Below are 115,343 nucleotides of genomic sequence, written 5' to 3'. Positions count from 1 at the left end.
GGCCAATCCTTTTTCACCTGGGTGATTTCCCGCAGGTTGATCTCCAGGGAGCGGTCGGTGATCAGCTCGATGTTGTTGATACCCAGCACTTCACGGTTGGCGCCGTAGTGGGCCGAGTAGCGTGACGACACGTTGACCGCCGCCGGGTCTTCACCGAGGGTTTTCCACACCACGCCGCCCCAGCCGGCTTCGAAGGCGCGGACCACGTTGTAGGCCTTGTCGGTGGGCGGCGCAGAGGCCAGCCAGAAGGGGTTGGGGGCTTTGATACCGGCGAACACAATCGAGAGATCGGCCATTACGCAGCCTCCACATTCAGCATGAGTTGGGCGTGCATGGCCTCGGCGGCCAGCTTGCCGTGTTGCACCGCCTGCACGGTGAGGTCCTGGCCGAGGCTGACGCAATCGCCCCCGGCGTACACCCCTGGAACGCTGGTTTGCAGGTGTTCATCGACGAAAATCCGTTCGCCCACCCGATGCAGTTGTTGGGCCAACGGATCGTGCAGTGCCGCGCTGTCGAAGCCCTGGCCGATGGCCTTGAATATGGCATCGGCGGCCAACTCGAAGGTTTCGCCGGTGGGGTGCAGGCGACCGTTTTCCATGCGCGTGCGCAAGAAGCGCATGCCGCGCACCTGGCCCCTGTCATCCAGCAACACTTCTTCTGGCTGGGCCCAGGTCAGCAGGCGTACCTGGTTGGCCTTGGCGATGTCCTGCTCATGGTGGGTGGCGCCCATGTCCGCCAGGCCACGGCGGTACACGAGGTTGACGTCGCGAGCACCGAGGCGGGCCATTTGCACGGCCATGTCGATGGCGGTATTGCCGGCGCCGAGCACGATGCAGCGGTCGGCCAGGGGCAGTTGAGTGAGGTCATCGGCCTGGCGCAGTTCACGGATGTAGTCGGTGGCGGCGAGCAGGCCGGGGGCGTCTTCATGGGGCAGGCCGAGTTGTTTGCTCGCGGCCAGGCCGAGGCCGAGGAACACCGCGTCGAATTGCTGGTGCAGTTCGCTCAAGGTGAGGTTGTCGCCCAGGCGTTGGCCGTGGCGAATCTCAATGCCGCCGATCTGCAGCAGGAAATCCAGCTCCTTCTGGGCGAAGTCATCCACCAGCTTGTACTTGGCGATCCCGTATTCATTCAGGCCACCGGCTTTTTCCCGGGCTTCGAAGATCACCACGTCATGGCCATGCAACGCACTGCGGTGGGCACAGGCCAGGCCCGCAGGTCCCGCGCCGACCACGGCGATGCGCTTGCCGGTCGACGCGGCGCGATGAAATGGATGCTCGGTGAAGTGTGCGTTGTCCACCGCGTAGCGCTGCAACAAACCGATCAGCACCGGGGCGCATTCTTCGGCGTTGTTACGCACACAGGCCTGCTGGCAGAGGATTTCGGTGGGGCACACCCGCGCACAACTGCCGCCGAGGATGTTGGCCGAGAGGATCTTCTGCGCGGCGCCTTGGACGTTTTCGGTGTGGATGTTGCGGATGAACGATGGGATGTCGATCTCGCTGGGGCACGCGTTGACGCACGGCGCGTCGTAGCAATACAGGCAGCGCGAGGCTTCCAGTTGGGCCTGGCGCGCGTTGAGCGGCGGAGCCAGGTCGGTGAAGTGGCTGGCGAGTGTTGCCCCGTCTTCATGGGGATGGGGGAGGTGGGTCAGGGTCTGGATCACGGGTTTGGCCTCACGGTGATTGAGGTGCTGCCTCTGATGGGCATTGGTTTTTGTGTTGCCTGTGCTGGCCTCATCGCAGGCAAGCCAGCTCCCACAGTGGAATGGGTTCACATCGTTCGATGTGTGAATACAGTCAAATGTGGGAGCTGGCTTGCCTGCGAAGGCGGCCTCAGCGTTTCACAGCCGTGGGCCTGGAATGCTCAGCCCGCTTGCTCAACTGCTCAAACACCGCCGGATACGCCGGCCGCTCCACATACCGCCCGGCCCCGCGTTCAGCCCGCAAGTCACCGTCGGCCCACACCAGCTTGCCCTGGCTGATGGTGTGGCTCGGCACGCCGCGCACGGTCTTGCCTTCGAAGATGTTGAAGTCGACTTGCTGGTGGTGGGTCTTGGCGGAAATGGTCCGCGTGCCCTCGGGGTCCCACAGCACCAGGTCGGCATCGGCGCCGACGCGGATCGCGCCTTTGCGGGGGTAGAGGTTGAAGATCTTGGCGGTGTTGGTGGAGGTCAGTGCAACGAATTCCTGCATCGACAAGCGACCGCTGTTCACGCCTTCATCCCACAGCACCGCCATGCGGTCTTCGATACCTGCCGTGCCGTTGGGGATCTTGCTGAAGTCGTCACGGCCAGCGGCTTTTTGTTCGGCGCAGAAGCAGCAGTGGTCGGTGGCGGTGGTGTGCAGGTTGCCCGATTGCAGGCCATGCCACAGCGCTTCCTGGTGCCCACGCGGGCGGAAGGGCGGGCTCATCACGTAGCCGGCGGCGGTCTGCCAGTCGGGGTGCTGGTACACGCTGTCGTCCAGCAGCAGGTGGCCGGCGAGCACTTCGCCATAGACCGGCTGGCCTTTGCTGCGGGCGTAGGTGATTTCATCCAAGGCTTCCTTGGTCGAGACGTGTACGAGGTACAACGGCGTACCAATGGTTTCGGCAATGCGGATCGCCCGGCTGGCCGCTTCGCCCTCAACCTGGGAGGGACGCGACAACGGGTGCGCTTCCGGCCCGGTGATGCCCTGGGCCATCAGCTTGCGCTGCAGGTGATACACCAGCTCGCCGTTTTCGGCATGCACGGTGGGCACGGCGCCCAGTTCCAGGCAGCGCTCGAAGCTCGCCACCAGGGTGTCGTCGGCCGCCATGATCGCGTTCTTGTAGGCCATGAAATGCTTGAAGCTGTTGATGCCGTGGTGGCTGACCAGCTCGGCCATTTCTTCGCGCACCTGCTCGCTCCACCAGGTGATTGCCACGTGAAAGCCGTAGTCGGAGGCGGACTTTTGCGCCCAGCCGCGCCACTGATGAAACGCCTCCAGCAAGGACTGCTGCGGGTTGGGGATTACAAAGTCGATGATCGAGGTGGTGCCACCGGCCAGGCCAGCGGCGGTGCCGCTGAAAAAATCTTCACTGGCCACGGTGCCCATGAAGGGCAGTTGCATGTGGGTGTGGGGATCGATGCCGCCCGGCATCAAGTATTGGCCGCTGCCATCGAGTACTTCAGTGCCGGCGGGAATATCCAGGTTCGTGCCAATGGCCCGAATTAGACCGCCTGCGCATAAAACATCGGCGCGGTAACTTTCATCATGGGTAATAACGGTGGCGCCACGGATCAACAGCGACATGTCGAGTTCCTCACAGGCTTGACCGGCTTGTGCCAGTTCTAAGTGTTGTAATGCTGCTTACCGATGGTCGGTTAATTCCTGTCATCGGTGACAGGAATAGAAACTAGCCCGAGTTTTTAGATTGGGCAAGAAGATTTTTTATAAGCTTATATCGTATTTAAAGTATTGATTTATAAGGTTTAAAAACGATTTTCACCAAAATGAAGCGCCGTCTCACCATTTTGACGCACTTGACAGGTTCTTAAATTGAGCAACATTTCTTATTGCAAATCAGACGCTTGAGACATGCCACTTGACGGGCATGGGAAATAAAAATAATTGTGTTGCACCAGATTGAGTCCTGACAGTTCGAATAACTTGCGCGTTATCTAGCCTGAGTCACGCAGCAAGTACCCAGGGCCCAATCGGAAAGCTGATAAACATCAGTACGTTATATAAGCGGTGCGGTTTCGGTAACGGTTGTCGGCACGGTTATTGAGTGCAGTGGCGGCTGGCCGGGCCCGTGATGTCATGTTGTTTACGAGGTACTCCGGCCACCCGGCGTGATGCGTTGGGTGAGCAAAAATAATTCGAAAAACCGTGGAGCGGCCATGCAACAGAACAGATCGCAAGTCATTGAGCGCAACGGCCTGTACGAACTCGACGCCGGCCCCGACGTCCTCGACAGCCCTCGCTACAACCACGACATGGCACCGACCAAGGTGCATGAACGAACCTGGAACAAATGGCACATCACCGCCCTGTGGGTGGGTATGTCGATCTGCGTGCCCACCTACACCTTGGGCGGGGTGCTCACGGCGTATTTCGGCTTGTCGGTGGGCGAGGCGCTGATGGCGATCTTGCTCGCGAACATCGTGGTGCTGATCCCGCTGACCCTCAACGCCTTCCCCGGCACCAAGTACGGCATTCCGTTCCCGGTGTTGTTGCGGTCCTCCTTTGGCATCCTCGGCTCCAACGTGCCGTGCCTGATCCGCGCGCTGGTGGCCTGTGGCTGGTTCGGCATCCAGACGATGTTCGGCGGGCTGGCGATCCACCTGTTCCTGGGTTCGATCTTCGAGGGCTGGAAGTCCCTCGGCGGCACCGGCGAGGTGATCGGCTTCATGATCTTCTGGACGCTGAACCTGTGGGTGGTGCTGCGCGGCGCCGAGTCGATCAAGCGCCTGGAAACCCTCTCGGCACCGCTGCTGGTGGCGGTGGGCATCGGCCTGCTGGTATGGGCGATGCCCAATGTGTCGATCAGCGAGTTGATGGCGATCCCGCCCAAGCGCCCCGAAGGCGCGAGCCTCACCGGTTACTTCATGGCCGGCCTTACCGCCATGGTCGGCTTCTGGGCCACCCTGTCGCTGAATATTCCGGACTTCAGCCGCTACGCCAAAAGCCAGAAGGACCAGATCCTCGGGCAGATTTTCGGCCTGCCGCTGACCATGTTCCTGTTCGCCGCCCTCGGCGTGATCATGACCGCCGCGTCGGTGAAACTGGTGGGCGTGAGCGTGTCCGACCCAGTGACCCTGATCGGGCATATCCAGAGCCCGGTGTGGGTGGCCATTGCCATGGCGCTGATCATTATCGCCACCTTGTCCACCAACACCGCGGCGAACATCGTCTCGCCCACCAACGACTTCCAGAACATCGCGCCGAAGCTGATCAACCGCACCACGGCGGTGATCCTCACCGGGCTGGTGGGGCTGGCGCTGATGGGGCATGAGCTGCTGAAAAAGCTGGGGCTGATCGTGTCCGATGTGAGCCTGGAGACGGTGTATTCCAACTGGTTGCTGGGCTACTCCAGCCTGCTGGGGCCTATCGCCGGGATCATGGTGGTGGACTATTTCATCACCCGCAAACAGCAACTGGACCTGGCCGGTTTGTACCGCGATGACGTGTACCCGGCGTGGAACTGGAGCGGCTTCATTGCCTTCGGCGTGCCGGTGGTACTGACGCTGTTGTCCCTGGGCAGCGATGCGTTCAGCTGGTTCTACAGCTATGGCTGGTTCACCGGATCGGCGTTGGGCGGCTTGATGTATTACGGCCTGAATGCCAAGCGAGCGGCCCCTCCAGTCACCGCCAAATCCCCGTTGTAAATACGGTCAATGTGGGAGCTGGCTTGTCGGGTCGCCGCATCGCTGCGATAGCGGTGTATCAGTTGATCCTGTTTTAGCAGACAGTCCGCCATCGCAGGCAAGCCAGCTCCCACACAAGCCCGTTCAACCTATAAAAATGTAGCCTGAGGAGATCCCCATGAACGCTGCCCTCGACGTTCTGCAATCCACCCATCAGCACATCAACCGCGACCGTTTGTGGCAGTCCCTGATGGACCTGGCCAAGCTCGGTGCCACGCCCAAGGGCGGCGTGTGTCGCCTGGCCCTGACCGACCTCGATCGCAAGGCCCGCGACCTGTTCGTGCAATGGTGCGAAGCGGCGGGCTGCACGGTCACCGTCGACGGTATCGGCAATATTTTTGCCCGCCGCCCCGGGCGCAACCCCAACCTGCCACCGGTGATGACCGGCAGCCATATCGACACCCAGCCCACCGGAGGCAAGTTCGACGGCTGCTTCGGCGTGCTGGCCGGCGTGGAAGTGTTGCGCACCCTCAACGATCTGAAGGTGGAAACCGAGGCACCGCTGGAAGTGGTGGTGTGGACCAATGAAGAGGGCTCGCGCTTCCCGCCGTGCATGATGGGCTCGGGGGTGTTTGCCGAAAAATTCACCCTGGCCGATACCCTGGCCAAGGTCGATGCCGACGGCGTCAGCGTGGGTGATGCGTTGAATGCGATTGGCTATGCGGGAACGCGTGCCGTCAGCGGGCACAAAGTCGGTGCTTATTTTGAAGCGCACATTGAGCAAGGCCCGATCCTTGAGGATGAACAGAAAACCATCGGCGTGGTGCTGGGGGCGCTGGGCCAGAAGTGGTTCGACCTGAAACTGCGCGGCGTGGAAGCCCACGCGGGACCTACCCCGATGCACCTGCGCAAGGATGCCCTGGTGGGTGCGGCGGCGGTGGTCGCGGCGGTGAATGCGGCGGCGCTGGGCCATCAGCCGCACGCGTGTGGCACCGTGGGGTGCCTGCAGGCGTATCCGGGGTCGCGCAATGTGATTCCGGGCGAGGTGCGCATGACCCTGGATTTCCGTCACCTGGAGCCGGCACGTTTGGACTCGATGATTGCCCAAGTACGCAAGGTGATCGATGAGACCTGCGCCAAACATGGCTTGAGTTTTGAAATGGAGCCCACAGCGGACTTCCCGCCGTTGTACTTCGACAAAGGCTGTGTGGACGCCGTGCGTGATGCGGCGAATGGGCTGGGCTTGTCGAACATGGACATCGTCAGCGGGGCAGGGCACGACGCGATCTTCGTCGCCGAGCTCGGCCCGGCCGGGATGATTTTTGTGCCGTGTGAGGGGGGCATCAGCCATAACGAAATCGAGAACGCCGCCCCGGATGACCTGGCAGCGGGGTGTGCGGTGTTGTTGCGGGCGATGGTTGCTGCGTCTGCCGCGATTGCCAGCGGCAAGCTCGCTGCCTGAATCACCACCCACTGTAGGAGCCGGCTTGCCGGCGATAGCGGAGTGTCAGGCAAAGCAATGCTGCCTGGTTTATCGCCATCGCCGGCAAGCCGGCTCCTACAGGTGATTACGGGGTGTCAGGAGGAGGGTTGCCAGCCGCCGCCCAACGCTGTGACTAAACCGACGCTGGCTTGCAACTGCCGCGTCTGCACCGCCTGCAACGTGCGCTGTGCCTGCAACGCGGCGGTCTGCGCGGTCACCACATCCAGGTAACTCACTGCCCCTGCCTGGTAACTGTTCATCGCCAGCGCCTGGGTATGCTGCGCCGCATCCGCCGCGGCTTGTTCATCCTGGGCTTCCTGCTGCAAATCCCGCAGTTGCGCCAGGTTATCTTCCACCTCGCGGATGGCTTTCAACACGTGGCTGCGGTACTGCGCCGAGGCCTCTTCGAATTCGGCCTTGGCCTGACGCTCATTGGCGCTCAAACGGCCGCCATCGAAGATCGGTAAATTGACCAACGGCCCTAGCGCCCAATAACGATTACCCGCCGACAACAGGTTGCCCACCCCTTGGGTCTGCCCGCCAATCAAACCGGTGAGGCTGAAATCCGGGTACCAGGCCGCCTTGGCCACGCCGATGTTGGCGTTGGCGGCAAACACCCGGCGTTCCGCCGCAGCAATGTCCGGGCGCCGTTGCAGCAGGTGGCTCGGCAGCTGCGATGGAATGCCAGGCAACGCGATCAATTGCTGGCTCGGCGGCAGTGTGAAGGTGCTCGCGGCTACCCCCACCAGTTCGCCAATCGCATGCTCGGTGAGGTTGCGCTGGGCCCGCACTTCATCCAGCTGGGCCTTGGCTTCGGCCAGCTGGTTTTGCGCGCGGGTCAGGTCCAGCTCCGAGGCAATCTGGCCTTCGTAGCGGCTGCGGGTCAGTTGCAACGCCTGGCTGAAATCGTCCAGCGAGCTGTTGAGAATCCGCGCCTGGGCATCCAGGCCGTTGAGCTGCACGTACAAGGTCGCCAACTGATGCTGCAGGCTCAAGCGCGCCACGGCCAGGTCATCGCCAGAGGCTTGCGCCTGGGCATCGCCGGCCGCGACCTGGTTGCGGATCTTGCCCCACAGGTCCAAGTCATAGCTCAACGAAAACCCGGCGGTGTTGCTGTTGTACACCGACGGCTGTGTGCTGCCACGCAACGGTCGTGTGTCCGATTGCCGCTGGCGCAGGGGTTGTGCGCTGGCGGTGATCTGCGGGAACAAGCCGGCATGCAGCTGGCTGGCATAGGCCTGGGATGCATCAAAGTGCGCCAACGCTGCGGCCAGGTCCGGGTTGGCCTTGAGCAGTTGTTGTTGCAGCGCGCTCAGGCGCGGGTCGTTGTAAAGCTTCCACCATTCGGGCGCCAACTGGTCGGACGGCTGCGCGCTGTGCCACGGGCCGTCGCTGGTCTGTTCGCGATAGCTGGCGGGCAGGTCCACGCTTGGCACCTTGTAGGTGGGCGCCATCGAGCAGCCTTGCAATGCCAGCAGCATCAAGGCCGCGAGGGGCTTAAGCCTTGGGCGCATGCGCACCTCCGGCGGCGTCGGCCAGTTGCACCGGGTCACCTTCGCGCAGGGCATCGGGCGGGTTGTCGACGATGCGGTCGGCGGGCTTGAGGCCCTGGTCGATCACCAGGCGTTCGCCGAGGTCGAGGCCGATGTGGATGTTTTGCAGGTGCACATGGTTCTGCGCGTCCAGCACCGCCACTTGGGTGCCTTGGGCGCGGAAGATCAACGCGCTGGCCGGGATGCTCACGCCGTGGGTGTCGGCCGGGATCGGCAGCGTGGCTTCGGCGTAGTCACCGGGCAGCAATTCACCGTTGGGGTTATCGGCCACGAACTGCGCGAGCAAGGTGCCGGAACGCCGATCGATGGCGGTGGAGTCACCGATCAGGCGCGCCTTGAAGTGCTCGCCCGGGTGTTCCGGCACGGTCAGTTCAGCTTCGAGGCCTGGGTGGATCACTGCCGCATAGTTCTGCGGCACCGGCACGTACAGGCGTAGTTGGTGGGTATCGGCAATGTTGAACAGCTCCGGGTCGCTGTCGGTATCGGCCTTGATCAACTGGCCGATATCGGTGTTGCGCGCGGTGATGGTGCCAGCGAATGGAGCGCGGATGGTCTTGTAGCTTTCCAGTGCCGACAGCCGTGCATAGTCGGCAGCGGCGGCTTCGGCATTGGCTTTGGCTGCGGCGGCGTTAGAGGTTTTTTCATCGGCTTCCTGGCGCGACACCGAATGGCTGGCCAACAGGTTTTGCCAGCGCGTGGCGGTGGTCTCCGCCAGGCGCGCATTGGCTTGCTCCTGCATCAACCGGGCGTGGGTTTGCGCCAGTTGCTGGTCCAGGTCCGGGCTGTCGATTTCGGCGAGGACTTGCCCGGCTTTGACTTGGGTGCCGATGTCGGCTTTCCAGTCCTTGAGATAGCCACTGACCCGGGCATGAATCGGCGCTTTGCTCCAGGCCTCCAGGTGCGCCGGCAAGCGCAGCGTGTCACCCGCAGCGTTTTGCTTGGGCTGGAACACCATCACTTGGGGGATGGCGGCGGTTTCCGTCCAGGCGGTCACCGATTGTTCGTGCATCGTGCGGGCGTGCAGGCCGTTGGCGACCAACAGGGCGGCCAGAGTCAGGCCGCCGACACCCATGAGCATCAGACGCTTGCGCGAGGGTTTGTGATCAGACGACATGTGAAGTTTCTCCAGCAACAGCGCGAGTAGGATGACGCCCGTGGACCAGGCTGAAGACCACGGGAACAAACAGCAGGGTGGCGACGGTGGCGAAGATCAAACCACCGATCACCGCCCGGCCGAGGGGGGCGTTTTGTTCTTGGGAAATCGCCAGTGGCAGCATGCCGATGATCATGGCCAAGGCGGTCATGCACACCGGGCGAAAGCGTGTGTAGCCGGCTTCCATCGCGGCCTTGAGTGCATCGCCATGTTCGGCCAGGCGCTCACGGCAGAAGCTCACCACCAGGATCGAGTTGGCCGTGGCCACGCCCATGCACAGGATGGCCCCGGTGAGGGCCGGCACTGACAACGATGTGCCGCTGAGGAACAACATCCACACGATGCCGGCCAATGCGGCGGGCAGTGCGGTGATGATCACAAACGGGTCGGCCCAGGACTGGAAGTTGACCACGATCAGCAGGTAGATCAGCACCACCGCGCCGAGCAGGCCAAAGCTCAGGCCGCTGAAGGCTTCATGCAATGCATCGATCTGCCCGTGCAGGCTGATCACCGCGCCTTTGGGGCGCATGGAGGCGGTGTCATCCAGCACTTTTTGCACGTCGCGGGCGACGCCGCCCAAGTCACGCCCTTGCACGTTGGCGTACAGGTCCAGGGTCGGTTCGATGTTGTAGTGGGTCACCACCGCCGGGCTCTGCACCCGCGAGATGGTGGCCACGCCGCCGAGGATTTGCGACTGGCCATCGGCACCGGTCACCGGCAAGGCTTCCAGGGTCGGCAGGCTGTCGAGACGGTACTGCGGGGTGGCGGCGACGATTGAGTACGACACGCCGTTGGCCGGGTTGAGCCAGAACGTCGGTGCCACCTGGGAGCTGCCGGCGAGGGACGCGACCATGCTGTTGGTCACGTCACGCTCGGTGATGCCCAGGCCATTGGCGCGCATGCGATCCACGTTCACTTGCAGCGACGGGTAGCCGGTGGACTGCTGGATGCGCAGGTCGGCGATGCCCGGTACGTGTTGCAGGCGACGCTCCAGTTCCACCGCGTAGGCGCGGTTTTCTTCATCGCTGCGCCCGGAGATTTTCACGTCCAGCGGGGCGGGTGCGCCGAAGTTGAGGATCTGGCTGCTGATGTCGGCGGGCAGGAAGGCGAAGTGGCTGCCGGGAAAGCTTTCGGGCAGGGCTTCGCGCAGCTTCTTCACGTAGTCGGCAGTCGGCGCATGGTCCTTTTTCAAGGTGACCTGGATGTCGCCATCCTGTGGGCCGATGGTGCCGCTGCTGCTGTAGGCCATGTCGATGCCGCTGAGGGGAATGCCGATGTTATCGACAATGGTGTCGAGTTCTTCGGCCGGGATCACCTCGCGGATCCGCGCTTCAATGCGGTCGAAGGCGGCCGCGCTTTCTTCGATGCGCGTGCCCAGTGGCAGGCGCACGTGCAGGGCGAGGGCGCCGGCGTCGGTGGCCGGGAAGAAGTCCTGGCCCAGGCTTGGCAGCAACAGGAACGAGGCGAGTACGCAGGCCAGGAACCCGACGATGAAGCGCTTGCGATGGTCCAGCGCCAAGGTCAGCAGACCGTGGTAGGTGTCGCGGATATTCGAGAAGTGGCGCTCGAAACCCTGCTGGAAATTCAGCACCGCTTGCAGCACGGCATTGCGCGGTTTGGTGTGCTGCTCGCCCTCGTGATGGTTGATGAACTCATCTTCCGGGTGATGCCCCGGCCCTTGCTCCGGCACATGGGGCTTGAGCAGGAACATCGCCAGGGTCGGCACCAGCGTGCGCGACAGGATGAACGAGCTGGCCATGGCAAAGATCACCGCCAGGGCCATCGGCCGGAACAGGTAGCCGGCGATGCCTTGCAGCAGGAACATCGGCACGAACACGATGCAGATGCACAGCAGCGAGACAAACGCCGGGCCGACGATTTGCGCGGCGCCGTCGAGGATCGCGGTTTTCACCGCCTTGCCTTGTTCCAGGTGCCAGTTGATGTTTTCGATGGTCACCGTGGCGTCGTCCACCAGAATCCCCACCGCCAACGCCAGCCCACCCAGGGTCATGACGTTGAGGGTTTGCCCTGTGGCGGCCAGCAGGGCGATGGCCGAGAGCACGGCCAGGGGAATCGAGGCGGCGATGATCAGCGTCGACCGCCAGCTGCCGAGGAACAGCAGGATCATCGCACTGGTCAGCAGGGCGGCGATGATGCCTTCCTGGGCCACGCTGCCCACCGACTCTTTGACGAACACCGAGGCGTCACCCAGCAGTGAGGTCTTCAGCGACGGTGGCAGGGTTTCGTTGATGCGCGGCAGCATCTGGCGGATGCCGTCGATGATCGACAGGGTGGAGATGCTGCCGTTTTTCAGCGCCGGCATCAGCACGGCGCGGTGGCCGTCGACGCGCACGATGTTGGTCTGCGGTGGTGAGCCGTCACGCACGTGGGCCACCTGGCCGATGGTGATCAGCGCACCGTCGACGGTCTTGATCGGCAGGTCGTTGAGTTCATCGATCGCCTTGGGGCTGTTGTTGAGCAGGATTGTGTATTCGTTGGGGCCGAGCTTGGCGGTGCCCACCGGGATGATCTGGTTCTGCAGCGCGAGCGCGTTGCCCACGTCCTGGGCCGACAAACCTTTGGCCGCGAGCGCCTGCGGGTCGAGGTCCAGCGTGATCTGGCGTTGCTTGCCGCCCATTGGCGTGGGCATGGCCAGGCCGGGCAGGGCGCTCAGGGGCAGGCGGATGTTGTTCTGCACCAGGTCGCGGATCTTGGCCTCCGAGAGGCTGGGGCTGGAGAACGCCAGTTGCAGGATCGGCACCGTGGAAGCGCTGTAGTTGAGGATCAGCGGTGGCGTGATGCCCGGTGGCATTTGCTTGAGGACGGTTTGTGAAACGGCCGTCACTTGGGCGTTGGCGGTGCGGATGTCCACGCCCGGTTGGAAAAAGATCTTGACGATGCCCATGCCGGGCAGCGATTGCGATTCGATGTGTTCGATGTCGTTGACGGTGGTGCTCAGGGAGCGTTCGTAGGTGTAGATCACCCGACCGGCCATGGCGTCCGGCGACAGGCCGTTGTACTGCCAGACCACGGCGACCACGGGGATGCCGATATCGGGGAAAACATCCGTAGGGGTTCGCAGGGCCGCCATCGGCCCGATGATGCAGATGAATATGGCCAACACGATAAACGTGTACGGCTTTTGCAGTGCGGTCTTTACCAGCCCGAGCATGCGTGAACCTCCATTGGAGCAGGATTGCAAACCCCGGCAGTCTTGCCCGACCCACCTAACACGCGCCTTTCAGCGAGGTGAAGGAACATTTAGTTAAGGGCTGAAGATCGTTTCATATGTATTCATTTGTTCTACAAAGGGTGGCTCCTCAAGCTTGTAACCCATCGGACGCGACACAGTTGAGTGCCGTCCACCGTGTTTATCGATGTCCTTTTGGAGCCTTGCCATGTTACTTAAACCGTTGTTGTTGATTCCCGCCCTGGGTGCTGTCCTGTTGTTGTCGGCGTGCGCCGGCCCCCTTCCCAAGGCTGACCCGAGCGAAGCCTGGATTGGTCTGAAGGAAGAAGCGCCGAATGACCTGATGGCCGAGCGCGTGGATGGCAAGCGCGTGGATGACGGGCGCTTTTTTGAAGTGACCCCGGGCGAGCACCGCCTGGACGTGACGCTGTTCGAAGAAGAGCCAGGCGACGACAACCAGCAGGACTGCCAGGGTCGGGTCGACTACAAGAACTTCAAGGCGGGCGAGCACTACACCCTGGTGGAATCCAGCCTCGGCACCACCGTGCGCGCCTCCCTCAAGGATGGGCACGGCAAGGAAGTGGCCGCGACGCAGGACTTCAGTTGCATGCCTGGCTAGGCGTGGTGCACCGCAGCCTTATGGGGCTTGGTCGGTGCAGCCGGTTTGACGTGGGGGTGATGGTGCCGACGGGTCACGCGCATGACCCCCCACAACATGGCGCCGGCAACCGCCAGCCAACCGCAGATCAACATAAAAATCGTTGTTGCAAGGCTCATTCGGGCCTCCTTTCGCCCCCTGCGGGGCACACACAGTCTTCTCAATGGACAGTCTAGTCACCTGGCGGTTGCCCGCTATTGACCAATGGTCGAGTCCTTCCAACTTCTTTGCTCTATCCCGCGCGTTTTACTAAGGGCTTGGGCTATACCGGCGTGGCTCGGCGCCCTATGATCAAGGCCCTTACCGGAAGCTGATCAAGCGAGTAGAAAATTGCGGTTACGGTCGAACCTTCAAACATCCTTGTTGCTGGCCTGCGCGCTGGGGTTAGGCGCCTGTTCCGGGCATCCTTCGAAACTGGCGGGCCTGCCGGAACGTGTCGAACTCAATGGCGTGCCAACCTTTCGCAGCGAGGCCTATCAGAGCGGCCCTTCGGCTTTAGCCAGCATGCTGTCGCAACAAGGCATTGTCATGACACCCGGGCTGCTGGATAAACCCCTGCACTTGCCGGGTGGCGAGGCGGACCTTGAGCGCAACATGCAGGTGCTGGCGCGCGAGTACGGGCTGATGGTGTACCCGGTGGATGCCAAGCTGACGGCGGTGCTGGCACAGGTGGCGGCGGGTTACCCGGTGATGGCGCGGATCAATTCAAGCTTTTGGTCGGGGACGCGCTACGTCGTGGTGGTGGGGTTCAACCAGCAGAAGAGCACGGTGCTGCTGCGATCGGGTATGGACCGGCGGCTGTTGATGAGCTTCAGCGACTTTGAATCGGCGTGGAAGAGTGCGGGTAACTGGGGGATTTTGACCCAGCGCCCAAGCCAGTTGCCGGCCAATGTGGAGGCACAGCGTTGGCGCGATGCGGCCAATGCGACGGCGCAGGCTGGGCAGGAGCAGGCGGCGGCGCAGGCACTTAAGGTGTTGGCGGAAAGAAAGTAACGGCCAGCCTCTAAAGGCCAGTGTGGGCATGTGGGAGCTGGCTTGCCTGCGATAGCATCACCGCGGTGTAACTGAAACACCTTGGTGTCTGCATCGCAGGCAAGCCAGCTCCCACACAAGCCTGCTCACACAGGGAGGTGGCGTGTTTAGCGGCGCACTTCCGCGGCGTTAGGACGGTTCTTCAGGTTTTTGTCGGCCTTGTAGCGCAATGCTACGTCAGGCACCGAGCCGCTCTTGCCGGTCTCGACCCAGTTGCGGATGCGGCCGGCATCGGCGAAGTGGGTGAACTTGCCGAAAGCATCCAGGATTACCAGCGACACCGGGCGGTTACCCATGCTGGTCACCAGCACCAGGCAGTGGCCGGCCTGGTTGGTGAAACCGGTCTTGGTCAGCTTGATGTCCCAGTTGGCGCGGTTGATCAAGTGGTCGGTGTTGGAGAAACCCAAGGTGTAGTTGGGTTTGCGGAACGACACGGTTTTTTCCTTGGTGGTGCTCAGCTGGCTCAACAGCGGGTAGTGGCGCGCAGCGGCCAGCAATTTGCTCAGGTCACGGGCGGTGGATACGTTGTGGATCGACAGGCCGGTGGGCTCTACATAGTGTGTGCTGGTCATGCCCAGTGCCTTGGCTTTGGCGTTCATCGCCGCAATAAACGCCGGGTAGCCGCCCGGGTAGTGGTGGGCAAGGCTGGCAGCGGCGCGGTTTTCCGAGGACATCAGGGCGATCAGCAGCATTTCCTTGCGCGGCATTTCGCTGCCGATTTTCACGCGGGAGAACACGCCTTTCATTTCCGGCGTGTCCTTGATGTTGATATCGATGTACTCATCCATGTTTTGCTTGGCTTCAAGCACCACCAGGCCCGTCATCAATTTGCTCACCGACGCGATGGGCACCACCACGTCCGGGTTACTGGAGTAAATGACCTTGTTGGTCTGCAAATCCACCAGCATGGCGCTGCCGGAGGCGATTTGCAGTTTGGAGGTATCACGCGGCGCCAGGGTGGTTTCGGCGGCGTGTGCAAAGGTGCCTGTAAACGCAAAAAATAGGCTGACGAGAGAGAGACGAATTTTCACGCGGATGAACTCGCTAAAAAAGTAAGGAAATACCGTTCGGAAACGGGTTTTTGATAAATGCCGTTACATTTTAGGAGTATGGATCAGAAACTGTCGAATGTTCTTCTAGAACCGGACGAAAGTTCTTAAAAACTAAGAAAAAACAGGGTTTCCTGCGGACAATAAAAAGCCCTGCGATAAGGCAGGGCTTTTTCAGTACGCCTGGTTATTAACCGTGCAGGGTCTCTGCGGCATACAGGGTGTTTTCCAGCAGGCAGGCACGGGTCATCGGGCCAACGCCGCCGGGTACCGGCGTGATCCAGCCGGCACGGGGCAGGGCGGTTTCGTACACCACATCGCCAACCAGCTTGCCGTCTTCCTGGCGGTTGATGCCCACGTCGATCACGATGGCGCCTTCCTTGATCCACTCGCCCTTGACCAGGCCCGGCTTGCCGGCGGCAACGACCACCAGGTCGGCGCGGCCGACGTGGCCTGCCAGGTCCTTGGTGAAGCGGTGGGTGACGGTCACGGTGCAGCCGGCCAGCAGCAGCTCCATGGCCATTGGGCGACCAACGATATTGGAAGCACCGACCACGACGGCGTCGAGACCGTAGAGGTCGACACCGGTGCTTTCCAGCAGGGTCATGATGCCTTTCGGGGTGCACGGGCGCAGCAGCGGGATACGCTGGGCCAGGCGACCGACGTTATAAGGGTGGAAACCGTCCACGTCTTTGTCGGGGCGAATGCGCTCCAGCAGTTTGGAGGCGTCCAGGTGTTCCGGCAGCGGCAGTTGCAGCAGGATGCCGTCGATGGCCGGGTCATCGTTGAGGCCGTCGATCAGGTCGGTGAGGGCCTGTTGGGTGGTCTCGGAAGGCAAGTCGTAGGCCTTGGAGATAAAGCCGACCTCTTCACAGTCTTTACGCTTGTGCGAGACATAAACCTGAGAGGCAGGATCGCTGCCGACCAGGATCACCGCGAGGCCGGGCGTACGCAGGCCTTGCTGGCTACGCTCGTTGACGCGTTTGGCGATCTGCTGGCGCAGGCTGGCGGCGATTGATTTGCCGTCGATAAGTTGTGCAGTCATTACGCGTGATTAACCATCGAGAGGGGGAAGAAAAGTGCGCGCATTCTCGCATGCCAGGACGTGAGGGCAAAGGCGCTTGGTCAGCAAATTGCCCTAACCCCTTAAATAAAATGAATTTTTTTCAAAAAAGATTTGACGGGTTTCCAGGCCCTCTATACTATTCGTCGCACTTGTCGGGCACAGCCTAGCACTGGTCAAGAAGGTCGAGCAGAATTGTTGTTCTGTAAGGCTGGAAGCACTTAGTTTGTAATCCTCCAAGAGTACAGATTAATAAGGCGCCCGTAGCTCAGCTGGATAGAGCATCCGCCTTCTAAGCGGATGGTCGCAGGTTCGAGTCCTGCCGGGTGCGCCATTAGGCAGCTTTGGCACAAGTAGCGCAATATGGTGGGCGTAGCTCAGTTGGTAGAGCACAGGATTGTGACTCCTGTTGTCGTGGGTTCGATCCCCATCGTCCACCCCATATTTCGAAAGGCGCCAGATTAAACATCTGGCGCCTTTGCTTTAAGAGCTTCAAGCGCGGATGTGGTGGAATTGGTAGACACACTGGATTTAGGTTCCAGCGCCGCGAGGCGTAAGAGTTCGAGTCTCTTCATCCGCACCAATTAAGCTTTACCAGGCCTTCGGGCAGGGTGAGGCCAGACAAGGAAGATGTTCGAGTTCTTTGTTGATGCAAGATGGTGGGCGTAGCTCAGTTGGTAGAGCACGGGATTGTGACTCCCGTTGTCGAGGGTTCGATCCCCTTCGTCCACCCCATATTCAGAAAAGCGCCAGATCTATGATCTGGCGCTTTTTTTTGCATCCGGAAAATGCTGCGCCACGTATGTATGGGCGAGGATGGCCTTGCGTGGGTCTGGGTCCTCATCGGAAGTTATCGTCGAGGATCTGGATATGTTGGCACTCCAGCAGGATGAGCATCAGCACGTGATGGGGGAGGCGCAGTTGCTGGATCGCCTTTTGCAGGGTGAGCAGTCTGCCTATTGCGACTTGGTCAATGCGCATCAGGGCGCCATGCGAGCGGTGGCGTCTGCTATTGCGGGGCATCGGCATGTGGATGATGTGGTGCAGGACGCCTGGCTGGCTGTTGTTCGGGGCTTGAGTGGTTTTCAGGGGCGCTCCAGCCTCAAGACCTGGGTGCTGACCATCACAGCCAACAAAGCGAAAGGTCGTTACGGTCAAACTCGTCGTGAAATGTTTGTCGATGATGGGCTGCTCGATGAGCGTTTTGGTGCGGTCGACGGGCAATGGGCGCCCCCGCCTGGCGGGTGGCACGAGGACACGCCCGAGGCTCTGGCGAGTGAGGAAGAGTTGCGGGTGTGTATCGAGCATGCGTTGCAGGCGCTTTCGGCATCTCAGAGCGCTGCCTTGGTGTTGCGTGAGCGTGTTGGGCTTGAGCTTGAAGAGATTGCCGAGTTGCTTGGCGTGAGCCTCTCCAATGCCCGGGTGCTGTTGCATCGCGCGCGAATTCGGGTGTTTGCGGCGGTTGATCAGTATCAGGCCTCGGCCGGTTCTTGACGCACAGAAAAAAACAAGCATTCTCAATGCCTTGGCGTTAGAATCGTTGCCGGTTTTGAGCGTGTGGAACTGATTCAGGGCTATTTCCGGATCAGTACAGCTATTTAATAGCGAAGACGGCACAGTACCTGGAAACGGGGCTGTGCCGTTTTTGTTTAAGTGTTTCGAGTTTTCAGGGTAGGGCGTTTCGTCGTATTTGTGTGTCTCGATGCTGTCGCCGTACCCGCTGGCCTTGCTCGCAAGTCCAGTGGCCAGGGGCGCGCTCCCAGGCTCTTCTATATATAGAAGGGCTGACGCAGAGCCCTGGCGTGATGAGCTGTATTTGCTAACGGGATGAGGTGCATGCGTGCACTTGAACCTATAAATGGCCTGCTGTTTTTCTACCCGTTTTCAGTAGGGTGACTTCTTGAGTTTGACCCACTAGAATGCATGCCCTTGATTCTGGGGTCGGAAACGGCCGGCTAACGTCTGTGCAACGAGGAATATCCATGCAAGTTTCTGTTGAAAATACTACTGCCATCGAGCGCCGCCTGAGCATCACCGTTCCGGCAGAGCGTATTGAGACTGCGGTCAACAAGCGTCTGCAGCAGACTGCCCAAAAGGCCAAGATCGCTGGTTTCCGTCCAGGCAAAGTGCCAATGACCGAAATCAAGCGCCGTTTCGGTGCCGATGCGCGCCAGGAAGCGATTGGTGACGTGATCCAGGCTTCCTTCTACGAAGCCGTTGTCGAGCAAAAGCTGAACCCGGCTGGCTCGCCTTCGATCGAGCCTAAATCCCTGGAAGCTGGCAAGGACCTGGAATACGTTGCCGTATTCGAAGTGTTCCCAGAGTTCGAAGTTGCCGGTTTCGAAGGTATTGCCGTAGAGCGCCTGAGCGCTGACGTGGCTGATTCGGACCTGGACAACATGCTGGAAATCCTGCGCAAGCAGAACACCCGTTTCGAAGTGGCCGACCGTGCAGCCCAGAACGAAGACCAGCTGAACATCGATTTCGTTGGCAAGGTTGACGGCGAAGCATTCGCTGGCGGCTCCGCCAAGGGCACTCAGCTGGTGCTGGGTTCCAACCGCATGATCCCTGGCTTCGAAGACGGCCTGGTTGGCGCTAAAGCCGGCGAAGAGCGCGTTCTGAACCTGACTTTCCCGGCTGACTACCAGAACCTGGACCTGGCGGGCAAAGTTGCTGAGTTCACCGTGACCGTCAACAGCGTTTCCGAGCCTAAGCTGCCTGAGCTGAACGAAGAGTTCTTCGCTCAATTCGGCATCAAGGAAACCGGTATCGAAGGCTTCCGCACCGAAGTTCGCAAGAACATGGAGCGCGAGCTGCGTCAGGCCATCAAGTCCAAGGTCAAGAACCAGGTTATGGACGGTCTGCTGGCTGCCAACCCGATCGAAGTGCCTAAGGCTCTGCTGTCCAACGAAGTGGATCGCCTGCGCGTTCAAGCGGTTCAGCAGTTTGGTGGCAACATCAAGCCAGACCAACTGCCGGCCGAGCTGTTCGAAGAGCAAGCCAAGCGCCGTGTTGTGCTGGGTCTGGTCGTGGCTGAAGTGGTCAAGCAGTTCGACCTCAAGCCTGACGAAGATCGCGTTCGCGAAATGATCCAGGAAATGGCTTCGGCCTACCAGGAGCCTGAGCAGGTCGTGGCTTGGTACTACAAGAACGACCAGCAACTGAACGAAGTACGTTCGGTTGTGCTGGAAGAACAAGTTGTGGATACTGTTCTGCAGAAGGCTAAGGTGACCGATAAAGCGGTCTCTTACGAAGAAGCAGTCAAACCGGCGGAAGCAGCACAAGCCGACTGATTGTCCAACTCGTTGGAAATTCAACCATAAGCCAGCCTCGCGCTGGCTTATGCGTTTTCAAGACATGACTATTTGGGAGTAACTGCAGAGCATGTTCCGTAATTCCTATATTCAGCAGAACTCTGATATCCAGGCCGCTGGCGGCCTGGTCCCGATGGTTGTAGAGCAGTCCGCTCGTGGCGAACGCGCCTACGACATCTACTCGCGCCTGCTCAAGGAGCGAGTGATCTTTCTGGTGGGCCCCGTAGAGGACTACATGGCCAACCTGATCTGTGCGCAACTGCTGTTCCTTGAAGCCGAAAACCCGGACAAGGACATCCATCTCTACATCAACTCCCCAGGCGGTTCGGTCACTGCAGGCATGTCGATCTACGACACCATGCAGTTCATCAAGCCGAACGTGTCGACCACCTGCATCGGCCAGGCCTGCAGCATGGGCGCATTCCTGCTGACCGCAGGTGCCGAGGGCAAGCGTTTCTGCCTGCCTAACTCGCGCGTGATGATTCACCAGCCACTGGGCGGTTTCCAGGGCCAGGCGTCAGACATCGAAATCCACGCCAAGGAAATCCTGTTCATCCGCGAGCGTCTCAACACGCTGATGGCCAAGCACAGCGGGCGCACCCTGGAAGAAATCGAGCGCGACACCAACCGCGACAACTTCATGAGTGCCGAAGCGGCTCGTGAATACGGGTTGATCGACGCAGTGATCGACAAGCGCCCCGCTTAATATAAGCCGCTCAAAATAGGGCTGGTCGGCATGTCCGACCACTGGCGGGCTTGAAAAAGCCCGCATAAGCCTTCATCTTGTGTTGCAAGCCTATCGGATTTGGATCGAACGAATGACTGACACCCGCAACGGCGAGGACAACGGCAAGCTGCTCTATTGCTCCTTCTGCGGCAAAAGCCAGCATGAAGTACGCAAATTGATTGCCGGCCCCTCGGTGTTTATCTGCGACGAGTGCGTCGACCTGTGCAATGACATCATCCGCGAGGAGGTGCAGGAAGCCCAGGCCGAGAGCAGTGCGCATAAATTGCCTTCGCCTAAAGAAATCAGCGGCATCCTTGACCAGTATGTCATCGGTCAAGAGCGTGCAAAGAAGGTTCTGGCCGTAGCGGTATACAACCACTACAAGCGTCTGAACCAGCGTGACAAGAAAGGCGACGAAGTTGAACTCGGCAAGAGCAACATCTTGCTGATCGGTCCTACAGGCTCGGGTAAAACCCTGCTTGCAGAAACCCTCGCTCGCCTGCTGAACGTTCCGTTCACCATCGCCGACGCCACCACCCTCACCGAGGCTGGCTACGTGGGTGAGGACGTCGAGAACATCATTCAGAAACTGCTGCAGAAGTGCGACTACGACGTAGAGAAGGCCCAGATGGGTATTGTCTACATCGACGAGATCGACAAGATCTCGCGCAAGTCCGACAATCCGTCGATCACCCGGGACGTTTCCGGTGAAGGCGTGCAGCAAGCCCTGTTGAAACTGATCGAAGGCACGGTCGCTTCCGTACCGCCTCAAGGTGGCCGCAAGCACCCGCAGCAGGAATTCCTTCAGGTTGATACGCGCAACATCCTGTTCATCTGTGGCGGTGCGTTCTCGGGTCTGGAAAAAGTTATCCAGCAGCGCTCCACCCGTGGTGGCATCGGCTTCAGTGCCGAAGTGCGCAGCAAGGAAGAAGGCAAGAAGGTGGGCGAGTCCCTGCGTGAAGTCGAGCCTGACGATCTGGTCAAGTTCGGTCTGATCCCGGAGTTCGTTGGCCGTCTGCCAGTCCTGGCCACGTTGGACGAGTTGGATGAGGCGGCTTTGATCCAGATCCTCACCGAGCCGAAAAACGCCCTGACCAAGCAATACGCCAAGCTGTTCGAGATGGAAGGCGTGGACCTCGAGTTCCGCACCGATGCCCTCAAGTCCGTTGCCAAGCGGGCGCTGGAGCGCAAGACCGGTGCACGTGGCCTGCGTTCGATCCTCGAAGGCGTGTTGCTCGACACCATGTACGAAATCCCCTCGCAGTCCGAGGTGAGTAAAGTGGTGATCGACGAAAGCGTTATAGAAGGCAAGTCCAAGCCACTGTATATCTACGAAAACAGTGAGCCGACTGCCAAGGCTGCGCCAGACGCGTAAGCGTTTTGCAGTCGCAGAGCAAGCAAGGGGCCTTTCGGGGCCCCTTGTTTTTTGGGGCGGTTTTTAATTCGCGTGTATTCATGCGTTTAACTGCTGGCATTGCGCTTGTTTTTTTTGCATGCAGCCCCCATCTTGGTTTCAAGCTTATTTTTCATCTGTCATAGAGGCGAAATCATGAAGACCACCATCGAATTGCCTCTCCTGCCGTTGCGTGATGTCGTCGTCTATCCGCACATGGTTATCCCGCTGTTCGTGGGGCGCGAGAAGTCTATCGAAGCCCTCGAGGCCGCGATGACGGGCGACAAGCAGATCCTGCTGTTGGCCCAGAAAAATCCTGCTGATGATGATCCAGGCGAAGACGCCCTGTATCGCGTCGGCACCATTGCCACTGTCTTGCAATTGCTCAAGCTGCCTGATGGCACCGTCAAGGTCCTGGTAGAAGGCGAGCAGCGTGGTGCGGTAGAGCGTTTCATGGAGGTGGATGGCCACCTGCGCGCCGAAGTGGCGCTGATCGACGAAGTCGAAGCCCCTGAGCGCGAATCCGAAGTGTTTGTTCGCAGCCTGCTCTCGCAGTTCGAGCAGTATGTGCAGTTGGGCAAGAAAGTCCCGGCTGAAGTCCTGTCTTCCCTCAACAGCATCGATGAGCCAAGCCGCCTGGTCGACACCATGGCTGCGCACATGGCGCTGAAGATCGAGCAGAAGCAAGACATCCTCGAGATCATTGACCTGTCGGCCCGTGTCGAGCACGTGCTGGCCTTGCTGGATGCGGAAATCGACCTGCTGCAGGTTGAGAAGCGCATCCGTGGTCGCGTGAAGAAACAAATGGAGCGCAGCCAGCGCGAGTACTACCTGAATGAGCAGATGAAGGCCATTCAGAAGGAACTCGGCGATAGCGAGGAAGGCCACAACGAAATCGAAGAGCTGAAAAAGCGCATCGATGCCGCAGGCCTGCCAAAAGACGCCCTGACCAAAGCCACCGCCGAGCTGAACAAGCTCAAACAAATGTCGCCGATGTCGGCCGAAGCCACCGTGGTGCGCTCCTACATCGACTGGCTGGTGCAGGTGCCGTGGAAGGCCCAGACCAAGGTGCGCCTGGACCTTGCGCGTGCCGAGGACATCCTCGACGCCGATCACTACGGCCTTGAAGAAGTCAAAGAACGCATCCTCGAATACCTCGCCGTGCAAAAGCGCGTGAAGAAGATTCGTGGCCCGGTGTTGTGCCTGGTGGGTCCGCCTGGTGTGGGTAAAACCTCCCTGGCCGAGTCCATTGCCAACGCCACCAACCGCAAATTCGTGCGCATGGCCCTTGGCGGTGTGCGTGATGAAGCGGAAATTCGTGGCCATCGCCGTACTTACATCGGTTCGATGCCAGGAAGATTGATTCAAAAGATGACAAAGGTCGGCGTGCGCAACCCGCTGTTCCTGCTCGATGAAATCGACAAGATGGGCAGCGACATGCGCGGCGATCCGGCGTCGGCGTTGCTGGAAGTGCTCGATCCTGAGCAGAACCACAATTTCAACGACCATTACCTGGAAGTCGACTACGACCTGTCCGACGTGATGTTCCTGTGCACCTCCAACTCCATGAACATCCCGCCAGCACTGCTGGATCGGATGGAGGTGATTCGTCTGCCGGGCTACACCGAAGACGAGAAGATCAACATTGCCGTCAAATACCTCGCGCCCAAGCAGATTTCAGCCAATGGCCTGAAAAAAGGCGAGATTGAATTTGAGGTCGAAACCATCCGCGACATCGTGCGCTACTACACCCGCGAGGCCGGTGTACGGGGCCTGGAGCGCCAGATTGCGAAGATTTGCCGCAAGGCTGTCAAAGAGCACGCACTGGAAAAACGCTTCTCGGTGAAGGTGACAGCCGACTCGCTGGAACACTTCCTCGGCGTGCGCAAATTCCGCTACGGCTTGGCAGAGCAGCAGGATCAAGTAGGGCAGGTGACTGGCCTGGCGTGGACCCAAGTGGGCGGCGAATTGCTGACCATCGAGGCGGCGGTGATCCCTGGCAAAGGCCAACTGATCAAGACCGGTTCCCTCGGTGATGTGATGGTTGAATCCATTACCGCCGCGCAGACCGTGGTGCGCAGCCGCGCGAAGAGCCTGGGGATCCCCCTGGACTTCCACGAGAAGCACGACACCCACATCCACATGCCGGAAGGGGCGACCCCGAAAGACGGCCCTAGCGCTGGCGTAGGCATGTGCACGGCCCTGGTCTCGGCATTGACCGGCATTCCGGTACGCGCTGACGTGGCCATGACCGGTGAAATCACCTTGCGTGGCCAAGTATTGGCGATCGGTGGTCTGAAAGAGAAATTGCTGGCTGCACATCGGGGCGGTATCAAGACCGTGATCATTCCGGAAGAGAATGTTCGCGACTTGAAGGAAATTCCTGACAACATCAAGCAGGATCTTCAGATTAAACCGGTTAAATGGATTGACGAGGTCCTGCAAATTGCGCTGCAATACGCGCCGGAGCCCTTGCCGGATGTGGCTCCGGAGATAGTCGCGAAGGACGAAAAACGCGAGTCTGATTCCAAGGAAAGAATTAGCACGCATTAATGCGATTAAGCCTGGTGGCTTCCTTGACAGCTTTTTAGAGCCCTTGTTATAAAGCGGCTCTTAAGTGTCTGTAGGCCATTCAGCACTGGTTTTTGCTTTCACCAAAAAACTTAGAATCATACTCAATAGATATATAAGGGGACTTAGAGTGAACAAGTCGGAACTGATTGATGCTATCGCTGCATCCGCTGATATCCCGAAAGCTGCTGCTGGCCGTGCGCTGGATGCAGTAATCGAATCCGTCACTGGCGCTCTGAAGGCCGGCGACTCCGTGGTACTGGTAGGCTTCGGTACTTTCTCTGTGACTGACCGCCCAGCTCGCACTGGCCGTAACCCACAGACTGGCAAAGCACTGCAAATCGCTGCTGCCAAGAAACCAGGTTTCAAAGCCGGTAAAGCCCTGAAAGAAGCCGTTAACTAAGCTTCGCTCAAGCCTTACCTACCCGGGTTGGACGAACGTCCGGCCTGGCAGCGGAGCGGCAGCTGACCCAAGTATCCATCGGGTCGCCACGCCGGGGGTGTGGGTTCAAACCCCCGTCCGCTCCGCCAGTTACGAGAAGGCGCATCCTCGGATGCGCCTTTCTTCTATCCGGACTCTACCCACGCTCCACGGTTGCCCAATTTTGAAGTTCAACCGTTTCTGGGGGACGCATGCTGCAGAATATCAGGGACAATTCACAAGGCTGGATTGCCAAGACCATTATCGGGATCATCGTCGCGTTGATGGCGTTCACCGGTATCGAGGCCATTTTCCAGGCTTCGACCAACAACAAGCAGGACGTTGCCAAGGTCAACGGTGAAGAAATCACCCAGACCGAACTCAGCAGTGCCGTCGATATGCAACGCCGTCAGCTGATGCAACAGCTGGGCAAGGATTTCGATGCTTCCCTGCTGGACGAAAAGCTGCTGCGCGACGCGGCCCTCAAGGGCCTGATCGATCGCAAGCTGTTGCTGCAAGGCGCTGCGGATTCCAAGTTCGGCTTCTCTGAAGCGGCACTGGACCAAGTGATCCTGCAAACTCCGGAATTCCAGGTGGACGGCAAGTTCAACGCCGAACGCTTTGACCAGGTGATCCGTCAGCTGGGCTACAGCCGTATGCAGTTCCGTCAGATGATGACCCAGGAAATGCTGATCGGTCAGGTTCGCGCAGGCATCGCCGGCAGTGGCTTTGTGACTGACGCCGAAGTGCTTGCCTTCGCCCGTCTGGAAAAACAGACCCGCGATTTCGCCACCGTCAATCTCAAGGCCAACCCTGCTGCGGTGAAACTCACCGACGATGAGGTCAAGGCTTACTACGACCAGCACGCCAAAGAGTTCATGACCCCGGACCAGGTGGTCATCGACTATCTGGAGCTGAAGAAGTCTTCCTTCTTCGACCAGGTCACCGTCAAGGACGATGAACTGCAAGCGGCTTATCAGAAAGAAACCGCCAACCTCGCTGAACAGCGTCGTGCCGCGCACATCCTGATTGAAGTCAACGACAAGGTCACCGAGGCGCAAGCCAAGGCCAAGATCGAAGAGATCCAGGCGCGCCTGGCCAAGGGTGAGAAGTTCGAAGCCCTGGCCAAGGAGTTCTCCCAGGACCCGGGTTCGGCCAACAATGGCGGTGACCTCGGTTTCGCCGGCCCTGGCGTCTACGACCCGGACTTCGAAACCGCCCTGTACGCCTTGAACAAGGACCAGGTGTCGGCACCGGTGCGCACCTCCTTCGGTTGGCACCTGATCAAGTTGCTCGGCGTTGAGGCACCGCAAGTGCCAACGTTCGCCAGCCTGAAAGACAAGCTGACCCGCGAGCTCAAGACCCAGCAGGTTGAACAGCGTTATGTCGAAGCGACCAAGCAATTGGAAGATGCGGCATTCGAAGCCTCCGACCTGGCGCAGCCGGCTTCTGACCTGAAACTGACTGTGCACACCTCCGCGCCCTTTGGCCGTGAAGGTGGCGAAGGTGTTGCGGCCAACCGTGCCGTGGTGACCGCAGCGTTCAGCCCGGAAGTGCTGGATGAGGGTGCCAACAGTTCGGCTATCGAGCTGGACCCGGAAACCATCATCGTGCTGCGTGCCAAAGAGCACTTGAAGCCAGCACAACTGCCGCTGGAAAGCGTCTCTGCGGCGATCCGCACCCAGATGACCAAGGAGCGCGCCAGCGCGGCGGCCAAGGCCCATGCTGACGAGTTGATCACCAGCCTGCGTGATGGCAAGACCCCGCTGAACCAGCCGATCGACGGCCAGGCCTGGAAGGTGACCGAAGCGGCTACCCGCAACCAGGAAGCGATTGACCCGGCCGTGCTGCAAGCCCTGTTCCGCATGCCCAAGCCTGCGGCCAAGGACAAGCCGACCTTCACCACCGTGACCCTGGCTGACGGTAGCCTGGTGATCGTGCGCTTGAACGGCGTCAACGAAGCGGCTGCTCCTACGGACGAAGAGAAAGCGCAATACCGCCGCTTCCTCGCCTCCCGTATTGGCCAGCAAGACTTCGCGGCGTACCGCAAGCAGTTGGAAGCCAAGGCTGACATCAAGAAGTTCTGATGCTCGCCTGAACAAAAAGCCCCCGGCCTGAAAAGACCGGGGGCTTTTTTATGTGCGCTAGACTGGCTATTCGCTATTGCCGAACCAGGAGTCTCAAGCGTGTTTGATCAAGGAAGAGAAGGTGGGCTGATCCGTCGCGCCAGGGTGGCGGATGTTCCCGCCGTGTTGCAGGTGTTTGATGGGGTGATCACCTGGTTCGTCGGCATGGGCAATGACGCCCAATGGGGGACTGAGCCCTGGTCGGCTTCGCCTCGGCGCGTCGAGCAAGTCATGCAAGCCTGTGCGATGCCGGATGCGTGGGTCGTCGAAGCCCCCGACGGCCGCATCCTTGCCGCACTGGTGTTGGGTGAGCCCATGCCTTATGCGCCACCGGCAACCGAGCCGGAGCTGTATGTGCGCTTGCTGATCGCCGCGCGCGATGAGCGTGCGCGCGGCGTCGGTCGGCAACTGATGGGCTTTGCCGATGAGCGCGCCCGCGCATCCGGCGTGAAGCGTTTGCGGGTGGATTGCTACGGCGGCGGGAGCGGCGATCTGGTGCGCTTCTATGAATCCTGCGGCTATGAGCGGCTTTCAACGTTCGACGTGGAAGGGTGGCCGGGCCAGTTACTGGGGCGCAGTCTTTAGCGCGCCGGCAAAGGCCAGTAGCATCAGCAGCACCACTGCCCAGGCAAACGCCCCGACGCCCCAGCCTTGGAGCAACACGCCACCCGCTAAGCCGCCACCTGCAATGCCCAGGTTCCACACGGTCACCAGCATCGATTGCGCGGCATCCGCCGACTCGCCGGCCGACTTGGCCAGCGCTGTTTGCAGCAAAGCCGGCAGCCCGCCGAACGCCAGACCCCACAAGGCCACGGCGAGGTAGATGACCACCGGCTGCATGATCCAGAATGCCAGCACCCAGGCAATCAGCCCAAACAGTGCGCAACTGATCAGCAGCAATGTGCGCAACCATCGATCAATCAACACACCGGCCAGCCAGATGCTCAACAGCGCGGCGAGGCCGAACACCAGCAGCACCCGGTCGACATCGGCGGCAATGCCCGCAGGCACCAGCAGCGGGGCGATGTAGGTGTAGAGAATGTTGTGGGCCAGCACGTAGGTAAAGGTCACCCACAACACCGGACGAATACCCGGCAAGGCCACTACCTGATGCAGCCCCAGGCGTTTACCCGCCTGCTCGCCAGCGAAGTCCGGAAGTTGCAGGCGCGCCCAGATCAGCAACACCAGCGTGAGCCCGGTCATGATTGCAAAACTCAAGCGCCAACCTACGGCCGCACCGAGGAAAGTGCCGGCGGGCACCCCCAGCGACAGCGCCAAGGGGGCGCCGAGCATTGCCACCGCGATTGCGCGGCCTTGCAGGTGAGGCGCCACCATTCGGCTGGCATACCCGGCGAGCAGGGCCCAGAGCAGACCGGCAAATACACCTGCAAAAAAGCGTGCGACCAGGGTCAGCCCATAGTGACTGGAAAGGGCCGTTACGCTGTTGACCAGTGCAAAGCCACCGATTGCCACGAGCAGTAATGGCCGGCGTCGCCAGCTTCGGGTCAGCAGTGTCAACGGGATGGCCGCCAGCAGTGATCCAAGGGCATACAGCGTGACCAGTTGGCCGACGAGCGCGGGTGACACGCCGAGGCCTTCGCCCATCTGCGGCAGCAGCCCTGCAGGCATGGCTTCGGTGAGGATGGTGATAAACCCGGCGCTTGCCAAAGCGAGCAGGCCACCCAATGGCAATGTGTCCCGCTGGGTGGTCACGGGAGATTCGGTCAGTGAGGTCATCGCGCTCGATCCATGCAAAAGGCAAGGCGGCAGAGTAGGGGGCTGTGGTCAGCGGAAAAACAGGCTAAGGTTCCGAACTTATCGGACGCTAGTGTCCGCAATCATCAAGGAACCTGTCATGGACAGTCTGGGCAGCCTTTCGGTCTTCGTGCAGGTGGCCGAGACTCGCAGTTTTACCGTCGCCGGGCGTGTGCTGGGCGTGTCATCCTCGGCCATCGGCAAAACCATCGCGCGTATGGAAGAGCGCCTGGGCGTGCATTTATTTCACCGCAGTACGCGCAGCATCACCCTGACCGGGGAAGGTGCGCTGTTTCTGGAGCGCTCGCGGCGTATCCTGGCTGAAGTCGAGGCTGCCGAGCGCGAGCTCACCGAGGCCAGCGCCACGCCCCGTGGCAAATTGCGCATCAGCGTGCCGCAAGTGCGCGGCCTGTTGATGCCGGTACTCAGTGACTTCATGCGCGCCTATCCGGAGATCGAACTGGATGTGGATTTCTCTGACCGCATGGTGGACGTGATCGAGGAAGGGTTCGACGCGGTGATTCGCACCGGCAAGCCCGAAGACTCCCGACTGATGGCCCGTCATCTGGGGCATTACCAACTGGTGCTGGTGGGTACCCCGGCCTACTTTCGCGAGTACGGCACGCCGCAGCAGCCCCAGGATTTGAACCGCCATGCCTGCTTGCGCCACAAGTTCTGCGCGACGGGCAAACTGGAGCCCTGGCCCTTGCGGCTCGACCCCGGCGCCGCCGAACCGGTGTTGCGCACGCCGTTGGTCAGCACCACCATCGAGTCACTCAACCATGTCGTACACGAAGGCTTGGGCATCGCCTGCCTGCCGGACTACATGGTCAAGCAGGCCGTGGCCGACGGGCGCTTGCAGCGGGTACTGGACGATTACCTGGAGCATCGCGGCAGTTTCTGGATGCTCTGGCCCTCCAGCCGTCATGCCTCGGTCAAACTGCGCGTGTTTATTGATCATATGTGCGCAGGGCTTTTTCCTGCAGGCACCGGTGCGTAGGTCTGTGACGTTTTACCGACAGGAATCCGCGCGCCAAGGCCTCGTTCTGTTGCACAATACCGCCCGGACTGTTTTTCTCAGGATTTTCGATGTCGACATCATTTCACTTGCGTAACCTCGGGTTGGCGCTGGTGCTGGCGGGCGCCGCGGGCTGCTCGTCACCCAAGACCGCTATTTATGAACATGAGAATTTCGACGACTCCGGCACGTTCTCCCGTGATTACCCGGTCAGCGATGCGGCTGCCTGTGAGGCGGCGCGGCGTGCGTTGTTGAGCCAGGGTTACATCATCACCAGCAGCGATCCGAAGTTGGTGGTGGGTAACAAGAGCTTCCAGCAAACCGGCGAAACCCACATGCAGATCAGCTTCAACGTGGTGTGCGCCAATGATGGCAAGGGCAACAATCACTCGACGATGTTTGCCAACGCCTTGCAGGACCGCTATGCCCTGAAGAAGGTCAACAACTCCGCGAGCCTGGGCGTCGGTGTGTTGGGGTCGGTGTCGATGCCGATCGGCTCCACCGATGACTCCATGGTGAAAGTGGCGAGCGAGACCGTCTCCGCGCCGAAGTTCTACGAGCGTTACTTCGCCCTGGTGGATGTGTTCCTGCCGCAGGAAGTGAAGCAGGCCGAACATATTCCCGAGAAGCCCAAGGCTGACTTGGGTGTACCAGAGCCCAAGGCTGCCCCGGTTGCCGAGAAGGTCGAGGCGCCGAAGGAAGAACCGGCCGCGCCGGCCGCGTCCGAGCCGGTGGTACCGCCTGCCGAGCCGGCACCGGTTGTGCCCCACGAAGAGCCTGCACCGGCACCCGCGCCGACCAACCCAAGCCTGCCGGCGCCGACAGAAGCGATTCCGCCCCTGCCAACGCCTGCGCAATAACTCAGACCGCTACGGGGTCGGCCTTGTCGACGTCGATCCCGTAGCGGCTGATGGCTTCACCGACCTTCTCGCGGCCGATCACGCCGTCATCCGCCAGGGCCTTCAGCGCCGCCAGCACGATGAAGTGCCGGTCCACTTCAAAGAACGCACGCAAGGTTTCCCGGGTGTCCGATTGCCCGAAACCGTCGGTGCCCAGCGCCACAAACCGGCGGCCGCTGACGAATGGGCGAATCTGGTCGGCGAACAACTTCATGTAGTCAGTCGCCACCACCACCGGCCCAGCCTGGTCGGCCAGGCACTGCTCCACATAACTCACGCGCGGCTCGCTTTCTGGATGCAGCAGGTTCCAGCGTTCCACCTGGTGCCCGTCACGGCGTAACTCGGTGAGGCTGGTCACACTCCACACGTTGCTGCGTACGGCAAAATCCTTATCGAGCAATTCGGCGGCGGCGATCACCTCCCGCAGAATCGAACCGCTGCCCATCAACTGCACCTGTGGCTGTTCGCTGGCCGTTAGCCGGTACATACCCTTGAGAATCCCTTCCTCGACACCTTCGGGCATGGCCGGGTGTGGGTAGTTCTCGTTGAGCAGGGTGATGTAGTAGTAAATGTCCTCCTGCTCGACATACATGCGCCGCATGCCTTCGCGAATGATCACCGCCAGCTCGTAGGCAAAGGTCGGGTCATAGGACACGCAGCAGGGAATCACCGACGACAGGATATGGCTGTGGCCGTCGTCATGCTGCAAGCCTTCGCCCATCAGCGTGGTACGCCCGGCCGTGGCGCCCAGCAGGAAGCCACGGGCCCGTGCATCGCCGGCCGCCCAGGCCAGGTCGCCGACTCGTTGGAAGCCGAACATCGAATAGAAAATGTAGAACGGCACGGTCATCAGGCCGTGGTTGCTGTAGGACGTACTGGCCGCAATCCAGGAAGAAATGGCACCCGACTCATTCAGGCCTTCCTGCATGATCTGTCCGTCTTTGCTCTCTTTGTAGTAGCTCAGTTGCCCGGCGTCTTGTGGGGTGTAGAGCTGGCCGACGGCAGAATGGATGCCGATCTGGCGGAACAGGCTTTCCATGCCGAAGGTGCGCGATTCGTCCGGCACGATGGGCACGATCAGCTTGCCCAGGTTCGGGTCCTTGAGCAGGGTGCCGAGGATGCGCACAAACGCCATGGTGGTGGAGATCGCGCGCTCGCCGGTGTCCTTGAGCTGGGTGGCGAAAGCGCTCAGCTCGGGAATCTGCAACGGCTCGACCGCGCTGTGACGCGCCGGTACGTAGCCGCCCAACGCCTGGCGGCGTGCCGCGAAGTAGCGCGCCTCTTCGCTGTCGGGCGCTGGCTTGAGGTAGGGGATCTGGTCGAGCTGGTCGTCCGCCACGTCCAGGTCGAAGCGATCGCGAAAGGCCCTGACGGCGTCGGCGCCCATCTTCTTGAGCTGGTGGTTGATGTTTTGGCCTTCGCCGGCTTCGCCCATGCCGAAGCCCTTGACCGTCTTCGCCAGGATCACCGTCGGCTGGCCTTTGTGGCGCATGGCGGCCGCGTAGGCGTTGTAGACCTTGTCCGGATCATGCCCGCCCCGTGAGAGCTTCCAGATATCGTCGTCGGACATATCGGCGACCAGTGCCAGCAACTCCGGGTACTTGCCGAAGAAATGTTCGCGTACGTAGGCGCCGTTCTGCGATTTGTAGTTCTGATAATCGCCGTCGACGCACTCCATCATGCGCTGGCGCAGCAGGCCGCTCTTGTCCTTTTCCAGCAGCGCATCCCAACCGCCGCCCCAGATCACCTTGATCACATTCCAGCCGGCGGCGCGGTACAGGCTTTCGAACTCCTGGATCACCTTGGCATTGCCGCGCACGGGGCCGTCCAGGCGTTGCAGGTTGCAGTTGACCACGAAGATCAGGTTGTCGAGCTTCTCGCGCCCGGCCAGGGAGATGGCGGCCAGGGATTCCGGCTGGTCCATTTCACCATCACCGAGGAAGGCCCACACCTTGCGCCCTTGGTGCTGCTTGAGTGCGCGCAGTTCCAGGTAGCGCATAAAGCGCGCCTGGTAGGCCGCGGTGATCGGCCCCAGGCCCATGGACACAGTGGGGAATTGCCAGAAGTCCGGCATCAGCCGAGGGTGAGGGTAGGACGACAAGCCATCGCCACTGGCTTCGCGGCGGAAGTTGTCCAGTTGGACTTCGCTGATGCGGCCCTCGAGGTAGGCGCGACCGTAAATGCCTGGGGATGAGTGGCCCTGGATGTACACCAGGTCGCCGTCGAACGTGTCAGTGCGGCCACGGAAGAAATGGTCAAAACCTACGTCGTACAGCACGGCGGCTGACGCGTAGGTCGCGATATGCCCACCCACGCCTGAGTGTTTGCCGGCGCGCAGCACCATGGCCATGGCGTTCCAGCGGATAAACGCGTTGGTACGGCGTTCGATGGACAGGTTACCGGGGTAGGGCAGCTGGCGTTCGAGCGGGAGGGTGTTGACGTAGGGTGTGGTCACCCGCCCGTGGAAGTCGCCATGCCGCGCTACGTCGAAATCCAGCAACTGATCAATCAGGTAGTGCGCGCGGGGGCGGCCTTCGGTGGACAGCACCGATTCGATGGACTCCAGCCATTCGCGGGTTTCCTGCGGATCGTTGTCCGGTCTTACTGCGTGATTCGTGGTCATGTGCGGCTCCAGGGTAGGCAGATTTCAAGCGGCAGGCTCTTTGTGGGAGCGCTGCAAAAGTAATTGCAATTGCAACTACATGCCAGAATCTAGCGTGGGATGAGGTACTATTGCAACCTTCTTGAAAACCCCCGGATGGTGTTGCATGTCGTCGAAAGAGCCTGATGTCTGGTTCCGTTTTGTCAGGGCCCACAGGACGGTCATCCGTGAAATTGAACGCCGCCTGGCCGAGGCGGACCTGCCGCCCTATGCCTGGTATGACGCCTTGTGGGGCCTGGAAAGCGGCCCCGACGGCACCCGCCGCATGCACGAGTTGGCCGATGTGCTGGCGATCGAGCGCTACAACCTGACCCGGTTGGTAGACCGCCTGGAAAAGGACGGCCTGGTGGTGCGTTCGCGTTCCGAGGGTGATGGCCGTGCGGCGTTTGCCTCGATCACCGACGCGGGCCGGGTGTTGCGCAAAAAGATGTGGAAGATCTACGAAAGCACAGTGGATGAACTGTTCCTCTCGCAGATCGAGCCGGAGCAGCGCCAATTGTTTGCCGACACCCTGGAGCGCACGGCGGGATTGGCGATGGAGGCGGGTATACAGCCCCGCAGCCGACGCAAACCCTGACCTCTGTGGAGATCCATTGTGGGAGCTGGCTTGCCTGCGATAGCGGACTGTTAGTCAATACATTCTTGGCTGATGCACCGCTATCGCAGGCAAGCCAGCTCCCACAATTAACCGCATTCCAGTTCATTCGAGTGGGTACAGGGCCATCGCTGTTTCCACCTGCTGAAGATCAATACACCCTTCATCCGCCAGCGCTTTGAGCGCCGACACCACGATCCAATACCGGCTCGGCGCCGACGCCTGCACCGTCCCCGCACCCAGTGCGACAAACCTGGCACTCACATGCCCGCCCAACTGATCGACAATCGCCTGCGGGTAGCCGGTCACGGCAATCACTGGGGCTGTGCTGCCTTCCAGGCAATCACGTAAGTGGCTGCTCTGCCTGGGCGCTGTGGGATGCAGCCGGTTCCATCGTTCGGCCGCCGCCGCTTCACGGGCCAGGCGGGTATAGCTGGGGCAGCTCCACACCTGAGCTGAAATATTCCAATCCTGTTCCAGCAATTGCGCAGCGTGCAGCACTGCTTCCAGCGCCCGGCCGGCGCCGAGCAGTCGCACGTCGGCCGGGCCGTCAGGCGTGATCCGGTACATCCCCTTGAGTGCGTGCTTGCGCTGCTGGGTATTGAGCGGCATGGGGTTCTCATGGTCATGCAGCGTCAGGTAATAAAAACCGGGCATGCCGTCGACATACAGCCGGCGCAAACCTTCCAGCACAATCGCGCGGGCTTCTTCTGCGCAAGCCGGGTCATACGGGGTGCAGTGGGGATGGGTAGCGAGCCACAACGGCAGTGAAGGTTGTGCGCCTTTGGGCCAGGTCGAGGATTGGTTCTCGATGCTGTTGCACAGGATGCCACGCCGCGCCGTCTGGTCCGAGAGTGCACACAACTGCGCAGAAGACGCGGCACTGTGCAGGTACAACAGCGGTTTTTCCGCGGTGTTGCGTCCGAACCAAACCGGCCAGCTGTTCGCACGGCGAGAGTGTGACTGGCCGCGAATCACCCAGGCATGACGGCTGGACTCCAACGTATTGGCCATCGCCATGACGGTAGACAGCGGTGAGCGGCGCGACTGCCCGGCAGCCTTCAATGCATCGATGCAGAGCAGCGCGGAAAGCGCGGTTGAAGCGGGCATGGGTCGAGCCCCCTGATGGCGAAAGCCATACCCTAATGGAAATATCCATATGATTGCAATTGCAATGATTGCAAAAGTCGCTCAAATCCGAGGTGCTAAATCGTCGCAACGCTGCTACGTTTATTCTGCAAGTGCAGGAACGTCATGGCGTCGACATTTTTTCGTCATCACGGCACTTTAGGCTGGGTTTGCAGGTCATTTATCTGCAACCGCTTTCAACCTGAAAAGGAGTCCACCATGGACGATTACCAAGAAGAGCTGCTGGAGTACCACGCGTTTGAAATGGATCCACTGGATCCAGCCGACGACGCTACCGAGCTGTAAGACCGACTTCAGGCGGAATGCCGCTGACTGCGGCGAAATTCCCCTGGGGTCTGGTTGTTCCACCGCCTGAACGCCCGTTGAAATGCCTGGGCCGAGGCAAAACCGAGCAAGTAGGCGATCTCGCCGAACGCCAGTTCCGTGTCGCGAATGTAGGTCATGGCCAAATCGCGGCGGGTATCGTTGAGAATCGCGCGAAACTGAGTGCCTTCTTCGGCCAGTTTGCGGCGCAGCGTCCAGGTTGGCAGCTTCAAGCGTGCCGCCACTTCTTCCAGGTCGGGTTCCCGGCCGCCATTGAGCATCGGCCCGAGCAACCGGGTAATGCGCTCGCGCAGGCTGCGGGTGCGGGTCAACTGCTCCAACTCCCGTTCACACAATTGCAGCAGCATCTGCCAGGTACTGGGGCAGTGCTGAGGGTTGCGCAGGGCCAGGGTGTGCTGGCTGAGGCGCAGTTGGTTGGCCTCGGCGCCAAAGTGCAACGGGCCATCGCCCAGCACGCTGTAGTCTTCGCTGTAGTCCGGCGCTTCGAACTCGATATCAATGCGCTGTGCCTGCACTGGCTGCTGGGCCAGGCTCGACAATTGGTGCAGCCAGCCGGCGATGATCGAGTCCACCACGAAGCGGTTGTAGGCGTTGTAGGGGCTGATGGAATAGAAGCGCAGCCAGGCGCCTTCGGCGTCCTCATGAAAGCTCGACTGCCCGCGATAGTTGGAACCGTACAACGCTTCGAAACGGGTCAGGGTGCGCGCCGCTTCCCGCACGTTGGGCGCCTGGGCGGCCGTCACGCCCGCGAGGCCGGCCTGGCTCAGGCGGCTGAGCTGGCCCATGCGCAAGCCCAGGCTGGGCGCGCCAGTGAGCTGGATAGCCGCGTGACCCAGGCGCATGTAGCGCGGGATCGACAAACGCGCACCCGCTTCGGCGAGACGCGCCGGGTCAAGGCCGTATTGCAGCAGCAGCGGTTGCGGGTCCAGGCCATGGCTGTGGATGGCATCGGCCAGCGCTTGCACGAAGCCGACCGACAGATCCCCCAGGCGTACGGGCTTCACGGTGTCACAACCAGATATTCAACAAGCGTGCGCCACGGGTGCCGCTGTCGGCGGTGACTTGCCCGTTGCTGCTGAGGAAGCTGTGGCCGGCAGTGCCCAAATCCCAGAACTGCCCGCGCAGGAACACGCTCATGCCGGCGGTGGCTTGGCTGACCGGCTGTTGGCTGATCAGGGTCAGGCGGCGCCACGCTTCGCCTTCGCTGAGTTCTTCGGGCTTGAGGCTGATTTCAGTCGGCGTCGAGACACTTTTAAAGCCGCGCCAAGGGCGATCCCAGGTGTCGCGGCCGGTGACGAACGCCGGCACTGCCACCAATTGTGCGCCTTGCTCATTGAGTTTGCGGTAGTTGTCCGGGTACCAGCTGTCGCTGCCAATCAACACGCCCAGGCGACCGGCCGGGGTATCCACCACGCTGACGATGTTTTCATCTCCCGGTTCGATAAACCCGCGCTCATCGTAGATCGGGTAGAACTGGCGCTGCGGCTGGCCAACGGGCAGGCCGTCGGTACCGAACACCAGGCTGGCGTTGTACAGCGCGCCATGGCCGACATGCAGTTGGCCGTCTTGAACGCTCGGGTTGGGCAGGGCGATGGAGCCCGCCACCAGGGTCACGCCAAATTCCTTGGCCAGGCCACCGAACAACGTTTGGTAATCACGGGCCATGCCCTTGGCTTTCATGCGCAGGTAGGCGTCGTCGGTGCGGTTATCGCCGGTGGCGCCGATCCAGGCACGGGCAAACAGGAACGGGTTGCTGGCCGACAGCCAGTTCATTGCATCTTTAAGGTGGGTGGCCTGGTACAGCTCGTTTTTCTCGCCGCTGAGCATCAGCCAGGTGCCGATGTGTTCGGGCAGCACCACGATGGTTTTCTGATTGATCAACCCCTGGTCCCGGGCCTTTTGCAGATAGGCCGCGAGCTTCAGGTGCAGGCGTTCCAGGCTCTGGTAGTCGGCCGGGAACAGTTCCGGCTGGATGCCCAGCAAGTTGCCCCGATCGGCCGGCAGGCCTTCATTCACGGCCAGGGTAATGCGCAGGTCCGACAGGTAATGCGCCACGGGGCGCTCCTGGGTCCAGACCAGATACGCGGCGACGGCGGCAACCAGGGCCATGGTGACGGTGAAGGCAAGAAGTTTACGCATGGGGCAACAGACAACAGACCGTGTATAGGGTTCGCCGACTAGGGTAGGGCCCATGGCGGGGCTTGCCAAGGGGCGCTGTGCATTTGGATCAATAACTTGTGAGTTTCGGTCATTGAGCCGTCGTCCAGCGCCTCTTAGTCTGTGGGACATAAACCGATGGCAGGCCATTCGAGCCTGTCACGTCCCGTGATGATCCGTTGTGGAGCTGTACCATGACCGCTGCTGCCTACCCGCACCTGCTGGCCCCGTTGGACCTGGGTTTCACCACCCTGCGCAACCGTACCCTGATGGGCTCGATGCACACCGGCCTGGAAGAAAAACCCGGTGGTTTCGAGCGCATGGCCGCCTACTTTGCCGAGCGCGCCCGTGGCGGTGTCGGCCTGATGGTCACCGGTGGCATTGGCCCGAACGATGAAGGCGGTGTGTACGCCGGTGCGGCCAAGCTCACCACCGACGAAGAAGCACAGAAGCACAAGATCGTGACCCAAGCGGTGCACGAGGCGGGCGGCAAGATCTGCATGCAGATCCTCCACGCCGGCCGTTATGCCTATAGCCCCAAGCAGGTGGCGCCGAGCGCGATCCAGGCGCCGATCAACCCGTTCAAGCCCAAGGAGCTGGACGAGGAGGGCATCGAGAAGCAGATCCAGGATTTCGTCACCTGCTCGTTGCTGGCCCAGGTGGCCGAGTACGACGGCGTCGAGATCATGGGCTCCGAAGGCTACTTCATTAACCAGTTCCTCGCCGCCCACACCAACCATCGCACCGACCGTTGGGGCGGCAGCTACGAAAACCGCATGCGCCTGGCGGTGGAAATCGTGCGCCGTGTGCGCGAGGCCGTGGGCCCGAACTTCATCATCATTTTCCGCCTGTCGATGCTCGACCTGGTGGAAGGTGGCAGCACCTGGGAAGAGATTGTGCAGTTGGCCAAGGCCATCGAGGGCGCGGGCGCGACGATCATCAACACCGGTATCGGCTGGCACGAAGCGCGAATCCCGACCATCGCCACCAAGGTGCCGCGTGGCGCGTTCAGCAAAGTCACCGCCAAGTTGCGCGGTGCGGTGCAGATCCCGTTGATCACCACCAACCGCATCAACACCCCGGAAATCGCCGAGCAGATCCTGGCCGAGGGCGACGCCGACATGGTGTCCATGGCGCGGCCGTTCCTCGCCGACCCGGAGTTCGTCAACAAGGCGGCGGCCGGACGTGCCGATGAAATCAACACGTGCATCGGCTGCAACCAGGCCTGCCTGGACCACACCTTCGGCGGCAAGCTGACCACTTGCCTGGTCAACCCGAGGGCGTGCTACGAAACCGAGCTGAACTACCTGCCGGTCAAGCAGATCAAGAAAATCGCGGTGGTCGGCGCTGGGCCTGCGGGCTTGGCGGCAGCCACGGTAGCGGCGGAGCGCGGTCACCAAGTGACGTTGTTCGATTCGGCCAGCGAAATCGGCGGCCAGTTCAACATCGCCAAGCGCGTGCCGGGCAAGGAAGAGTTCTTTGAAACCCTGCGGTACTTCAAACGCAAGTTGCAGACCACCCACGTCGAGCTGTGCCTCAACACCCGCGTGGATGTGGCGCAATTGGCGGCCGGCGGCTATGACGAAATTATCCTGGCCACCGGTATTGCCCCGCGCACGCCAGCGATCCCGGGTATCGAGAACGCCAAGGTGCTGAGCTACCTGGACGTGATCCTGGAGCGCAAGCCCGTGGGCAAGCGCGTGGCCGTGATCGGTGCTGGCGGTATCGGTTTTGACGTGTCGGAATTCCTCGTGCACCAAGGTGTGTCCACCAGCCTGGACCGTGACGCGTTCTGGAAAGAGTGGGGCATCGACACTCAGCTGCAAGCCCGTGGCGGCGTGGCCGGCATCAAGCCGCAGCCCCATGCGCCGGCGCGTGAAGTGTTCCTGTTGCAACGCAAGACCTCCAAGGTGGGCGACGGCCTGGGCAAGACCACCGGCTGGATTCATCGCACCGGTTTGAAGAACAAACAGGTGCAGATGCTCAACAGTGTCGAATACCTGAAGATCGACGACGAAGGCCTGCACATCCGCATCGGTGCCGAGGGCGAGCCCCAGGTGCTGGCGGTGGACAACATCATCATCTGCGCCGGCCAGGACCCGTTGCGCGAACTGCAGGACGGCCTGGTTGCCGCCGGGCAGAACGTGCACCTGATCGGCGGTGCCGACGTGGCCGCCGAGCTGGACGCCAAGCGCGCCATCAACCAGGGCTCGCGCCTCGCCGCCGAGCTGTAAAAGCGGAAAAGGGACGGTGTTAGACTACCGTCCCTTTTTTCATGCAGATATTTGCCGATGGGCCCGTTCGATTGGCTTCCCCAGGCACCCCTTGAACCTTTGCCGTTGGACTGGCTGAAAGGTGTCGAGTTGGCGGTGCTGCGCCTGGATCGTATCGACCCGCTGATCAGCGGCAACAAGTGGTTCAAGCTCACCGGGCACCTGGCCCAGGCGCAAGCCGCCAGGGGCCTTATCAGCCTGGGCGGCGCTTACTCCAATCATCTGCACGCCGTGGCGGCGGCGGGGAAACGCTTTGGGTTCCCCACCGTCGGCCTGCTGCGCGGCCACCCGCAAGACACCCCCACGGTTCTCGACCTCAAAACGTTCGGCATGCAACTGCATTGGCTCGGTTATGGCGGTTATCGCGCGCGCCATGCGCCGGGTTTCTGGGCGCCTTGGCAGGAGCAGTACCCGGATTTTCACCCCGTGCCCGAAGGCGGCGGTGGGCAGGCGGGTGCAGCGGGGTGCGCGGTGTTGGTTGAGCAGGTGCGCGGTCAGTTGGCGGCGCTCGGCTGGGACGATTACGACGCCTGGTGGCTGGCGGCGGGTACCGGCACCACGTTGGCGGGGTTGGCACTGGCGGAGGCCGGCGCGCACCCGGTATACGGCGCCATGGCCGTGCCCGATGATCATGGTGTCGCACAGAATGTCGACGCCATCGTGCGGGGTGGTTATGAACTGCTGGACGCCAGCCGAGGAGGCTTTGCCAAGGTCGACCCGCTGCTGCTCGACTTCATCGACGCCACCGAACGCGCCTGCGGCCTGCCGCTGGAGCCGCTCTACACTGGCAAGGCGTTGTTGGCGTTGAAGCAACAGATCGAAGCCGGTCGCTTCAGCCCCGGCACCCGCCTGATCTTCGTGCACACCGGTGGCCTGCAAGGCCGCCGGGGCTTTGCAGCCTAGCGCAGATCCCCTGTGGGAGCGGGCTTGCTCGCGAATGCGGTCTATCAGTCAACTGTTTTGGTGGTTGTTCCGCTGCCTTCGCGAGCAAGCCCGCTCCCACCTGGCATCATTCTCAAGGCAGTGTTATCGCGCAGCACATAATGATGAAAGATACCCGCCAGGGCATGCAGCCCGATCAGCCAGTAGCCGATCTTGCCGAAGAGCACGTGCCAGCCTTCGATCTGCTTGGCCAGGGCCTTGTTCTCGGCGATCAGCGGTGGCAACTCTATGCCATAGAACATCACCGAATGCCCCTCGGCGCTGACGATCAGCCAGCCGGCAATCGGCATGCCGATCATCAAGGCATACAGCGCAAAATGCATCAGGGTGGCCAATAAGCTCTGCCATTGTGGCGGTGCCGGTACGATCTTCGGCGCAACGCCCAGGCTGCGGGCAAACAGGCGTAGCCACACCAGTACAAACACCGTGAGGCCGAACATGAAGTGCATCTCGACGATCAACGTTCGCCCGCCACTGCCTTTGGGGAATTGGCCGCGTAACTCAATGCAGGCGTAGACCACCGCCAGCAGCACCACCATCAACCAGTGCAACGCGATCGACATGGTGCTGTAGCGCGTATCGGAGTTTTTCCACGGCATCGCTGGGTTCCTCACTCATCAGGGCAAACCTCCGCTCTAGGGCGGCGGAGTTCTTTAACTGTATGCCGGTTTTGAGCGGTTTGCCTGGCGTGAATGCCGTTGTTTTGACCTCTATCAGTGGCTTTGCGGCATTTCACCGCGGGCCAGGCGCTTGTTGATATCGGTGATGATCGCCGGCAAGTCGTTGAGGGTGTCGATCAGGTAATGCGGGCGCGAGCCTTCGAACAGCGCTTCGATGCGCTTGCGCTCGCTGGCCAGGGTGGCCGCATCCAAGGCACGGAACTGCTCGTAAGTCAGGCCCAGGGCGTTGCCGGAGCAGGTCAGGGCCACGGTCCACATGCCGGCGCGGCGACCTTCGAGAATGCCTGGCACGGTGTCGTCAACCTTGACGCACGCCGCCACATCATCGATGCCCAGGGCAATCACGTTGGCCAGTGCCTGGGCCGGCCAAGGGCGACCGTTGGGCACTTCGTCGGTAGCCACCACATGGTCGGCGATGTAGCCGTTGGTGGCGGCCAGGGCGACGACCTTGTCCATCACTTGCTTCGGGTAGCCGGAGCAGCTACCCACCTTGATGCCTTGCACCCGTAGGCGCGCAATGGTGTCCAGGGCGCCGGGGATCAGGGCCGAGTGTTCGGCGATCTTCTCGATCTGCAGCGGCATGAAGCGCTGGTAGATGGCGGTCACATCATCGTCGGTCGGCGTGCGGCCAAACGCTTGTCGGTAGCGCTCGGCAACCTGCGGCTGATCGCAGAGCGTGCGGATGTGGTCCCACTTACCCATGCCCATCGGGCCACGGGCTTCTTCGATAGAGACCTGCACGCCGAACTCGGCGAAGGCTTCGACAAAGATCTGGGTGGGCGCGAACGAACCGAAGTCGACCACGGTGCCGGCCCAGTCAAGGATGACGGCCTGTAGGGTGTTGGGGTTCTGATAGTTCATACACAAATCCTGTAGGAGCTGGCTTGCCAGCGATGAACGAAAATGAGGTTTTACAGAGAGACCGCGTCGCCTGTGATCGCCGGCAAGCCGGCCCCTACAGGTTCGAGCACGTTCATGTCTTGCAGTGCTTGCGTGATCGCCGTCACGGCAGCCCGCATCCCGTCTGCATCCACATGCCCGATGCAGCCCACGCGGAAGGTCTCAACCTGGGTCAACTTGCCTGGGTAAAGGATGAAACCCTTGGCCTTGACCCGTTCGTAGAAGTCCTTGAACTGATAACGCGGGTCTTTGGGGGCGTGGAAGGTGACGATGATCGGCGCCTGGATTGCGGCCGGCAGGAAGCTGCGCAAGCCCAGCGCGGCCATGCCGTCCAGCAACGCCTGGCAGTTTCTCGCATACCGCTGGTGCCGAGCGGGCAGGTCGCCTTCTTCGTGGTATTGCAGCAAGGCTTCGTGCAGGGCCGCGACCACGTGGGTCGGCGGGGTAAAGCGCCACTGACCGGTCTTGGCCATGTACGCGTGTTGGTCGAACAGGTCCATCGCCAGGGAGTGACAGTTGCCCTCGGCGACGGCCAGCGCCTGCTTGTCGGCGAAGACAAAACCCATGCCCGGCACACCTTCCAGGCACTTGCCCGAGGCGGCGATCAAGGCGTCGAACGGCACGTGGCGGGCGTCGATGGCGAGTGCGCCGAAGGAACTCATGGCGTCGATGATCAAGCGCTTGCCGTGCTGTTTCACGACCTGGGCGATTTCCGGCAGCGGGTTGAGGATGCCCGTGCTGGTTTCGCAGTGGATCAGCGCAACGTGGGTGATGCTGTGGTCGGCGAGCAACAGGCGCTCGACGTCGGCGGCGGTGGTGGGTTCGTCTTCGGCGGTTTCAAAGGTGCTGAAGTCGCGACCGAGCACTTCGCAGATCTTCGCCAGGCGTTTGCCGTAGGCGCCATTGATCAGCACCAGCACCTTGCCGTTGCGCGGTACGAGGGTGCCGATGGCCGCTTCGACGGCGAAGGTGCCGCTGCCCTGCAACGGCACGCAATGGTGGCTGGCTTCGGCGTGAAGAATCGCCAGTAGTTGGGCGCAGACGCTGGCGGTGAGCGCGTTGAAACGGTCGTCCCATGAACCCCAGTCCACCATCATCGCCTGGCGTGTGCGGTTCGAGGTGGTCAGGGGGCCGGGAGTCAGCAGGATCGGCGCGGCAGTGGTCATCTCAAGTCCTCGCAAAGCATCGGGGGTTGAATCTACGGCGCCTAAATTGCAGTTTGGCTTGTTATCAATCAAATTGTTTGTTGTTATGCGAGCTATCAGTGAGGCCGATAGCTATGAACCTGTTCCAATTGCGTGCATTCGATGCCGTGGCCCGCGAGGGCAGCTTTACCCGTGCCGCCGCGCGGCTGTTTATCAGCCAGCCGGCGGTGACCGGGCATATCAAGGCCCTGGAGGAGTACTACCAGATCCCGCTGTTGCGCCGCACCGCGCGGCGCGTGGAGTTGACCGAGGAGGGCACGCGCCTGGCGGCCATCACCCGGGCGATCTTTGGGTTGGTGGACGAGGCACAGACGCTGCTGGAGGCCAACCGACAACTGCTCACCGGGCGCCTGGAAGTGGCCGCCGATGGCCCGCACCTGGTGATGCCGATGATCGCCAGCCTGCGTGCGCGCTACCCCGGCATCACCGTCAACCTGCGCCTGGGCAATGCCCAGGAAACCCTGGCGGCGCTGTTGTCCGAGCATGCCGATGTGGCGGTGCTCACCGAAGTGGAACCGCGCACTGGCTTGCACCTGCAGCCGTTGAGCGAGTCGCGGATCTGCGCCCTGGTGCCGGCCGGGCACCCGTGGACGGTCGAAAAGGCGGGCATTCGCCTGGAGCAGTTGAACGAGGTGATCATGGTGCTGCGTGAACCCAGCTCCATCACCCGGCGCACTTTCGACAATGCCTGCCTGGCGGCCACGGTGCAGCCCAAGGTGTTGCTGGAGCTGGACAGCCGTGAAGCGGTGACCGAAGCCGTCGCCGCCGAGCTGGGGGTGGGGGTGGTGTCGTCGATGGAGGTCAGTCAGGACCCGAGGGTGCGTGCGGTTGCGCTGCAGGGCGAGGGGCTGGTGAACCGGCACATGCTGGGCTGCATGGAGCGGCGTCGATCGTTGCGTCTGATCCAGGCGTTTTTCGAGCTGGCGCCCTGACGGTTTTTGGTGGAACGATGGGTTTTTGCGCTATAAACTCTGCCCCCAAAGCGCCGGCCAGTAGACGTTTGGGCGCGATGGACGAAAAGAGAGTGAGTCATGGGCGCACAGTGGAAAGTCAAACATAAAGAAGCGGCAGCCAATGCCAAGGGCAAGATCTTCGGCAAGCTGGTGAAAGAAATCACCATCGCCGCCCGCAACGGCGCCGACACCGCCACCAACGCCCACCTGCGTCTGGTGGTGGAGCAGGCCAAGAAGGCCTCGATGCCCAAGGAAACCCTGGACCGCGCCATCAAGAAAGGCGCCGGCCTGCTGGGTGAAACCGTGCAGTACCACCGCGTGACCTACGAAGGGTTTGCTCCGCACCAGGTGCCGCTGATCGTTGAGTGTGTGACCGACAACATCAACCGCACCGTGGCGGAAATCCGCGTGGCCTTCCGTAAGGGCCAACTCGGCGCGTCCGGCTCCGTGGCCTGGGACTTCAACCACGTCGGCCTGATCGAAGCCTCGCCGGACACCCCGGACGCCGACCCGGAAATGGCCGCCATCGAAGCCGGCGCCCAGGATTTCGAAGACGGTGAAGAAGAGGGCACCACCCTGTTCATCACCGAGACCACTGACCTCGACGCCGTGCAGAAAGCGCTGCCGGAGCAGGGCTTTACCGTGCTGTCGGCCAAGTTGGGCTACATCTCCAAGAACCCGGTGAGCGGTTTGACCGACGAGCAGATGGCCGAAGTCGAAGCCTTCCTCGAAGGCCTGGACAACCATGACGACGTGCAGGACATGTTCGTCGGCCTGGCAGGCTGATCAGACCAACTCTTTGTCTGATACCCCCACCCTGTAGGAGCCCGGCTTGCCGGCGATGGCGTCCTCAAGATCGCCATCGCCGGCAAGCCGGGCTCCTACAAGGTTTGCAGCGTCGTTTCGATTTCGTTGAAACCCGGCCGCGCCAGCACGTCGGGTTGGCAGCAGCGTTGCTGCAACGCGATCAACGCTTGATCGACCGACCCCGTCTCCACCCGCTCCAACAATTCCCCCAGCAACACCCCGAACGCCCTGACCTCGATCCGCTGCAATGCGCGGGTTTGCTCGGTATCCGCCGTGGCATGGAACGACGCCGCGCCAAAATCCCCCAGCAGGCAATCACCGGCTTCATTCCACAGGATGTTATGGCCGTAGAGATCGCCGTGGGTAATGCCGTGCCGGTGCAGATGGGCCGCCACCGAAGCAATCCCCCGCGCCATGCGCAGCGCTACTTCGAGGCTGAAGCGAGTACCCGGCTCATAGATGTCGCGAGTGCACGACGCCAGGCTCGGCAGGGCCGCGAGGTTGCGGTAGCTTGGGTCGATCAGGTCCATGACCAGTGCAGCCCCGTCGTCCGGATGGCCGACCACACGGCCTTCGACCTTGATCAGGTTCGGGTGCAGCCCGGCCGCGATGCAGGCCTGCATTTCGTGCAGGGGCGAGCCATCGCTGGTGATCGTGCCTTTGTACAGCTTGACCGCGACCGGCTTGGCGGCAGGCTTCCACAGCGCTTTGCGGATAACGCCCGAAGCCCCTTCACCCAGCACCTCGGCCAGTTCCAGTTCTGACCAGGCGATATCCGGCGTCGCGTCGTCGGCCGACACGTCCACCGCCATCTCCACCGGGTTGCCCGCGTACGCCAGCCAGGTCAGGCTTGGCAGGGTCAACAGCCACTGTGGCAACTGGGTAAAGCGGTTGGAAGCGATGCGCAGCAGTTCCAGGTTCTTGCAGTTGACCAGGCTCCGGGGCAGCGCCGTCAGCCGGTTGCCGGCCAGCATCAGTTTTTGCAGCAAGGGCCGCTCGCCCAGTTCGTCAGGCAGTTCGCTGATGTGGTTATCGGTGAGGATCAGCCAGCGCAACAACGGCGGCAACGCAGCGGCGGGCACGTGAGCGATCCCGTTGGCCTTGAAGCCGATCATGCTCAAGTTGGCGCACTGGCCCAGGCACTCCGGCAGTTCGGTAAAGGCGTTGTCCGAGCAGAACAGCACGCGCAGGTGCGTGAGGCGGTGCAGGTCGTCGGGCAGGCGGCTCAGGGCGTTGCCCGTAAGGTTGAGGATTTCCAGCGAGTCGGCCAGTTCGAAGATCTCCGGCGGGAATTCAGTCAGCCCGCAGGACAGGTCCAGGCGTTTGATGCCGGCCAGTTGGCCGGCCTTGAGTTGGGCGAAGGTATTCATGAACGGCGCGATCACTCGGCAAGAGGGTGTAAATGGCGCTCATGATACCGGGTCGGGCGAGTGTTGCGGGCTCACCGATTGCAATTGGCCCAGGCGGCTGGCGGTGCGAGCCAGGTCGATGGCCTGGCCCTCCAGCGATTCCACCAAGGGCTGTCGGCCGATCAGGGTCAGGCGCTTGTCCTGGTCGTAGAGCACGTCGACCAGGTTGATGAAGCGCTGCTGCACGGCGATCGGGCTGTCAGCCAGTTGCGGCAGCCCGTCGATGATCCAGTGGTCAAAGTCCTGGCACAGCAGCAGGTAATCCATCACGGCGGTGAGCTGCTCGCACAGGTCATTGAAGGTAAAGGCGATGGTGCGCCCCTGGCGGCTGCGGCAGGTCAGCTGGCGGGTGCCGACGGGCAAGGGTTGTGGCGGGCAATCGGCGGCGGGCAGTCCGAGGGCCTCACGCTGCTCGACGCTGCCGGGCCATACGTAGTGGCCGCTGGTGAAGCGCTGCTGCGCGTGGGCCTGGGGCAGGCTGCGAAAGTCTTGCGGCGAGCTGACCTCCAACACTTCCATGCGCGCGGCGATCAGGTCGATCACCGGCTTGAACCGCTGGTGATACAGCGGGTTGGGCAACAACCCTTCGGGCGCGTAGTTGGATGTCACCAATACCAGTATGCCGCGCTGGAACAACGCCTTGAATAAGCGGCTGATGAGCATCGCGTCGCCGATGTCGTGGACATGGAACTCGTCGAAACACAGTACGCGACAGCCCGCCAGCAGCTCATCCAGGGTGACGCCCAAGGCATCTTCATCGGCCTGGTGCTTGAACATGCCCCGGTGCAATTGGGCAAAGAAAGCGTGGAAGTGCACGCGCTGTTTCTCGGCAATCGGCAGGGCCTGGAAAAAACCGTCCAGCAGCCAGCTTTTGCCACGCCCCACCGGGCCGTGCAGGTACAGGCTGCGGGTAGGCTGGCCAGCGAGCAGGTGCCCGGTTTCGCGGGCCAGGGCGGCAATTGCCCGGGTCTGGCCGTCGCTGAGGGTGTAGCCCTGTTGCTCGGCCTTGGCCTGGAAGAACGCCGGGATCGGCGATGTGCCCAAGGCTTCGGTGGGTTTGCCGAGCAGGCGCCGGATTAGGGAAAGCACGGCCAATGCAGGTCACTCTGTATTTCGAGGGTCGCCCACTTTAGGGTGCCCGCCACGATTTGACCAATAGAGAAGGGCGCTGCCAGCTATCTCGAAAAGGCATGGCGCAGCGCTGAACCCGCCCAGACTGGCAGTTTCCCCCTGAGTGACTAACCTCATACACAGCAGTCACCCCTGTATAAGGATTTGGGGCAGTGAAGGGACGAGCGGTATTGGCAGTCATGGGCGCGATGTTCTGCAGCACGGGTTACGGTGCGCAACTCCAGGTGGAGGTGCGGATCGACGTGCAGCGGGGCTGCCAGCTGGTGGGCACCACCCGCAGCGCTGGCATCGAGCAGCTTGGCGTACTGGATTTTGGCAGCGGCCCGCGTCTGGATGACCCGGCCGGCCCCCTGAGTGCGGCCCTGATCAGCCAGCGTCAGCCGCGGCTGGAATGCAACCCCGACACCCCTTACCAAGTGCGCGTCGACGGCGGCCTGCATGGCGGCACGGGCGATGTGCGTTACCTCGCCGCTTCGGCACCGTCCACCAAACCCATTCCCTACCGTCTCTACGCCGATGCCGCGCGCCGCATTCCGTTGCCGGTGAATGAGCCGCTCAGCGGTCGCGTGCCGGACACCGGCAGCGTTGACCTGCCGCTGTACGGCCGCATCGAGCCGCTCAAAGAGATTCCCGCCGTTGGTCGCTATAGCGACCTGCTCAAGGTCACCGTCACATGGTGAGCCGGTGCCTGGCCCTGGTGGCCATGGGCGGCCTGTTATTGCTGGCGGATGACGCGCAGGCGGCCGTCAGTGGGCAAATCCATGCACGGCTGGTAATCACCGCCAGTTGCGAGGTGAGCAAAGGCGTCGACAGCGCGCCGGTCAGCCCCACGGGTGGCACGGCCCTGCTGGACTTTGGCAGCCAAGGCCCGACCTGGAACAACACATTGGGTGCAGGCGTTACCGACGGCGACAAGGCGCCGCTGTCGGTGTCGTGCAACCCGTCGGTTGTCAGCAGCTTCACGGTGACCATCGACGGCGGCGCCCACGGCGACGGCACCACCCGGCGCTTGAGCAACGGTCGCCAGACCATACCGTATCGGCTCTCGGCCGACCCGCTGGGGCAGAGCGCTTACAGCATCGGCCAGCAGCGCAATTTCGTCGTGACCAGGGGCACACAGATACCAATTCCGGTATTCGGCTCAGTGGTGGCGAATACCAGGGCCTTACCGGCCGGCATCTACACAGACACCCTGACGGTGACTCTGGATTGGTAAATCATGAGGATGACTATCATGCATGTACTTGTATCGCGAATAGGCGTTTGCGCACTGGGCCTGGCGATGGCGTCGAGCCTGAACGCGGCGACCACCGTGACCGGGCAGATCAGTTCCACCTTGATATTGACGAACAGTTGCCTGGTGAACGGTGTGGGCGGCACCACGGGCCTGAACTTTGGTGCGTTGAACTTCGGTACCACCAACAGCTTGTACACCGAGGCCGATGCCCAAGTGCTGGGCGGTGGTGGTGCGGCGTTGTCGATCCAGTGTTCGGCCGGCACCACGCCAGTCTTCACGGTGACGTCCGGGGTCAATGACGGCAAGTCTACGGGCGGTACTCGCGCCCTGGCCGACGGTGCAGGTCACTTTGCGCCTTACGATATCTACACCGACTCGGCCCATACACAGATCCTGGCCAACTCCGGCACCATCAACCTAGCGGCCAGTACCGGGGCAGCGCAGGCGGTGAACATCTACGGCAAGTCTCCAGGTAAAGCGGGTCTGCCGGCGGGCACTTACACCGATACGATTTCCGTCACGCTGACGTTTTAAGTGCCATGAACCGGCTGGGGTGTGCGGCGCTGTTGGTACTCGTGGGCTGGGGATTGCCCTTGACGTTGCCGGCAGTGACCAGCCAGTCGTTCCAGGTCAGTGCGACGATCACGCCGGGGTGCCTGGTGGTCGGCGGTGTGTCGAATTACGGCAGCCTGGCGTTTGGCAGCTATTCGGCGTTGTCCACCAGTACCGTGTCGGTGGCGTTGACGGGGGGGGTGACCCTGCAATGCACGCCCGGCGTGACGCTGAACATGAGCGTGAATGGCGGCTTGTACAACAGTGGCGGACGGCGCATGCAGCTCAATAGTGGCAGCGCCCAGATCCCCTATCAACTGTTTCAGGACGCTGGCCTGAGCCAGAGCCTGGGTATCAGCCAGACCGTCGCGGTGGCCTACAGCAACGCCAACAACATCACCTTGCCGATTTATGGGCGAGTGCAGTTACCGGGTAATCAGCCTGGGGGGACGTACAGCGATACGCTGCAGGTGCAGCTGTCGTGGTAAGGCGATTGGCATAAGGAGTGGGACCTATGTTTGCAGCTTCCCGGCGTTGGTGGGCAGCGAGTTTGAGCGGGTTTTTGGCGTTGGCGGCGGGGCAGGCCCAAGCGGCGAGTTCGGTGCTGATCTGGCCGATCGACCCGGTGCTGGAGGCCGATCAACAGGCCAGCGCGCTGTGGTTGGAGAATCGCGGCACCGAGACCGCCAACCTGCAGATTCGCGTGTTTGCGTGGAGCCAGAGTGGTTTCGATGAGCAGTACCAGAACCAGCGCGAGGTGATTGGCAGCCCACCGGTGGCCAAGATCGAGCCGGGGCAAAAACAACTGGTGCGGCTGACCCGTACCAAGGAAGTGCCGCCCGGTCAGGAGTTGGCCTACCGGATCATCATCGATGAAATTCCGTCCGCCACGCCAACAGCTGCGCCCGCCGATGGCAAGACGTCGGCCGCGATCCGCTTCCAGATGCGCTACTCGGTGCCGTTGTTTGCCTACGGGGCGGGCCTGTGGAGCAAGGTCGACAGCACCCGTGATCGCGACCCGAAAAGCGCCGGCAAGCCTGACTTGAGCTGGAAGAAAGTCAGCGTAGGCGGGCGCAACTATGTCGAGATGCGCAACACGGGTGCGGTTCACGCGCGCTTGACCGATGCCACCTTCAAACAGGGTGGCCAGCCTCGCCCACTGGTGGAAGGCCTGATGGGCTATGTGCTGCCGGGCGCGACCATGCGCTGGCCGGTGCCGGAGGGCGTGCCGGCCGATCAGCCGTTACAGGTACGGGTCAATGGTGCGGCGCAATTGGAGAGCCTTGCACCGGGGCGATAAAGCAGTGCGTTAGGGCATGGAACAGCCCCTGGTGTTAACGGATGGAGATGTCCATTGATGGACACAAAGCCTTGGTGAGCCACGATCGGGCTCGATGTCTATGGCGATCGGTGTGGGTAGTGGGTGGCTTGTCGAGCCTTGGGTTTGTGCCACTGAGTGTGGCAGCGCCACTGCCACCGCCGCCCAGCAGCATGGAGGCGATAGCCGATGCGCAGTTGTTCCTGGAACTGGTGGTCAACAGCATGGATACCGGCCGCGTGGTGGCGGTCAATCAGCGCGCCGGGCAGTTGTTCTTGCCGGCGTCGGTGTTGCAGGAGATCGGCATGAAGCTGCCTGCCGGAGTATCCAGCGATATCGCCTTGGAAAACCTGCCCGGGATGCACACTGATTACGACAGTCAGGGCCAGCGCCTGATGCTCACCGTGCCGCCTGCCTGGCTGCCGGAACAGTTTATCGGCAACCGCAGCAACTACCCGCGCACCCAGGCCCTGACCAGCTTCGGCGCGTTGCTCAACTATGACGCCTACCTGAACGATACCGATGACGCCGGCACTTACCTCGGCATCTACAACGAAGTGCGCTTGTTCGATACCTGGGGCACGTTGTCGAACACTGGCCAGTACCGCACCACTATTGGCCGCGAGATGGCCGGCAGCAGCCTGGACAACGGTTACCGGCGCTATGACACCACCTGGCGGTTTTCCGACGACGAACGCCTGCTGACCTACGAAGCGGGCGATGTGATCAGCGGCGCCTTGCCCTGGAGTACCTCGGTGCGTCTGGGTGGGGTGCAAGTATCCCGTGACTTTGGCGTGCGCCCGGACCTGGTGACGTACCCGCTGCCGCAGTTTGCCGGCGAGGCAGCGGTGCCGTCGTCGGTGGACCTGTTTATCAACGGCTATAAATCCAGCAGTGCCGACCTGCAGCCGGGGCCCTACACGCTGACGAACGTGCCCTTTATCAACGGGGCAGGGGAAGCGGTGGTGGTCACCACCGACGCCCTGGGTCGGCAGGTGTCGACCACGGTGCCGTTCTACGTTACCAGCACGCTGTTGCAAAAAGGCCTGTCGGATTTTTCGGTGGCCGCCGGTAACCTGCGCCGCGACTACACCGTGCGTGACTTTGGCTATGGACCGGGGGTGGCCAGCGGGACGTTTCGTTACGGCCTGTCAGACATGTTTACTTTGGAGAGCCATGCCGAGGCGTCCAACGACCTGACCCTGGGTGGCGTGGGTGGCAACCTGCGGATCGGTAATTTCGGCGTGCTCAATACCGCCGTCAGCCAAAGCCAGTTCGACGGCAGGACCGGCCAGCAACTGAGTGTGGGTTACCAATACAGCAGCCAGCGTTACAGCCTGTCCTATCAACGCGTGGAACGCCGTGATCAATATGCCGACTTGAGCCTGGTAGACACACCCTATGCCAGCCTCAGCAAACGCAGCCAGCAGGCGACGTTGAGCCTGAACCTCAACGACTTCGGCAGCCTGGGTGTGGGCTATTTTGATGTGCAGGCAGCAGACGATTCGCGAACCCGACTAGTCAACCTGACCTGGAGTAAAACGCTGTGGCGCAACAGCAGTTTTTACCTGTCGGCCAACCGCGAGGTCGGCGACAGCAATTGGGCGGTGCAAGCGCAATTGGTGATTCCCTTCGACGCCTACGGCAGCCTCAGCTTGAGCAATGAACGCAGCCAGGCTGGGCAGACGCAACAGCGCGTCAATTACAGCCGTGCAGTCCCTGCCGAGGGCGGCGTTGGCTACAACCTGGGTTACGCCAGCGGTGACGGGCCGGCTTACCGTCAGGCCGACCTGACCTGGCGCCTGCAGTCGGTGCAGCTGCAAGCGGGTGTGTATGGCAGCAGCGACGCCGAGACCCGTTGGGCAGATGCCAGCGGGTCGCTGGTGTGGATGGACAATCAAGTGTTCGCCGCTAACCGCGTCAACGATGCGTTTGTGGTGGTGAGCACCGACGGTTTCAGCGGCGTCCCGGTGCGCTACGAAAACCAGGTGGTGGGCGAAACCGATCGCAATGGCCACCTGCTGGTGCCGTGGAGCAGTGCTTACTACCGCGCCAAATATGAAATCGACCCGCTGAACCTGCCGTCCAATGTGCAAGTGCCGAATGTGGAGCAGCGCGTGGCGGTGCGGCGCGGCAGTGGTTACCTGCTGGAGTTTCCGGTGCGCCGGGTGATCGCAGCGAGTATCACCCTCGTCGATGCCCAACATGAGGATTTGCCCCTGGGCAGCCAGGTGCGTCACGAGCAAAGCGGTGGCGTGGCCGTCGTGGGATGGGACGGGTTGGTGTACCTGGAAAACCTGGCGGCGCATAACACCCTGTACGTCACGCTGGGCGACGGCAAGAGCTGCCAGGCAATGTTTGAACTGGATACCACGCAGGAGCAGGTGCCGCTGATCGGGCCACTGGTGTGCCAATGAGATAAGGAGTGTGCGTGTGCGGGTCAAGGAATGGCTGTGGCGAGGCTTGGTGCTGGCGAGCCTGGGAGTGGCGGGGCAGGCGCAGGCCGCGTGTTCGGTGGTCAGTACCCTGCCAGCCAGTTTTGGTACGACGGTAAGTTCGATGACGGTGCGCACCACCTCCCTGCCCAGTTCCACCACCAACGCCGGCTTGAGCTGTGCGCCGGTGGTACTGTCAGTGCTGGCTTCCAACGATCATTTTTACGGCACCATTACCGGCTCGACGCAGGGCGGGATGGTCGGGCCTACCGGGGATGTCATTAAGTACACGGTGTATGCCAACAACACCACGTCTTACCCGATGACGCGGGGCACTGCCTTCGACTTTGGTGGCGCCGGGGGGATCGCGGCGACCTACGGCCTGGTGTTCGGCCCTGGCACGAAAACCTTGCCGCTCTACCTGGGCACCCTCACCGGCAGCAATGTGGCGGCAGGGGTGTACACCGAAACCTTGAGCATTTTCTGGAACTGGAACTACTGCTCGGGTATCGGCGTGGGGGGGATTTGTGCCGGACGGGATATCAACAGCGGCACGACGACGCTGACGGTCAGCATGACGGTGGTCAACGACTGCCAGATCACCACGCCGCCGATTGCATTCGGCAGCGGCCCGGTGATCAGCGCGTTTTCCACGGTAACCGGGCAGGCCAGCGTCGCCTGCACCAAGGGCAGTGCCTACACCGTGGGCCTGAGCGATGGGCAAAACCCGGTCAGTGTGGGCGGACGGCGACAAATGGTGTCCAGCGGTAACTACCTGGCCTACGATATTTTCGTCAGTGCCGGCACCACCCGTTGGGGCAGTGTCGGCGCGGCGCGGCGCGCCAGCGCTTCGGCGGATATCAACCCTGGCAACGGCCTGGGCACCGGTAGCCAGGTGTTCAACTACAACGCCAAGATCTACACCGACCAGGCCACGCCGCCGGGCGGTACCTACCTCGACAACGTGGTGCTCGACGTGGGGTTCTAGAACTTGATCGTCTGCTTGATCAGCCGCGCGGTCGGTTCATCGTTGGGGCTGACCATCGCATAGTTGTAGCCGGCGCCGGACCAGTATTCGGCCTGCAAACCGTCGGCGCTGCGGCTGCCCCGGGGCAGAAAGTTGTTCTCCGGGCCCGGTGGGCGAATATAGAAACTGATCTTGTGGCCTTCACGGTTTTCATACACCACCATCGCCGCCGCCCCGGATTCGGTGGTCAGCAGGCGCCCGCTGACCGGTGTGAAACCGGAGGCGCTGAGGTCGGGCAAACGATGGGCCTGGTTGAAATAGCGGTCGAGCCAGGCCTGCATATTGCTGTTGCCCTGAGTGTTGTAGTCGGCGGGCATGATGCCGTCCTGGGCAAACAGGCGAAACGCTTGCATCGCATCGGCCATCGGCAACATCGGCGGTTGAGTGACCTCGCGGGCATGCCAGCCGCCAACGCCGCCAAGGCTGACGGCTATCAGCAACACGGCGGCCGTTGCCAGGTGGCGACGGGACTGATGCCGGATGCGCTGGCGAATCAGCGCGGGGTCCAGCTTGGGGTTGGCCGGTTGCTGCAAAGTACCACTCAATGAGGCGCGCAGTAATTGCGCATCCTGTTGCCAGGCCTGGACCTGGGCGGCAACGTCGGGTTGGGCAGCCAGGTAGGTTTCGAGCACACGGCGATCACTCTCCAGCAGTTGGTGATCGACGTAGGCATGCAAATCGCGTTCGCTGGGGGGCAGGCTGATCATTTGAGTATCCGCAGGGAAGGGCTGGCTATTTCGCCATCACTGAGTTGACGCAAGGCTTGGCGCGCCCTGGACAGGCGCGACATCACGGTGCCGACGGGCACGTCGAGGATCTCGGCGACCTCCTTGTAGCTCAAGCCTTCGACCGACACCCACAGCAGCAAGGCGCGCTGTTCGGTGTTGAGTCGGTCGAAGGCTTGCAGGGTCGATTGGGCCATCACCGTGCGTTCGACTGACGGTTGCGCATCATCGCGGCCGGTGAAGAATTCGAGCATGCGCGCATAGCGCCGGCTGCGACGGTGCGCATCAAGGAACTGGCGGTAGAGGATCGAGAACAGCCAGGCGCGCAGGTCGCCTTCGAGGCGTTTGTCGGCCCAGCGGATGATCGCCCGTTCCAGGGTCGATTGCACCAGGTCGTCGGCGCTGCTGGCGTTACGGGTCAGGGACACGGCAAAGCGCCGCAACCTGGGGATGAGTTCACGTAACTGTTCGTCGAGTTCATGCATGGTCGGCTGGCTGATCACTACGCTGGGACTAGAGAGACGTCCGGCGTTGAAGGTTATTCCCCGCTCCCAAAAATAAATCCAGGGCCAGGGAATAGAGCAGATCGGCGTTCGTCTTAATGCTCCGACCTTATGTTCCACCCCTAAGGCCTTTGGCCCTGGAGTTTCTTCATGGTAGATCACTCATCACCGCCGCGTCCCCCGTTGAGCACGGCGAGCCTGATCGCACGGCTCATCGGTATCGGTGCCGTGGTTGCGGTCGTTGCCGGGGCATTTGCCTACGTCAACGGCACACTCGACCCACAGCGCCTGCGGCCCAAGACCCTGGTCAATGCCCTGGAAACCAATAACGGCATCCACCCGGGCTTCCGGCGTAACCATGCCAAAGGTGTGTGCGTGGCGGGTTACTTCGAGAGCAGCCCAGAGGCGCGTGCCTACTCCAGCGCCCAGGTGTTCAGCGAGGCCAGGACCCCGGTGATTGGTCGGTTTGCCTTGCCCAGCGGTAACCCTTACGCGCCGGACAGCAGCGTGCCAATCCGCAGTTTTGCGTTGCAGTTCAGCCAGGCCAACGGTCAGCAGTGGCGCACCGGGATGAACAGCATGCCGGTGTTCCCGGTGGGCACGCCGCAGGCGTTCTACCAGATGCTCCAGGCTGGCGCACCCGACCCGGCCACTGGCAAGCCGAACCCGGCGAACATGCCGGCGTTCTTTGCCGCGCACCCTGAAACCGCGCCGTTTTTGGCGTGGGTCAAGACGGCCAAGCCGTCCGCCAGCTACGCGACGGAAACCTATAACGGGATCAACGCGTTTTTCCTGGTGAGTGCCGATGGCAAGCGCCAGGCAGTGCGGTGGGGCGTAGTGCCACAAAGCCAGGACGCGCCGGGCGACGTTGCTCCGGCAGGCAGCGACTTCCTCGAAAAAGACCTGGTGCAGCGCCTGGCCTCGGGGCCGTTGCGCTGGCAGTTGAACATGACGTTGGCCAACCCTGGCGACCCACTGGACGATGCCAGCAAGGCCTGGAGCGGTGAACACAAGGTGTTGAACGCCGGCACCCTGGTGTTGCAGGGCAGTCAACCGCAAGCGGACGGCGATTGCCGTGATATCAACTTCGATCCGCTGGTTCTACCCAGTGGTATCGAGGCTTCCAACGACCCGCTGCTGGCGGCACGCTCGGCTGCGTATGCCAGTTCGTACTTGCGTCGTGCCGGTGAAGTCAGCCCCTTGCACAGTGCCCCTCAGGAGTCGAAGCCATGAATGTTCAACCGCGGTTTTTCGCCCCTCTGGCGCGCTTGCTGCACTGGCTGATGGCGTTGATGATCATCGCGATGCTGTTTATCGGCGCGGGCATGGTGGCATCGGTGTCGGAGCGCCATGAATGGCTGATCCACCTGCACAAACCGCTGGGGATCGCGATTCTGGCTCTGGTGATCGTGCGCTTGGTGGTAAGGTTTTCGACGCGTCAGCCGCCGTTGCCGGTTGACTTGCCACTGTGGCAAGTGTTGGCAGCCAAGGCGTCCCATATCGTGCTGTACGCGTTGATGCTGGTGTTGCCGGTGCTGGGCTGGGCGATGATCTCAGCGGCGGGCGACCCGGTGATGCTCAGCAGCTCGGTGCAGTTGCCAGCCTTGGTGGGTGCCAATGCGCCGTTGTTTGCGGTGTTGCGCAAGGCCCACGGCTTTCTCGCCTACCTGTTGTTCCTGACAGTGTTGTTGCACCTGGCGGCGGCGTTGTTCCACGGGCTGATCCGACGTGATGGTGTGCTGCAAAGCATGACCGGCAGCAAACGCTGACCGTGTAGGACCCGGCTTGCCGGCGATGGCGTCCTTGAAATTCTTGCTGTTATCAAGGGCCTCATCGCCGGCAAGCCGGCTCCTACAAAGGGTTAGCGCAGGATGGTCACGATGTCGGCGACCGTGCTCAATACGTCCTTGCCCAACTGCTTGGAGCGCTCACCGGACCAGCCGGTTTTCGGGTTGGGCGCGTCGTCGTTGTCCTTGAACGGCATTTCCAGGGTCAGGGACAGGCAGTCGTACTTCTGGCCAACGGCGTTGCAGGCCAGGGTCATGTTGGCTTCGCCCGGCAGGTCGCGGGTGTAGCCGTGGGCGGTCTGGAAGTCGCGGGTGAGGGCGCTCAAGTGGCTGCGGAAATGTTTTTCAAGGCCTTCGATACGCGGGGTGTAGCCCGGGTTGCCCTCGCAGCCTGCGGTGAAGACGTAGGGGATTTCTTCGTCACCGTGGATGTCGAGGAACAGGTCCACGCCGTACTTATCCATTTGCTGCTGGGCGAACAGCACTTCCGGGCTGATTTCCTGGCTGGCGCTCTGCCAGGCACGGTTGAGGTCCTGGCCCATGGCGTTGGTGCGCAGGTGGCCGTGGAAGGCGCCGTCGGGGTTCATGTTGGGGATCAGGTACAGGTCGGCCACGGACAGGAGCTTTTTCAGCTCGGCGTCACCGTCCTGTTGCAGGCGCTCGATGATGCCTTCCATGAACCATTCGGCCATGTGTTCGCCAGGGTGTTGCTGGGCAATGATCCACACGTTGCGGCGACCTTCGCCACCTTTGCCCCGGCGCAGCAACTGGATGTCACGGCCTTCGGCACTCTTGCCGGTGGCCAGCAACTGGGTGCCGGCACCGTTCAGGGCCTGCTCGATCAGCCAGTCATGGCGCTCGCGGCTATAGGGTTCGAAGTAGGCGACCCAGGCGTGCTTTTCGCGGGTTTCCAGGCTGATGTGCAGGATCTCGCCATCAAAACGCGTGGGCACACGGAACCAGTTGATATGGTCGTAGGACGCCACTGCGTTGTAGCCGCTCCACGCATGCTTATACGAAGACTGGCCCGCATTGCTTAGGCGGAAGGTGTGGGTGTGGCCCACATGCATGCCTTCGGCCTTGAAGTGGAACCATTGGAAATGTGGGCTACGGGTGTCGGGTTTGATCGCCAGCAGCAACTGATAGGCGTCGCTGGCATCCAGGACCTGGATGTTGCCGCTGTCGAAGTCGGTGCTGATCTTGATGGAGGTCAAGGCCACGGTCATGGTCGGGTCGCCTGATTAGCTGTGTTGTGGCAGATATCTTACACAGGAGTCGGGCAAAATCTTGATGCAAAATTGTTGCATGGGGAGGGGGCGTCATCCTTGACGCGCCAGCAGCTTAGAATCTATGAGATTGATTCTCAAGCGCTATTTCTTAAAGATCCGGGCTAGAGCGCTCGTTCGGCTTTCTTTTGGCGATGGTCTTTTGCTACCATGCGCGCCATCAAGCAACACACAGTCTTCATTAGCCTGAAGCCACGCCAGGGAAACTGGCAAAAAAAAGACCCGGCCAAAGAGCCGGGTCAAAAACCGTGATTAGCCTGATGAGGAGATATTCCAAGAGTCCGACCTAAGGTCCCTTGGTCTATCGACTGATCTCGCGACCAGCTGCGTTCAATAATAATCATTATCATTTGCAAGTCAAATGTTTTTATCCGAGGGATAGAAATATTTTTCTTTCGCGCCCGTTACACGTTTGCCGATGCCTGCTGCGCCTGCAACGACCGCTCCACCATCGCCTTCGCCATATCGATCAAATACACCACTGAAAATGCCAGGTCGCGTTGATTGCCATGATGGCTGCTCGCAGACTCATAGGCCGTGGCCGCCGCACTGCGCAACAGGTCAGAAGCGTGCACCAACGCTTCCTCCTGGCTGATGCCGGGCTTGATGGCAAACAGGGCGCCGTCCGGCACGGGGGCCGACACATCCTCTTTCAAGTAATAGTCCAGCGCACGTTGGGCGGCGCTGCTGCTGCACATGTCGTGCAACTCATCGTTTTCAGCGGTTTCAGGCAGGAGGTACGGGCTTGTCGTCATAAGGGTCGGTACTCTGTGGGGTGTCGAAAACCATATGACCGATGATAGTACGTATCGTATTTATGTCGTTTTATGGATTACTACAAACTGTTTATTGCCCTGAAAAATACGCGACGTATTGTCAGGCCCCATGGATAACTGGATAGCGTTGGTCAAGGCCAACATGAAAGACCGCAAGGTCACGCAGGACCAACTGGCCGAACGCCTGGGCATGTCCCAGGGCGGTGTGGGCCACTGGCTCAACAAACGTCGCGTGCCGAGCCTGGAAGACATGAACCGGCTGTTGCAGGCATTGGGGCTTGATGAGCTGGAAGTGGTGCTTGAGATTCGCGAGCGGGGCGCTGAACAGGTGCTGTTACCGATAAAACACTACACGCCGTATTTCCGTTACCCGGTCAGCGACTGGAAGGGCCTGTGCGAAATCCGCGAAGAACCCGCGCGCTATGACGCCCAACGATTCGAACTGACAGATTATCGGTGCGAAGGCGAGGCGTTCTGGCTGCCCGTCACCAGCGACGCCATGGCGGCCCCCAGCGGCTTGAGCGTCGGCGCTGGCATGATGATCCTGGTAGACCCGGCCATAGAAGCCGAACCCGGCAGGCTGGTGGTCGCACAATGGGCCAACAGCACTCACGCCACCTTCCGCCAGTTGATGGAAGAGAGCGGCCAGCTCTACCTGACGCCGCTCAATCCCACTTACCCCAAACAACTGCTCACTGACGACTGCCGCATCCTCGGCGTTGTCGTGCAAGCCACGGCGAAGTTCTAGCCCGCCGTTTCCAGCTCCACCAGCGCGCTGCCTTCGGCCACCATTTCACCCTCCTGGCAGAACAGTGCCTTGACCATCCCGGCCTCAGGCGCGCGAATGCTGTGCTCCATCTTCATCGCCTCCAGCACCACCAGTTGCGCGCCGGCTTCCACGCTTTGGCCGACTTCAACCAACACGCGCACGATGCTGCCGTTCATGGGCGCCGTGAGGCCGCCCTGGTGAGACTGGTTGGCCTCGACCGCCGCAATCGGGTCGAACAGGCTGATGGCGTGCATCTCGCCGTCCCAGCGCAGGAACACGCCGCCCTCGCTGCGCACGGCCAGAAGGTTGCGACGCACGCATTGGTGCTCGCTCGACAACTGCTCGCCGTGCAACCTGAAGGCATCCCCCTGCAACGTCACCAACCGATCCTGCCCATTGCAGCTCAAATGCAGCGAAACCTCCGCAGGCAGCCCCGCCCGGAACCCGCGGGTGTCCGCCCAAGGCCCATCGCCGGCCGGCAAGCTCTGCATAAAAGCGGCGCCCGCCGCCTGCCAGAACTCCTCGCTCAAGGCGCCAGCGGCCGGCAACAATTGGTCCTGATAGCGTGGAATGAACCCGGTATCCAGTTCGGCGCTCGCAAAGGCCGGATGGCCGATGATCCGGCGCAGAAAGCCCAAGTTGGTCTTGAGCCCGCCCACGGCAAACTCATCGAGCATGCTCAATAACCGCAGGCGTGCTTGCTCACGGTCCTCGCCCCAGGCGATCAACTTGCCGAGCATCGGGTCGTAGAACGGCGACACGTCGTCCCCTTGTGCAACGCCGCTGTCCACACGTCGCCCGGGGCCTGGGGCAGATTCGCGATACAACGCTAAATGCCCGGTGGCTGGCAGGAAATCATTTGCCGGGTCTTCGGCATACAAGCGCACCTCAATGGCATGGCCGATCAACGGTACCTGCTCCTGGGTGATTGGCAGCGCCTCGCCCTGTGCGACACGGATTTGCCAGGCCACCAGGTCCAGGCCGGTGATCGCCTCGGTCACCGGGTGTTCCACTTGCAAGCGTGTGTTCATCTCCATGAAGAAGAATTCGCCACGGGCATCCAGCAAAAATTCCACGGTACCGGCGCCCACATAGCCGATGGCCTGGGCAGCGCGCACGGCGGCTTCACCCATGGCTTTGCGCTGCTCGACGCTCAGGCCTGGCGCCGGTGCTTCTTCCACGACCTTTTGATGGCGACGCTGAATCGAACAGTCGCGCTCGTTGAGGTAGAGGCAATGCCCGTGCTGATCGGCAAACACCTGAATCTCCACATGACGCGGCTTGATCAGGTATTTCTCCACCAGCATTTGCCCGTTGCCGAAGGACGACAGCGCCTCACGCTGGGCAGAGGCCAGGGCTTCGGCCAGTTGGCTGACCTCCTCGACCACCTTCATGCCCTTGCCGCCACCACCGGCCGTGGCCTTGAGCAGCACCGGGTAGCCGATGCGCTCGCAGGCGGCGCGGAAGGTGTCCAGGTCCTGTGCTTCGCCGTGGTAGCCGGGCACCAGCGGCACGCCGGCAGTTTCCATCAACGCCTTGGCGGCAGATTTGCTGCCCATGGCATCGATGGCCGAGGCAGGCGGGCCGAGGAAGATCAGGCCCGCTGCTTCAATGGCACGGGCGAAGCCGGCGTTTTCCGACAAGAAACCGTAACCCGGGTGGATCGCCTGGGCGCCACTGGCCTGTGCGGCAGCGATCAGCTTGTCGATTTGCAGGTAGCTTTCGGTGGCTTTGCTGCCGCCCAGGTCCACGCGAATATCCGCCTCACGGCTATGTCGCGCGTCGCGGTCAGTGGCGCTGTGCACGGCCACGGTGGTCAGGCCCATGGCCTTGGCGGTGCGCATCACGCGGCAGGCAATCTCGCCACGGTTGGCCACCAGCAGGGTGGTCAGTGTGCTCATGAGCGCGGCTCCTGTGCTTGCCAGCTGGGCGGGCGTTTTTGCAGGAATGCGCGCAAGCCTTCCTGGCCCTCGGTGCTGACGCGAATCCGCGCAATGGCGTTTTCGCAATAGCGGCGCAGGGCCGGTGTCAGGGCGCCATTCCCGACTTCACGCAGCAAATCCTTGCTGGCACGCATGGCGGCCGGGCTGTTCTGCAGCAGGTTGGCGACCCACAGCTGCACCTGCAGGTCCAGTTCGCTGGCGGGGTAGCTGTCGGCCAACAAGCCGATTTCCCGGGCGCGCTGGCCGTCGAAACGTTCGGCGGTCAGGGCATACCGCCGCGCCGCGCGTTCGCCGATGGCCTGCACCACGAACGGGCTGATCACCGCCGGTGCCAGGCCGATGCGCACTTCTGACAGACAGAACTGCGCGTCATCGGCGCCAATCGCCATGTCGCAGCAACTGATCAGGCCCAGCGCACCGCCGTAGGCCGCGCCTTGTACCACCGCCAGCGTGGGGATCTTCAACTTGGCCAGGTTGTACATCAGCTCCGCCAGCTCGCGGGCGTCGTCCAGGTTGGTGTGGTAATCGAGTTCGGCCGATTGCTGCATCCAGGCCAGGTCGGCCCCGGCGCTGAAGTGCTTGCCACGTCCGCGCAGCAGCAGAAAGCGCAGGGATGGATCGCCCTGTACCCGGTCGAGGGCGATGATCAGTTCGCGGATCATCTCGGCGTTGAACGCGTTGTTCTTGGCTTCACGACTGAGCCACAGGGTGGCAAAGCCACGGCTGTCGGTGATCAGTTCGAGGGTGTTGAAATCGCTCATGGGGTACAGCTCCATTTACATGCGGAACACGCCGAAGCGGCTCGGCTCGATGGGGGCATTCAGCGAAGCGGACAGGGCCAGGGCCAGCACGTCACGGGTCTGCAGCGGATCGATCACGCCGTCGTCCCACAAGCGCGCACTGGAGTAATAGGGGTGGCCCTGGGTTTCGTACTGGTCGAGGATTGGCTGCTTGATCGCCGCTTCTTCCTCGGCACTGAACTCGCTGCCAGCCCGTTCAGCCTGCTCACGCTTGACCTGCACCAGCACGCCGGCGGCCTGTTCGGCGCCCATCACGCCAATGCGCGCGTTCGGCCACATCCACAAGAAGCGCGGGTCATAGGCGCGGCCGCACATGCCATAGTTGCCAGCCCCAAAGCTGCCGCCGATGATGACGGTGAACTTCGGCACCTTGGCGCAGGCCACGGCCGTGACCAGCTTGGCGCCATGCTTGGCGATGCCGCCCGCCTCGTACTTCTGGCCAACCATGAAACCGGTGATGTTCTGCAAAAACAGCAGGGGAATGCCACGCTGGCAGGCCAGTTCGATAAAGTGCGCGCCTTTCTGCGCGGCCTCGGCAAACAGGATCCCGTTGTTGGCGAGGATCGCAATCGGGTAACCGTGCAGGTGCGCAAAGCCACACACCAAGGTGGTGCCGAACAGCGCCTTGAATTCATCGAACACCGAGCCGTCCACCAGCCGCGCGATCACTTCGCGCACGTCGAACGGCTGCTTGGCATCGGCCGGGATCACCCCGTACAACTCTTCGCTGCTGTACAGCGGCGCAATCGGCGTGCGTTGCAGCAACTGGCCCTGTTTGCGCCAGTTGAGGTTGGCCACACTGCGTCGCGCCAGCGCCAGGGCGTGTTCGTCGCTGTCGGCATAGTGGTCGGCCACGCCGGAGATCTTGCAATGCACATCGGCACCACCGAGGTCTTCGGCGCTGACCACTTCACCCGTGGCCGCCTTCACCAGCGGTGGCCCGGCGAGGAAAATGGTGGCTTGCTGGCGCACCATGATCGCTTCATCCGCCATGGCTGGCACATAGGCGCCACCGGCGGTGCAGGAACCCATGACCACCGCGATCTGCGGGATGCCCTGGGCGCTCATGTTGGCCTGGTTGAAGAAGATCCGCCCGAAGTGCTCGCGGTCCGGGAACACGTCGTCCTGGCGTGGCAGGTTGGCGCCGCCGGAGTCCACCAGGTAGATGCACGGCAAGCGGTTCTGTTCGGCGATGGTCTGGGCACGCAGGTGTTTTTTCACGGTGAGCGGGTAATAGGAGCCGCCTTTCACCGTGGCGTCGTTGGCGACGATCATGCATTCCACGCCTTCCACGCGACCGATCCCGGCAATCACCCCGGCTGCCGGTACGTCTTCGCCATACACCTGATGGGCGGCCAGTTGGCTGAGTTCCAGAAATGGCGAGCCCGGGTCCAGCAGGCGATTGATGCGTTCACGCGGCAGCAGCTTGCCCCGTGAGGTGTGCCGCTCCTGGGCCTTGGCGCCGCCCCCTTGCTGCACATGGGCGAGCAGGGTGTGCAGGGCGTCGACCTGCTGGCGCATGGCGGCGCTGTTGGTGGCGAACTCCGCCGAACGCGGGTTGAGCTGGGTGTGCAAGGTGGCCATGGCGCGCTCCTTCAGCGGGTTTCGTTGAAGAGTTCGCGGCCGATCAGCATCCGGCGAATCTCACTGGTGCCGGCGCCGATTTCGTACAGCTTGGCGTCGCGCAGCAGGCGGCCGGCGGGAAACTCGTTGATGTAGCCATTGCCGCCCAGAATCTGGATGGCATCGAGGGCCATTTGCGTGGCGCGTTCGGCGCTGTAGAGGATCACCCCGGCAGCGTCCTTGCGCGTGGTTTCACCGCGCTCGCACGCCTGGGCCACGGCGTAGAGGTAGGCGCGGCTGGCGTTGAGCTGGGTGTACATGTCGGCGACCTTGCCCTGGATCAGCTGGAATTCGCCGATGCTCTGGCCGAACTGCTTGCGGTCGTGGATATAGGGCACGATCAGGTCCATGCACGCCTGCATGATCCCGGTGGGGCCACCGGAGAGCACCACGCGTTCGTAGTCCAGGCCGCTCATCAACACTTTCACGCCGCCGTTGAGGGTGCCGAGGATGTTTTCTTCGGGCACTTCCACGTCATCGAAGAACAGCTCGCAGGTGTTGGAGCCGCGCATGCCCAGCTTGTCGAACTTGTTGCTGCGGCTGAAACCCTTCCAGTCGCGCTCGACGATGAACGCGGTGATGCCGTGGGCGCCTTTCTCCAGGTCGGTCTTGGCGTAGATCACGTAGGTGCTGGCGTCGGGGCCGTTGGTGATCCAGGTCTTGCTGCCGTTGAGCACGTAATGGTCGCCGCGTTTGTCGGCGCGCAGTTTCATCGACACTACGTCGGAGCCAGCATTCGGCTCGCTCATGGCCAGGGCGCCGACGTGTTCGCCGCTGATCAGTTTGGGCAGGTACTTGAGCTTCTGTGCATGGTTGCCATTGCGGTTGATCTGGTTCACACACAGGTTGGAGTGGGCGCCGTAGGACAACGCCACCGAGGCCGACCCCCGGCTGATCTCCTCGATGGCCACCACGTGGGCCAGGTAACCCAGGCCCGCGCCGCCGTACTCTTCCGGCACGGTGATGCCCAGCAGGCCCATGTCACCGAACTTGCGCCACAGGTCGGCGGGGAACAGGTTGTCGCTGTCGATCTGTGCCGCGCGAGGTGCGATTTCCTTGGCTACGAAGTGCTGCACCTGTTCGCGCAGCATGTCGATGGTTTCACCGAGGGCGAAGTTCAGGGACGGGTAACTCATGGACAGGCACCTTAATGTGAGCGTTGTTTTTGTGTGGGTGGCGCGCCAGGGAAGGGTGCTCACCTTTACGTTAACGTAAGCTTGCGTTACGGCGCTGTCAATCGTAGTTTACGTTTACGTCAACCTACAAAAAAGACAACAGGGGTCGTTATGGATCAACCGAATCAGAGCTACAGCCGTGGCTCTCAGGACAAGACCTTGCTGGCCATGACGATTGGCCAGGCGTTCGATCGCACCGTTGCACAATTTCCCGAGGGCGAGGCCCTGGTGGTGCGCCATCAACAGCGTCGCTACACCTGGCGGCAACTGGCCAACGCCGTTGACCTGCACGCCCGTGCCTTCCTGGCCCTGGGCATGCAGGCTGGCGACCGCCTGGGCATCTGGGCGCCCAACTGCACCGAGTGGTGCATCAGCCAGATCGCCAGCGCCAAGCTCGGGGTGATCCTGGTCAACATCAACCCGGCGTACCGCAGCAGTGAGCTGGACTACGTGCTCAAGCAGTCGGGCTGCTCTTGGCTGGTGTGCGCCGGTTCGTTCAAGAGCTCCGACTACCACGCCTTGCTCCAGGAACTGAAACCCGACCTGCGCGGCATCATCAGCCTGGACCCCAGCCCGCCCGAAGGCTTCATGCCCTGGTCGCAGTTGGCGGTGCTTGGGGCTGGCGTCCCGCCCGAGCAACTGCACGCACGCCAGGCCAGCCTGCACTTCGATCAGCCCGTCAACATTCAGTACACCTCCGGCACCACCGGTTTTCCCAAGGGCGCCACCCTCAGCCACCACAACATCCTCAACAACGGCTACATGGTCGGTGAAAGCCTGGGCCTGACCGCGCAGGATCGCCTGGTGATCCCGGTGCCGCTGTATCACTGTTTCGGCATGGTGATGGGCAACCTGGGTTGCATCACCCACGGCACCACCATGATCTACCCCAATGACGGCTTCGACCCGTTACTCACGCTCACCGCCGTTGCCGAAGAACGCGCCACGGGCCTGTACGGCGTGCCGACCATGTTCATCGCCATGCTCGACCACCCACGCCGGGGCGAGCTGGACCTGGCCACCCTGCGCACTGGCATCATGGCTGGCGCCACCTGCCCCATCGAGGTGATGCGGCGGGTCATCAGTGAGTTGCACATGGGCGAGGTGCAGATCGCCTACGGCATGACCGAAACCAGCCCGGTTTCCTTGCAGACCGGTGCCAACGACGACGTGGAGCGACGCGTCACCACCGTCGGCCGCACACAACCTCAGCTGGAAAATAAAATCATCGACGCCGATGGCAACACGGTTGCGCGCGGTGAAATCGGTGAGCTGTGCACCCGTGGCTACAGCGTGATGCTTGGCTACTGGAACAACCCCGACGGCACCCGTGAGGCCATCGACGAGGCTGGCTGGATGCACACCGGCGACCTGGCGACCATGGATGAGCACGGCTACGTGTGCATCGCCGGGCGTAACAAGGACATGATCATCCGGGGCGGCGAGAACGTGTACCCGCGCGAGCTGGAGGAGTTTTTCTTCACTCACCCTGCGGTGGCGGACGTGCAGGTCATCGGCATTCCGGATGAGCGTTATGGCGAAGAGATCGTCGCCTGGGTCAAGTTCCACCCCGGCCATGTGGCCAATGAACTGGAATTGCAAACCTGGTGCAAGGGCCGCATCGCGCACTTCAAGACCCCCAGGCATTTCAAGTTCGTCGACGAGTTCCCGATGACGGTCACCGGCAAGATCCAGAAATTCCGCATGCGCGAGATCAGTATCGAGGAGTTGCGCAACGACCGCTAAGAGGCGGTGCATGTCTACTGCTCCGGGCTGAACGGGGGGCCCTAAAGTGGCGCATTACTTCGCCACTTGAGGGTCATGCCCATGACCAGCCCCCTTATCGATCCGCCCGTGCGCCCGGTTGCCGACGACCCCAGCCCCCACGGCCGCGTGATACAGGACAACACCCCAGACTGGTACACCGAAGCGCTGGATGAGCGCAAAACCGAATTGGCCTCATTGCAACTGCGCATTCCGGACTGGTACACCCATGCCTCGACGGCTGCGAAGGACCGTCTGCGGGCGGTCCATCTGCGCAGTCGGCGTTCCTTGAATGAGCTCGATCAAATGTTCAAGCCATTCAAAGGGCCGGCGGCCTTTGCCGAGCCGTTGCTGGTGGCCGCGATTGAAAAGAAATTCGGCCAGCGCCTGGACACTCGAAAGGTATTTTTTGCCCGCAAGATGGAGCAGAAAGAATGCGAGGCCGGCCCCCAAGAGGTCTCGACCAGCCGCACCAGCACATTGGCCCCGCAATTCTATTCCTACCAAGGCAACAGCCTGTTGGGAGCGGCGCTAAATAACTTCACCCAGGATGAAGCGACTGAGCCGGTTTGCGCGGATTGCCACCTGGTCACCCGTTACGACTTTTCCCGCTCGTCACGCGTCAGGCTTCCCTCTCCAGGCGACGTCCAGTCGGTCAAGCTGAGCATCAAGGCCCACGAGTTTGCCCAACTTTGCCGGGAACTGGATCTGGGCGGCTCGTACAACGAGTATGTGCGAACCTTCATCAATAGCCGGATACATATCACCAGCACGGAAGCAGGCTTCGGCAAGCTGTACAGCACGTTGATCCTCAGCCATCGGCATCAGTTGGAGTTGGCGGCAGAGATTGCCTTGATGAAGGGTGATATCCATCCCGATGGCCACCAATTGATCATCGATCTTCTGCGAAGCCAGGCACAGGTGACATGGGCGGGGGAGGAGGTCAAGTTTTCACCGTTTCGGTTATTCGCTTTCGACATCGAAAACATCCTGATCATCGGTCCGGTCGTGTGGCGGGCGAACCTCAGAAACGCCGAATTGGTCTCCCGGCCTTGCATTGTCTACATCCCGGGTGACCCCCAGTATCCACTCAAGTTATATGATGATATTGCCGCGTTTACCGACCACCTGACGACACGCCTGTGCCGGGTCGAGTACCGCACTTTCTTCAGCCAGTTCGTGCCGCTTGCCAGCCAGGATGCATTCTTCACGCGGCTCAAGGCCTTTCTGGACCCGGACGCCCGTCACGCCGACGATGTGGACTTTGTGCCCACCCAAAAGGAGCGGATCAATCGGCACGGCAGCTACGCGCCGCCATGGCGTGATGTGTGGGCGGACTGCGCGATAAGGCGCATGCAGCTGATTGTGGAAAATGCTCGCACCAGCGTGGTACCTACCCGGGATGTGGATGAGCGCGTCTACAACGCCTGGCTATGGTCATTCGGCAGCCGCGCGCTGGACATTCTCAATCTTGCCTCGTTCGTGGTGCCTTTCCTGGGGGAGGCGATGCTGATCGTCGCCGCCGTGCAGATGGCTTACGAGGTCGGCGAAGGCATTGAAGCCTGGTCACAAGACGAAACCCAAACCGCCTGGGCACACGTTTCGGCCGTGGCGCTCAACCTGGCTGGGCTGGCCGTGCCGCCTGGGCTGATGGCAGCCAAAGATGCCCCTTTCATCAAGCGCCTGGTGCATGTGGAGTTCGATGGACGCAAGCGCTTGTATGCATTCGACCCCGCACACTACCTGCACCGGATAACGCTGCCTGACGGTCAACGACCCAACATCCAGGGCCTGTATCGTCATGAAGGCGAGCTGTACCTGTCGGCAGGGGGCGGCAATCACTACAAAGTCCGGGCCAGCGACGAACCCAATGAGTTCAGGCTCCTGCATCCCGATGGCGATTCACGTTATGCACCCCGAATCCAACACAACGGGGAAGGCGCCTGGGTGCATGAGTTCGAGCAGCCTTTGACTTGGGATCGCAAGACCTTGTTGCGGCGCATTGGGCATTCTGTCGATCACTTGAGCGATAGCCAATTGGAATTGGCCAGGGCGTTCAGTGGTGTGTCGGATGAAGAGTTGCGAAGCGTGTTCATCGATCATCACACGCCCGCGCCGCTGTTCAAAGACATGCTCCGACGATTTGAATGCGACAACAAATACCAAAGGGTTATCGACCAGCTAAAGCACCCGGACCCTGTGGTTTTTGGCCGGATCGACTGGCGGATGCAAGTGCAGTTTTTGATGGAAGGCGGCTTGTGGCCCGAGTCGCGGGTATTGGTGGCACTGGACGCAGGGGGGCAGCCGGTATGGCGCTCAGCCGTCCCGAACGGTTCCACTCAAGTGGTTGAACTGACGCACGAACAACTCGAGAGTGGGCTGCTGTTTCGGTCCTTTGTCCAGCAATTGACGGAGCCTGAAATTCGTCAGTTGCTGGGTGAGGAACTGATGACAGAGCGAGAAGTTGGCGAACTTTACCTGCGTACCCGAGACGTATCAGATGATGGTTGGGCTGCGCATTCCCAGACCCGGGAAGATGAAAGCGCCGATCCGTTGAGGCAGCACTTACGCAGGCCGTATGCAAGGTTCGTGAGGTATCGAGACCGTTTGCTGAGCGCGGCTAATAGCAACAGAGACAAACTAGTCAAGCGTGAAATAGCAGGGGGTGATGTTTCCAACGACGTCAATGTTCAACTGATCCAGCGCGACTTCCCCGGCTTGCCTAAATTGGCCGCCGAAGAAATGGTGGCCCATGCCAACGCTCAGGAGCTGGCCCGCATGAGGTCCGCGTCGCGCCTACCGCAACGTTTGGCCGAGGAAGCGCGTGTGTACCTGCAGAAGGCGCGGGTCATGCGGGCGCAGGCTGACCTTCTCTTCGACAATGCACTCACACTGGACGGCGTGCACCTGGCATTGCACAAGATGGCCGCTATCCCCGGGCTGCTCAATGAGACGTGTATCGAGCTCCGCTCGGGTACCTACGACGGCGCCTTGCTGGACAGAGTGGGCGATGTCAGCGGCGCTCGGCAGCTTCGTCTTATCCACACCGATTTGACGGAATGGAAGCTCTGCAGCGGCCCGGAAAAAGTCGAGTACTGGCGCCGCGACAAGGATGCCTTTTTCAATGCCCTCTGGATGGCGAGCAGTGGCGAATTCACCGGTTGGGCAGTCTTCAACGCGGCTGCGCAACGGTTGAAGAGGCAGCTGGCAGAACAGCCTCTGAGTGAGTTGCAAAGCCGGCGAGCACTTGGCTTGCAAGCGATCAAGCCCGGTTTCAAATCACCCATGCGCCTGGCTGACGGGCGCGTGGGCTATCCGCTCAGTCCATTGGGCGGCGCGACTGAGCGTCCCTGGGTGTGCAGGATGAAAGCACTGTCGCTTTATCCGTCAAAATCCATGCAAGAGATCGAGACAATGCTCGGCCTTGAGGGGGTGGGTGACAGTGTGCTACTGGCGAAGCTGAACCAGCTCGAAGAAGAATTTGTCGCGCTGGATCAAGCGCTGGTCAGTTGGCAGCAGGCAGGGGAAGCGGGCTACGCGAGCGCCAGGCGCAGAGTGTCGGGGACCATCAAGGCAGCCTGGCGCAGAACGGGTACACAGGCATTGGCAGGGGACCAGACACCGATCGGCTATGTGCTGGATCTTTCGGATGAAAGCGTGGGCGAGCTGCCAGCGCTCAACGCCAACATGGATCACGTGGGGTACCTGGTTCTGCGTCGAATGGCGCTATCGGATGCTTCGCAGCCGTTCCTGCATGCCTTCGGCGGTTTGCGCTGGCTGAACATGAGTGACAACAACCTGACGCAACTGCCGGACTTCGCCAATGACGGCGCCGGGCTGACCAAGCTCAATTTGAGCGGTAATGACATTCAACTGAGCGAACACAGCCGCCTGCGCCTGGAAGGGATGCAGAGCCTGAAGATTCTCAAGCTTGGCGGCAATCGTCGCCTGGGCTGGCGGGCGGATTTGCGCAGGTTGCGAAACCTCAACCAGCTTTATCTGCCAGACACCGGCACAACTGCATTTCCTGCAGGCGCCGAACAATTGCCTAACCTGGCCCGCATTGATCTGCATTCAAACCAGATCACCACGTTGCCTGAATACGCGTACCAGCATCTGGAACGTATCAATGTGCATGACAATCCCTTGTCGGCGGCAACGCTCGCCCGGCTGGATCAGCGTTTTAACCCGGTGCAGTGGGATGAGCACATCTCCGTGGACGAAGCACGGGGCTTATGGCTGGAGGGAGTGTCGGCGACCGAGCTGGCACGGCGCGGTGAGGTTTGGGATGAACTGCGGGGCAGCCCCGAATCGGCGGCTTTTTTTGCAGTGGTGGCCGACATCACCCGCAGCGCCGAGTATGCCAGCGAGGTGACTCGCCCGGTACTGGCTGAGCGGGTGTGGGACATGCTGACGGCGGCGAGTGAACACCAGGCTATTCGCGAAGCGTTATTCACCGCTGCCGATGATCGGGTGACCTGTGGTGATGGCAGTTCGGTCGAGTTCATGAACCTTGAAAGTGAGCTGATGGGGGCGAGGGCCGTTGAACGGGCAGAAACGGACAATGCCGAAGGCGCGCTGATCGCCACCGCCAGGCAGCTGTTTCGTTTAGCGTTGGTCGACGCCATTGCTCTACGCGATGTTGCGGCAAGAGGGCCAGGGTTTACCGAGCAGGTTGAAGTCGTATTGGCTTATCGAACGCGGCTTGCCGACTCGCTGGAATTGCCAGTCAAATCCCGCGGCATGTTGTTTCCACAACAGGCCAACGTGGCCCAGGCGACACTTGATGCAGCGTATGGGCAGGTACTCCGGGATGAGCGCAACCCTGTGCTCGAGGAGGAATTTTTTGTCGGGCGCACGTTCTGGGAGACGCACCTGCGTACCCGTTATTCGCAAGCGCTGAGCGCGCTGATGGCTCCTGAGCTTGACGTGATTGATGAGAAAAGTGCGGCTTTGTTCGAACTCTCGGACTTGCAAGGCCAGCCGGACGCAGGAGAGGACTGGCAGGCCAGGCACGGTGCGGCAGCGGACCACCTGGCGGGACTGTTGGGTAAACGCAGGGATGAAATCCTGGTGAACGGCTCGATGCAAAGCGCATTTTATGAGCGAGAACTCAACAGCTTGGGCGCTGAGCGCCACCTGTTGGAGCAGCGAGCCTTGAAAACCTTGACGCGCAGGGTACTGAACAACTTCGCGGCCACGAGCGGGACCGCCCTCTGAATTAAAGGGACAGACAGCACAAAGGGGACCCGAGGGTCCCCTTTAATTTGTCGTTGCGTGCTCTTTTTTATTATTGAGGGGCGGCCTGTTGTTGTTTTTGGCAGCCGTGACCCTTTACCGCTGTTTTTGGCGACCCCCATCCGGGGTCAAGAGCAAACGTATTTTTTTGAGCGCTGATCTGCTTCTTCGCACGCGATCCAACCAGTGGGTAGCTACCTTGAGGTAGTTTTGTTCTTCTCTAACCGGTTGCGGGTTTCGGCACGCCGTACCCTGCGAAGCACATCTTCTCCAAAAAAATCTGTTAGCTGCGTCTCTGCCGTGTTGTTCTTGTTATGTCAGAGTCGTTTCGTCTTATTTTTATTAGGTTTGGCGCTTTTTATTCTTGTTATGCCATAGAGAAAGCAGAAGCCGTGCCAACTTTTAAAAGTCCTTTAAAATCAATGAGTTGATTTTTATGTAGGGTTTGGCCTACGGCAAATGCGACAAAATATGTTCCCGTGTTACTCGTTATGTAAGGCGGCGGTAACACATTGTCACGACTAAGCTACTCAACCGGCGTTACGTGCCTTGGCCACGCGCGAGCCGGTAGGCCGGCCCAGCACGTTGCTGATCTCCTGGCCCGCGCCAATCAAGGCCTCCAGGTCGATACCGGTCTCGATACCCAAGCCATTGAGCAGGTACACCACGTCTTCGGTGGCGACGTTACCGCTGGCACCCTTGGCGTAGGGGCAGCCGCCGAGGCCCGCGATAGAGCTGTCGAACACGTTGATACCCTCCAGCAGGCTGGCGTAGATATTGGCGATGGCCTGGCCGTAGGTGTCATGGAAGTGACCGGCCAGCTTGTCCCTGGGCACCTGTGCACCGACGATCTCGAACAAGCTGCGTGTGGCACCCGCCGTGCCGGTGCCGATGGTGTCGCCCAGTGAGACTTCATAGCAGCCCATGGCGTACAGCTCGCGGGCGACGGCCGCGACCTGTTGCGGTGCGACTTGGCCGTCGTAAGGGCAACCCAACACACAGGACACATACCCACGCACGCTGACGCCGTGTTGTTTGGCGGCCGCCATGATCGGCGCGAATCGCTCCAGGCTTTCACTGATGGAGCAATTGATATTGCGCTGGGAAAACGCCTCGGAGGCCGCCGCAAACACGGCCACTTCCTTGACCCCGGCCGCCAGCGCATCTTCAAAGCCGCGCAGGTTCGGCGCGAGGGCGCCGTAGGTCACCCCGGGCTTGCGCTGGATCTGCGCAAACACCTCGGCGGAGCCGGCCATCTGTGGCACCCACTTGGGTGACACGAAGCTGCCGACTTCGATGTAACCCAGGCCCGCCGCGCTGAGGGCGTCCACCAGTCGAACCTTGTCGGCCACGCTGATGGGCTGGGCTTCGTTCTGCAAACCGTCGCGCGGGCCGACTTCAACCAGGCGCACATGGGAGGGGAGGGACATGGCAGTTACCTTCTGATCAATGGCCAACCTGGCTCATGGTGTGGGCCAGGGCCTGTGTGCAGCGCTCTTCGGCGGTGTCCAGTTCCAGCTTCATCTGTTCGATGTCCAGCAGCTGTTGCTCCAACTGCTCGCGGCGCTCGGCGATCTTGGCCAGCATGCTGTTGAGCTGGATGTGGTTGCCGCTGGTGGGGTCGTAGAGTTCGATCAGCTCGCGGCACTCGGCCAGCGAGAAACCGATGCGCTTGCCGCGCAGGATCAGCTTGAGGCTGACCTTGTCCCGCGCCGAATAGATGCGCTCCTGGCCCCGACGCTCGGGGCTCAGCAGGCCTTGTTCTTCGTAGAAGCGGATGGCGCGAGTGGTGATGTCGAGCTCGCGGGCGAGGTCGGAGATGCTGTAGGTGGTGCTCATGGCGGCGCTCAAGAAGGTCTTGAACGCTAGGCTAGTGTCTGGTTGACGTTAACGTCAAGCACCGCTCTGTAGGAGCCGGCTTGCCGGCGATGCTCGTCAACGATGACGCTGGCTACCTGACTACGCGCGGTGGCAGCGAGATTTTCGCCGGCAAGCCGGCTCCTACAGGGGGCGTGAGGGGTTTCAAGCCTGTTTGCCATCGAGTTTCTTTTCATGGGCCGTCACTTGCTGGCAAAGCTCGATCATCTGCTCGCGCATCCAGCGGTTCGCCGGGTCCTGGTCGGTGCTTTCGTGCCAGTACAGGTGGGTTTCCACCGGTGGCACGTCATTGACCGGCAAATTGAACCAGTGCAGTTCATGACGACGGGCGAAGCGCTCGGGCACGGTCATCACCATGTCGGTCTGTTGCAACACCTGCGAGGCCATCAAGTAATGCTGGGAGCGCAGGGCGATCTTGCGTTGCAGGCCCATCTTGCCCAGTGCCAGGTCGACATGGCCGAGGCCGTTGCGGCGGCTGGAAATATGGATGTGGGTCAGGCCCAAATAATCATCGAGGGTCAGTTTGTCCTTGCTCGCCAGCGGATGGCCCTTGCGCATGGCGCACACGTAGCGGTCTTCCATCAGCTTGACGTGGCGCACCTGCGGGTCGGTGTTGAGCGGCGCATCCACGGCAAAGTCCAGGCGCCCGGCCGCCAGTTCCTTGGTGGTTTCGCGGCGTTTGGACAAAAAGCTCTCGATCACCACCGTCGGCGCCAGGCGGCGCAGGCGCTGGAACAGCAGCGGCAGGATCACCGCCTCGGTCAGGTCGGTCATGCTGATGCGGTAGGTCTTGGCCGCCTGCTGCGGGTTGAAGATGCGACTTTCCTGCACCGACACCCGCAGCAACGACAACGCGTTGCGCACCGGGCCGATGATGTTCTGCGCCATGGGTGTGGGCACCATGCCTTGGGCGGTGCGCACGAACAGCGGGTCGTTGAAGGTCTCGCGCAGGCGGGCCAGAGCGTTGGACACCGCCGGCTGGGTGATGCCGACAATCTGCCCGGCGCGGGTCAGGTTGGCTTCGGTGTAGATCGCGTCAAAGACGATAAACAGGTTCAGGTCGACCTTGCTCAGATTCATTTCGTTGCGCTCTTATTGTTAGGTGTCCATGCGCCGATCATATATCGGTGATGAATGTTAATACACGCCGAGAATAGGCTAGGTAAATTATCAACGCTGTTCTAGCATCGATTGCATGACCTAAACAACCTCTCAGAGAAGGGAGCTGCTCATGGATTTCGCCTATTCGCCCAAGGTTCAGGAACTGCGTGAACGCGTCACCGCGTTCATGGATGCTTACGTTTACCCGGCCGAGCCGGTGTTTGAACGCCAGGTCAGCGAAGGTGACCGCTGGCAGCCCACCGCAATCATGGAAGAGCTGAAAGCCAAGGCCAAAGCCGAAGGCCTGTGGAACCTGTTCCTGCCCGAATCCGAACTGGGCGCGGGCCTGACCAACCTTGAGTACGCACCGCTGGCCGAGATCATGGGCCGTTCGCTGCTGGGCCCGGAGCCGTTCAATTGCTCCGCCCCCGACACCGGCAACATGGAAGTGCTGGTGCGCTACGCCAATGAAGAACAGAAACAACGCTGGCTGGAGCCGCTGCTGCGCGGCGAGATCCGCTCGGCGTTCGCCATGACCGAGCCGGACGTGGCTTCTTCCGACGCCACCAACATGGCCGCCCGCGCCGAGCGCCAGGGCGACGAGTGGGTGATCAACGGCAAAAAGTGGTGGACCTCCGGCGCCTGCGACCCGCGCTGCAAGATCCTGATCTTCATGGGCCTGAGCAACCCGGACGCGCCACGCCACCAGCAGCACTCGATGATCCTGGTGCCGGTGGACACCCCCGGCGTGAAGATCGTGCGCCCGCTGCCGGTGTTCGGTTACGACGACGCGCCCCACGGCCACGCCGAAGTGCTGTTCGACAATGTGCGAGTGCCTTACGAAAACGTGCTGCTGGGTGAAGGCCGCGGTTTTGAAATCGCCCAGGGCCGCCTTGGCCCAGGCCGTATCCACCACTGCATGCGTTCCATCGGCATGGCCGAGCGCGCGCTGGAACTGATGTGCAAGCGCTCCGTCAGCCGCACCGCGTTCGGCAAGCCCTTGGCACGCCTGGGCGGCAATATCGACAAGATCGCCGACTCACGCATGGAAATCGACATGGCCCGCCTGCTCACCCTGAAAGCGGCGTACATGATGGATACCGTGGGTAACAAGGTGGCGAAAAGCGAAATCGCCCAGATCAAGGTGGTGGCGCCGAACGTGGCGTTAAAGGTGATCGACCGCGCGATCCAGATCCATGGCGGCGCCGGGGTGTCCAACGACTTCCCGCTGGCCTACATGTACGCCATGCAACGCACCCTGCGCCTGGCCGACGGCCCGGACGAAGTGCACCGTGCGGCGATCGGCAAGTTCGAGATTGGCAAATATGTGCCTAAAGAGCTGATGCGCAGCGGCCAGTAACACCGCGTCGCCTGCATCGCGGGCAAGCCCGGCTCCCACACGATCAACTGTGGGAGCCGGGCTTGCCCGCGATGAGGCCGGTTTGAACAATACAACCCTCAAGGTCAGTAGACCCACACCTCCACCCGCCGATTCTTGATCCGCCCCTCATCCGCCGTATTCGCCGCCACCGGCATCTGCGCGCCAAACCCCTGGATATCGCGCAGCACCACACCGTTTTTCACCAGCTCACGGCGCACCGCCATGCCACGCAATTTCGACAGCAACGCCGCGCGCTGCGGGTCGTTCTTGGCATCGCCAAAACCCACCAGCGTGACCTGCTTGTCGAGCTTGCCGTGGGTTTTCAGGTAAGCCACCACCCGCTGCAGGTCCTGGCGCGCCTTGTTGTCCAGGCTCGCGCTGCCTTCTTCGAATCGGAAATTCACACTCAGGCGCTGGGCCTCACGGGCGATTGCCTGATATTCCGCCGGCATCGACGCGCGCGGTTCCACACCCATGGCCTGCACCTGCTGTGCGATAAACCCATTGGCCGCCACGATCGCCTGGCCCTTGCTGCTCTGGGCGAAGTTCACCAGCGCCTTGGCCCACGGGTTATGGCTCGACGGTGGCAGGTAAAAGAACAAGCGGCGCGACAGCGGGTAATCCTCGGTCGCGATCAGGCTGTTGAGCGGCAACATCGGTTGTGAATCGCCGTCGACAATCGCCACCGCCTTGGCCTGGCGTACGTAGGGCAGGCCGATAAAACCGATGCCCTGAGGATCCTGGCTGACCGCATCGGACAACTGCTCGCTGGATTCAAAACGCTTGGCCGACGGCGCAAGGGGTTTGCCACGCAGGCGCAGGACCAGGTCCTTGAAGGTGTCGTAGGTGCCGGACTGGTCATCCCGCGCATACAGATGAATGGCCCCACCGACGCCGCCCAAGGCTTCCCAGGTGCTGATTTCACCGTTGAAGATCTGCGCCAGTTGCTCGGTGTTCAGGGTGTTCAAGGGGTTTTGCGGGTTGAGAATGATCGCCAGGCCGTCGATGGCGATCACTTGCTCGGCCTCGGGGCTTTTCAGGTCGCCCAGGGCTTCAAGGTCGACCAGCTCCGCGTCCTTGATCGGACGGGATGAGGCCGCGAGGTCCGCCGTGGCTTTTTTCAGCGCGCTGAAACCGGTGCTGGAACCGTGGGCGGCTACCTCGATTGTCACCGTCTTGCCTGCGCGGGTTTTGCCGACCACGCGTTGTTCATTGGCGCCGTCGGCCGGTTCGCTGTGCACGCCTTGCAGGCCCTGATGCTCCATCAACCCTTTGACCAGCGCCGGCCCCAGCGCCGCGCCGATGGTATTGGAACCCTGCACGCGTAGCGCGGGGCCTTGATCGGGAGCGGAGAGGGGAGCAGACACAGCGAACAGGGGGTACAGCACCAGCAGGAACAGAACGCGCAGCCTCATGCCGGCACCTTCTCAAGCCAAAGGGAGTGCCGCGAGAATAAGTCAGGCAGGTTGCAACAATATGACGACCAACTGTAGGAGCCGGCTTGCCGGCGATGAGGCCCTTGAGGCTTATACAAGTCGCTCGGCAAGCTGGCTCCTACAAGGGTTAGCTCAGTTCAAGCCAGATCGGCGCATGGTCCGATGGTTTTTCCAGCCCGCGCAGTTCGTAATCCACCCCCGCATCCTTGACCCTCGACACCAGGCCGTTGGACGCCAGGATCACATCAATACGCAGCCCACGCTTGGGCTCGTCCTCGAAACCACGGCTGCGGTAGTCAAACCAGCTGAAACGGTCGGCCACCGCCGGGTTGAGGTGACGGAAGCTGTCCACCAGACCCCAGTTTTTCAGGCGGGCCATCCACTCGCGCTCTTCGGGCAGGAAGCTGCACTTGCCGGTCTTGAGCCAGCGCTTGGCATTGTCGGCGCCGATGCCGATGTCGATGTCTTCGGGGGAGATGTTGATGTCGCCCATCACCACCAGCGCCTGCTCATTGCTGAACTGGCTTTCCAGCAATTGCTGCAGGTCTTCGTAGAAGCGCTGCTTGGCCGGGAACTTGGTGGGGTGGTCGCGGCTTTCGCCCTGGGGGAAGTAGCCGTTCATGATGGTGATCGGGTGGCCGTTTTCATCGGCGAACGTGCCCCAGATAAACCGACGCTGGGCGTCTTCTTCATCGCTGGCAAAGCCTTTGTGCACGCTCAAGGCTTCTTTGCGCGAGAGCAGGGCCACGCCGTAGTGGCCTTTCTGGCCGTGGTAATACACGTGATAGCCCAAGGCCTGTACTTCGGCCAGGGGGAACTGGTCGTCGTGGACCTTGGTTTCCTGCAGGCCGATGACGTCCGGTTGGTGTTTTTCGATCAGCGCCGCCAGCTGATGAGGGCGGGCGCGCAGCCCGTTGATATTGAAAGAGACGATTTTCATGGTCGGCAGTCCATTCTGGCAAAAGGGCGATGCTAGCCGACAAGTCGGACGGGAGCCAGCGTGGCGGTAGGGCAGATGCGCTGCTAATGTCTGGGAACGACTCGTTCCGTGCAGGTTCGTACCCATAAGAACGCCATCTTTTTCAGTGGCGCCCAGGGAGATTGACCGTATGCCTGAAACTTCGACTGCCGTTGCCGAAATCCGCCTGCTCAACAGCGGCTATTCCCGTGAAGCGCGCTCCTTGCTGTATCAGGCTTACCGGCATGAGCCGACCTTTGCCTACATCTTCGAAGCCGAGCGTCCCGGCTATGAACAGCGGGTGCGTGCCACGGTGCGCGAGTTGGTCAAGCAGCATTTTTTCCAGAAGCTGCCCGCCCTCGGCCTGTTCGTCAACGACCGCCTCATCGGCATCGCCCTGATCGCGCCACCGCAACGACGCCTGGGCATCACCGAAAGCTGGGCCTGGCAGATTCGCATGTGGCTGAGCACCGGTGTGCGCGGCACGCGGCGTTACCTCGACTACCATCACGCGGTGCTGGCCTGCCTGCCGAGCGAGTCGGTGCATGTACTGCCGCTGTTGGGCATCCACCCGCAATTCCAGGGCAAGCATTACGGCGAGCAGTTGTTGGAAGCGGTGCACAACTGGTGTGCCGAAGACCCGCATTCCTCAGGCGTGGTGCTCGATACCGGCAACTCGCGCTACCTGGAGTTCTACAAACGCCAGGGTTATGAGGAAATTGGTGAAGTGGCCGTAGGGCCGGTGCTTGAGCACGTGTTTTTTCATCCCAACCCCCAGTCGTTACAGGTTAAAACGGCTTAGGACAGAATTATTCAGACAATTCCCAATTCAAAGAAACTCCCTAGCTCGTGTAGCATCCGTGCCTATGAAGTTTCCAGGAAGATATACCAGCGGCTTGATTCTGCTGTTCACAAGCTGCAGCGTTTTTGCGCAAAGCGAGTTGGACGTGCGCATCAAGCCTTCAAACGACGCGTTGAAAGCCAACATCGAAGGCTACATCGGCGGGGTTGGCGATCGTGATGAAGAAGCCTTGCTGCGGTTCAGCCGTGGCGCCGAGGAGCAGGCGCGCAAGGCGGCCCAGGCCCTAGGCTTCTATCAACCGCAGATCGAGAGTGACGTAAAGGGCGGCAAGAACCCGCGCCTGATCCTCACCATCGACCCCGGCGAACCGGTGCATTTGCGTAACGTGACTATTCGGGTCGATGGCCAGGCCGCGAACCTCAAGGGGTTTCGCGTACCCGCCAGCGACGACCTCAAATCCGGCGCCGTGCTCAACCACGGCCACTATGAAGACGCCAAGCGTCTGATCCAGAACCAGGCCTCGCGCTACGGCTTTTTCAGCGGGCGCTTCACCAGCCAGAAGTTATCCGTCGACCCCCAGGCGGGCGTGGCTGACATCGAACTCATTTACGACAGCGGCCCGCGCTACACCATGGGCGCTGTCAGCTTTACCGGCGACACGCCGTTTGATGAAGACCTGCTGCAACGCATGGTGCCGTTCAAAAGCGGCACCCCCTATGACTCTGAACTGATCGCTGAACTCAACCAGAACCTGCAAGGCAGCGGCTTTTTCGAAGGCGTGCGCGTGGATGCCGCGCCAGCCGCCGCAACCAACGACGTGATCCCGGTGGCCGTGCAACTGGAAACCCGCAAGCCGCGCACCATGGGCCTTGGCCTGGGTTTCTCTACCGACGTCGGCCCACGCGGCAAAGCCAATTGGACGCGTCACTGGGTCAACCCCCAGGGCCATAGTTACGGCTGGGAGGCCGAATTGTCGGCGCCGCGCCAGAACGTCGGCCTGTGGTACGACATTCCCCTGGACCCGCCGCTCACCGACAAGTTGCGTTTCGCCGGTGGCTACCAGAATGAAGAACTGGCGGGCACCGACACCTTGAGCAAACTGCTCACTGTCGGCCCCGAATGGCACAGCAAGTTGCCCAGTGGCTGGACTCGGGTGATCTCCCTCAAGTACCAGCGCGAAGAATATCGCCTGGGCAATGATTCGGGCCTCAGTAACCTGGTCATGCCCGGTGTCACCTATTCCTACTTGCGCAGCGACAACCGCATCGACCCGCACAATGGCTATCGCCTGATGTTCGATACCAAGGTCGCCAAGGAAGGGCTCGGCTCCGACACCAACCTGCTTTACGGCACGGCTACCATCAAGGGCTTGACCACCCTGTGGGACAACCATCGCTTCCTCGCCCGTGCCCAGTTCGGCGGCAGCGCCACCAATGGCTACAAGTCGGTGCCGCCGTCGCTGCGTTTCTTTGCCGGTGGTGACCAGAGCGTGCGCGGTTATGAGTACCAGACGCTGTCACCGGAGAACGATCGCGGTGATCGCATCGGCGGCCGCTACATGATGGCCCTGAGTGCCGAATACCAATATTCCATCGCCGATAAATGGCGGATCGCCACGTTCATCGACCAGGGCAACTCCTTCAACACCCTGGAAATGCCCAGCCTGAAAACCGGTGTGGGCGTGGGCATACGCTGGGTTTCGCCCGTCGGCCCGATTCGCCTTGACCTGGCCCATGCCCTCGAAGATCCGGGCGGCATTCGTTTGCACTTTTCCATGGGGCCTGAGCTGTGATGCGTGGTTTGAAAATAGCGGGGCTGGCCGTGTTGGCGGTCCTGGCGTTGGTATTGTTGGCGCTATGGAGCCTGCTCGGCACCCAGGCGGGCAGTCGCTGGGCTCTGGGCCAGGTGTCGGGTTTGAGCGTAGAGAATTTCCAGGGCCGCTTGGGCGGCCAATGGAGCGCTGACCATCTGGTGTGGCAGCAGGACGGCAGTCGCGTGGAACTCACAACGCCGACGTTCGATTGGTCGCCCGGGTGCTTGTTGCGCATGACCCTGTGCATCAACACGCTCGATGTTGAGCAGGTCAGCCTGCAATTCCCGCCCAGTACCGAAGAAAGCAGTGGGCCAATCCAGCTGCCTGAGTTGAAGCTGCCGGTTGCGATCCAGTTGGGCGACGTTCGCGTCGGTAGCCTGCTGTTTAATGGCAGCGAAGAACTCAAGGGCTTGCAACTGGCGGCGCACTGGACGGCGGCCGGCATGCAGATCGACTCGGTGCACCTGCAACGTGACGGCCTGGTGCTGGACCTCGCGGGCCTGCTGCAACCCACCGGCAACTGGCCGCTGAACGCCAGCGGTAACCTGAGCCTACCCTATGCGCCGGGCGGCGCACCGTGGACGGTGGCCCTCAAGGTCGAGGGCGACCTGCTCAAGACCCTCAAGCTCGACGCCGACAGCAGCGGCTACTTGCCGGCCAAGCTCACCGGTGAACTGCAACCCCTGGTGGAAAACCTGCCCGCCCAGGTGCACATCACCGCTGACGGCTTCAAAGCCAGCGCAGACTTGCCCGACACCTTGCAACTCAATGGGCTGGACCTCACCGCCAAAGGCGACCTGAACAGCGGCTACCAACTGCTCGGCAAAGCCGTGCTGCCCGCCGAAAAAGGCCCGGTGGATCTGCTGCTGCAAGGCAAGGTCGATGCCAAGGGCGCGCAGATCGCCGGCCTGGATTTGACGGCTGGTGACAAGCAAAGCCTCAAGCTCAGCGCTCAGTTGGATTGGCAGCAAGGTTTCAGCGCCGACGCCAAAATCGACTGGCTCGATTTCCCCTGGCATCGCCTCTATCCGTTGATCGACGAACCGCAGGTTGCATTGCGCACCTTCAATGGTGAGATTTCCTACAAGGACGGCAACTACCTGGGCAACCTCAAGGCCGATCTCGACGGCCCAGCGGGCAAGTTCAATGTGGTCACACCGTTCAGCGGCGACCTCAAGCAAATCTTCCTGCCCGAGCTGAAACTCACGGCGGGCCAAGGCAAGGCCGAAGGTCACCTGAATGTGCAGTTCGCCGATGGTATCGCCTGGGACACCGCGCTGGACCTGTCGGCCCTCAACCCGGCGTATTGGGTCGCGGAGCTGCCCGGCACCCTGGCCGGACCGTTGCGCAGCAAAGGCGAGTTCAAGAACGAGCAACTCAAGCTGAACGCCGACCTTGACCTCAAGGGTCGCCTGCGCGGGCAGACCGCGGTGCTGGCGGCCAAGGCCGAAGGTGCGGGTGAGCAATGGACCCTGGCCAACCTGGATATCCGCCTGGGTGACAACCGCATCAATGGCAGCGGCAGCCTGCAACAGCGCCTGGCCGGCCAGATCGACATCAAGCTGGCGCGCCTGGCCCAGTTGTGGCCGCAGTTGCGTGGGCAAATCAACGGCCGACTCGACGTGGCCGGCAGCCTGAAAGCCCCGCAAGGCAAGCTCGACCTCAAGGGCCAGCAGCTGGCGTTTGCCGACAACCGTCTGCAAACCCTCACGCTCGACGCCACCCTCGACAACGCCCAGCGCGCCAAGCTCGACCTCAAGGGCAGCGGTATTCAGTCGGGCGACACCCAGGTCGGCACCCTGACGGCCAGCGCCCAAGGCGACATCAAGAGCCAGAAGGTCCAACTCGACCTGGCCGGCCCGCTGGCCAAGCTGGCCCTGGCGCTGGATGGCAACCTCGACAAAGGCAACTGGCGCGGGCGCCTGGCCAGTGGCGATGTACAGGCCGGTGGCCAGGACTGGAAGCTGCAAGCGCCGGCGAAGATCGAACGCCTGGCCGACGGCAAGCTGACCTTCGCCGCGCATTGCTGGGTGTCCGGCCCTGCCAGCCTGTGCGGTGAAGACCAGCGCCTGATGCCGGAGCCCAAGCTGCGTTATCACCTCAAGCAGTTCCCCATCGACAGCCTCGCGGCGTTCTTGCCCAAGGACTTCGCCTGGCAGGGCAAGCTGAATGCCGACGTGCAGCTCGACTTGCCCAACAGCGGCCCCAAAGGTGTGGTGTCGGTGGACGCCAGCGGTGGCACCTTGCGAGTCAAGGACAAGGACCAGTGGCTGGATTTCCCGTATGACACGCTGAAGCTGGAAACCACCCTGAACCCCAAGCGCATCGACACCCAGTTGAATTTCCGCGGCGGCAAGCTCGGCGAGTTGCTGTTGCAGGCGCAGATCAACCCGTTGCCGAAGAACAAGCCGATCACCGGCACCTTCAACCTGACCGGCCTGGACCTGGCCGTGGCGCGACCGTTTGTGCCGATGGTGGAAAAGCTCAACGGCAAGCTCAACGGCAGCGGGCGTATCTCCGGTGGCCTGCTGGCGCCGCAGGTCAACGGCAACGTGAACCTGATCGGCGGCGAGATCTCCGGGCCGGAACTGCCGGTCAGCCTCGAAGGCTTGAACGTGCAGGCGCTGATCGCCGGCGAAAGCGTGCAACTCAATGGTGGCTGGCGCAGTGGCAAAGCCGGGCAGGGCAGCCTCAAGGGCACTATCGGTTGGGGCCAGGCATTAGTCGTCGACCTGGCGCTGCAAGGCTCGCAACTGCCGGTGACGGTCGAGCCTTACGCCGTACTGGAAGTGGCGCCGGACCTGAAGATCAGCCTCAAGGACGACAAGCTGGCCATCGCCGGCAAGGTGCAGATCCCGCGCGGCGACATCACCGTGCGTGAGTTGCCACCGTCGACGGTCAAGGTCTCGGATGACACGGTGATCGTCGGCAGCCAGACCGAAGAAGGCAAACCGCCGATGGCCATGGCGATGGATATCGACGTCGCAGTGGGCGAAGACAAGCTCAACTTTTCGGGCTTCGGCCTGACGGCCAAGGTGCAGGGCCACGTGCATATCGGCGACAACATGGACACCCGTGGCGAGCTGTGGCTCAACGACGGTCGCTATCGCGCCTACGGCCAGAAGCTCGACGTGCGACGTGCGCGCCTGCTGTTTGCCGGGCCGCTGGATCAGCCTTATTTGGACATCGAGGCGATTCGCAAGACCGACGACGTGATTGCCGGTATCCGCCTCAGTGGCAGCGCCGAACAGCCCACCACGCAGATCTTCTCGGAACCGGCCATGAGCCAGGAACAGGCACTGTCCTACCTGGTGCTGGGGCGTCCGTTGAGTACCACCGGTGAGGACAACAACATGCTCGCCCAAGCCGCGTTGGGCCTGGGCCTGATGGGCAGCGCCGGGGTCACTTCGGATATCGCCAAGAACCTCGGCATCCAGGACTTCGAACTCGATACCCAGGGCAGCGGCACCACCACGGCGGTGGTCGCCAGTGGCAAGATCACCGAGAAACTCAGCCTGCGTTACGGGGTGGGGGTGTTCGAACCGGCCAACACCATCGCGCTGCGCTACCTGTTGAGCAAGAAGGTGTACCTGGAGGTGGCCAGTGGCGTGGCCAGTTCACTGGATATTTTCTACAAGCGCGATTTCTAACCCTTGTAGGAGCCGGCTTGCCGGCGATGGCGCCCTTGAATGTGGCAGTGAATTCAAGGGCCTCATCGCCGGCAAGCCGGCTCCTACAGTTGCTTTGGGGGTGTTTTCAGAGGTGTGGCGAGCACACCAACTCCACCCGCTCGTAGTTCAATGCCTTGTTGCGTTCTCCGAGTGCATACGGCGCCTGGCACTGCTGTTCACCCCACTTGATCACCAGCTTGCCGCTGTCCTCTTCAATCAGCGCCAATGCCTTGCCGCTCGGGTCGGCGATCGCCAGTTGTTTGCCGGCAACACTTTCCAGCGACGCGCCAAACGCGATCGGCTGGTGGCGGGTGTCGAACAGCGCGAACTGCACCCGTCGCCCGTGTTTGCTGGCATAACGCGCTACCACCACCGCGCCGCGTCTCGGCACCACTTGTTGGGTGGCGTTATCAATCTCGATATCACCGCCCAGGTCGCGGGTGTCCAGGCTGATCCAGTTGACCCGGTAAGGTTGCGCGTTGGGTACCACGGCATAGCCGTTGTCTGCCGTCTTGGTCCCGCTGAAACTGCCGATCTTCACGCCTGACACGCCTTCGACCTGCGCCAGCGCAAATGTCTCGCCCACGGTCTGCCCCAGGTTGATCCCGCCCGCGTGGGCCACCACCGAACCGGACAGGTTGAGGTTCTGCGTGTTGTACCCACGGCCCTGGCTGTAGCCGCCGCTGATGTCCATTACCGACGTGCGGGTGCTGAGGTTGGCCGAACCGGTGCTGCCACCGGTGCTGCTGTTGCCGCCTTGCAGTGAGTAATAGGTGTCGCTGTTCTCCGACAGGTAGCCGTTGACGCCCACTTGTGTGGTGTCGTTGTCTTTTTGCGTGCTGGCTGTCACAAACGCCCGCGGTGCGCGCGGTGCCGAGCCCAGGGGGAAGGAGACTGACAGGTTAACCAGCGTGTCGTTGTTCGTCGGCCCATAGTTGCCCACATCCTTGGTGTAGGTGGCGCTGAGGTTGTAGCTCACGTCGCCCCAATAGTTGCTGTAGCCCGCCGACAGGCTTTGTGAACCGCCACGTCCCCAGTAGCGCTGGTCGCTGGCGTTCACGTACACACTGCCAAACTGCTGGTTGCGGCCCAGGCTCTGGTTGACGGTCAAGTCGGTGCGGGTCTTCGAGTTGCCCGTGCGTTTCTGGCCATCGTTGCTCAATTCCTCGACGTGGTCGCTGAGGGTGCGATAACCCTCGGTCGAATACCGATAAGCCGCCAGGGTGAAGTTGGTGTCGGTGCCGGTAAAGGTTTTGGCATACAGCGCACGCAAGCTGTTACCCGTGACCTGTTGGCCGAACGTGCGGCTGACGGAGTGGGTCATGTCCAGTGACACCGCGCCAATCACCGTATTGCGCCCGGCCCCCACGGACAGCGCCTGGAAGTCCTGGGTGGCTTGCACCCCGACGATCCCCGACAGGTTGCTGCTCACCCCATAGGCCAGGGTACTGCTGACAAACTGCGGCTTCTTTTGCGCATCGCTGTTGCTGTTGTATTGGCCGGCCGAGACGCTGTACTTCACCTGGCCTTCACGCACCATGATCGGCAGGCTGGAGAATGCCTGTACGGTGACTCGACGGCGGCCATCGGCTTCGATAACGGTGATTTCGAGGTCACCGTTGGAGCCACTGGGGTAGATGTCACTGATCTCGAACGGACCTGGCGGGACGTTGGCGGTGTAGAGGATGTAGTTGTTCTGGCGGATTTCCACGGTCGCGCTGGACTGCGCAATGCCCCGCACAATCGGCGCATAGCCGCGCTCACTGTCTGCGCGCATGCCGTCATCGGACGCCAGTTTCAGGCCACGATAACGCACGCTGTCGAACAGGTCGGCGTCCGAGAAAATATCCCCGGCGCTGAACTGGCCCTTCAAGGCCGTCACGTCGTGTTGCAGGTAGCTGCGATTGCTCTTGAACGTGCTCGGGCTGCCGGTGCTGCTGTTGAAATTCGACTCGTTGCGCAGCCGCCACGCGCCCAGGTTGATACCGTTGCGCAGGCCCAGGTTATTGGAGAGTGTGGTGTCGGTATCGGTGCTGCTGCGGTTGCTGCTCAACTGATAGTTGATGAAGGCAGCGGGCACGCCTTCGTCCCACAAGGCAGGGTCGACATAACCACGCCGACCGCGCGCCATGGCGCGTTGCGGCACGCTCACCAACAGGCGCAGGCGCGGCATATCGTAGCGTACGCTTGCATGCTCGATCAGCGTGGGCAGGTCCAGGCAGGCGTTCGGGTCGGTGTCGACGAGCTTGCCGCTGGCCTGCAATGCGTCGGTATCGACACCCAGTTGCTGCAGCATTTCCAGGGTCAGGCAGGCTTCAGTCCTGCCACTGTGCGGGTTGCGGCGAAAGTCGATATCGCGACGGCCCACCAGGGTGTCGTTGCCGTAGAGGTCGACGCGGTAGTTGCCCGGCAACACGCTGCTGCTGGCGAGCAACGTTTGCAGGTCGACGGAAGAGGCCGCACCCTGCAAAAAAGAGGTGTTGAACTGTTCATCGCCTTCGGCCTGGCACACCGAACTGAAGCCCAGGGCAATCAATAATGGCGCCAACCCTTCGCGCTTAAATACAAACATGCAGGAACCCTATATCACCTCCGATACGAACTAGCGGAGCGAAGAGAAATACAGTAAAAGTGCGGCAGCGTTAAACGCAGGCACGTTATGGCGATTCTTTGTTCACACTCGCCCGCGTAGGCGTGTTGTTGGAAAGTTGCGCGGTATAAGCGTCTTGTGCGCCGTAGTCATTGATGCTGCTGAACTTCAATTGCAACGGCTGGGCAGGCTTAAGTTGCTTTAGAACGAACTCTTTTTGTTCGCCGGGCGCAATCATCATCGAATCGAACGGGTGTTCTATGATGGCGCCGGCCTGCAGGGTGATGTCGGCAATCGACACGTGATAAACCCCGGGGTTGCTGACCTTGAGCGCGGCCTTGCCACCGACTTCAGCCGCTTGCCAGACCAGTTCGGTCGGCGCCAGGTAGGCGTTTTTATTCAACCCCGCCGGGCGGAAAAACACCTTGATGCGCTGGCGTACGGCAAGCTGCAAGGTGTTCTCGGTTTTCGAGGCCTGGGGGATTTCCTGCACGTTGAGCCACACCACCGACTCGCGGTCAGCGGGCATGCCCGTGCCTTCGTAGATCACCCGTAACAGTTGCTGCTCGTTGTCCCGCACCCGCGCCAACGGTGGGGTCACGGCAAAGGGGGCCGGGCTGGCATCGGTGGTGTCGACCCAGGACTGGATCAACACGTCTTCACCGCTGTTACGCACAGTAATCCCGGCTTCTTTGTGCTTGCCGTCGAACACCAGGCGCGTACTGCTCAACGAAATGCCGGCCGTGGCCTGGCTGATCGCGAACAGGCACAGAAGGCCCGCACAGAGGGACAGTGAATGGCGAAAATACATAGTGGTTACCGCTGAATTCGAGAGGTATGCGAGGCCCGCAGGCCTCGCATCAGGCTGGGTTATTCGTATTGCAGGGTGAACGGCAGGGTCGCGTCGCCACGCCCGGCCACGGCGGAGGCGGCGTCGACGGTGGTGACATAGGCAGCCGAAAATTTCAGCGTGGTGTTGCTGTCCTGCAAGGTGTTCTCGATCTTCGCGGTGCTTGGCGAACTCAGGTCGATCAATGCACCGTTGGCGTCCAACAGGGCGATACCCACGTTCTTGGCTGCGCCCAGGCCGTCGATCAGCTTCAGCACTTTGGTGCCCGCGACGATGCCTGAACCGGCGCCTTTGGTCGGTTCGAAGATCATCGCCACCTTGGTGCCGGCGTTGCAGCTGATTTTCATGTCGAAGTTCTCGGCGCTCAGGGTGCCATTGCCTTTAGGAGCGGTAGCGGTGCCCATGTCCTTGATCGACACTTCGCCCATGTTGATCGAGATGGTCTTGTTCACGCCGATACCTTCTACGGAGCAGGCATCGTTATTGATACTGCCGGTGAAGTTAATGGTGCCGCTGCCGGCTTTGGTCGGTACCGGTGGATCGGCGGCGAAAACGTGACCGGCGGCGAAGATCGACAGGGCCAGAAGTGTGCGAGACAGATGTTTCATGTTGTTATTCCATGGTGGGGTTAAAACAACACGATAAGGTGGCGGGGCTTAGTGGAACATCAGACGATCCCTAGAAGTGGCCTTAGTTGAACAAGTTGCGTTCTATGCAGTAAGCCAACAAGTCCTGATCGCTGCTGACTTCCAACTTGCGCATGGCCGAGACTTTTTGCGTACTGATCGTTTTGGCACTTCGATTTAACCCGCGGGCAATTTCGTTGACGCTTTGGCCTGAAACAAACAGGCGCAGAATCTCATGCTCTTTGGGGGACAACCGGGTAAAGCGTTCGTCCAGGTCGAACGATTCAAGTACCGAAGAGGCTGGCGGCACCTTGCTGCGGATCGGCGTGCCCCGGGCGATGGCCTTGAGTGCCGCCTCTATTTCGATATGCAGCTGGTTTTTCTGGATCACGCCCAGTACCCCTAGCTCCTGCAGGCGCGTCAGGATCAGCGGGTTGGAGATCATCGTCAGTACCAGCACCTGCACCTTGGGAAAGTGTCGCGCCAGGTATTCCACCAACTTCAGGCCATCGCCGTAGGGTGAGTCTGCCGGCATGTTGAAGTCGGTGATCACCAGGTCCACAGCGGTGCTTTTGAGCAGTTCGATCAACGCGTTGGAGCACACGGCTTCGCCCACCACTCGAAAGCGCTTGTCGCGCTCGACCAGTTCCCGCACCCCGACCAGCACGATGGGGTGGTCGTCTGCGATGACTACGTTGAGGGTTTCCATGGGTTGATTATCCAGAGTGAAGTTATTCAAGGGAGTCGAGCAATGCCGTGAGGCGAGCCAGGTTTTGCCGCACTTCCAGGGCCAGGGCGGTGGTGACTGCCATGCCGGTCAGGCGCTGTTCCAGCTCGACGAAGGCGGTGGCCATGTCGCCGACCTGCACCGCGCCGAGGGCGCCGGCCATGCTGTGCAGCTGCTGCGCAGTACGGTTGGCGTCCTGATGATCCAGCGCGGCCAGTGTGGCCTGCACATCCTGACGCAGGGTGGTGACAAACAGTTCGCGCATTTTGGGCGACAACGGCGGCATGTCGACAACGGCAGGCACCTCGATCTTGCAGTACTTTTCCAGCTTGGTGCGCAAGGTGGCGAGGTTCAGCGGCTTGACCATCCACGCGTTCATGCCGACGGCGGTGCAGTGTTCGCCTTCTTCACGCATGGCGTTGGCCGTTACCCCGATAATCGGCAGCGCAGCATCTTGCTGGCGCAACGCTTTGGCGAGCTGGTAGCCATTCATCACCGGCATGTTCACGTCGGTCAGCACCAGATCGAAGCGACCGGGTAACCAGTGGGTCAGCGCCTGTTCGCCATTGGCCGCCAACACCACCGAGCAGCCCAGGGCTTCCAGTTGTTCCTTGATGATCGCAGCATTGATCACATTGTCTTCGGCCACCAGCACCTGCAGGTTAAGCGGCCGTGCCTGGAGCGGCAGTGCAGGGCGGTCGTCGTGGGTGGCCCCTTGCTGTGCCAGATGGACCGCCCACGCCACTGCGCGCACATCGTCGGCATCGACGGCCCAGTCGGTGCCGTTCAATTGCGCCGGGTTCGGCCCGCCCGCCGTGGCAATGAGGCGAGTGCCGGACCAGGCTTGGCCGTGGGCCAGGTCAACCAGCAACGCGGACGGCGGCATGTCGATTGAAGCGGCACGACAATCGAGCCCCAGGCGCTTGAGCCAGCTGATCATGTGCTGTGCCCGTTCCGGTGCGTGAGCGCGCACATACACGGCCGGCATATTGGGACTGAAGGTCGGGCAGTTGTCCAATTCACCCGGCGCGGGTTCAAGGGCAATTTGCAGCGTAAAGCTGCTGCCAAGACCGGGCTCGCTGACCACCTTCAATTGGCCGTGCATCAACTCGCTCAGCCATTTGCAGATCGCCAGGCCCAGGCCGGCACCGGCCTGGCTGGTGGCATCTTCGGCCTGGTAGAAGGGGTCGAACAGCTGGTGCTGCTGCGCCTGGGAAATGCCCACGCCGGAATCGCTGACCTGCCATTGCAGGTTTACTCGGCCCTCGGTGTGTTCCAGGGCTCGCAGACGCAACACAACATGGCCGTTGTCGGTGAACTTGATCGCGTTGCTGAGCAGGTTGTTGAGGATCTGACGAATGCGCAGCGGGTCACCGCGCAACCGATCCGGCAGGTTCGCGTCGATGCACGCATACAGCTGCAGGCCCTTGGAGCGGGCGAAGGCGCTGTAGGTGCGTACGCAATCCTCCGTCAGTTCCAGTGGGCAGAAATCCTGGAGTTCGAGGGTCATCTGCCCGGCCTCGATCTTCGACACGTCGAGCACGTCGCTGATCAGCTGGAACAAGGTGGTGGAGGAGCGTTGAATAGTCTGCAGATAATCCTGCTGGCGCGGCGCGAGCGACGTGAGGCCGAGCAGTTCCAGAGTGCCGAGCACGCCATACAGCGGCGTACGAATTTCGTGGCTCATGGTCGCGAGGAAGCGGCTCTTGGCCTCACTCGCCGAGTCTGCGGCCTGGCGCGCTTCTTCGAGGGCGACGGCGTCTTCGATATGCCGGGTCACGTCGTGCACCGCGCACAGCCATGCGTCCTGGCCCTGGTAACGGGTGGGCACGAAGGCCACGTGCAGGTGGCGGCCTTCGCTTTCCAGGTCGGCCTGGCCCGGAGCGGTCTGTGTCTGTTGCTTGAGCAAGTCGAACAACGGGCGCCCGTCTTGCCACTCCAGGGCGCGCTGGTTCTGCAAGAGCACGTGATGGTCGCTGCGACGGATCACACACAAACCGGTCGGTGCGGTGTCGATGACTGCTCGGGCGAATGCCGAGCTTTCGGTGATGCTGGCATGGGCTTGGTGGGCAGGCAGTACCACCCGTGCGGTGTACCAGCGATTGAACACGCGACTGCACCCCAGCATCACCAGCACGACGGCCACCAGGCACAGCAAAGGCCATAGCGCATAGTCGAGGAAGCGTTGCAGGCTGATCACGTAGATTGCTGTCCAGGCTTGCTCGCCTTTGCTGGTCAGCTTGAACACCAGGCCGTCGCGGTTGAGGTTCACACCTTCATGCAGCACCTGGCCGGGTTTCACGGCGCCGGTCAGCACCACGCCGTCCGGGGTGATCAAGGTGAAGTCGTCGTAGATCGACCACTGCATCAGCCGCTCGATGTTATTGACCTTGGACAGGTCCAGCAGCGAGGCCACCACCACCCAGGAGTTGGCGCCGGTGACGGTCATTGCGGTGGCGGCCAGGTTGATATCGACATAACCCAACACTATCGGCGCTTCCTTGTCATCGTGGGCGGTGTCGTAGGGTTCCCAATGCACGGTGTGATTGTTGAGGGAGGTGTTCTGTAGGTGCAGGCGCTCGTTGAGTTGGGTCATCACGTCCACCAACATACCGATATGCACGTGGCCGCCATCGCGCAGCCGGCCGGAGGAGGGCACGGCAATGTCGAAGTTGTCCGGGCCGTTGACCACGACCACTTGCGGGGCCTGGTAGTGCGAGCCCGCCCAAAAGGCGCTGTAGTAAGCCGACAGGTAGGTGCCCAGGGCGAAGACGTTGGGGTATTGGTCGGCGGCGATCTTGTCGGGGTTGATTTTCAGGCTGTAGGGCAGGGAGAACGGCAAACCGCGGCCTTCATAGGTATTCGGTCCTTCTTCGGGCAACGGCTTTTGCACAAAAGGCGGCGGCGCACCCATGGCCTTGTATTTACCGGAGGTGCTGCCCCGTGAAATATCGCCCAGGAACACTTCCTGCTCGCGGATGTTCTCCATCAGCCGGGCGAAGTGGAATTGCAAGGTGTCGCGTTGCTCCTCGATCATGCGTTGCGCGCCAAGATAGCTGATGCCCAGCAGCACGAGCACCAAGGCTCCCAGTACCAGCAAGCCCTTATTCAGGCGCAGTGAACTGCTGGTGAGTTTCTCCAGGAAGGCGTTGGGGTGATGCATGACGCGGTGACCTCGCAAGCAAGCGGTGTTGGTTCACACCCGGACAGCGGGTCAATAGGCACTCGCCGGCCCGTCATGGGCCAGCAATTGCTGGAACTGGTCCGAAGACACGGCGTGAGAGATCAGAAATCCCTGGACCTGAGTGCAGTCGATCTTACGCAACAGCGCAAGTTCCTGCGCGGTTTCCACACCCTCGGCGACCACGGTCAACCCCAGCTGGCGCCCCAGGCTGACAATGCTGGTGAGCGCTTGGGCCAGTTCTTCGTTGGTATTGCAGCCTTGCACCAGTGCGCGGTCGATCTTCACCTCGGTGAAAGGCGCCGACACCAGGTTCATATAGGAACTGTAGCCCTTGCCGAAATCGTCCTGGGACAGGCCGAAGCCCTTGATGCGCAAACGGCAGGCACCGGCGTAGAAGTTGCTGATGTCATCCGGCACGGAGCACTCCATCAGCTCAAAACAGATGCGCGCGGGCAAGCCCTGATGCTCCAGCACGAAGGCGAGGATGCGGTCGGGCAGGTCATGGCTGTTGAGCAAGTGCGTGGGCAGGTTGACCGATACCGGAATGTCATAGCCCAGCTGGCGCCACGCCAACTGAGCGGCCATCGCTTGTTTGAGCACGCACCACAACAGGCGCTCTTCCAGGCCACAGGTGATCAATGCCGGCAGGAATGTGCCGGGCAACAACAGGCCGTGCTCGGGATGGATCCAGCGCACCAAGGCTTCGGCTGCGACGATGCGACCATTGCTCAAGGCTTTCTTGGGTTGGAACCAGGCTTGCAGTTCGCCGTCGTCCAAGGCGTTCATCAGGCTTTGGCAATCAATGCCCGGCTGGGTCTCGGCCGGCACCACCTGACGCAGTGCCTGCAATTGATCGATCAAACAGCGCAGGGCGGCGGCATTCACCGGCTTGGAGATCAGCCCGATCACCTTCACTTGCAGGTTGCTGGCCACCAGGCTTGCGCCCATCAACATGCGCCGTGACGCCGCACTCATGATCGCCAGGGCAGGGCGCGAAGGGTGCGCGGCCAGGCTCTGGATAAATTGCACACCGTCCATGCCCGGCATCAGCAGATCGGTGAGCACCAAGTCGAAATCCCGCTGTTTCAGGCAGGCCAGTGCTTCTTCACCGTCCCTGGCGCATACCAGGTCAAACTCCCCGAGCTCGTTGAACAGGTTTTGCAGGTACAGGTGCTGAATGGGGTGGTCTTCGACAATCAAAATGCTACAGGGCTTCATGGGTGACTCGTTCGTAGGGAGCCAGGACAGTGAACAAGGCTCGCAGCGTGAAAGGTTTGACCAGGCAGTGATTCATGCCGGCCGCGAGGCACAAGGCATCTTCGCCGCGCAGGGCGTTGGCAGTAGCGCCGATGATCGGGATGCTGCAGCCCTGGCGCCGCAGGGCTTCGGCCAGCTCGTAGCCATTGAGCCTGGGCATGTTGACGTCAGTGAGAACAATGTCGAAGGCGCCGTCGGACCAGCGTGACAAGGCGTCTTCGCCGTCACCTGCCAGCTCTACGGTGCAGCCGAGTTCTTCGAGCTGGTCACGCAGAATCAATTGGTTGATGACGTTGTCTTCGGCCACCAGGATGTGCAGGTGCAAGGGGCGCAGGTCGCGTACAACACCGCGCACCTGGGGCGAAATCACCTGGCCGTTCTGGGCGTGGCGAACCGCTTGGTGGATGGCGCCCAGATCGTTGAGGTTGACCTGCCAGCCATCGGCGCAGAACTGTGGTTCGTGGGCGCCGTCGTTGCTGGCGAGCACCCGCGGCCCATTCCATGGCACGTCGTGGCGGCGTTCGACCAGTTCAAGCAATACACAAGGCCCCGCCAACTCGGTGCTGGACGGCAGGCCGACTTGAGCGCGGGCACCCCAGCGGCGCAGCCAGCCGCAGAGGCTGTCGGCCAGTTCGCGGATCGGCGAGAGCACATACACAATTTCCGCTGCCAGAGGCTGCATGACCGTCAGCCCGATGCAGGACGGTTGCTCCAGTGGCACGGTCAGGGAAAAACTGCTGCCCAGCCCCGGCTCGCTGACCATGCGCAGGGTGCCGTTCATCAAGTGGGTCAGGCGCAGGCAAATCGGCAGGCCGAGTCCGGTGCCGGCGATCACATGGGAGTTGCCTTCGCTCTGATAGAACGGCTCGAAGATAAACGCCTGGTCGGCATGGGCAATGCCTCTGCCGGTGTCAGAGATTTGCCATTGCAGGCACACCCGTTCACCTTCGCGGCTGAGCTGTTTGACCCGCAGCACCACGCGCCCGGAGTCGGTGAACTTGACCGCATTGCTCAACAGGTTGTTGAGGATCTGGCGTACACGGCTGGCGTCGCCGATCAAGCGAAGCGGCAGTTGTGGGTCGAGACAGGCATACAGTTGCAAGCCCTTGCTTTGCGCCGCCGCCGCGTAGCCTTGCACCACTTCTTGCACCAGGGTCGGCACACAGAATTCGCTCAGTTCCAGGGCGAGTTGGCCGGCTTCGATTTTCGACACGTCGAGCACGTCGCAGATCAGTTGCAACAACGTTGCCGAAGACCCTTCGATGGCGTGCAGGTAGCTTTTCTGCTGCGCATCCAGGCGGGTGCGAGCGAGCAATTCCAGGGTGCCGAGCACGCCGTACAGCGGCGTACGAATTTCATGACTCATGGTCGCGAGGAACAAGGTCTTGGCTTCGTTGGCGGCGTCTGCCGACTGGCGCGCCTGTTCCAGTGCCGTTTCGATCTGCGTGCGTGCGCTGATGTCGCTGAAGGCACACAGCAACACGTCTTCACCCTTGTAGCGGGTGGGTGCGCAGCTCAGGTAAAGGTGGCGGCCGTCAGCGGCTTCAAAGTAATCGGTGAGGCAGGGGGCCTCGGGGTCAAAGGCGTGACGAATCCAGCCGGGGCCCAGCTGTGCGCCACGTTCACCGAGCCATTGTTGGGCAAGGGTGTTTTTCAATACCACGGCGCCGTCGGTGCGGCGCAGCACACACAGCGCCACGGGGGCAGTCTGGATCACGTCACGGCTGAACAACTCGCTTTCCACCAGAGCCTGAATGCGGTGGATCGCCGGGGTGATGAAACGGTGTTCGAGGCGACGGGTCAGCAGGCACACCAGGCTGATGCTCAGCAGGCAGAACAGCAGCGCGCCAATCATTTGCGGCCACAGCGCCCACAACACTGCGCGCAGGTCGATGGAGTAGGTGAGCTGCCAGTCCGAAGACTTCAGTTGTTTGCGCAACACCAATTGCTCGGGCAGCCAGCCGTCGCCGACAAAGCCGAAAAAGTCCTGTTGGCGCAGGTGCGGCAAGTTCTGCCCGGGCGGCGGTTTGCGGCTGTTGCTGAACAGCGGCATGCCCTGGGCATTGAACATGGTGAACTCACCGGCGCTGTGGTCGCTCAGGGCGTTGGAGACTTCGCGGTCATCCATCTCCAGGCCGAGCCAGCCGGAGTTCACGTCGCGCTCGTCGAGGCGGATGAAGATGTACAACTGCGAATGGTCGTCGGATCTGTGGGTCAGCCACAGCTCCTGCACGCTGCCGCTGAGCTTGAGGGTTTCCAGTTGGTCCAGCATGGCCTGGGGGAACTCACTGCACACCGGGGTGGCGTTATACAGCCGCAACACCTGGGCTTGAGTGCCGACATACAGCAGGTTGAGCTGCTTGGCTTTGAGGTAGCCGCGCATGCGCTGGGTCAGCCAGATGCTCCATTGCTTGCCCGGGGTTTGCCCCAGCAGCAGGCGGATTTCTTCATCGGACACTGGCAGGTCCAGCTCGGACTTGCGTGTGGCCGACAGGCTGAGGCTTTCCAGCAGGGCTTCACGGGTGGTGAAAAACGTATGGGCTTCGGCAATGGCGCTGCTCATGTAGCTGCGCCGCTGGGAGATCTCATTGTTGAAGGTGAACAACAGGAAGCTGTACACGCCGCCCAGTATGCCTACCAGCAACACCAGCGCAAAAATGCGCAACAGTCGTCGCGCGGCATGGGGCGTGGACAAGACGGGACTGATCTGGTGGAGGTAGTTCTTTAATCTCATCCCGGCACTTTAGGGGCGGCCGGGTGCAGGCAAAATCAGACGATCCTTAGAACCCACCATTCATCCGGCAAATACCAAGCAAGCTAATTATTCCATTTGACATTCGCTGCCTAAGCAGTAACATCTGGTCATACATTCACTGCCTAGGCAGTAATAAGGTGACTTCCCAATGAAACACTTCACCCCCGACAACTTCCACAACTGCCACCTCGGCTTGTTGCTCGGCCGCGCCGCACTGCTCAAAGACCGCATCATCGACACCCACATGGAGCCGTACGGCATCACTGCCGCGCAGTTCAAGGTGTTGGTGATCATGGCGCTCTATGGCATCGACACCCCGGCCGAGCTGTGCCGCCACCTGTCGCTGGACAGTGGCTCGATGACCCGCATGCTCGATCGCCTGGAGCAAAAGGGCCTGCTCGAACGCCAGCGCAGCGCCCAGGATCGTCGCCAGGTTCAGCTGGTGTTGACGGCCGAAGGCCAGAAATTGGCGGACACCTTGCCCCATGTCGGCACCGACGCCCTGAACCAACTGGCGGGCTCCCTGGAACCCGGCGAGCTGGAAGCGCTGGAGCGGATTCTCAAGAAAATTCTGATAGCCGCAGGTGACTCCATCACCCTGCTGCGGGTAGGTAAAGAATGAAAACGCGTGCACTGAGCCTGGTGCTGGTGGCGATGAGCATGGCCGGTTGTGCCAACTTCAGCGGCCTCGACACCCAGGGCCAACGCCTCGACGCCAACACCCTGCAAACCGGTAAATCCTTGAGCGGCGTGACCCTGTCGCCCGCCGCCTGGCCGACTGCCGACTGGTGGAAGAGCCTTGGCGACCCTCAACTCGACGGCCTGATCCAGGAAGCCCTGCAAAACAGCCCCGACATGCAAGTGGCCAGCGCCCGTGCCCACCAGGCCGAAGCCGCCGCCTTTGCTGCCGACGCCGCGCGCATGCCGACCCTGGACGCCAGCGCTGGCGTCAGCCGTTCGCGCCTGGCCAAGGACCAGGACCCGCGCGGTGAAGGCGATGCCTACGCTACCGTGCGTAACATCGGCGCCAGCTTCAACTACAACTTCGACCTGTGGGGTGGCCAACGTGCCGCCTGGGAAGCTGCGTTGGGGCAGGCGCGTGCCGCCGAAGTCGACCAACAGGCCGCACGCCTGACCCTGGCTGCCAACGTGGCCAAGGCCTACAGCGACCTGGGCCAGGCGCACATCGTGCGTGACCTGGCCAACGACGACCTCAAACGCACCCGCCAGATGCTCGACCTGGGCAAGCGTCGCCTGAATTCGGGCATCGACAGCCAGTACCAGTACCAGCAGACCGAGAGCCTGGAAGCCAGCTCCGAGTCGCAACTGATCGACGCAGAAAAACAACTGCAGAGCGCCAAGATCGCCCTGGCAGTGCTGCTGGGCAAAGGCCCGGACCGGGGCGGCGAACTGGCCCGCCCCAACGTGCTCAAGCCCAGCGCCGTCGCCGTGCCTTCGGTGTTGCCGGCCGAGCTGCTGGGCCGTCGCCCCGACCTGATCGCGGCCCGTTGGCGCGTAGAGGCTGCGAGCAAGAGCGTGGCCGCGAGCAAGACCCGCTTCTACCCCAACCTCAACCTGAGCGCGAGCGCCGGGGCCGAGTCGTTGCTGGGGGATGCGATGTTCGGTTCGGCCAGCCGCTTCTTCAGCATTGCGCCGACCATCTCCCTGCCGATCTTCGACGGCGGTCGCCTGCGCGCCGACCTCGATGCCCGCGACGCCGATTACGACCTGGCGGTGGCGCAGTACAACAAAACCCTGGTGCAGGCCCTGGGCGATATCGGCAACAGCCTGGTGCAATTGCGCGAAACCGGCCGGCAGATCCAGGCCCAGCAACACGCCGCGGATATTGCCCAGCAGTCCTACGACACCGGCGTGCAGCGCTACAGCTCGGGCATCGGTAACTACCTGGATGTGCTCAGCATCGAGCAGCAATTGCTGCAGGCCCAGCGTCAGCTGGCGACCTTGAACGCTGCGCAGATCGATCTGTCGATTCAATTGATGCAGGCCCTGGGTGGCGGATTCAACGCCGCAAACGTGGCAGCGGCCACCCCAGCAACGCGTACGGAATAATCTGAGGTATTAGTCATGGCCACTGCCGACAGCAACGCCGCAACAGAAAAAGACACCAACCCACGCAAGCGCAAAGTGATGCTGATCGGCCTGGCGCTGATCGTCATCCTTGGCATCGTCGGCGTGTGGGGCTGGTATGAACTCTACGGCCGCTTCAATGAAAGCACCGACGACGCTTATGTGAACGGCAACGTGGTGGAGATCACCCCGCTGGTCACCGGCACCGTGGTCAGCATCGGTGCCGACGATGGCGACCTGGTCCACGAAGGCCAGGTGCTGATCAACTTCGACCCCAACGACGCCGCCGTCGCCCTGCAAAGTGCCCAGGCCAACCTGGCTCGCACCGTGCGCCAGGTGCGCGGCTTGTACAGCAATGTCGACGGCATGAAGGCCCAGGTACTGGCGCAGCAAGCCAACGTGCAAAAGGCCCAGGACAACTACAACCGTCGTAAGAACCTCGCTGCCGGCGGCGCGATTTCCCAGGAAGAACTGTCCCACGCCCGCGACGACCTGACCTCGGCGCAAAACGCCCTGGCCAACGTGCAGCAACAGTTCAAGACCAGCAGCGCGCTGGTGGATGACACCGTGATCTCGTCCCACCCGGACGTACAAGCCGCCGCTGCCCAGTTGCGCCAGGCCTACCTGACCAATGCGCGCAGCACCTTGATCGCGCCGGTGACCGGCTATGTGGCCAAACGCACCGTGCAACTGGGCCAACGCGTACAGCCAGGCACTGCCTTGATGGCCGTGATCCCGCTGGACCAGCTGTGGATCGACGCCAACTTCAAGGAAACCCAGCTGCGCAACATGCGCATTGGCCAGCCAGTGGATATCGAGTCGGACATCTACGGCAGCGACGTGAAGTTCAGCGGCACCGTCGACAGCCTCGGCGCCGGCACCGGCAGCGCGTTTGCCCTGCTGCCTGCGCAGAACGCCACCGGTAACTGGATCAAGATCGTGCAACGGGTGCCGGTGCGCATCCACATCAACGCCGACGAACTGGCCAAGCACCCGCTGCGCGTAGGCTTGTCGACAGTGGTCAACGTTGACCTGCACGACCAGAGCGGCCCGGTACTGGCGCAACAAGCGCCGCAAAAAGCCTCGTTCACCACCAACGTGTACGACCGCCAACTGGCCGAAGCCGACGCCATGATCACCCAGCTGATCCATGACAACAGCCTCGCCGCGCCCAAGGCTGTGCAACGCTGATGAGCAATAACGCCTCCTTCACGCCACCCAGCCTGTTGATGGCCACTATTGGCCTGTCGCTGGCGACCTTTATGCAGGTGCTCGACACCACCATCGCCAACGTGGCGTTGCCGACCATTTCCGGCAACCTGGGCGTGAGTTCGGAGCAGGGCACCTGGGTGATCACCTCGTTTGCGGTGAGCAACGCCATTGCCTTGCCGCTCACCGGTTGGCTGAGCCGCCGCTTCGGCGAGGTGAAGCTGTTCCTGTGGGCGACCATCCTGTTTGTGCTGGCCTCATTTCTTTGCGGTATTTCCACCTCGATGCCCGAGCTGATCGCCTTCCGGGTGCTGCAAGGCTTGGTGGCGGGGCCGCTGTACCCGATGACCCAGACGCTGCTGATTGCGGTCTACCCCCCGGCCAGGCGCGGCATGGCCCTGGCGTTATTGGCGATGGTCACGGTGGTAGCGCCGATTGCCGGGCCGATCCTCGGCGGCTGGATCACCGACAGCTACAGCTGGCCGTGGATCTTCTTTATCAACGTGCCCATCGGCATCTTTGCGGTGATGGTGGTGCGTTCGCAGCTGAAGAAACGCCCAGTGGAAACCAGCTACCAGCCGATGGATTATGTGGGCCTGCTCAGCTTGATCGTCGGGGTGGGTGCGTTGCAGATCATCCTCGACAAGGGCAATGACCTGGACTGGTTCGAGTCCAACTTCATCATCATTGGCGCGGCGATTTCGGTGATTGCCCTGGCGGTGTTCGTGATCTGGGAACTCACCGACAAGCACCCGGTGGTCAACCTGCGCTTGTTCGCCTACCGCAACTTCCGTATTGGCACCATTGTGTTGATCCTGGGCTACGCGGGCTTCTTCGGCATCAACCTGATCCTGCCGCAGTGGCTGCAAACCCAGATGGGCTACACCGCCACCTGGGCGGGCCTGGCGGTGGCGCCGATCGGCATTCTGCCGGTATTGATGTCGCCGTTCGTGGGCAAGTACGCGCACAAGTTCGACCTGCGCCTGCTGGCGGGCCTGGCGTTCCTGGCGATTGGCTTGAGCTGCTTCATGCGGGCGGGCTTCACCAATGAGGTGGACTTCCAGCACATCGCCCTGGTGCAGCTGTTCATGGGCATTGGCGTGGCGCTGTTCTTCATGCCGACCTTGAGCATCCTGATGTCCGACTTGCCGCCACACCAGATCGCCGACGGCGCCGGCCTGGCGACGTTCCTGCGGACCCTGGGCGGCAGCTTTGCAGCATCGCTGACCACCTGGATCTGGATTCGCCGAGCAGACCAGCACCATGCGTACATGAGCGAAAACATGACCACCTACGACTCGGCGACCCGCGATGCGTTGCAGGCGCTGGGCGGGGCAGGGCACAAGGCGTATGCGCAGCTGGACCAGATCCTCACCAGCCAGGCGTACATGATGTCTACCGTGGACTACTTCACGTTGCTGGGGTGGATGTTCATGGCCTTGATGTTGCTGGTGTGGCTGGCCAAGCCGCCGTTTGGCGCGAAGGCTGGGCCGGAAGCTTCCGGCCACTGATCTACAAAGATTGGAATGCAAACCCCTGTGGGAGCTGGCTTGCCTGCGATGCGGGCACCGCGGTGTATCAGATGCACCGAGGTGATGCCATCGCCGGCAAGCCGGCTCCTACAGTGGGTGGGGCAACGCCAACTGCGGATTGACGAAGTCAAACGCCGCCAGCTGAAACCCTTGCTCATCCACCTGCAACGCCCACCCTTGCTTGTCCCAATCCCCCAGCACAATGCGCTTGGCCGCCTGGTCGCCAATCTGCAGCTTATGAATGGCGGGGCGGTGGGTGTGGCCGTGGACCAGGGTGCGCACGCCAAACTGCTGCATCACCCGTGGCACTTCCTCGGGGGTCACATCGACGATGTCGTTGGCCTTCATGCGCGTCTGCGCACGGCTTTCACTGCGCAGCTTGCGCGCCAGCTTGTGGCGGGTGCGCAGGGGCAGATGACGCAGTATGAACAGCACAATCGGGTTGCGCAGGATGCGCCGCAGCTTCATGTAGCCGACGTCGCGGGTGCAGAGGCTGTCGCCGTGCATCAACAGCACAGGCTCGCCATGGAGCTGCACGACACTCGGGTCCTTGAGCAAGGTGGCACCTGCGGCTTTGCAGAATGCCTTGCCGATCAGGAAATCGCGATTGCCGTGCATGATGAAAATCGGGGTGCCGCTGTCGCTCAGCTCACGCAGAGCCTCGCCAATCGAACGCTGGAAGGGGGTCATGCCGTCGTCGCCAATCCAGGCTTCAAAGAAGTCCCCCAGAATGTACAACGCCTGGGCGCCACGGGCGCGGCCGTGGAGCAGATCCAGAAACGCCCGGGTAATGTCCGGGCGTTCCTCTTCCAGATGCAAATCTGAAATAAGCAGGATCACGCTTAGATGATCTCGGCTTTCTCGACGATAACGTCTTCTACCGGAACGTCCTGGTGGCCGGCTTTACCGGTGGTCTGCACGCCTTTGATCTTGTCGACGACGTCCTGGCCTTCGGTGACTTTACCGAATACCGCGTAGCCCCAACCCTGCACGTTCTTGCCGCTGTGGTTCAGGAAGGCGTTGTCGGCAACGTTGATGAAGAACTGCGCGGAGGCCGAATGCGGCTCCATGGTACGGGCCATGGCGACGGTGTACTTGTCGTTGGAAAGGCCGTTGTCCGCTTCGTTCTGGATGCTTGGGCGCTTGTCTTTCTTTTCTTTCATGCCTGGCTCGAAACCGCCGCCCTGGATCATGAAGTTACCGATGACACGGTGGAAAACGGTGTTTTCGTAGTGGCCGGCGTTCACGTACTCGATGAAGTTGGCGACGGTGATCGGCGCTTTCTCGGCGTTCAGCTCGATGACGATGTCACCGTGGTTGGTGGTCAGTTTGACTTGAGTCATGTTCACTACTCTTTTCAGGGAATTCGTGGGTTTGGGTGCCCGGGGCACCACGACCGGTATGGCGAAACTGCGGCCAAGGCGCGCAGTTTAGCGTGACCTGCAGGAATTTCGAGGTGGTTTTTTACCGCCCATGCAATAAATGCAGCAGTTTTCGGCCTCGCTCTGTCAGGTGCTTGACAGCATCGGCTATGATATCGCCTTTGTTTTGTCGGCCTAGCCCGGCCACGTACTTGTCTGTTCAAGGATCCTATGAGCAAGCCCACTGTCGACCCTACCTCGAATTCCAAGGCCGGACCTGCCGTCCCGGTCAATTTCCTGCGCCCGATCATCCAGGCGGACCTGGATTCGGGCAAGCACACGCAGATCGTCACCCGCTTCCCGCCAGAGCCCAACGGTTACCTGCACATCGGCCACGCCAAGTCGATCTGTGTGAACTTCGGCCTGGCCCAGGAGTTCGGTGGCGTCACGCACCTGCGTTTCGACGACACCAACCCGGCCAAGGAAGACCAGGAATACATCGACGCCATCGAAAGCGACGTGAAGTGGCTGGGCTTCGAATGGTCCGGTGAAGTGCGCTATGCCTCGCAATACTTCGACCAGTTGCACGACTGGGCCATCGAACTGATCAAGGCCGGCAAGGCCTACGTCGACGATCTGAGCCCGGAACAGGCCAAGGAATACCGTGGCACCTTGACCGAGCCGGGCAAGAACAGCCCGTTCCGCGACCGTTCGGTGGAAGAGAACCTGGACTGGTTCGCCCGTATGCGCGCCGGTGAGTTCCCGGACGGCGCCCGCGTGCTGCGTGCCAAGATCGACATGGCCTCGCCGAACATGAACCTGCGCGACCCGATCATGTACCGCATCCGCCACGCCCATCACCACCAGACGGGCGACAAGTGGTGCATCTACCCGAACTACGACTTCACCCACGGCCAGTCGGACGCCATCGAAGGCATCACGCACTCCATCTGCACCCTGGAGTTCGAAAGCCATCGTCCGCTGTATGAATGGTTCCTGGAGCATCTGCCAGTGCCGGCGCACCCGCGCCAGTACGAGTTCAGCCGCCTGAACCTGAACTACACCATCACCAGCAAGCGCAAGCTCAAGCAACTGGTTGACGAGAAGCACGTGCACGGTTGGGACGACCCACGCATGTCCACACTGTCGGGCTTCCGTCGCCGTGGCTACACCCCGGCGTCGATCCGCAACTTCTGCGACATGGTCGGCACCAACCGTTCCGACGGCGTGGTCGACTTCGGCATGCTCGAATTCAGCATCCGCCAGGACCTCGACGCCAACGCCCCGCGCGCCATGTGCGTGCTGCGTCCGTTGAAAGTCGTGATCACCAACTACCCGGAAGACCAGGTCGACAACCTCGAGTTGCCGCGCCACCCGCAGAAAGAAGAACTCGGTGTGCGCAAGCTGCCGTTCGCCCGTGAAATCTACATCGACCGCGATGACTTCATGGAAGAGCCGCCAAAGGGCTACAAGCGCCTGGAACCGGCCGGCGAAGTGCGCCTGCGTGGCAGCTATGTGATCCGCGCCGACGAAGCGATCAAGGACGCCGATGGCAACATCGTCGAACTGCGTTGCTCGTACGACCCGGACACCCTGGGCAAGAACCCGGAAGGCCGCAAGGTCAAAGGCGTGATCCACTGGGTGCCGGCTGCCGCCAGCATCGAGTGCGAAGTGCGCCTGTACGATCGCCTGTTCCGTTCGCCGAACCCTGAGAAGGCCGAAGACAGCGCCAGCTTCCTCGACAACATCAACCCTGACTCCCTGCAAGTACTCACTGGTTGTCGTGCCGAACCCTCGTTGGGCGAAGCGCAGCCGGAAGACCGTTTCCAGTTCGAGCGCGAAGGTTACTTCTGCGCAGATATCAAGGACTCGAAACCCGGTCGCCCGGTATTCAACCGTACCGTGACCTTGCGTGATTCGTGGGGCCAGTGATTCTCTAAGGAAGCCGTTGTGCTAACGATCTACAACACACTCAGCAAGACCAAAGAAGTCTTCAAGCCGCTGGATGGCAACAAGGTGCGCATGTACGTGTGCGGCATGACCGTGTACGACTACTGCCACATCGGCCACGGCCGCAGCATGGTTGCCTTCGACCTGGTGACCCGCTGGTTGCGTTTCAGCGGCTATGACTTGACGTACGTGCGCAACATCACCGACATCGACGACAAGATCATCAACCGCGCCAACGAAAACGGCGAGTCGTTCGACGCGCTGACCGAGCGCATGATCGCCGCGATGCACGAGGACGAGGCGCGCCTCAACATCCTCAAGCCGGACATGGAACCGCGTGCCACGGACCACATCCCTGGCATGCACGCGATGATCCAGACCCTGATCGACAAGGGTTACGCCTACGCCCCGGGCAATGGCGACGTGTACTACCGCGTCGCCAAGTTCATGGGCTACGGCAAGCTGTCGCGCAAGAAGATCGAAGACCTGCGTATCGGCGCACGTATCGAAGTGGACGAAGCCAAGCAAGACCCGCTGGACTTCGTGCTGTGGAAAGGCACCAAGCCGGGCGAGCCGAGCTGGGAGTCGCCATGGGGCGCGGGCCGTCCGGGCTGGCATATCGAATGCTCGGTGATGTCCACCTGCTGCCTGGGCGAGACCTTCGATATTCATGGCGGCGGCAGCGACCTGGAGTTCCCGCATCACGAAAACGAAATCGCCCAGAGCGAAGCGGCCACCGGCAAGACCTACGCCAACGCCTGGATGCACTGCGGCATGATCCGCATCAATGGCGAGAAGATGTCCAAGTCCTTGAACAACTTCTTCACCATTCGCGACGTGCTGGAAAAGTACCATCCTGAGGTTGTGCGCTACCTGCTGGTGTCCAGCCACTACCGCAGCGCGATCAACTACTCGGAAGACAACCTCAAGGACGCCAAAGGCGCCCTGGAGCGTTTCTACCACGCGTTGAAAGGCCTGCCGAGCGTAGCGCCTGCCGGCGGCGAAGCCTTCGTGGCCCGCTTCACCGAAGTCATGAACGACGACTTCGGCACCCCGGAAGCCTGCGCGGTGCTGTTCGAGATGGTGCGCGAGATCAACCGTTTGCGTGAGAGTGATCTCGATGCTGCGGCAGGTTTGGCAGCGCGCCTGAAAGAACTGGCCAGCGTGCTGGGGGTTCTGCAAATGAAGCCTGAAGACTTCCTGCAAGCCGGCGCCGAAGGGCGTGTGGATGCGGCTGAGGTGGATGCGCTGATCCAGGCGCGCCTGACGGCGCGTGCCAACAAGGACTGGGCGGAATCCGACCGTATTCGCGACCAACTCACCGCCATGGGCGTGGTGTTGGAAGACGGCAAGGGTGGCACCACCTGGCGCTTGGCTGATCAGGCTTGATCGGTAAACGCTGAACAAAAAAACGCCCCGACTGGTTCGGGGCGTTTTTTTGCACATCACTTTAACAACTCACTCGATCAAACTGTGGGAGCTGGCTTGCCTGCGATGGCGGTGGATCAGCTTGCACATCAGTGACTGATAGACCGCCATCGCAGGCAAGCCAGCTCCCACATTTAGACTTGGGCCGACATTAAGATCCCAGTCGGCTCCTATGCCGCCATCGCCGGCAAGCCGGCTCCTACAGGTGTGTGGTTTCAGGTTTTTGCAATGGCATAGCGGCTCTGCACAAAGCCGTTTGCCGATACCTCTGTGCCAAGATGGCGAAGCGCGTGCTCGCTGCCAATCATGCCGAACAACGCAATGCCTTGCCCCAGCAACACCGGAATGCGCGTGATGATCAGCTCGTCGATCAGGCCCGCCTCAAGAAGCGCCTGGATCGTCTGCCCGCCGTCGATATACAGATGCTTCATGCCGCGCTCGGCCAACTGCTTGACCAGTGTGCCCACATCCGCCGCCAGCACTTCCACCTTGCCCTGTAGATGCGCGGGAATCTCCAGCGCCTGACGAGACAGCGCGATGACCGGCAAACCCTCATAAGGCCACTCGGGAAAGGACAGGACTTTCTCCAACGTCTTGCGACCCATGACCAAGGCATCGACGCTGGCAATGAAGTGTTCATACGTCACGCCATTCAAGGTGGCGATTTCATATTCCGGGCGGTGAAGCCACTCGATGTCGCCGTCAGGCCGTGCAATGAAACCGTCAACGCTGGCTGCGATAAATACCGAACACTTGATTTCCATGGGGGATGAATCTCCTTTTTCCTATTTGTTTTGACGCGTGCCAAATCGTAGCTTTAGATAACCCTACGACCCAGCCCACGACGAAAATGGCAGTGATTAAAATGGATTGTATTTTCTGCAGCATCGTTAAAAAAACCGCCCCAGCCCACATCCTGTGGGAGGACGACCAGCACATGGCCTTCCTTTCGATCTTCCCCAATACCCCGGGTTTCAGCGTGGTAATCCCCAAACAGCATTACGGCAGCTATGCGTTTGCGCAGTCGGATGAAGTGTTGTCGGCGTTGATCGTGGCGACCAAGAAGACTGCGTTGCTGATCGACCGCGCGTTTCCCGATGTGGCGCGGACCGGGATGATGCTGGAAGGTTATGGCGTGGACCACCTGCATGCGAAGTTGTTTCCCATGCATGGCACGGGCTCGGACAGTACCTTCAAACCGTTGAGTTCGAAGGTGGACAAGTTCTTCGAGGCCTATGAAGGCTATATCTCGTCCCATGACCATGCGCGGGCGGATGATGCCGGGTTGGCGGATTTAGCGGCGCACATCCGATCTTTCGCCTAGCAAAATCCCACTGTAGGAGCCGGCTTGCCGGCGATGGCGTCCTCAAAATCGCCATCGCCGGCAAACCGGCTCCTACAGGGTTCAAGAAATCAGCGCCGGCTGCTGACCTCGGCCGGCACATCATCACCGGCCATACGCTTGCGGAACAACGCCGTGCGTGCCAACAGCAACGTGGTCACCGGCACCGTGATCGACAACAAAATCGGGATCAACCACCCGTGCAACACCGGCCCGGACTTGAGCACCGAAAAATAGATAATCGACGCCAGCGCCACGCACCAGGCACCCAGCGTCGAAGCCAACGCAGGCGGGTGCATGCGCTGGAAAAAGTCTTTCATACGCAGCAAGCCGATCGCGCCAATCAGCGCAAACACGCTGCTGAGCACCAGCAGCACCGCCACGATCACTTCCACCCATAACGGCATCATTCAATCACCTCCCCACGCAGCAGGAATTTCGCCAGGGCAAACGAGCCGACGAAGCCGAACAGCGCAATCAGCAGCGCCGCTTCGAAGTAGGTGTCACTGGCGTACCGAATGCCCAGCACCAGCATCATCAGCATCGCCAGGATGTACAGGTAGTCCAGCGCCAGTACCCGGTCCTGGGCCGACGGGCCTTTGAACAGGCGGATCAGCGTCAGCACCATGGCCAGCGAGAACAGGAACAGGCTGAACAGGATCGCATTGGAGAGCAGGGCGCTCATTCGAAGATCTCCATCAGGGGCCGCTCGTAAGTGGACTTGAAGTGCTCGATAAAGGGCGCTTCCTCCTCAAGATCAAACACGTGCAAGAGCAGGATGCTGCGGTCCAGCGCCAGTTCCGACCAGATGGTGCCGGGCACCACGGTGGTGATCATCGACAGTGCAGCCAGGCCGTTGGGGTCGCGCAGGTCCAGCGGGATCTTGATAAAGCGCGAGCGCGGCGGGCGCGAGCCGCACATCAGCACGCCCCAGGCCACTTGCAGGTTGGAGACGATCACATCGCGACCCACCAGGAAGAACAGGCGAATGATCACCCCGGGGCGGCGAATGCGGATCGGCAACGGCCGCAGCGGCGCCATCATCAGCGGCGCGAGAAACCCCAGCACCGCGCCCAGCAACAGGTTGCCGGGGCTCACGGACAGGTTGAGCACCAGCCACAACAACCACAACGCCAACGACAGCCACGGGGCAGGGAACAGGCGCTTCATGGTTGCACCTCCAGCGCGGCGGCCTTGGCTTCAGGGCTCGGCACCGGGCGCGTTGCCATCACTGCCATCACGTAGTGTTCCGGGTTGTTCAGGCTGACGGCGGTGTCCTGGGTATAGCGCATCAGCGGCTCGGCCTTGAAGGTCAGCAGGATGCTCAAGCCCAGCAGGAAGAAGATCGGCACGCACTCGTAGCGCCGCAGCAGTGGCGAAGGGCGCTCTTCCGGGGTCCAGAAGCGCTGGATGCCCAGGCGCGCGAAGGCGATCAGCGAGGCCAAGCCGGAGAGGATCAACAGCGCCACCAGGCCCCACGCAGCAGGGCGGATCGGCGCATCGATGCTGACGCCCAGGCCCAGCGGGTTGACCAGTGCACTCAACAAACTGAGTTTGCCGATAAACCCGGACAGCGGCGGCATGCCGATGATCAGCAGGGCACAGGCGATAAAACTCAAGCCCAGGAATGCCATGGTCCAGGGAATCACCTGGCCGACCACGGCTTGCTGTTCATCGTCGAGGTTCACGCCGGGACGCGGGTGCAGGGACTCCATGGCCTTGGGCAGCGCGTCGATTTCTTCATCCAGCGGCAAGTCGTTGGCCGAGCGCGAACGCTCGATCAACTCGGCCAGCAGGAACAGTGCGCTCAATGCCAGCGTCGAGCTGACCAGGTAAAACAGCGCGCCAGCGGTCAAGCTTGGCTGAGCAAAGCCGACGGCGGACAACAAGATCCCCGCCGACACCAGAATGCTCAAGCTGGCCATGCGCTCCAGCCGCTGCGCCGCCACCATCGCCAAGCCGGCGCAGATGATGGTCGCCATGCCGCCGTACACCAGCCAGTCACCGCCAAACAGCGCCGAGGCACCGGCCTGGCCAGAGAACAGCAAGGTCCACAGGCGCAGCACGGTGTACACGCCAACCTTGGTCATGATCGCGAACATCGCCGCCACGGGCGCACTCGCCGAAGAATAGGCGGGTGCCAGCCAGAAGTTCAGCGGCCACATGCCGGCCTTGGCCAGGAAGGCCGTCGCGAGGATCGCCGCCCCTGCGTGCAACAAACCTCGATCAGCTTCCGGCACCAACGGGATTTTCAATGCCAGGTCAGCAAAGTTCAGCGTGCCGGTGACGCCGTAGATCATCGCCGCGCCAATCAGGAACAGCGACGACGCCAGCAGGTTGATCGCGATGTAATGCAGCCCCGCCGACACCCGCGCCCGGCCCGAGCCGTGCAGCATCAAACCGTAGGACGCTGCCAGCAGCACCTCGAAGAACACGAACAGGTTGAACAGGTCGGCGGTGAGGAAGGCGCCGTACAAGCCCATCATCTGCACCTGGAACAACGCGTGGAAGCTGGTGCCCGCGCGGTCCCAGCGGGCCATGGCGAATATAAGCGCGCTCACGCCGATGATGCCGGTGAGCACCAGCATCAGCGCCGACAATTGGTCCACCACCAACACGATGCCGAACGGCACCTGCCAGTTGCCCGGCAGGTATACGCCAATCGAGCCGGGGCCGCCTTTTTGCGTCCAGTACAGCAGCAGGATCGCGATGCCCAGCCCGATGATGCTGGAGACCAGGTTGATCTGTGCTTTCAGCGGGCGGCGTTTTTCGCCAAGCATCAGCATCAACGCGGCGGTCATCAGCGGCAGCAGGATCGGCGCGACGATCAGTTGATTCATCCACGTCATTCCTTGGGCTCCCGGCCGTCCACATGGTCCGTGCCGGTCAGGCCCCGGGAGGCGAGCAGCACCACCAGGAACAAGGCGGTCATGGCGAAGCTGATCACGATGGCCGTGAGCACCAGCGCCTGGGGCAGGGGGTCAGTGTAATTGAGCAGGTCTTGCGGCACGCCGTCCTTGATGATCGGCTCCTTGCCGATGAACAGGCTGCCCATGCTGAAGATGAACAGGTTCACCCCATACGACAACAGGCACAGGCCCATCACCACCTGGAAGGTCCGTGGGCGCAGGATCAACCACACGCCGGAGGCCGCCAGGACCCCAATGGCAATTGCGATGACTTCTTCCATCAGGCGGCTCCTTCTGTGGCGGCCACGGCTTTGGCCTGGTTGCTCGGTTTGTGCGCGCGCACCGACTGGTGGCCGAGGGCGGTGAGCATCAACAGCGTCGAGCCGACCACCATCGCGTACACGCCGACGTCGAAGAACAGCGCGCTGGCGATATGGATATCACCCAGCAGCGGCAGGCTGAAATGCCAGGTGTGGGTGGTGAGGAACGGGTAACCGGCCAACAACGCGCCGAGCCCGGTGAGGGTTGCAGACAGCAGGCCGAAGCCCATCCAGCGCATCGGCCGCAGGCTCATCTGTGCCTCGACCCACTGCGTGCCGGCGACCATGTATTGCAGGATAAACGCCACCGACATCACAAGGCCGGCGACAAACCCGCCGCCCGGTTGGTTGTGGCCGCGCATGAACAGGTAGAACGACACCACCAGCGCAATCGGCAGCAGCAGGCGCACCAGCACCGCTGGCACCATCATGAAGCCCAGCGCGGTGTCGCTGGCCTGGCGCGGGTTGACCAGGTCGGTGGCCACGTCCGGTGCCAGCTGACGCTGTTGTGGCGGCAACTCCATGCTCTCTTTGGATGGACGGAATCGTCGTAGCAGCGCATAGACCGTCAGCGCCACGGCGCCGAGCACGGTGATTTCGCCGAGGGTGTCGAAGCCCCGGAAGTCCACCAGCATCACGTTCACCACATTGCTGCCGCCGCCTTCGGGCAGGGCGCGGCTCAGGTAGAACGAGGAAATATCGTTGGGCGTCTGGCGCGTCAGCATCGCGTAGGACAGCAACGCCATGCCGCCACCGACCACGGTGGACAGCAGGAAGTCGCGCAGCCGACGGATGCGTGCCTTGCGCAAGGAGCTGGGCAGTGGCGAGACCTCTTCGATCCGCCGTGGTAGCCAGCGCAGGCCCAACAGGATCAGCACAGTAGTGACCACTTCGACCACCAGTTGGGTCAGCGCCAGGTCCGGCGCCGAGAACCACACGAAGGTCACGCAGGTCATCATGCCGCACACGCTGACCATAGTCAGGGCTGCCAGCCGGTGGTACTTGGCTTGCCAGGCGGCGCCGAGGGCGCAGGCGATTGCCAGCAGCCACAGGGTGACGAACACGATGGAACCCGGGATTTTCGGGCGATCACCCCAGCTGAGGCCGCTGTTGAGCATCGGGATCATGCCGCCGACCACCGCCACCAGCACCAGCAAAAACAGCTGGGTTTGCAGGCGCTTGGTGCTGATGCGTTTCTCGATCTTGCGCACGCCGCGCATCATCACCACCAGGCAGCGCTCGAACATGCGCTTGCCGTTGAAGTAGCTGATGATCGGCGGGTATTTGAAGCGGCCGCGCTTGAGTTGCTTGCGCAGCACCAGGTACAGCACCACGCCGCAACTCATGGCCACCAGGCTCATGATCATCGGCGCATTCCAGCCGTGCCAGATCGCCAGGCTGTATTCCGGCAGCACCCCGCCGACCACCGGCAAGGCCGCAGCGGCGAGAATCGAACCGACCACTTGGGCCGGGAAGATCCCCACCAACAGGCAGGTGAACACCAGCAATTCAACCGGCGCGCGCATCCAGCGTGGCGGTTCGTGAGGCGTGTGGGGCAGGTTGGTGGCGGTGGGGCCGAAGAACACGTCGACGGTAAAGCGCAGGGCATAGACCACGCTGAACGTGCCCGCGATGGTCGCGATCACCGGCAGGGCGAACTCCACCCAGGCGGTGGAGGAGATGAACACGGTTTCGGCGAAGAACATTTCCTTGGACAGGAAGCCGTTGAGCAACGGCACCCCGGCCATGGACGCGCTCGCGACCATCGCCAGCGTGGCGGTGAACGGGATCAGCCGGACCAGGCCGCTGAGCTTGCGGATATCCCGGGTGCCGCTTTCATGGTCAATGATCCCCGCCGCCATGAACAACGAGGCCTTGAAGGTGGCATGGTTGAGGATGTGGAACACCGCTGCGACGGCAGCCAGCGGGCTGTTGAGGCCCAGCAGCAAGGTGATCAAGCCGAGGTGGCTGATGGTGGAATAGGCCAGCAGGCCTTTGAGGTCGTTCTGGAAGATGGCGCAGTAAGCGCCGAGGAGCAGGGTGAGCGCGCCGGCACCGCCGACGATGTAGAACCATTCTTCGCTGCCGGACAGCGACGGCCACAGGCGGGCCAGCAGGAACACGCCGGCCTTCACCATCGTCGCCGAATGCAGGTACGCCGACACCGGCGTGGGGGCCGCCATCGCGTGGGGCAGCCAGAAGTGGAAGGGGAACTGCGCGCTTTTGCTCAAGGCGCCGATCAACACCAGGGCCAGCATCACCGGGTACAGCGAATGTGCGCGAATCTGATCGCCCGCCGCCAACACCTGGTCCAGGTCATAGCTGCCAACCATATGCCCCAGCAGCATCACGCCCGCCAGCAGGCACAAGCCGCCCGCGCCGGTGACCATCAACGCCATATAGGCGCCACGCCGTGCATCGGCGCGGTGGTGCCAGTAGCCGATCAGCAGGAACGAGAACAGGCTGGTCAGTTCCCAGAAGAACACGATCTGGATCAGGTTGCCGGAGATCACCAGGCCAAGCATGGCGCCCATGAACGCCAGGAAAAACGCGAAGAAACGCGGCACCGGGTCGTCCGGCGACATGTAGTAGCGCGCATACAACGACACCAGCGTGCCGATGCCGAGCACCAGCATCGAGAACAGCCAGGCAAACCCGTCCATGCGCAACACGAAGTTCAGCCCGAGGCTGGGCAACCACATGAATTCTTCGCGGATCACGCCACCGTGGGCGATCTGGGGGTAGAGCAGGGCGACTTGAATGGTGCCGACCAGGGCCACAAGGCCGGCCAACAGGGATTCGGTGTTACGTGCATTGTGCGGCAGCATGGCCGCCAGACAGCTGCCAATGAACGGCAGAAGCAGTAGAACTATCAGGGACATAGGCTTCTAATCTGCGGGAGTTTGGGATGCATCATACGTGCCGCTTTCACGATCACCAAACGGCAACATGTGGCAGGATCCTACAAGGTAGGCCGAAAATGCCTACTTGGCACTGTTGCACCGGCGTCAATATTGAAATGCGATCCCTGTGGGAGCCGGGCTTGCCCGCGATGGCGGCCTGGCAGTCGGCCCGGTTCTATCAGGTGTAAATCAGTCAAATGTGGGAGCTGGCTTGCCTGCGATAGCGGTATGTCTGTGTACATATCCGTTCCTGCGGTAACGGCCACTTATGGTTCCGCTCTTACAGCGGGTCACTTTTGGAAGGACCCAAAAGTAACCAAAAGGTCCTCGCCCCACCACTCGGCACCTCGCCTAGGCTCGGTGTGCCCTCTCTCCGGCTTGAATCCGTGGGCC

91 protein-coding genes and 4 tRNA genes (1 of these 95 cut by a window edge) are annotated in these 115,343 nt (G+C 61.5%); 47 read left to right on the top strand and 48 right to left on the bottom strand.

The features are described 5' to 3' along the window. From preA to hydA, 3 genes are all read right to left on the bottom strand, one after another. Nucleotides 1–296, bottom strand: the 5' portion of a protein-coding gene (gene preA, locus HX792_RS26905; RefSeq protein ID WP_176998915.1) for an NAD-dependent dihydropyrimidine dehydrogenase subunit PreA. The gene continues 979 nt to the left of window position 1, outside the view; 296 of the gene's 1,275 nt are visible here — the first part of the coding sequence; the start codon lies at nt 294–296; its stop codon lies beyond the left edge, outside the window. Further along, on the bottom strand, nt 296–1,663 hold the full coding sequence (locus HX792_RS26900; RefSeq protein WP_176998914.1) for an NAD(P)-dependent oxidoreductase: 1,368 nt from the start codon (nt 1,661–1,663) through the stop codon (nt 296–298). Before HX792_RS26900 ends, preA begins: the two co-directional genes overlap by 1 nt. Before the next feature lie 169 nt (nt 1,664–1,832). Then, on the bottom strand, nt 1,833–3,272 hold the full coding sequence (gene hydA, locus HX792_RS26895) for a dihydropyrimidinase (protein ID WP_176998913.1): 1,440 nt from the start codon (nt 3,270–3,272) through the stop codon (nt 1,833–1,835). A gap of 590 nt (nt 3,273–3,862) precedes the next feature. On the opposite strand from hydA, the gene HX792_RS26890 reads away from it, so the two are divergent. Further along, nucleotides 3,863–5,350 (top strand): NCS1 family nucleobase:cation symporter-1, encoded by a 1,488-nt coding sequence (locus HX792_RS26890; protein WP_176998912.1) that lies wholly within the window; start codon nt 3,863–3,865, stop codon nt 5,348–5,350. 157 nt (nt 5,351–5,507) lie between these two features. After that, nucleotides 5,508–6,791, top strand: coding sequence for a Zn-dependent hydrolase (locus HX792_RS26885; protein ID WP_176998911.1), 1,284 nt, complete (start codon nt 5,508–5,510; stop codon nt 6,789–6,791). A gap of 116 nt (nt 6,792–6,907) precedes the next feature. Here the strand turns inward: HX792_RS26885 and HX792_RS26880 are convergent, their stop codons facing one another. From HX792_RS26880 to HX792_RS26870, 3 genes are read right to left on the bottom strand one after another with little or no spacing between them, the layout of a single operon-like run. Continuing rightward, a complete protein-coding gene (locus tag HX792_RS26880; protein ID WP_176998910.1) occupies nt 6,908–8,326 on the bottom strand; it encodes an efflux transporter outer membrane subunit in 1,419 nt (472 codons plus the stop codon). Continuing rightward, the gene (locus tag HX792_RS26875; protein WP_176998909.1) at nt 8,310–9,479 is read right to left on the bottom strand and encodes an efflux RND transporter periplasmic adaptor subunit; all 1,170 of its coding nucleotides are present in this window, start codon (nt 9,477–9,479) and stop codon (nt 8,310–8,312) included. The genes HX792_RS26880 and HX792_RS26875 overlap by 17 nt, the downstream gene beginning before the upstream one ends. Continuing rightward, nucleotides 9,469–12,690 carry an efflux RND transporter permease subunit gene (locus HX792_RS26870; protein ID WP_176998908.1) on the bottom strand — a complete coding sequence of 1,074 codons (3,222 nt, stop codon included), beginning with the start codon at nt 12,688–12,690 and terminating at the stop codon, nt 9,469–9,471. The genes HX792_RS26875 and HX792_RS26870 overlap by 11 nt, the downstream gene beginning before the upstream one ends. Before the next feature lie 226 nt (nt 12,691–12,916). Between HX792_RS26870 and HX792_RS26865 the strand changes: the two genes are divergently transcribed. Continuing rightward, nucleotides 12,917–13,327 carry a hypothetical protein gene (locus HX792_RS26865; protein ID WP_176998907.1) on the top strand — a complete coding sequence of 137 codons (411 nt, stop codon included), beginning with the start codon at nt 12,917–12,919 and terminating at the stop codon, nt 13,325–13,327. On the opposite strand, the gene HX792_RS26860 is transcribed toward HX792_RS26865, so the two are convergent. After that, nucleotides 13,324–13,485, bottom strand: a complete 162-nt coding sequence (locus HX792_RS26860; RefSeq protein ID WP_176998906.1) for a hypothetical protein — start codon at nt 13,483–13,485, stop codon at nt 13,324–13,326. The two genes, HX792_RS26865 and HX792_RS26860, sit on opposite strands and share 4 nt — an antisense overlap. Nucleotides 13,486–13,696: 211 nt before the next feature. Between HX792_RS26860 and HX792_RS26855 the strand changes: the two genes are divergently transcribed. Continuing rightward, nucleotides 13,697–14,359, top strand: coding sequence for a peptidase C39 family protein (locus tag HX792_RS26855; RefSeq protein WP_176998905.1), 663 nt, complete (start codon nt 13,697–13,699; stop codon nt 14,357–14,359). Nucleotides 14,360–14,505: 146 nt separating this feature from the next. Here HX792_RS26855 and pbpG read toward each other — a convergent pair whose 3' ends face one another. Both pbpG and folD read right to left on the bottom strand, forming a co-directional pair. After that, entirely contained in the window at nt 14,506–15,429 is a 924-nt protein-coding gene (gene pbpG / locus HX792_RS26850; RefSeq protein ID WP_176998904.1) for a D-alanyl-D-alanine endopeptidase, read from the bottom strand. 208 nt (nt 15,430–15,637) lie between these two features. Next, nucleotides 15,638–16,492, bottom strand: a complete 855-nt coding sequence (folD, locus tag HX792_RS26845) for a bifunctional methylenetetrahydrofolate dehydrogenase/methenyltetrahydrofolate cyclohydrolase FolD (RefSeq protein ID WP_176998903.1) — start codon at nt 16,490–16,492, stop codon at nt 15,638–15,640. Nucleotides 16,493–16,767: 275 nt separating this feature from the next. On the opposite strand from folD, the gene HX792_RS26840 reads away from it, so the two are divergent. The 12 genes from HX792_RS26840 to HX792_RS26785 all read left to right on the top strand — a co-directional run bounded on the left by HX792_RS26840 (nt 16,768) and on the right by HX792_RS26785 (nt 27,647). After that, a tRNA-Arg gene (locus tag HX792_RS26840) sits at nt 16,768–16,844 on the top strand. 32 nt (nt 16,845–16,876) lie between these two features. After that, nucleotides 16,877–16,952: transfer RNA gene (locus HX792_RS26835), tRNA-His, on the top strand. Nucleotides 16,953–17,008: 56 nt separating this feature from the next. Further along, nucleotides 17,009–17,093, top strand: a tRNA-Leu gene (locus HX792_RS26830). A 76-nt stretch (nt 17,094–17,169) separates the two neighbouring features. Further along, nucleotides 17,170–17,245, top strand: a tRNA-His gene (locus HX792_RS26825). Between the two features lie 135 nt (nt 17,246–17,380). Further along, nucleotides 17,381–18,004 (top strand): RNA polymerase sigma factor, encoded by a 624-nt coding sequence (locus HX792_RS26820; protein ID WP_371319387.1) that lies wholly within the window; start codon nt 17,381–17,383, stop codon nt 18,002–18,004. A gap of 488 nt (nt 18,005–18,492) precedes the next feature. Continuing rightward, entirely contained in the window at nt 18,493–19,803 is a 1,311-nt protein-coding gene (tig, locus tag HX792_RS26815) for a trigger factor (RefSeq protein WP_176998901.1), read from the top strand. A 91-nt stretch (nt 19,804–19,894) separates the two neighbouring features. After that, nucleotides 19,895–20,530: an ATP-dependent Clp endopeptidase proteolytic subunit ClpP gene (gene clpP / locus HX792_RS26810; RefSeq protein ID WP_016974096.1), complete on the top strand. Its 636-nt coding sequence runs from the start codon at nt 19,895–19,897 to the stop codon at nt 20,528–20,530. A gap of 112 nt (nt 20,531–20,642) precedes the next feature. After that, nucleotides 20,643–21,926, top strand: a complete 1,284-nt coding sequence (gene clpX / locus HX792_RS26805) for an ATP-dependent Clp protease ATP-binding subunit ClpX (RefSeq protein WP_003238279.1) — start codon at nt 20,643–20,645, stop codon at nt 21,924–21,926. 174 nt (nt 21,927–22,100) lie between these two features. Continuing rightward, complete coding sequence (lon, locus tag HX792_RS26800) at nt 22,101–24,497, top strand: endopeptidase La (protein ID WP_176998900.1); 2,397 nt, start codon at nt 22,101–22,103, stop codon at nt 24,495–24,497. Nucleotides 24,498–24,645: 148 nt separating this feature from the next. After that, a complete protein-coding gene (locus HX792_RS26795) occupies nt 24,646–24,918 on the top strand; it encodes an HU family DNA-binding protein (protein ID WP_003174819.1) in 273 nt (90 codons plus the stop codon). A 230-nt stretch (nt 24,919–25,148) separates the two neighbouring features. Then, nucleotides 25,149–27,023, top strand: coding sequence for a SurA N-terminal domain-containing protein (locus HX792_RS26790; RefSeq protein ID WP_176998899.1), 1,875 nt, complete (start codon nt 25,149–25,151; stop codon nt 27,021–27,023). A gap of 99 nt (nt 27,024–27,122) precedes the next feature. Next, complete coding sequence (locus HX792_RS26785) at nt 27,123–27,647, top strand: GNAT family N-acetyltransferase (protein WP_176998898.1); 525 nt, start codon at nt 27,123–27,125, stop codon at nt 27,645–27,647. Here the strand turns inward: HX792_RS26785 and HX792_RS26780 are convergent. After that, entirely contained in the window at nt 27,627–28,799 is a 1,173-nt protein-coding gene (locus HX792_RS26780) for an MFS transporter (RefSeq protein WP_176998897.1), read from the bottom strand. The two genes, HX792_RS26785 and HX792_RS26780, sit on opposite strands and share 21 nt — an antisense overlap. A gap of 118 nt (nt 28,800–28,917) precedes the next feature. Between HX792_RS26780 and HX792_RS26775 the strand changes: the two genes are divergently transcribed. Continuing rightward, on the top strand, nt 28,918–29,817 hold the full coding sequence (locus tag HX792_RS26775) for a LysR substrate-binding domain-containing protein (RefSeq protein ID WP_176998896.1): 900 nt from the start codon (nt 28,918–28,920) through the stop codon (nt 29,815–29,817). 89 nt (nt 29,818–29,906) lie between these two features. Then, nucleotides 29,907–30,695 carry a DUF2242 domain-containing protein gene (locus HX792_RS26770; protein ID WP_176998895.1) on the top strand — a complete coding sequence of 263 codons (789 nt, stop codon included), beginning with the start codon at nt 29,907–29,909 and terminating at the stop codon, nt 30,693–30,695. 1 nt (nt 30,696) lies between these two features. Here HX792_RS26770 and aceE read toward each other — a convergent pair whose 3' ends face one another. Further along, nucleotides 30,697–33,357, bottom strand: coding sequence for a pyruvate dehydrogenase (acetyl-transferring), homodimeric type (aceE, locus tag HX792_RS26765; RefSeq protein WP_176998894.1), 2,661 nt, complete (start codon nt 33,355–33,357; stop codon nt 30,697–30,699). Nucleotides 33,358–33,502: 145 nt separating this feature from the next. Here aceE and HX792_RS26760 point away from each other — a divergent pair, with 145 nt between their 5' ends. Next, entirely contained in the window at nt 33,503–33,973 is a 471-nt protein-coding gene (locus HX792_RS26760) for a MarR family winged helix-turn-helix transcriptional regulator (RefSeq protein ID WP_176998893.1), read from the top strand. 123 nt (nt 33,974–34,096) lie between these two features. Here HX792_RS26760 and HX792_RS26755 read toward each other — a convergent pair whose 3' ends face one another. Next, a complete protein-coding gene (locus HX792_RS26755; protein WP_176998892.1) occupies nt 34,097–35,101 on the bottom strand; it encodes a pyruvate dehydrogenase in 1,005 nt (334 codons plus the stop codon). A gap of 144 nt (nt 35,102–35,245) precedes the next feature. Between HX792_RS26755 and HX792_RS26750 the strand changes: the two genes are divergently transcribed. Then, nucleotides 35,246–35,425 (top strand): hypothetical protein, encoded by a 180-nt coding sequence (locus HX792_RS26750; RefSeq protein ID WP_176998793.1) that lies wholly within the window; start codon nt 35,246–35,248, stop codon nt 35,423–35,425. Nucleotides 35,426–35,433: 8 nt separating this feature from the next. On the opposite strand, the gene HX792_RS26745 is transcribed toward HX792_RS26750, so the two are convergent. Continuing rightward, nucleotides 35,434–36,468, bottom strand: coding sequence for an AraC family transcriptional regulator (locus tag HX792_RS26745; RefSeq protein ID WP_176998891.1), 1,035 nt, complete (start codon nt 36,466–36,468; stop codon nt 35,434–35,436). A 4-nt stretch (nt 36,469–36,472) separates the two neighbouring features. Further along, nucleotides 36,473–37,603 carry a carbon-nitrogen hydrolase family protein gene (locus tag HX792_RS26740; RefSeq protein WP_176998890.1) on the bottom strand — a complete coding sequence of 377 codons (1,131 nt, stop codon included), beginning with the start codon at nt 37,601–37,603 and terminating at the stop codon, nt 36,473–36,475. A gap of 212 nt (nt 37,604–37,815) precedes the next feature. Here HX792_RS26740 and HX792_RS26735 point away from each other — a divergent pair, with 212 nt between their 5' ends. Together HX792_RS26735 and HX792_RS26730 are read left to right on the top strand one after the other, a co-directional pair. After that, entirely contained in the window at nt 37,816–39,855 is a 2,040-nt protein-coding gene (locus HX792_RS26735) for an NADPH-dependent 2,4-dienoyl-CoA reductase (protein WP_176998889.1), read from the top strand. A gap of 57 nt (nt 39,856–39,912) precedes the next feature. After that, nucleotides 39,913–40,797, top strand: coding sequence for a 1-aminocyclopropane-1-carboxylate deaminase/D-cysteine desulfhydrase (locus tag HX792_RS26730; RefSeq protein ID WP_176998888.1), 885 nt, complete (start codon nt 39,913–39,915; stop codon nt 40,795–40,797). 44 nt (nt 40,798–40,841) lie between these two features. Here the strand turns inward: HX792_RS26730 and HX792_RS26725 are convergent, their stop codons facing one another. The 3 genes from HX792_RS26725 to HX792_RS26715 all read right to left on the bottom strand — a co-directional run bounded on the left by HX792_RS26725 (nt 40,842) and on the right by HX792_RS26715 (nt 43,582). Next, nucleotides 40,842–41,435, bottom strand: coding sequence for a cytochrome b (locus HX792_RS26725; protein ID WP_176998887.1), 594 nt, complete (start codon nt 41,433–41,435; stop codon nt 40,842–40,844). 114 nt (nt 41,436–41,549) lie between these two features. Beyond that, nucleotides 41,550–42,377 carry a phosphonoacetaldehyde hydrolase gene (phnX, locus tag HX792_RS26720; RefSeq protein ID WP_176998886.1) on the bottom strand — a complete coding sequence of 276 codons (828 nt, stop codon included), beginning with the start codon at nt 42,375–42,377 and terminating at the stop codon, nt 41,550–41,552. A 50-nt stretch (nt 42,378–42,427) separates the two neighbouring features. Continuing rightward, nucleotides 42,428–43,582: a 2-aminoethylphosphonate--pyruvate transaminase gene (locus tag HX792_RS26715; protein ID WP_176998885.1), complete on the bottom strand. Its 1,155-nt coding sequence runs from the start codon at nt 43,580–43,582 to the stop codon at nt 42,428–42,430. A 113-nt stretch (nt 43,583–43,695) separates the two neighbouring features. On the opposite strand from HX792_RS26715, the gene HX792_RS26710 reads away from it, so the two are divergent. Together HX792_RS26710 and HX792_RS26705 are read left to right on the top strand one after the other, a co-directional pair. Continuing rightward, nucleotides 43,696–44,553, top strand: a complete 858-nt coding sequence (locus tag HX792_RS26710; RefSeq protein WP_176998884.1) for a LysR substrate-binding domain-containing protein — start codon at nt 43,696–43,698, stop codon at nt 44,551–44,553. A 99-nt stretch (nt 44,554–44,652) separates the two neighbouring features. Next, entirely contained in the window at nt 44,653–45,360 is a 708-nt protein-coding gene (locus HX792_RS26705; RefSeq protein ID WP_131698122.1) for a YebC/PmpR family DNA-binding transcriptional regulator, read from the top strand. Between the two features lie 95 nt (nt 45,361–45,455). On the opposite strand, the gene HX792_RS26700 is transcribed toward HX792_RS26705, so the two are convergent. Beyond that, complete coding sequence (locus HX792_RS26700) at nt 45,456–46,751, bottom strand: protein kinase (protein ID WP_176998883.1); 1,296 nt, start codon at nt 46,749–46,751, stop codon at nt 45,456–45,458. Nucleotides 46,752–46,790: 39 nt separating this feature from the next. Next, the gene (zapE, locus tag HX792_RS26695; RefSeq protein WP_176998882.1) at nt 46,791–47,885 is read right to left on the bottom strand and encodes a cell division protein ZapE; all 1,095 of its coding nucleotides are present in this window, start codon (nt 47,883–47,885) and stop codon (nt 46,791–46,793) included. Nucleotides 47,886–48,109: 224 nt separating this feature from the next. On the opposite strand from zapE, the gene HX792_RS26690 reads away from it, so the two are divergent. The 7 genes from HX792_RS26690 to HX792_RS26660 are packed head-to-tail and all read left to right on the top strand — an operon-like array spanning nt 48,110 to nt 54,451. Beyond that, entirely contained in the window at nt 48,110–48,601 is a 492-nt protein-coding gene (locus tag HX792_RS26690; RefSeq protein ID WP_176998979.1) for a spore coat U domain-containing protein, read from the top strand. Next, nucleotides 48,595–49,137, top strand: a complete 543-nt coding sequence (locus HX792_RS26685; protein WP_176998881.1) for a spore coat protein U domain-containing protein — start codon at nt 48,595–48,597, stop codon at nt 49,135–49,137. The genes HX792_RS26690 and HX792_RS26685 overlap by 7 nt, the downstream gene beginning before the upstream one ends. An 18-nt stretch (nt 49,138–49,155) precedes the next feature. Next, nucleotides 49,156–49,692 carry a spore coat protein U domain-containing protein gene (locus tag HX792_RS26680; RefSeq protein ID WP_176998880.1) on the top strand — a complete coding sequence of 179 codons (537 nt, stop codon included), beginning with the start codon at nt 49,156–49,158 and terminating at the stop codon, nt 49,690–49,692. 5 nt (nt 49,693–49,697) lie between these two features. Further along, on the top strand, nt 49,698–50,198 hold the full coding sequence (locus HX792_RS26675; RefSeq protein ID WP_176998879.1) for a spore coat U domain-containing protein: 501 nt from the start codon (nt 49,698–49,700) through the stop codon (nt 50,196–50,198). A gap of 26 nt (nt 50,199–50,224) precedes the next feature. Next, nucleotides 50,225–51,010, top strand: a complete 786-nt coding sequence (locus HX792_RS26670; protein WP_176998878.1) for a molecular chaperone — start codon at nt 50,225–50,227, stop codon at nt 51,008–51,010. 41 nt (nt 51,011–51,051) lie between these two features. Continuing rightward, nucleotides 51,052–53,445 carry a fimbria/pilus outer membrane usher protein gene (locus HX792_RS26665; RefSeq protein ID WP_176998877.1) on the top strand — a complete coding sequence of 798 codons (2,394 nt, stop codon included), beginning with the start codon at nt 51,052–51,054 and terminating at the stop codon, nt 53,443–53,445. Between the two features lie 16 nt (nt 53,446–53,461). Next, nucleotides 53,462–54,451 carry a spore coat protein U domain-containing protein gene (locus tag HX792_RS26660; RefSeq protein WP_371319386.1) on the top strand — a complete coding sequence of 330 codons (990 nt, stop codon included), beginning with the start codon at nt 53,462–53,464 and terminating at the stop codon, nt 54,449–54,451. Here HX792_RS26660 and HX792_RS26655 read toward each other — a convergent pair. Then, a complete protein-coding gene (locus HX792_RS26655; RefSeq protein WP_176998875.1) occupies nt 54,448–55,197 on the bottom strand; it encodes an anti-sigma factor in 750 nt (249 codons plus the stop codon). The genes HX792_RS26660 and HX792_RS26655 overlap by 4 nt on opposite strands. After that, complete coding sequence (locus HX792_RS26650) at nt 55,194–55,700, bottom strand: sigma-70 family RNA polymerase sigma factor (RefSeq protein WP_176998874.1); 507 nt, start codon at nt 55,698–55,700, stop codon at nt 55,194–55,196. The genes HX792_RS26655 and HX792_RS26650 overlap by 4 nt, the downstream gene beginning before the upstream one ends. 168 nt (nt 55,701–55,868) lie before the next feature. Here HX792_RS26650 and HX792_RS26645 point away from each other — a divergent pair, with 168 nt between their 5' ends. Continuing rightward, nucleotides 55,869–56,951 (top strand): catalase family peroxidase, encoded by a 1,083-nt coding sequence (locus tag HX792_RS26645; RefSeq protein WP_176998873.1) that lies wholly within the window; start codon nt 55,869–55,871, stop codon nt 56,949–56,951. Further along, nucleotides 56,948–57,487: a cytochrome b gene (locus HX792_RS26640; protein ID WP_176998872.1), complete on the top strand. Its 540-nt coding sequence runs from the start codon at nt 56,948–56,950 to the stop codon at nt 57,485–57,487. The genes HX792_RS26645 and HX792_RS26640 overlap by 4 nt, the downstream gene beginning before the upstream one ends. A gap of 92 nt (nt 57,488–57,579) precedes the next feature. On the opposite strand, the gene HX792_RS26635 is transcribed toward HX792_RS26640, so the two are convergent. Then, the gene (locus tag HX792_RS26635) at nt 57,580–58,731 is read right to left on the bottom strand and encodes a carboxypeptidase family protein (protein WP_176998871.1); all 1,152 of its coding nucleotides are present in this window, start codon (nt 58,729–58,731) and stop codon (nt 57,580–57,582) included. A gap of 464 nt (nt 58,732–59,195) precedes the next feature. After that, the gene (locus tag HX792_RS26630; RefSeq protein WP_176998870.1) at nt 59,196–59,546 is read right to left on the bottom strand and encodes a DUF6124 family protein; all 351 of its coding nucleotides are present in this window, start codon (nt 59,544–59,546) and stop codon (nt 59,196–59,198) included. A gap of 130 nt (nt 59,547–59,676) precedes the next feature. Between HX792_RS26630 and HX792_RS26625 the strand changes: the two genes are divergently transcribed. Then, nucleotides 59,677–60,315: a LexA family transcriptional regulator gene (locus tag HX792_RS26625; protein ID WP_176998869.1), complete on the top strand. Its 639-nt coding sequence runs from the start codon at nt 59,677–59,679 to the stop codon at nt 60,313–60,315. Here HX792_RS26625 and HX792_RS26620 read toward each other — a convergent pair. The 4 genes from HX792_RS26620 to HX792_RS26605 are packed head-to-tail and all read right to left on the bottom strand — an operon-like array spanning nt 60,312 to nt 65,838. After that, nucleotides 60,312–62,237, bottom strand: coding sequence for an acetyl/propionyl/methylcrotonyl-CoA carboxylase subunit alpha (locus HX792_RS26620; RefSeq protein WP_176998868.1), 1,926 nt, complete (start codon nt 62,235–62,237; stop codon nt 60,312–60,314). The two genes, HX792_RS26625 and HX792_RS26620, sit on opposite strands and share 4 nt — an antisense overlap. After that, entirely contained in the window at nt 62,234–63,040 is an 807-nt protein-coding gene (locus HX792_RS26615) for a gamma-carboxygeranoyl-CoA hydratase (RefSeq protein WP_176998867.1), read from the bottom strand. The genes HX792_RS26620 and HX792_RS26615 overlap by 4 nt, the downstream gene beginning before the upstream one ends. A 15-nt stretch (nt 63,041–63,055) precedes the next feature. Then, nucleotides 63,056–64,663 carry a carboxyl transferase domain-containing protein gene (locus tag HX792_RS26610; RefSeq protein WP_176998866.1) on the bottom strand — a complete coding sequence of 536 codons (1,608 nt, stop codon included), beginning with the start codon at nt 64,661–64,663 and terminating at the stop codon, nt 63,056–63,058. Between the two features lie 11 nt (nt 64,664–64,674). Then, the gene (locus tag HX792_RS26605; RefSeq protein WP_176998865.1) at nt 64,675–65,838 is read right to left on the bottom strand and encodes an isovaleryl-CoA dehydrogenase; all 1,164 of its coding nucleotides are present in this window, start codon (nt 65,836–65,838) and stop codon (nt 64,675–64,677) included. A gap of 150 nt (nt 65,839–65,988) precedes the next feature. On the opposite strand from HX792_RS26605, the gene HX792_RS26600 reads away from it, so the two are divergent. Beyond that, nucleotides 65,989–67,623: an AMP-binding protein gene (locus tag HX792_RS26600; RefSeq protein ID WP_176998864.1), complete on the top strand. Its 1,635-nt coding sequence runs from the start codon at nt 65,989–65,991 to the stop codon at nt 67,621–67,623. A gap of 81 nt (nt 67,624–67,704) precedes the next feature. Continuing rightward, nucleotides 67,705–72,861 (top strand): NEL-type E3 ubiquitin ligase domain-containing protein, encoded by a 5,157-nt coding sequence (locus HX792_RS26595; protein WP_176998863.1) that lies wholly within the window; start codon nt 67,705–67,707, stop codon nt 72,859–72,861. 548 nt (nt 72,862–73,409) lie between these two features. Here the strand turns inward: HX792_RS26595 and HX792_RS26590 are convergent. The 3 genes from HX792_RS26590 to HX792_RS26580 all read right to left on the bottom strand — a co-directional run bounded on the left by HX792_RS26590 (nt 73,410) and on the right by HX792_RS26580 (nt 75,837). Beyond that, on the bottom strand, nt 73,410–74,309 hold the full coding sequence (locus tag HX792_RS26590) for a hydroxymethylglutaryl-CoA lyase (RefSeq protein ID WP_176998862.1): 900 nt from the start codon (nt 74,307–74,309) through the stop codon (nt 73,410–73,412). 16 nt (nt 74,310–74,325) lie between these two features. Beyond that, on the bottom strand, nt 74,326–74,718 hold the full coding sequence (locus tag HX792_RS26585) for a MerR family DNA-binding transcriptional regulator (protein ID WP_176998861.1): 393 nt from the start codon (nt 74,716–74,718) through the stop codon (nt 74,326–74,328). A 183-nt stretch (nt 74,719–74,901) separates the two neighbouring features. Next, nucleotides 74,902–75,837, bottom strand: coding sequence for a LysR family transcriptional regulator (locus HX792_RS26580; RefSeq protein ID WP_176998860.1), 936 nt, complete (start codon nt 75,835–75,837; stop codon nt 74,902–74,904). A 151-nt stretch (nt 75,838–75,988) separates the two neighbouring features. Between HX792_RS26580 and HX792_RS26575 the strand changes: the two genes are divergently transcribed. Beyond that, complete coding sequence (locus tag HX792_RS26575; protein WP_028616890.1) at nt 75,989–77,218, top strand: acyl-CoA dehydrogenase; 1,230 nt, start codon at nt 75,989–75,991, stop codon at nt 77,216–77,218. A 104-nt stretch (nt 77,219–77,322) separates the two neighbouring features. Here the strand turns inward: HX792_RS26575 and HX792_RS26570 are convergent, their stop codons facing one another. Both HX792_RS26570 and xthA read right to left on the bottom strand, forming a co-directional pair. Then, nucleotides 77,323–78,654 carry a substrate-binding domain-containing protein gene (locus HX792_RS26570; RefSeq protein WP_176998859.1) on the bottom strand — a complete coding sequence of 444 codons (1,332 nt, stop codon included), beginning with the start codon at nt 78,652–78,654 and terminating at the stop codon, nt 77,323–77,325. A 148-nt stretch (nt 78,655–78,802) separates the two neighbouring features. Further along, nucleotides 78,803–79,615, bottom strand: coding sequence for an exodeoxyribonuclease III (gene xthA, locus HX792_RS26565; protein ID WP_176998858.1), 813 nt, complete (start codon nt 79,613–79,615; stop codon nt 78,803–78,805). A 169-nt stretch (nt 79,616–79,784) separates the two neighbouring features. On the opposite strand from xthA, the gene HX792_RS26560 reads away from it, so the two are divergent. From HX792_RS26560 to HX792_RS26550, 3 genes are all read left to right on the top strand, one after another. Further along, complete coding sequence (locus tag HX792_RS26560) at nt 79,785–80,435, top strand: N-acetyltransferase (RefSeq protein ID WP_176998857.1); 651 nt, start codon at nt 79,785–79,787, stop codon at nt 80,433–80,435. A 64-nt stretch (nt 80,436–80,499) separates the two neighbouring features. Further along, a complete protein-coding gene (locus tag HX792_RS26555) occupies nt 80,500–82,227 on the top strand; it encodes an autotransporter assembly complex family protein (protein WP_176998856.1) in 1,728 nt (575 codons plus the stop codon). Further along, nucleotides 82,227–85,898, top strand: a complete 3,672-nt coding sequence (locus tag HX792_RS26550) for a translocation/assembly module TamB domain-containing protein (protein WP_176998855.1) — start codon at nt 82,227–82,229, stop codon at nt 85,896–85,898. The genes HX792_RS26555 and HX792_RS26550 overlap by 1 nt, the downstream gene beginning before the upstream one ends. Nucleotides 85,899–86,004: 106 nt before the next feature. On the opposite strand, the gene HX792_RS26545 is transcribed toward HX792_RS26550, so the two are convergent. From HX792_RS26545 to HX792_RS26515, 7 genes are all read right to left on the bottom strand, one after another. Continuing rightward, nucleotides 86,005–88,491: a fimbria/pilus outer membrane usher protein gene (locus HX792_RS26545; RefSeq protein WP_176998854.1), complete on the bottom strand. Its 2,487-nt coding sequence runs from the start codon at nt 88,489–88,491 to the stop codon at nt 86,005–86,007. Between the two features lie 85 nt (nt 88,492–88,576). Beyond that, complete coding sequence (locus HX792_RS26540; RefSeq protein ID WP_176998853.1) at nt 88,577–89,320, bottom strand: molecular chaperone; 744 nt, start codon at nt 89,318–89,320, stop codon at nt 88,577–88,579. Between the two features lie 59 nt (nt 89,321–89,379). Further along, a complete protein-coding gene (locus HX792_RS26535; protein WP_176998852.1) occupies nt 89,380–89,967 on the bottom strand; it encodes a fimbrial protein in 588 nt (195 codons plus the stop codon). Between the two features lie 82 nt (nt 89,968–90,049). Further along, complete coding sequence (locus HX792_RS26530) at nt 90,050–90,694, bottom strand: response regulator (RefSeq protein WP_176998851.1); 645 nt, start codon at nt 90,692–90,694, stop codon at nt 90,050–90,052. 22 nt (nt 90,695–90,716) lie between these two features. Then, a complete protein-coding gene (locus HX792_RS26525) occupies nt 90,717–93,875 on the bottom strand; it encodes a hybrid sensor histidine kinase/response regulator (protein ID WP_176998850.1) in 3,159 nt (1,052 codons plus the stop codon). Nucleotides 93,876–93,926: 51 nt separating this feature from the next. Beyond that, nucleotides 93,927–95,114, bottom strand: coding sequence for an EAL domain-containing response regulator (locus HX792_RS26520; protein ID WP_176998849.1), 1,188 nt, complete (start codon nt 95,112–95,114; stop codon nt 93,927–93,929). Continuing rightward, complete coding sequence (locus tag HX792_RS26515) at nt 95,101–97,887, bottom strand: ATP-binding protein (RefSeq protein WP_176998848.1); 2,787 nt, start codon at nt 97,885–97,887, stop codon at nt 95,101–95,103. The genes HX792_RS26520 and HX792_RS26515 overlap by 14 nt, the downstream gene beginning before the upstream one ends. A 169-nt stretch (nt 97,888–98,056) precedes the next feature. On the opposite strand from HX792_RS26515, the gene HX792_RS26510 reads away from it, so the two are divergent. Genes HX792_RS26510 through HX792_RS26495 form a run of 4 tightly spaced genes read left to right on the top strand, consistent with a single transcriptional unit; the run spans nt 98,057 to nt 102,716 of the window. After that, nucleotides 98,057–98,530 carry a MarR family winged helix-turn-helix transcriptional regulator gene (locus HX792_RS26510; protein WP_176998847.1) on the top strand — a complete coding sequence of 158 codons (474 nt, stop codon included), beginning with the start codon at nt 98,057–98,059 and terminating at the stop codon, nt 98,528–98,530. Next, entirely contained in the window at nt 98,527–99,978 is a 1,452-nt protein-coding gene (locus HX792_RS26505) for an efflux transporter outer membrane subunit (protein WP_176998846.1), read from the top strand. The genes HX792_RS26510 and HX792_RS26505 overlap by 4 nt, the downstream gene beginning before the upstream one ends. 15 nt (nt 99,979–99,993) lie before the next feature. Continuing rightward, nucleotides 99,994–101,187, top strand: a complete 1,194-nt coding sequence (locus HX792_RS26500) for an efflux RND transporter periplasmic adaptor subunit (RefSeq protein WP_176998845.1) — start codon at nt 99,994–99,996, stop codon at nt 101,185–101,187. Continuing rightward, nucleotides 101,187–102,716, top strand: a complete 1,530-nt coding sequence (locus tag HX792_RS26495) for a DHA2 family efflux MFS transporter permease subunit (RefSeq protein ID WP_176998844.1) — start codon at nt 101,187–101,189, stop codon at nt 102,714–102,716. The genes HX792_RS26500 and HX792_RS26495 overlap by 1 nt, the downstream gene beginning before the upstream one ends. A 108-nt stretch (nt 102,717–102,824) precedes the next feature. On the opposite strand, the gene lpxH is transcribed toward HX792_RS26495, so the two are convergent. Continuing rightward, a complete protein-coding gene (gene lpxH / locus HX792_RS26490) occupies nt 102,825–103,577 on the bottom strand; it encodes a UDP-2,3-diacylglucosamine diphosphatase (protein ID WP_176998843.1) in 753 nt (250 codons plus the stop codon). 2 nt (nt 103,578–103,579) lie between these two features. Further along, a complete protein-coding gene (locus HX792_RS26485; RefSeq protein WP_123717841.1) occupies nt 103,580–104,080 on the bottom strand; it encodes a peptidylprolyl isomerase in 501 nt (166 codons plus the stop codon). Nucleotides 104,081–104,329: 249 nt separating this feature from the next. Between HX792_RS26485 and HX792_RS26480 the strand changes: the two genes are divergently transcribed. Then, on the top strand, nt 104,330–106,030 hold the full coding sequence (locus HX792_RS26480) for a glutamine--tRNA ligase/YqeY domain fusion protein (RefSeq protein ID WP_176998842.1): 1,701 nt from the start codon (nt 104,330–104,332) through the stop codon (nt 106,028–106,030). A gap of 18 nt (nt 106,031–106,048) precedes the next feature. Further along, nucleotides 106,049–107,437, top strand: coding sequence for a cysteine--tRNA ligase (gene cysS, locus HX792_RS26475; RefSeq protein ID WP_176998841.1), 1,389 nt, complete (start codon nt 106,049–106,051; stop codon nt 107,435–107,437). Nucleotides 107,438–107,691: 254 nt separating this feature from the next. On the opposite strand, the gene HX792_RS26470 is transcribed toward cysS, so the two are convergent. Then, nucleotides 107,692–108,240, bottom strand: a complete 549-nt coding sequence (locus tag HX792_RS26470) for a dihydrofolate reductase family protein (RefSeq protein ID WP_176998840.1) — start codon at nt 108,238–108,240, stop codon at nt 107,692–107,694. Between the two features lie 101 nt (nt 108,241–108,341). Here HX792_RS26470 and HX792_RS26465 point away from each other — a divergent pair, with 101 nt between their 5' ends. Further along, nucleotides 108,342–108,800, top strand: coding sequence for an HIT family protein (locus tag HX792_RS26465; protein WP_176998839.1), 459 nt, complete (start codon nt 108,342–108,344; stop codon nt 108,798–108,800). Between the two features lie 89 nt (nt 108,801–108,889). Here HX792_RS26465 and HX792_RS26460 read toward each other — a convergent pair whose 3' ends face one another. The 6 genes from HX792_RS26460 to HX792_RS26435 are packed head-to-tail and all read right to left on the bottom strand — an operon-like array spanning nt 108,890 to nt 114,929. Further along, the gene (locus HX792_RS26460) at nt 108,890–109,228 is read right to left on the bottom strand and encodes a Na+/H+ antiporter subunit G (protein WP_043205555.1); all 339 of its coding nucleotides are present in this window, start codon (nt 109,226–109,228) and stop codon (nt 108,890–108,892) included. Then, nucleotides 109,225–109,503 carry a K+/H+ antiporter subunit F gene (locus HX792_RS26455; RefSeq protein ID WP_005789171.1) on the bottom strand — a complete coding sequence of 93 codons (279 nt, stop codon included), beginning with the start codon at nt 109,501–109,503 and terminating at the stop codon, nt 109,225–109,227. Before HX792_RS26455 ends, HX792_RS26460 begins: the two co-directional genes overlap by 4 nt. Further along, nucleotides 109,500–109,988 carry a Na+/H+ antiporter subunit E gene (locus HX792_RS26450; protein WP_176998838.1) on the bottom strand — a complete coding sequence of 163 codons (489 nt, stop codon included), beginning with the start codon at nt 109,986–109,988 and terminating at the stop codon, nt 109,500–109,502. Before HX792_RS26450 ends, HX792_RS26455 begins: the two co-directional genes overlap by 4 nt. Beyond that, the gene (locus tag HX792_RS26445; RefSeq protein WP_176998837.1) at nt 109,985–111,667 is read right to left on the bottom strand and encodes a monovalent cation/H+ antiporter subunit D; all 1,683 of its coding nucleotides are present in this window, start codon (nt 111,665–111,667) and stop codon (nt 109,985–109,987) included. Before HX792_RS26445 ends, HX792_RS26450 begins: the two co-directional genes overlap by 4 nt. Further along, a complete protein-coding gene (locus HX792_RS26440) occupies nt 111,664–112,008 on the bottom strand; it encodes a Na+/H+ antiporter subunit C (RefSeq protein ID WP_003192163.1) in 345 nt (114 codons plus the stop codon). The genes HX792_RS26445 and HX792_RS26440 overlap by 4 nt, the downstream gene beginning before the upstream one ends. Continuing rightward, entirely contained in the window at nt 112,008–114,929 is a 2,922-nt protein-coding gene (locus tag HX792_RS26435; RefSeq protein ID WP_176998836.1) for a monovalent cation/H+ antiporter subunit A, read from the bottom strand. Before HX792_RS26435 ends, HX792_RS26440 begins: the two co-directional genes overlap by 1 nt. Nucleotides 114,930–115,343: the final 414 nt, after the last annotated feature.

This window comes from Pseudomonas sp. B6002, assembly GCF_013385985.1.
GTDB lineage: Bacteria > Pseudomonadota > Gammaproteobacteria > Pseudomonadales > Pseudomonadaceae > Aquipseudomonas.
This window is presented reverse-complemented; position numbering and strand designations above follow the sequence as displayed.

What these genes read in the sequence shown, in the direction of transcription:
- HX792_RS26535 (WP_176998852.1), bottom strand. Translation starts at nt 89,967, where the DNA reads ATGAAACATCTGTCTCGCACACTTCTGGCCCTGTCGATCTTCGCCGCC.
- HX792_RS26470 (WP_176998840.1), bottom strand. Translation starts at nt 108,240, where the DNA reads ATGGAAATCAAGTGTTCGGTATTTATCGCAGCCAGCGTTGACGGTTTC.
- HX792_RS26530 (WP_176998851.1), bottom strand. Translation starts at nt 90,694, where the DNA reads ATGGAAACCCTCAACGTAGTCATCGCAGACGACCACCCCATCGTGCTG.
- HX792_RS26615 (WP_176998867.1), bottom strand. Translation starts at nt 63,040, where the DNA reads ATGAGCGATTTCAACACCCTCGAACTGATCACCGACAGCCGTGGCTTT.
- HX792_RS26485 (WP_123717841.1), bottom strand. Translation starts at nt 104,080, where the DNA reads ATGACTCAAGTCAAACTGACCACCAACCACGGTGACATCGTCATCGAG.
- HX792_RS26520 (WP_176998849.1), bottom strand. Translation starts at nt 95,114, where the DNA reads ATGAAGCCCTGTAGCATTTTGATTGTCGAAGACCACCCCATTCAGCAC.
- aceE (WP_176998894.1), bottom strand. Translation starts at nt 33,357, where the DNA reads ATGACCACGAATCACGCAGTAAGACCGGACAACGATCCGCAGGAAACC.
- HX792_RS26875 (WP_176998909.1), bottom strand. Translation starts at nt 9,479, where the DNA reads ATGTCGTCTGATCACAAACCCTCGCGCAAGCGTCTGATGCTCATGGGT.
- phnX (WP_176998886.1), bottom strand. Translation starts at nt 42,377, where the DNA reads ATGAACTATCAGAACCCCAACACCCTACAGGCCGTCATCCTTGACTGG.
- HX792_RS26515 (WP_176998848.1), bottom strand. Translation starts at nt 97,887, where the DNA reads ATGAGATTAAAGAACTACCTCCACCAGATCAGTCCCGTCTTGTCCACG.
- HX792_RS26545 (WP_176998854.1), bottom strand. Translation starts at nt 88,491, where the DNA reads ATGTTTGTATTTAAGCGCGAAGGGTTGGCGCCATTATTGATTGCCCTG.
- HX792_RS26735 (WP_176998889.1), top strand. Translation starts at nt 37,816, where the DNA reads ATGACCGCTGCTGCCTACCCGCACCTGCTGGCCCCGTTGGACCTGGGT.
- HX792_RS26860 (WP_176998906.1), bottom strand. Translation starts at nt 13,485, where the DNA reads ATGAGCCTTGCAACAACGATTTTTATGTTGATCTGCGGTTGGCTGGCG.
- HX792_RS26635 (WP_176998871.1), bottom strand. Translation starts at nt 58,731, where the DNA reads ATGACCGTGGCCTTGACCTCCATCAAGATCAGCACCGACTTCGACAGC.
- HX792_RS26650 (WP_176998874.1), bottom strand. Translation starts at nt 55,700, where the DNA reads ATGCATGAACTCGACGAACAGTTACGTGAACTCATCCCCAGGTTGCGG.
- HX792_RS26525 (WP_176998850.1), bottom strand. Translation starts at nt 93,875, where the DNA reads ATGCATCACCCCAACGCCTTCCTGGAGAAACTCACCAGCAGTTCACTG.
- HX792_RS26885 (WP_176998911.1), top strand. Translation starts at nt 5,508, where the DNA reads ATGAACGCTGCCCTCGACGTTCTGCAATCCACCCATCAGCACATCAAC.
- HX792_RS26715 (WP_176998885.1), bottom strand. Translation starts at nt 43,582, where the DNA reads ATGACCACTGCCGCGCCGATCCTGCTGACTCCCGGCCCCCTGACCACC.
- HX792_RS26870 (WP_176998908.1), bottom strand. Translation starts at nt 12,690, where the DNA reads ATGCTCGGGCTGGTAAAGACCGCACTGCAAAAGCCGTACACGTTTATC.
- HX792_RS26555 (WP_176998856.1), top strand. Translation starts at nt 80,500, where the DNA reads ATGAAGTTTCCAGGAAGATATACCAGCGGCTTGATTCTGCTGTTCACA.
- HX792_RS26505 (WP_176998846.1), top strand. Translation starts at nt 98,527, where the DNA reads ATGAAAACGCGTGCACTGAGCCTGGTGCTGGTGGCGATGAGCATGGCC.
- HX792_RS26655 (WP_176998875.1), bottom strand. Translation starts at nt 55,197, where the DNA reads ATGATCAGCCTGCCCCCCAGCGAACGCGATTTGCATGCCTACGTCGAT.
- HX792_RS26625 (WP_176998869.1), top strand. Translation starts at nt 59,677, where the DNA reads ATGGATAACTGGATAGCGTTGGTCAAGGCCAACATGAAAGACCGCAAG.
- HX792_RS26600 (WP_176998864.1), top strand. Translation starts at nt 65,989, where the DNA reads ATGGATCAACCGAATCAGAGCTACAGCCGTGGCTCTCAGGACAAGACC.
- clpP (WP_016974096.1), top strand. Translation starts at nt 19,895, where the DNA reads ATGTTCCGTAATTCCTATATTCAGCAGAACTCTGATATCCAGGCCGCT.
- HX792_RS26675 (WP_176998879.1), top strand. Translation starts at nt 49,698, where the DNA reads ATGAACCGGCTGGGGTGTGCGGCGCTGTTGGTACTCGTGGGCTGGGGA.
- HX792_RS26570 (WP_176998859.1), bottom strand. Translation starts at nt 78,654, where the DNA reads ATGAGGCTGCGCGTTCTGTTCCTGCTGGTGCTGTACCCCCTGTTCGCT.
- HX792_RS26670 (WP_176998878.1), top strand. Translation starts at nt 50,225, where the DNA reads ATGTTTGCAGCTTCCCGGCGTTGGTGGGCAGCGAGTTTGAGCGGGTTT.
- HX792_RS26640 (WP_176998872.1), top strand. Translation starts at nt 56,948, where the DNA reads ATGAATGTTCAACCGCGGTTTTTCGCCCCTCTGGCGCGCTTGCTGCAC.
- tig (WP_176998901.1), top strand. Translation starts at nt 18,493, where the DNA reads ATGCAAGTTTCTGTTGAAAATACTACTGCCATCGAGCGCCGCCTGAGC.
- HX792_RS26550 (WP_176998855.1), top strand. Translation starts at nt 82,227, where the DNA reads ATGCGTGGTTTGAAAATAGCGGGGCTGGCCGTGTTGGCGGTCCTGGCG.
- HX792_RS26740 (WP_176998890.1), bottom strand. Translation starts at nt 37,603, where the DNA reads ATGCGTAAACTTCTTGCCTTCACCGTCACCATGGCCCTGGTTGCCGCC.
- HX792_RS26700 (WP_176998883.1), bottom strand. Translation starts at nt 46,751, where the DNA reads ATGAATACCTTCGCCCAACTCAAGGCCGGCCAACTGGCCGGCATCAAA.
- HX792_RS26435 (WP_176998836.1), bottom strand. Translation starts at nt 114,929, where the DNA reads ATGTCCCTGATAGTTCTACTGCTTCTGCCGTTCATTGGCAGCTGTCTG.
- clpX (WP_003238279.1), top strand. Translation starts at nt 20,643, where the DNA reads ATGACTGACACCCGCAACGGCGAGGACAACGGCAAGCTGCTCTATTGC.
- HX792_RS26440 (WP_003192163.1), bottom strand. Translation starts at nt 112,008, where the DNA reads ATGGAAGAAGTCATCGCAATTGCCATTGGGGTCCTGGCGGCCTCCGGC.
- hydA (WP_176998913.1), bottom strand. Translation starts at nt 3,272, where the DNA reads ATGTCGCTGTTGATCCGTGGCGCCACCGTTATTACCCATGATGAAAGT.
- HX792_RS26510 (WP_176998847.1), top strand. Translation starts at nt 98,057, where the DNA reads ATGAAACACTTCACCCCCGACAACTTCCACAACTGCCACCTCGGCTTG.
- HX792_RS26775 (WP_176998896.1), top strand. Translation starts at nt 28,918, where the DNA reads ATGGACAGTCTGGGCAGCCTTTCGGTCTTCGTGCAGGTGGCCGAGACT.
- HX792_RS26610 (WP_176998866.1), bottom strand. Translation starts at nt 64,663, where the DNA reads ATGGCCACCTTGCACACCCAGCTCAACCCGCGTTCGGCGGAGTTCGCC.
- folD (WP_176998903.1), bottom strand. Translation starts at nt 16,492, where the DNA reads ATGACTGCACAACTTATCGACGGCAAATCAATCGCCGCCAGCCTGCGC.
- HX792_RS26665 (WP_176998877.1), top strand. Translation starts at nt 51,052, where the DNA reads ATGGAGATGTCCATTGATGGACACAAAGCCTTGGTGAGCCACGATCGG.
- HX792_RS26580 (WP_176998860.1), bottom strand. Translation starts at nt 75,837, where the DNA reads ATGAATCTGAGCAAGGTCGACCTGAACCTGTTTATCGTCTTTGACGCG.
- HX792_RS26465 (WP_176998839.1), top strand. Translation starts at nt 108,342, where the DNA reads ATGGATTGTATTTTCTGCAGCATCGTTAAAAAAACCGCCCCAGCCCAC.
- HX792_RS26725 (WP_176998887.1), bottom strand. Translation starts at nt 41,435, where the DNA reads ATGCCGTGGAAAAACTCCGATACGCGCTACAGCACCATGTCGATCGCG.
- HX792_RS26460 (WP_043205555.1), bottom strand. Translation starts at nt 109,228, where the DNA reads ATGATGCCGTTATGGGTGGAAGTGATCGTGGCGGTGCTGCTGGTGCTC.
- HX792_RS26620 (WP_176998868.1), bottom strand. Translation starts at nt 62,237, where the DNA reads ATGAGCACACTGACCACCCTGCTGGTGGCCAACCGTGGCGAGATTGCC.
- HX792_RS26865 (WP_176998907.1), top strand. Translation starts at nt 12,917, where the DNA reads ATGTTACTTAAACCGTTGTTGTTGATTCCCGCCCTGGGTGCTGTCCTG.
- HX792_RS26685 (WP_176998881.1), top strand. Translation starts at nt 48,595, where the DNA reads ATGGTGAGCCGGTGCCTGGCCCTGGTGGCCATGGGCGGCCTGTTATTG.
- HX792_RS26760 (WP_176998893.1), top strand. Translation starts at nt 33,503, where the DNA reads ATGTCGTCGAAAGAGCCTGATGTCTGGTTCCGTTTTGTCAGGGCCCAC.
- HX792_RS26595 (WP_176998863.1), top strand. Translation starts at nt 67,705, where the DNA reads ATGACCAGCCCCCTTATCGATCCGCCCGTGCGCCCGGTTGCCGACGAC.
- HX792_RS26890 (WP_176998912.1), top strand. Translation starts at nt 3,863, where the DNA reads ATGCAACAGAACAGATCGCAAGTCATTGAGCGCAACGGCCTGTACGAA.
- HX792_RS26780 (WP_176998897.1), bottom strand. Translation starts at nt 28,799, where the DNA reads ATGACCTCACTGACCGAATCTCCCGTGACCACCCAGCGGGACACATTG.
- HX792_RS26560 (WP_176998857.1), top strand. Translation starts at nt 79,785, where the DNA reads ATGCCTGAAACTTCGACTGCCGTTGCCGAAATCCGCCTGCTCAACAGC.
- HX792_RS26690 (WP_176998979.1), top strand. Translation starts at nt 48,110, where the DNA reads ATGTTCTGCAGCACGGGTTACGGTGCGCAACTCCAGGTGGAGGTGCGG.
- HX792_RS26480 (WP_176998842.1), top strand. Translation starts at nt 104,330, where the DNA reads ATGAGCAAGCCCACTGTCGACCCTACCTCGAATTCCAAGGCCGGACCT.
- HX792_RS26705 (WP_131698122.1), top strand. Translation starts at nt 44,653, where the DNA reads ATGGGCGCACAGTGGAAAGTCAAACATAAAGAAGCGGCAGCCAATGCC.
- HX792_RS26820 (WP_371319387.1), top strand. Translation starts at nt 17,381, where the DNA reads ATGTTGGCACTCCAGCAGGATGAGCATCAGCACGTGATGGGGGAGGCG.
- HX792_RS26575 (WP_028616890.1), top strand. Translation starts at nt 75,989, where the DNA reads ATGGATTTCGCCTATTCGCCCAAGGTTCAGGAACTGCGTGAACGCGTC.
- HX792_RS26450 (WP_176998838.1), bottom strand. Translation starts at nt 109,988, where the DNA reads ATGAAGCGCCTGTTCCCTGCCCCGTGGCTGTCGTTGGCGTTGTGGTTG.
- HX792_RS26500 (WP_176998845.1), top strand. Translation starts at nt 99,994, where the DNA reads ATGGCCACTGCCGACAGCAACGCCGCAACAGAAAAAGACACCAACCCA.
- HX792_RS26445 (WP_176998837.1), bottom strand. Translation starts at nt 111,667, where the DNA reads ATGACGTGGATGAATCAACTGATCGTCGCGCCGATCCTGCTGCCGCTG.
- HX792_RS26755 (WP_176998892.1), bottom strand. Translation starts at nt 35,101, where the DNA reads ATGCCCGCTTCAACCGCGCTTTCCGCGCTGCTCTGCATCGATGCATTG.
- HX792_RS26680 (WP_176998880.1), top strand. Translation starts at nt 49,156, where the DNA reads ATGCATGTACTTGTATCGCGAATAGGCGTTTGCGCACTGGGCCTGGCG.
- xthA (WP_176998858.1), bottom strand. Translation starts at nt 79,615, where the DNA reads ATGAAAATCGTCTCTTTCAATATCAACGGGCTGCGCGCCCGCCCTCAT.
- lon (WP_176998900.1), top strand. Translation starts at nt 22,101, where the DNA reads ATGAAGACCACCATCGAATTGCCTCTCCTGCCGTTGCGTGATGTCGTC.
- HX792_RS26790 (WP_176998899.1), top strand. Translation starts at nt 25,149, where the DNA reads ATGCTGCAGAATATCAGGGACAATTCACAAGGCTGGATTGCCAAGACC.
- HX792_RS26770 (WP_176998895.1), top strand. Translation starts at nt 29,907, where the DNA reads ATGTCGACATCATTTCACTTGCGTAACCTCGGGTTGGCGCTGGTGCTG.
- HX792_RS26605 (WP_176998865.1), bottom strand. Translation starts at nt 65,838, where the DNA reads ATGAGTTACCCGTCCCTGAACTTCGCCCTCGGTGAAACCATCGACATG.
- HX792_RS26540 (WP_176998853.1), bottom strand. Translation starts at nt 89,320, where the DNA reads ATGTATTTTCGCCATTCACTGTCCCTCTGTGCGGGCCTTCTGTGCCTG.
- HX792_RS26455 (WP_005789171.1), bottom strand. Translation starts at nt 109,503, where the DNA reads ATGAGCGCCCTGCTCTCCAATGCGATCCTGTTCAGCCTGTTCCTGTTC.
- HX792_RS26585 (WP_176998861.1), bottom strand. Translation starts at nt 74,718, where the DNA reads ATGAGCACCACCTACAGCATCTCCGACCTCGCCCGCGAGCTCGACATC.
- HX792_RS26590 (WP_176998862.1), bottom strand. Translation starts at nt 74,309, where the DNA reads ATGTCCCTCCCCTCCCATGTGCGCCTGGTTGAAGTCGGCCCGCGCGAC.
- HX792_RS26630 (WP_176998870.1), bottom strand. Translation starts at nt 59,546, where the DNA reads ATGACGACAAGCCCGTACCTCCTGCCTGAAACCGCTGAAAACGATGAG.
- HX792_RS26880 (WP_176998910.1), bottom strand. Translation starts at nt 8,326, where the DNA reads ATGCGCCCAAGGCTTAAGCCCCTCGCGGCCTTGATGCTGCTGGCATTG.
- HX792_RS26730 (WP_176998888.1), top strand. Translation starts at nt 39,913, where the DNA reads ATGGGCCCGTTCGATTGGCTTCCCCAGGCACCCCTTGAACCTTTGCCG.
- HX792_RS26495 (WP_176998844.1), top strand. Translation starts at nt 101,187, where the DNA reads ATGAGCAATAACGCCTCCTTCACGCCACCCAGCCTGTTGATGGCCACT.
- HX792_RS26710 (WP_176998884.1), top strand. Translation starts at nt 43,696, where the DNA reads ATGAACCTGTTCCAATTGCGTGCATTCGATGCCGTGGCCCGCGAGGGC.
- HX792_RS26750 (WP_176998793.1), top strand. Translation starts at nt 35,246, where the DNA reads ATGGCGTCGACATTTTTTCGTCATCACGGCACTTTAGGCTGGGTTTGC.
- HX792_RS26645 (WP_176998873.1), top strand. Translation starts at nt 55,869, where the DNA reads ATGGTAGATCACTCATCACCGCCGCGTCCCCCGTTGAGCACGGCGAGC.